This window comes from Psychrobacillus sp. OK028 (genome assembly GCF_900103605.1).
Classification (GTDB): Bacteria; Bacillota; Bacilli; order Bacillales_A; family Planococcaceae; genus Psychrobacillus.
On sequence record NZ_FNHY01000010.1, the window covers coordinates 1 to 115,343 of the forward strand.

Here is a 115,343-nt window from a genome sequence, read left to right on the forward strand (position 1 = left end):
AGGTTGTTACCCATAGAGGATTACTACAAATCTACGAAAAAAACGGAAAAGTTGTATTCATTTCCGAAATTTATATACCCTAATCAATTTGTATGGAGTTGTTATTCAACTAACGGGTGCTTTAGTTAAACAAGTGGCTGCCGTAAGGGTAGCTTTTTCCTATTGAACTAACGAGGCAGTTTAGTTCAATAAGGTGTGATAAAATCTATGTAAATTAGGAGGGGAAAAATGATATCTAAAATGAGTAAAGTTGTTAGTTATTTTATATATAGGATTGGACTTAAACCAAAACAAAATTCGGCGGGGTGGACAACCTTTGCACAATTAAGAATCGTACCCGAATATACAAATATAGATTTAGAGAAAAAACAAGTCACAGGAGTAGTGAAACATAATGGTGAAGAATATTTAACTGTAATTGTGGATGTTCAAAATAATAAAATAAAGACAAAAGGAAGTCTAAGAAGAATTGCGAAATTAACAAAACCTTTTAAAAAAGGTAACTACATTGAAATAATTGAGTCAGAAGCTAAATTTTTAATTGAAAATAGAATAACAAATCCAAAATATTAATACGCTAATCGTTAACTTCTAATTCAACTAACGGGTGCTTTACTTCAAGAAAGGGTAAAGCACTTTTCTTATTAAATTAACGCCGCAGGTTAGTTGAACAGTGTTGTATAATAAATGGATATCTTTAGTTTGAAAATCACATGTTGTTACAGGGAGGATTGTATGTGGAGTTTTAACACTTTTAAAGACAAACGTTACTGGATTCTTTTGATTCCAGCTATAATTACCTTGGTCTTGTTCGCTGTTTTTACCCCTGATTATATTCTTGAAAAAACTTACGTTGTACCATTTTCAATGCTAATATTTATAGTTTTATTCTGGTCGACATACCATCTTTGGAAGTATTTTGGTGATAAAAAGAAGAGGAATAATACGGATGACAGTTGCGATTTGTAAATTGCTTGTTCAAGTAGCGGGTGCTTAGTTAAGCAAGAAGACGTACTTAATGAAGGCTTTGCAATGAGGGAGAGTAAGTTGGTGGATATAAAAAAGAACCACTACTTTAATATTATTATTGGATATATAGGTACTTTATTAATTTTGATTGCAGGTATAAGGCACATTTTAATCACAGATGATGTCATAGGAAATGGACTCATATTCTTTGGACTTATTTTTTTCCAGAATAGTTTATATTATATGGAATCCAAATTTCTTAGTGAAAAAGAAAGACGAATCGTTAATTGGTCATTCTTTAGTTTGATGACAATAATTCTAATAATTGGTTTTACTTTCGTATAAATATCATCTTGAATCATTTTTACTAACGGGTGCTTTACTTCAAATAGGGGTAAAGCCTTTTTCTTATTGAACTAACGCGGCAGTTTAGTTGAAGAAGGATCTGTTCAAGTATAATGAGAAATATTGTTTTAAAGGGGTGAAAAATTATGGACGTGATTGGTTCAATAGATTTAATTATTGATGAATTTAAAGATTTGAAGCCTGTATTACAAGAACATATCGAATTTAATGAAGAGCTATTACCCCATGTATACTTTGGCGAGTGCACTGGAATTTTTATAAATTATATAATTGAGGATAACTCCCAAGTATTGCAAAGGCTCTTTAGAGTATTTGAAATAATGGCAACTCAAGGAAATCATGATGTTGTAAATATCTTGTGAGTAACTATTTTAGAAAGACTTGGTGACGATAGAAAGGTATTGAATACTTCACGAAAATATATGGGCAAAGAAACTAGAAAATTATCGGATGAGACAGAAAAAGGATGGGGTAGATATTACCTACTGGGTGCTTTAGCAAGGATCGCAGTGCTGCATTCAGCAGCTCTATTTGCGTCTTCAACTAAAGGGGCAAGTTTGTTCAATAAGAAGAATTTGGTTATATATTATGTACCGAATCTTTGAGAAAGATAACGTAAGAGAATAGATACCGAGGTGTTATATGGATTTATTGCAAATCTCCAGAAGTCAGTTAATTAGTGAAGTATGCGAAAGTGAAAAAATGCTAAAACGTTTAAATAATGTACCGTTAGATAGTCGTTCATATTTTTCAAGTTCATTATTACCTTATTTGTCAATGATTTGCGATGGTATTGAGAGTCTCTTTCCATATGAAGATACGGTTGCACTTTCTAGTGAATTTGAAGATATAAATGGAATGAGTTTTACTACGCTTATCAAAAAAATAAGAGCTAGTTCAAAATTACTTACTGACAAAAAAAACATACAAACTTCAATCAAGATGTTAGATAGTGAAATGACAAAATTTCATGATGAGTTAATAAAAGATTATAATATGTGGCAATTAGCTTATGTGAAGATATTGGGGCAAGAAGACTTAGGCGTTTTCTATTACAAAAATAAACCTTTTGCTAACAGCAGTCAAATAAACTTATATATTAAACCATTTAATTCAAGTGTAATGGGAGTTGGGGAGGGTTTATACAAATTTGGTTGCCAGTCCGCAAGATACATAAGCAGGTTTTGTTCTGAATTAGCGGATGGCGTACCACAGCTGAAGAAAGAGGCTTATATTACTACTCTAGATTGTAATGATTTCACTCACCGAGATTATGTTTACAGCCAAAAAAAACACAGAAATATTTTTAACAATGCTATCGATAGAGGAGTGGCATTATATTTACTGAATATGCAATGCCAATTAAACTTTGCCCTCATGATCTTAGATTTACTAATAGAGGAACATCCACTGAAATACAGAATTCAATTATTGATTTACTATTACTCCGTCCAAGCAATAGATTTCGCATTTAATTCGGGCTATTTAGCAAAGTTGGAAGAACATCAAGAAACAATTACCACAGTCATACAGACTCATAAAAAAATATTTAAACAAAATACTTTGAGAAACAATCTGTTTCATTATAAGCTCTCGGAGGAAGTTAACCCTTCATTTGGTGAAAGTTATTTCCAGTCTATGGTGGAAACACACACAGCTAAGTCTTTAGAAGATTTGCTAACCACCGTCTATGAGGAAATGGATATCGTTGAAAAATTAATTCAAGAAATTATCTACTAATGTCCGGTTATATCTTCAACTTCTGAAGTAATTCCGGAATAATGCCTCTCTCTTCTTCTTCAACTAACGGGTGCTTTAGCGAACTAATACAACAAGAAAATCAATTAGCTAGTGATCTATATGGCTTTTTGTGAAGGGAGTAAGTAGCTTGAGAAATCGAATATATATATGTTCACTGTTGGTTCTCTTGGTTTTATACTTAGCTTCTTGTCAATCATTAGATGAAAAGCTAACAAAAAAGACGAGAATTCAGGATATTCCTAATTCAGAAGAGAGTCTCACTATTGAATCAAATAAAGAACGGTACAAAGTTCCAGTGAAAAAAGTTGTTCTAGTAATTAATAACGCAACAAACATGGACACCGACTTTAACCAATTTGCTACTATAGAAAAGAAAAAGTCGGGTGACTGGTATCCTGTTCCGATAAAAGCAGGTCAAAGCATAGATGCCGCTGGCAGAGCTCTTAATGCAAATAGAGAAAGTAATGTAACTTTTCCACTTGAACATTTGGATGAAGAGCTAGACCCTGGTCAATATCGAATTGTTGTTGGTTTTTCTCACAAGGAAAGTTCATTCCAGCTTGCTACCCCTTTTGAAGTTGTTGAAAATTAACTTTGATGTACATAAACATTCTGGGCAGTTTTCGACCGTTTTCAATCTTTATCCTTGTTCAACTAACGGGTGCTTTACTTCAAGTAGGGGTAAAGCCTTTTTACTATTGAACTAACGAAGCAGTTTAGTTGAACAAGAGAAATCGAAACTTAAAGGGTTTTCAATCGTAATAATGAATTTAAAAGGCAATTTATTTAAACTGGAACTTTTGTTAATTTATAACGTATTAGAGTAAAACAGTAGGATAATGCCACAAATCCATTAAGGAAAAGAGTAAGTTATTGCGTATTTAATAGGGGAAAAATTACAAAGGGGATAATTTATGAATAAAATAATTCTAATTCTTTTATTATTATTTTTAGTTGCTTGTTCAAACAACGAAGGCGAAACGCTCAATTTTCAAGGTGAAGGAGATAATTGGAAAGTTAAATACGTGGCTGTAAATTCTGATAATAGTCAAAATGCAACATTTACTATTGTTTATATCGGTGAAGAAGAAGCTCCAGAATCATTTGATTATAAGGTTTCGGCTATGCTTTCTGGAAATGAAAGTAGCATGGGTGGAGCTAAACTAAACGAAAAAGGCTTCATTGAAAGAACTCAACTCATAACAGGCTCCAGAGTGCAGAATGATGAAATAATTATAACTGAGTTAAATTGGGATGATAAAACAGAAAAGGTAGAATTAATGCTAAAGTAGGAACTTATAACTAACGGGTGCTTTAGCAGAACAGGATTGTCAGTTGACAGCCTATATTGCTATTCAGCTAAAGCGGCATGTTAGTTTAATAAAAAAATGGAGATTGAGGGTTCAATTTTACAAATATTCAGAAGCAGTTTCTCAATTGAATTGGAAGGTTATTTTGAAGATAAATAACCTGATCCCGAAGTATGTTTACTTATTTCTACGATCCATTCTTTCTATTTTTCTAGTTAATTGATCAATTTGCTTTTGCATATTTTCTAATTTTTTGGATTGGTCGGATTGGCTTTGAGAGTTTTGATTATTTGTTTTTTCTAATTCTTGTAATGTAATCCCAGCAGCGATTGTCTGAAGAGCATCTCCCAATGTAGAAAGTGCCGTTCCAACTAATGTGAGTTTAGCTGCATAAATTTCTGGTGATTCAGAATTATCCTCCATTTGAAAATCATTTTCATTTTTCATTTTTACACACCCTTGATTTTGTTATGTTACCAATTGACTGTTATAAATTTGTAAATAACCTTAATTAAGGTTAATTGACTATTTTTTTAGTTTTTCTATTTCAGAATTTAAATAGTCAAGTTGTTCCTGTACATTTTTATTTTCACTTTGTTCTTGTCGTTCTTCTTCTAATGCTAGAACAGCGGATATAGTGGATATCACACCACCGACTGCAGAGAATAGCTCGCCAAGGACAGCAAGTTCTGCTGCACGAATAGATGAATTGGAATTTTGTTTATTTTTATTGTTACTTTCACTATTGTTCATTTAGAAAGTAGCCTCCAATACGAATAAATAATTACACAATGTCCTTGCTCTTGTAAATTCGTTGAGTAAGATTAGTTACTTGTTCAGTTAGATCGCTGACATGTTGAACCATATTTTTTAGGTCGTCTATTTTAACTTGTTGTTCTTTATGATTTTCTTCTGGTGCAAGTACTATAGAAGTGACTGAGATTGCATCGCCAATTGTAGTTAGTAATGCGTCCATCACAGCACGACGTACCGCATGAATTTCTGTATCGGAATTTTGATTATTTTGATCCACACCTTCACCGTTTGACAATATTGGGTTTCCTCCTAATAAAAATAATTAAATTACTCAATATAATTGTATGTTTTGTAGCAATTTTTATGAAAAAGGTTAAATTGAAAGATATAAAATCCTAATCCTTCTTCAATTAACGGGTGCTTTACTTTAAGAAAGAGTAAAGCCTTTTTTCTTATTGAACTAAAGCAGCAGGTTAGTTTCAGAAGGAAATCAAATATATTTAGCGAATTTAATAATGAAAATCTTGAAAAGAAGAGGAATTTTTTTATGGAATATAGGGATTTAATGAATCAGAAAGGTTACATCTATCTTCACAGCTTAATAGAACCTGAAACCAATTCGTTAAGAATTTTTATTGATAGATGTAAAGTAAGCCAGCAAGGTGAAGATATTGAAATAGGTAAACATATTATAAGAGACATACACCCAATAGAAGTCGATGAAGAATTGCCAATAGTACAGTTAGACATTGATTCATATATATCTTATTCAATTATTAATGAGTCATTTACTGTTTTAGACGACTATGAAATCTTTGAAGGAAATTCATTTCGAATATTTAAGAAATCAAGATATTTAGACTTCATTAACAAAGGTACTATCGTTAACGATGTATTTCCAGAAGAACAACCAGTTCATTACGAGATATCCTGTTTAGACCATATCATTGATGTTATTTCTTTTGATGAACCAATCATTACTGAAATTAAAAGGGAATTGTTCTTCAACTAACGGGTGCTTTACTTCAAGAAGGGGTAAAGCCTTTTTAAAGTGGCAGGTTAGTTCAATAATGATTTTTATATTGCTTGTCTAACGGTAAGCAATATAAAAATTATAACTCTTTGTATTATATAACAATTATAGAATCATAATATCGTGTCCTACCTTATAACAACTCCAATCGATAAACTATATTATTTAAAGGGGTTTATGCTGATGCCGACTTTACCAGAATCAATACAGCCATCAATCGTCTATGTTACATTCGCTTATCAAATTTGTTTCTTCCTATTTGTTTTTTTTAGAATTGTCGTTTTTAATTTCGCACTAAAAAAGATTAAACGCCCACTAAGTATCGTTTACGATATTTCTCTTTTTGTCATCACAACATTTTGGTTACTTTATCTAGATTTACAAGACTTTATTGATTTACAAGGATTTATTAGCGACCCTTATGATTCCCCTATATTCTTAATTGCTGCTTCAGCCTATTTCGTATCAATATTCGATTTTATATACAATTATTTTTCATATAAAAAAATAAAATCGACGAATTTGTAAACTCGTGGATTTTATTATTCTTATCGATTGTAAGGCACTTACCCAATAGCAGTCCACTGACAATCATGTAAATATTTGTACTTAAACTAACGGGTGCTTTACTTCAAGAAGGAGTAAAGCTTTTTTCCTTTTTGAGCTAAAACAGCAGGTTAGCACAAAGAAAGAGAAGCCATACGAAGTGAAACTTCGTATAGTTTTTTTAGACTTTATATTATAATTCTGAAGGTTTCAGTATTGAAAGTTTTATTCTAAAGGTGTAAAATTACACTAAATGATATAAATTGTAACTTTTTAAAAGGTGTGATGATAAATAGACAATAGAGAAAATTTATTGACAAGATAAGATGGCTGAAATTATGGAGACTTCCAAAAAAACACTTGTTCAAATTGAAAAAGGCAGGACTTTATCTGGTTGGACGAATGTAATTGCAGTCTGTGCATTGTTCAGGGATAGGGATTGTGAAATACTAATGTCTTTTTTAGGGGGCGAGCCCTTGGAAATAATCGAAACCATTGCACATAACGGTAACGACCTTAAGATAAATCAATGGGGTGAAGGGTGTGGTGGATAGAAATTGAGACAAAAGGCATTATCGCTTGCAGGAAAGTCTAATTAGCCAATATTATCGGATTCTCAATGGAAAGTATTATCGGTGGTATAGTTCTTTAAAGATGAATGTCAGTTCATTCGTTTAGATGAGCTAGCTCAAAATCTAAATTTTGGACTCGATAAAACTAAAGTTCGAGAATTCAATATTATAAAAGTATTAACAATTAGTTGCTCGTTCAATAACAGATAAATTGAAGTTGCAAACTATGAACTTACTGAGATATCAATAAATAAATTAGGAGGATCAATTTGAAATTATTTTTGAAATTATTTACTACGGCATTCCTATCAGCTCTTTTATTTGGTGTCTGTTTCGGAATATTTATCGTAATTGAAAATTATTATGAAATTAATGCTTTTGATAACTTTGTAGGAGGATTTACTATGGGAAGCCTTTTTAGTTTTCCATTCTATTTCACGGTGGGCATCTTGTTTTCTTATTTGAACATTTGGATTACAAACAAGGTGAGTCCCAAAAAATCATACATCTTTGGTCTATTGATGTACTCATTATTAGGTTTAATAGTAGGAGTTGTTTTATTCCCTCCAGGGATATTTTACATTCGCGACATGCTCTATTTTTTGGGACTAGGTGTACTCGCTACTAATATATTCTATCATGTTTTATGTTTAGTAAATGTATTAGCAAAACGCAAAAATTTTATAAAAAGGTAAAAAATATTTTAATCGCTTTTCTTATGAACTAACCTGCACGCTGGTACAGTAAGCATAACTTCACAAAAATGAATAAATAACAGTGTGATAACATCACAGGTGTTAACTGAGGTTCAATTCCAACATTTGAATGATGTTATGATAAACGTATTTACAATCGTGAAATAGATGTCTGGTTGTAGGAAGAATTATTTTGAATTAACGAATGAACTTTATTATTTGAAGTCGTTTGGCATTTGGAAGAAATATAGTTTTACACTTCCCAGGAAATCGGTTTCAATGAAAGAGTTAAGTTAGCTACTGAAAAGGTAATTTATTAGGAGGTGTGCAAAATAGATAAATTCACGAGATGGTTTATAGCTTCGTTTATATTAGGGATTATAGCGCTAATAGCAGTTTTTTTCGTGGAAGATATTGCTAGAGTAACTGGTGAAATGTATCATAGCGTATTGCTAGTTAGCACTATAACTATATTCATTTTAATTCTATCTTCGTTACTCAGTATTGTTAAAGCTAACTCAAATAGAAACAAAAGAGAAGTGGTGGTCTCCGCACTTTTTGCCATAATTCCTTTATCAGCATTAGTAATAAATGGATTAATTTTTACTGTTTATTTTGTAGGAAAATAAAGTGGCTATTAATGGACCTTCAAATGGAATTGTTCATTTTGTGGAGGCTTGTATTGAACATTAAACTGTGTAAAGATAAATAAAAATGCACTTGCTAAACAATTAGGAGGAATTACATTGCCGATGAATAATATGAATCTGCTTGTGGAAGATCGAGAAGAATTATTAGGAATATTAAAGGACCGTTTTGAGAAAAATATGGAGCGGCATCCTGAAGTCGAATGGGCTAATGTTCAAGCAAAGCTAGAAACGAATAGTGAAAAGCTTTGGTCACTTCATGAGATGGAAAAAACCGAGGGTGAGCCAGATGTGGTCGGATATGATGAGGAGACGGACGAATATATATTCTTTGACTGTTCAGCAGAAAGTCCAAAGGGTCGCAGAAGTGTTTGTTTCGATCAGGAAGCGCTGGAGGCTAGAAAAAAACATAAACCTGAAAATAGTGCTGCTAATATGGCTGCTTCTATGGGTATTGAACTTCTAACGGAAGAACAATATCGTGCGTTACAGAAACTAGGGAAATTTGATATGAAAACGTCGAGCTGGGTGCAAACACCTGACAATATCAGAAAACTTGGCGGTGCTCTTTTTTGTGATAGACGCTATGATACTGTCTTTGTGTATCATAATGGAGCAGATTCCTATTATGCTGCAAGGGGATTCCGGGGCTCTCTAAGGGTTTAGATATTATAGGTAATAAAACTATGTACAACAGTTAAAAGAGGGTATTTATGAAATTCGAAGTTGAAAATACTATGATTGATTTTAATATTCAGTATGGAAATGGGAAGAAGCTGTCTATCCAAATAGATTCGGTGGGTTTCATTACTGTAAAAGCGCCAAAAGACAACAGTAAAGAAATGATTATTAGTGCAATAGAAAGCAATGGCAAATGGATACTAGAAAAACTCGAGGAAATTAGAAAAGCTCGAGAATTACCCCAGGCAAGAGAGTATCATGCTCATGGCAAGTTCTTGTACATGGGAAAAGAAAGGCCTCTTCATGAATTAATAAATTGTAGTGATGTAAATGAAGAGGTACTCAAAAAAAGACTCAAGAAATTTTATATGGCTAGGTGTAAGGAAATTGTAGAGAAACGTATAAAAATTTATCAAAAACAGCTAAAAGTAAAGCCTAAAATCATTGAAATAGTAGAATCTAAAGTCAAGTGGGGGAGTTGTAGTTCGGATAGAAAGATTACGTTTAATTTTCGTCTGGCTATGGCTCCAATAGAAGTAATCGATTATGTGATAATTCATGAATTATGTCATATAACCCATATGAATCATGATCGATCATTTTGGAGACGGGTTGGCAGTGTTATGCCAGATTATAAAGAGAAGGAAGAGTATCTAGCAAGGCACAGTCATTCGATGCTACTTTAAAAGCGGTCACATTTCTAAATGAGTGTGGCTGTTTTTGTGTTAAATCCTGAATTTGATAAAACAGTCTATTATTAACTAAAGATAATATGTTTTATCACTTATTCGATTTTCAACTGTAATACAAATCTAACTAATTATATTCATTGTGCCTTTATCCTCCGTGTACCTTATTTGTTGGCATATTTTAAAGAGAGGGGAAAATTTATATTTATTGTCCTCTTTGATTAATTTATAGGGGGGAGGAATGGACATGCTGTTTTTTGATAATGAAATACAGAAAGTGATTAAAAAAGTGGGACCGTCGGAATGGAATAAAATGCGATTACAAGACCCTCGCATCAATGGACAAATGCTGAAGGATCTGATTGCCAGGAAGACGAGAGCAAATGAAGAAGAGAATCATAGAAATCGCTTATTGAACGGAGATAACTAAGTAGTATAAAAAGACGTTGCTTCACCTGGAAGGGTGTGGCTACGTCTTTCTACTTTATAAATTCCATTTATAGAGGTTTTACCAGAAAACAAAAATTAAGGTATAGGCAAGGAATTAGTAAAGTGGATGTTAAAGGACTTGGGAATATATATATGTTGGATTTCAGAAACTTTTAAATGCAATCTGGAATATTTAAAATAAATATTAGTTAAATTCAATCGATTTTTTAGAAACGAAGAAGGAAAATGGATAGAAACAGCGAATGTAGATAAAGCTAGCAAAGAAAAAGGAGCCGATCAAATGGACACTAATCATTCGACAATTACAGTTGAGGCAAAAGTACAAGCACCAGTTGAAAAAGTATGGGAATATTGGACAGAGCCAGAGCATATAACAAAGTGGAATAATGCCTCTGAGGATTGGCATACTCCACATGCTGAAAATGATCTAAGAGCAGGTGGGAAATTTGTTACGAGAATGGAAGCGAAGGATGGCAGTTTTGGTTTTGACTTTGGAGGGATTTACGATGAAGTGCTTATTCATGAATTCATTTCTTATAAAATGGAGGATGGAAGAAAAGTAGAAATCACTTTTATCCCACAAGACAACGCAACTAAGGTGGTAGAGGTTTTCGATCCTGAAACAACAAATCCAATTGAAATGCAGCAAGAAGGCTGGCAGGCAATTTTAGATAATTTTAAAAAGTACGTGGAGCAGCAATAGTTTTAATAAGGTGCCTCGTTTCTAATACATACAACATTGTATTAGAACGAGGCACCTTTTACGACAGGAGGCGAATGGGCTTGAGATCCCCAGATGAAATGCTGGAGTTAGTTTTGACTTTTGCAAAGAATGACGAAAGAATTCGTGCAGTAGGACTAAATGGTTCGCGGACTAATCCCAATGTACCAAAGGATATATTTCAGGATTTTGATATAGTTTACCTTGTGACTGATATAAAGTCATTTATAGAAGACCGTGAATGGATAGATGTATTCGGGGAACGAATTATTATGCAAACTCCCGAGGATATGTCCATGTTCCCCAAAACTTTAGGTGAGAGATTTTCCTATCTCCTACTGTTTACGGATGGAAATCGACTTGACCTAACACTTATTCCGACAGAGGAAGCAGATAAGTATTGTAAAGAGGATAAGTTAACGATTATTCTTCTGGACAAGGATAACAGGTTACCAGAAGTTGCGCCACCAACCGACCAGGATTATTGGGTACAGCGTCCTACTGCACAATATTTTGCAGATTGCTGCAACGAATTTTGGTGGGTTTCTACATATGTGGCAAAGGGATTATGGAGAATCGAAATTCTTTATGCTCAAGAGTATTTAAATACTATTCTTAGACCTATGCTCATCCAAATGCTTGAATGGAAGGTTGGCATAGAACACGATTATTCCGTTAGTATAGGTAAAAGCGGTAAATACTTGGAGAAATATCTTTCAATAAAAGAATGGCAAGAGCTCCTCTCTACATTTGCCAATGGAAGTTATGAAGATGTTTGGAGCGGGTTATTTTCCATGGTAAATCTATTCCGATCTACAGCTGAATATGTTGCTAATAGATTAGAATTTTACTACCCAAGTACAGAGTATGAAAAAGTTACTACTTATCTAGAGCATATTAAAAACTTACCTCCTACCGCACCGGAAATTTATTAATGTAATCTAAATCTAAAGCAAGAAAGTTCAGCAGTGAATTTTCTTGCTTTTATTTATTATCAAAATGATTTTTGCTCAGTAGTAATATATTCGGGAAAATATACGCATCCTAAATTAATTCCCATACTCATAATTTTCACAATATTTTACATGAAACATCTTGTAATTAATAAAATTTACAAAACCTTTACAAAGGAAGTAGCTAAAATTTACACTAGGCATATATTCTACAATTAGACAAAATTCGTCATCGAAAAATACCTAACAATATTTCTTGGAGGTAAGAAATGATCAGTTTGAAAAAAGTAAAAATTGGATTATTAATGCTGGCTATTTTCACAATACTATCAGCATGTACGAACGACAAAAATGATACACAAGAGACAGCTGGCAATCATGCTACAGTATCTATTTCAGGATCTACATCTGTTGGACCCCTTGCTGAAAAACTAGCAGCAAAATATACAGAAGAAAACAACACAAACATAGAGATAAATCAAATTGGTTCATCCGCAGGAATTACGAACGCAATCAGTGGAGTGTCCGAAATAGGGATGTCCTCGCGAGATTTAAAGGACGAGGAAGTAGCGAGTGGCTTACAGGAAATCGTTATAGCTTATGATGGAATTGTTGTAGTAACTCATCCAAGTAACAAAGTCAAAGATCTTACGATGGAGCAGATTAAACAGATTTTCACTGGAAAAGTGACAAACTGGAAAGAACTTGGCGGAGATGATATGGAAATCGTAGTTGTTTCCCGCGAGGATGGTTCTGGTTCTCGAGATGCTTTCCAAGAAATCGTAGACTATAGTTCCGGCGAGTTAATAAGAAACTCGATTATCGCAAGTGGTAATGGAAATATTAAAACAACCGTCGCGAACAATAAGCATGCTGTTGGTTTTATCTCATTTGAATATATCGATGAATCTATTTCAACAATTGATATTGATGGAGTAGAGGCTACTGCAGAAAATGTTCTACAACAAAAATACAGCCTGTCTAGGCCGTTTTTGTTTGTTCATAAAGAAGGAAAATTAACAGAAGCAGGACAACGTTTTATTGATTTTATATTAAGTGAAGATGGACAGAAAATTGCAGCTGAGGCAGGAGCAATACCAGTAAAATAGATTGATTTTATAAGGAAGACAACAACATAATTTTTGACTTAATTTTGGAGGAATAAGAGTGTCTATCCCAACAACTAACAAGCAAACCGTAGAAATCGGCAAAGCAAACAAAAGGAAATATATGCTAGAGAGAATGTCGCAAAGAGTATTCTTAATCTGTGCACTTCTCTCCGTAATAACTTTATTGTTAATCATTGGATTTGTATTTTATAAAGGAGCTCATCCCTTTGTAGCGGAGGGCTATAGCTTTAAAGATTTTATATTTGGTCAGGATTGGGTACCAAGTGAGGATAAATTCGGCATATTCCCGATGATTGTTGCATCTATTTTCGCAACAATTGGAGCGTTGATCATTGGTGTTCCTATTGGCTTATTTACGGCTATTTTCTTAGCAGAAATTGCTACAAAAAAGGTAGCTAAAATTATTTCACCAGCAATCCAACTGCTAGCGGGAATCCCATCTGTATTATATGGGGTATTTGGACTCGCTATTATTGTACCTTTTTTACAAAACACTTTTGGTTTAGTGAAAGGTCAAAGTTTAATAGCTGTTATTCTTGTGCTAGCGATCATGATGCTACCAACTATTGTAACTGTAGCAGAAACGGCAATTCGTGCTGTCCCACAAACCTATCGTGAAGGTTCATTAGCCCTTGGTGTATCTCAAATAGGAACAATATTTAAAGTTATTGTCCCAGCAGCCAAATCAGGTATTATGACGGCTATCGTATTAGGTTTAGGACGTGCAATTGGAGAAACGATGGCAGTTATCTTAGTAGCTGGTAATAGTTTAATCGTGCCAACGAGCTTAACAGATAGTGTTCGTCCACTAACGACTAATATTGCATTAGAAATGGGTTATGCATTCGGTACCCATCAAGAAATGTTATTTGCAACTGGGATTGTTTTATTCTCATTTATCTTAATACTAAACTTCGTATTAGCGAAAATAAGTGCAAAGGGAGGTAACTAAGATGAGACAATTCAAAGATAACTTTTTCCGTGGGCTTTTATGGTTATCCGCTATCTTATCGGTTGCCGTCCTAGTGATGATTGTTGGATTTATCTTTTATAAAGGGATTGGCTTAATCAGCTTCGATTTCATCTTTGGTGATTATTCACCAGCTGGTGGTGGTGGTATTTGGCCAATGATTATAACAACTATTTACACAGTTCTTATTTCGTTAGTCATTGCAACGCCAATTGGAATTTTAGCAGCGGTTTATTTGCAGGAATACGCTAAACAAGGGCGATTAGTGAGACTAATACGCTTTGCAACAGAAAGTTTAACAGGGATTCCATCCATCATTTATGGATTGTTTGGAGCCGTATTCTTTGTCACAACCTTAAAATTGGGTATGTCGATTTTAGCAGCTTCCTTGACCTTAACGATTATAGTACTACCTGTAATCATTCGTACAACAGAAGAAGCTTTAAAAACAGTGCCACGTTCGTATCGTGAAGGATCCTTAGCCTTAGGGACAACCAAACTACAAACACTATATAAAGTGATATTACCAAGTTCAATGCCGGGGATTTTATCTGGTATTATCCTTTCCGTTGGACGAATCGTTGGAGAATCAGCTGCCATATTCTTAACTGCAGGTACAGTAGCAGCTATGCCTGATAGCATTCTATCTTCAGCTAGAACATTAACTGTTCATGCGTATTTAGTTACACAAGAGTCTGGAGATATTGAACTAGCAGCTGCAGTGGGTATTGTGTTAATCGTAATTATTTTAGCAATCAATCTTTCCGCAACATATATATCGAAAAAATTTAACAAAGCAACCAATAAGTAATAGTATGTTAACGAAACCACAGCAAAAGAACATGATGAGCTAACGACCAAAAAAATCGAGTGGGGAAGGTATTTTAGCATATGGAGCAACGTAAACAAGATACAGCAATTATTAATGTAAGAGATTTGAATTTATTCTATGGGGAAAAACAGGCATTATTCGGAGTCGATCTTGTTATTTCTGAAAAAGAGGTTACTGCTTTAATCGGTCCTTCAGGCTGCGGTAAATCTACTTTTTTACGTACATTAAATCGTATGAATGATTTAATTGACGGTGTGAAAATTACAGGAGATGTCGTTATTGATCATGAGAACATTTACAAATCCAATGATGTGATCAAGCTACGTACAAAAGTAGGAATGGTATTTCAAAAGCCAAATTTATTCCCAATGAGTATTTATGACAATGTTGCCTATGGTCCAAGAATGCAGGGAATAAAAAATAAAAAAGAATTAAATATAATTGTAGAAGAAAGTTTGCGCAGTGCAGCTATTTGGGATGAAGTAAAAGACCGTCTTAAAACATCCGCACTTGGTTTATCAGGCGGACAGCAACAGCGCGTATGTATTGCGCGTGCTATAGCGATGAAACCAGATATTATCTTGATGGACGAGCCTACTTCTGCGTTAGACCCAATTTCTACGTTAAAAATAGAAGAGCTAATCAATAATATGAAGCAAGATTATACGATTGTCATTGTTACTCATAACATGCAACAAGCCGCTCGTATCTCTGATAAAACCGCGTTCTTCTTAAATGGAGAAGTAGTTGAGTATGATGATACAGATAACATTTTCTCTACACCACAGGATCAAAGAACAGAAGATTATGTAACAGGTCGATTCGGTTAAAGTGAAACTTCAATTAGTGGGGATAATCTTCCCATATGGAACTCAGACAAATAAGAGTGGCCAACATCCTGATGGTCCGAACCATTCGAACTTTAATGGCAGTAGATCTCCCACTAGTGGGAGTCTTCGACGTACAGGACGTACTAGTGCCGATGTTGCCACAGGACGTGGCGACTTTAAGCGACTGCCTGTTAATGCGGGATAATAGGAGGATACAAATGAGCATCCGTGTAAACTTTGAAAATAATTTAGACGAACTAAAAAGTAAAATTACTGAAATGGGTGGACTTTCCATCGTTGCTCTTGAAAAATCTTTTAAAGCTTTAAAAACACAAGATGTAGAAATTGCTTTAAAAGTTATTGAGGGTGATACAGCAATCGATAAACTGGAAACAGAGATTAATCAGTTCACCATTTGGATTATGGCAAAAGAAGCACCTGTTTCTAGAGATTTACGGGAGATTATTGGTATACTTAAAATCTCCTCTGAAATCGAGCGAGTGGCGGATTTCGCGGTTAATATTGCAAAAGCAACGATTAAAATCGGAAAACCTAAATCTCTACTGGATATTACGCATCTAGAGCAGATGAAGGATTTATCGATTGAAATGCTCAAAAAAGCGCTGCAATCATTTTTAGAGGAAAAAATTTTACTTGCGAAAGAAGTTGGCGACCTTGAGGATCAAGTCGATCAGCATAGCAGGGAAACATATCAAAAGCTTACTGCATACCTTAGTGAGCATCCAGAAGAAACTAACCAACTCGTGCAATTATTATTTGTCAATCGTTTTCTGGAGAGAACAGCAGACCATATAACAAATATTGCTGAAAGTACTGCATATTTGATAAAGGGTCAAATATATGACTTCAATTCATAATAAATAAAAGATAGTTACTGGAGGGGAAATGTGAAATTTTCTTCTCCAGTTTTTTATTACTAGCTCAAATTATAGAAGAAGTGCTATTCTATTAATAATTATAGGAGGCTTTTAAATGGAGAATAACGATATATTAATCAGATTGAGATATGCCTTAGATATTAAAAATAAGGAAATGGTAGAGATTTTTAAACTTGGTGGCGTGGAAGTGACAAAGGAAGAGGTTCTCAAAATTCTAACGAAATCAAAAGAAGATGATGGCGATGAAGAAGTAGTGGATGATGACACCCATATGAAGTGTAATAATAAAATGCTGGAGTCATTTTTAAATGGTTTCATCACTTATAAAAGAGGAAAACAGGACCCTAAACCAGGACTGCCAGCTAGTCCAGAGCCAACTGAGCAGCAGAAGGACCATGTGAATAATATGCTATTAAAGAAGCTCAAGGTAGCACTACAATTAACAACAGAGGATATGTTAGATATTTTAGATGATGGTGGTATCGCTGTTTCAAAAGGCGAACTTGGTGCTATTTTACGAAAGCCTGGTCATCGTAATTATAAAGAATGCGGAGATAATTTCGCTCGCAAATTCTTAAAAGGTCTAGCGGTTAAATATAGAGGTTAAAGAAAAATGAGTTTGGAGAAAGATCCGAACTCATTTTTTCTTGTTTTTTTAATTTAATTTCAAATCATAAAATGCTCTATTTCTCCCAAAGCTCTACAAGTCGATCTTCAGGATCTTTAATCCAAATAAATTTTCCATATTCACTAACTTCTTTTTCCTTTGCAAGAGGTACACCAATTTTTTCAAGATGCTTAATAGTCTCATTCAGATCATGTACTTGGAAATTTAACATTACTTGCTGTTCTTTTGGAAAATAACTGTCGTCCTCTTTAAAGAAAGAAAAGATAGTCTCATTTCCTAATTGAGGTTTAATCACTGTCCCATTCCAGCTTTCTATTTCTTCAATCATTAAAACTTCACTGTACCATTTTTTTATAACTTCCATATTTTTAGTTCTCCAAAATATTCCTCCAAAACCTTTTATCATTTCACTAACTCCTTTCTGCATATAATTTTTATGCTTGGTCGCTCAGTTTTCTTATTAAATTAACGTCGAAGTGTAGTTGCTTAGCCCCTAATAATAAATTCAACAAGATAGACGTCAATCCCTTTCTGGAACAACACCACCGTTGGTTTATAAAATTAAGTTTAGGTAACAGTTTTTTGAAATTCCACATATCATAAGAAAGTCTGAAGTTAAAAGGAGGATTTTCGTGTATCAAATGAATTATCAACACAATCAAATGTATGACCCACAAGCCTTTCAAAAATCATTACAATTGATGGCAGAAGCTGTACAAGGTGAAAAGGAAGATCAATTATTTTATGATTATTTAATATCAGTAGCCCCTAATAATGAACAAAAAGAAATCATTACATCCATCAGAAATGATGAAATACGACATAATAAATTGTATAAACAAATGTACAAACAATTAACAGGACAGGAAGTAGCTTTAGAAAAAGAAGAAAAATTTGTTCCCCCTGCAACATATCTAGAAGGATTAAAAAAAGCCCTATTTGGCGAATTAAAAGCAATGGAAAAATATCGTGTCATTCGAGCTGGACTGCCAAATCGGTACTATAGAGACATCGTATTCGAAATATTAACAGATGAACTTAAACATGCAACTTTATATAATTTTATGTATACGGAAAATTATGTTGATAAAAAAAGTAGTTTATCTGACAATCAGAACAAAACACCTGATGAATGGATTAACCATACAAGTTACTTGGTAGAAGAAGGATTAGAGGATTTCAAGAGAGGTATTAATACCAAACATATCCTTCAGGAATTTATCTTGATGGGTGTACTTGTGGGAAAAGGATATTCACCTGAATTTGCATATAAGACGGTTGAAGACTGGGAACGAACAGGTCAATCAGTACTTCTTCAACAAAGTAAACAAATGAGGGAATAATGGAGTACTAAAAACTTAAAGCCGACTCCTTAACAAATGGGGTTCGGCTTCAGTTATATACAAGTATAATTTATTGATGTTCAGATATTAGTTGAGTTTTCAATTGATTAATTACTTCTTGTGAAGCAGGAGCTGCAGGTTTGTAATATCCCTTTTGAAGCGCATAGCTATATAAAGTTCTTTGGCGGGATTCATCCTGGTTTCTCAGTTGAATCAAAGTTTGTCTTAGTTCTGAGTTATTAGTTTGGGCGATAATATGTGCATAACCTGTTAGACCTGCATTTAATCCTGCAAGATAATCATTTACCATCTCTTTATCTTGAAACATATAAATCCTCCTAATTTAAATAAGACATTAAATCTTGTTGTGCTTGTTTTGCGGCTTGGGCATCTCTTTCAAAGATTGTCTTCAGTTCAGGGTCTGTACAACTTTGCGCATACGCTTCCAACTTCTTAGCAACTGTTCCATGTCCACCGATTAAACTCCGTAAATGCTCTACTTCTAGTTCAGTTAGATTATGATTCATAGATAATCCTCCTTTCACTTTTAAAATTCCCGACTTCATAAAATATATACTTAATAGGTCCCACTCAAAAATAGCTTGCATATAAGCCTTTTCTTTTAAAAGAGCCAAGTAAAAAAGAGCGAATTCCTATGTAGATGGAGTCCGCTCTTTTTTCTTATAATGATACTGTTTCTAACTGTGAGGATAATACATTTTGTAATGTGTTAAGTTCCTCAGTGGTTAATGGAATCATTGGTAGGCGTACGCCACCTACGGGAATACCTTTTAAATTTAAAGCTGTTTTTACAGGTGTTGGATTTGGTGCAGCAAACAATGCTTTCATAATAGGCAATAGCGTGCGGTGATCATTTGCAGCCTCTTTTACATTACCACTGTTGAACTTTGCAATCATTACTTGCATTTCGTTTCCGATAACATGTGATGCTACGGAAACGACACCAGCTCCTCCAATGGATAGTACTGGAATTGTTAACCCATCGTCGCCACTATAGAGCGAAAAGTCTTCGGGTGTATTGCTGATGATTTCAGCCATTGTATCTAAGTTGCCGCTAGCTTCCTTTATCGATACGATATTAGATATTTGAGACAGTCGGATTACTGTATCAACGGTCATATTGACGGCACTACGACCTGGAATATTGTAAAGCATAATTGGTAAGGATGTAGCTTCTGCAATTGCTTTGAAATGCTGGTACATGCCTTCTTGTGATGGTTTGCTGTAATAAGGGACAACTAGCATAATACCATCCACACCTGCATCAGTTGCACGTTTTGTTAGCTCGAGGGACGCTTTTGTGTTATACGAGCCAGTTCCAGCAATTACAGGAACCCTACCATTCACAACCTCCACAGTAAATTTAAACAGTTGAACTTTTTCTTCCTCCGTTAATGTCGGAGACTCTCCAGTTGTACCAGATACGACTAATCCTTCTGTTCCATTATTGATTAAGTAATTTATTAAATTTCGTGTAGCTGGAAAGTCGATCTCCTCGTTGTGATCAAAAGGAGTAACCATAGCCGTTAATATTTGTCCAAAATTCATAACTTCTCCACATCCTATAATTTATTATTAAAAATTCAGGGAGAAGGGCATTTTTCAGTAGACGCAAAAAAGCAACAACGAGGGCTCGTTGCTGCAATAGAAATAAAGTAATATTTCTGTGCGTAAGATAGCCCTCCATATAGTCTCCTATATGACAATCCAGTGTTTGTTCAACAACAGAACCAGCTTCAAGAAAAATGAGATTCTTTCAACTTCGGCAAATTCCCCTTTCCACAAATGTCACAGGATCTCATTCTCCTCCAAAAGTGTACTGATGGTCTTTGCGCCTCTATCCTTACTTCAAATGTATTTGAAATAAGAGAATATTTAATTACTAAAATAATACATGGTTTTTCCTACTATTGCAACAGATTACATGTAAAATAAATATAAAGCTATTAGAGGTAAGTTCTAATAATAAGTTTCTCACGAAATAACCATACTATACTAGAGGTGAAAAGGATGTATAAATTATTGTCTCATAATGATTTAGATGGAGTCGGATGTGGCATCTTAGCAAAGCTCGCTTTTGGTGAGCAAGTGAAGGTGCGTTATAATTCGATTTCAGCACTTAATCGAGAGATTGAATACTTTTTAGAAAATGAAAACCAGGATACGTTTTTATTCATAACGGATTTAACTCCAAATGAAGAGAATGAAAAAAAACTAGAGGACTTTTACCATGAACAGGGAAAGCTCCAACTAATTGACCATCACAAATCTGCTCTACATTTTAATGATTATGAGTGGGGTTATATTTCAGTAGAAGACTCTGAAGGTAAATTAACTTCCGCTACATCGTTATTATATGAATATCTTGTAAATAAAGAGCTGTTGAAACCTACCACTACGCTATCGGAATTTGTAGAGTTAGTTAGGCAATATGATACATGGGAGTGGGAGAAGAACGGAAACCAACGTGCTCATTCGCTAAACTCGCTTTTCTATTTAATAGCTATAGAAGAATTTGAAGAAAAGATGTTGGAGCGTCTCCGTACTAGCGAGACATTCAATTTTGATGAATTTGAAAAGAAAATATTACTTATGGAAGAAGACAAGATTGACCGCTATATTCGTCGAAAGAAAAAAGAGATTGTCCAGGCAAAAGTAGGAGAACATTTAGCTGGTGTTGTATATGCAGAAACGTATCATTCTGAGCTTGGCAATGAACTAGGTAAAGAGTATCCGCATCTCGACTATATAGCAATCGTAATTATGGGAGGGAAAAGAATCTCTCTTCGTACAATTTATGACCATATCGATGTATCGAAAATTGCTGGACAGTTCGGCGGTGGGGGACATCAAAAAGCATCTGGCTGTAATTTAACAGAGGAAGCCTATAAGTTATTTGTTTTGGACACATTCCACCTATCACCAATTTTAGAAGACGCAAAAAGAAATCAATATAATTTGAAACAATCATCCTTTGGTTCGTTTTATAAAAATAGAAATAATGAAACGTTCATCTTGTATTCTAAAAATGGGGACGATTGGATTCTGGAAAAAGATAAAGTTGCAATCGAACAAACCTTTACTAGCTTTGATGAAGGGGAGCGTTTCTTAAAGCGGAACTACGAGGCTGCTTTAGTTAGAGACGATCTTTTCGTCGATTACTTAATGAGTGAAGTGAAAAAAAGAGAGAACTCCTGATATACTAGTAGCCATTTTAAATTCTTGGTTGATATTAATTACCGAATGGTTCCTTTACTCTCGCTTCGTCATTGCATACTCGCTTTCGGCGTAACTTTACTCGCACTTCATCTCGATTTACTTGCGAAACGGAATATTTCTCCAAATGACACTCCTTCTAATGAAACTGGAAAATTGAATATAAATTGAATGATAAGGTATCATTAAGCCGAGAGACTTATTTAGAAAATAATGAGGCTGAAGAAATGAAGGAGGCAAATCATATGGAAATTGGAATAACAACGTTTGTCGAAACAACTCCGGATGTAAAAACGGGTAAAGTAATTAGCCATGCAGAGCGTATTCGCGAGGTTATAGAAGAGATTGTATTAGCGGACCAGGTAGGCTTGGATGTATTTGGGGTGGGAGAGCATCATCGAAAGGATTATGCTGCATCTGCACCAGCAGTTCTTTTAGCTGCAGCTGCTTCTCGGACGAAGCAAATTAGACTCACAAGCGCCGTTACTGTACTTTCTTCGGATGATCCAGTGCGAGTATTTGAGGAATTTTCTACATTAGATGCTATTTCCAATGGTCGTGCAGAAATAATGTTAGGACGTGGTTCCTTTATCGAATCCTTCCCACTTTTTGGCTATGATTTAAAAGACTACGATGAATTATATGAAGAGAAGCTAGATTTGCTATTGAAAATACGTGAGTCTGAAATGGTTACATGGAGTGGTAAGCATCGTGCTACTATTGATAACCGCGGAGTTTATCCACGTCCGGTACATAACCCGTTACCAGTTTGGATCGCTAGTGGGGGAACTCCGCAATCTGTTGCTCGCGCTGGTTTTTTAGGATTACCACTTGTGTTGGCTATTATTGGTGGAAGTCCACTACAGTTTGAGCCACTCGTGAAGCTTTATAAAAAAGCGGCTACTCAAGCAGGACATGATGTATCGAAGTTAACTGTTGCATCACACTCTCACGGCTTTATTGCAGAAACTACAGACATTGCTGTAGATAAATTTTTCGCACCGACACAGCAAGCGATGAATGTTTTAGGAAGAGAACGTGGTTGGGGTCCGTATACGCGTTCTACATTCGATGCTGCACGTAGCTTAGAAGGCGCTTTATATGTTGGAGATGTAGAAACTGTTGCAGAAAAAATTATATTCCTACGTAAAAACGTTGGCATCACACGCTTCATGCTTCATGTGCCAGTTGGATCCATGCCCCATGAAGATGTGATGAAAGCGATCGAACTGCTAGGTAAAGAAGTAGCACCAATCGTTCGTGCAGAAATAGATAGATGGGAAGCATCGGGTGAAAGTAATTAATTTATTTCGTTTGTAATAAACATATAAGAAGAAATAAGAAGGGAACGGATTTCGTTCTCTTTTTTCATCTTAAGCAATAAAAGAGAAGTGAAGGTGAGTAATGATATGAACGAGAAATTCATCATCCATGCCGATGAATGCTACCAAAAAGCAGAGGAGAAGGCTAATCATTATTTCCAATCACTTTATGCACAAGTTAAGCAAAAAACATATGTGCCAACTTTAACGGAGGATATACACTTATGGAAACATAACCATATCCGTCATTATTCTTTGTTTCCAAAAAGAAAAGAAAAAGCTAATGCTGGTAGTTACCACAATTATATAAAGTGGCTCAATTATACAGGGAAACTAGATAATTATTTGAATCGAAGCATTTCCTATATTTTTATGCGAGATTTAGGTAAAGCATTGAACTCTCCAGACACAGAGAGAAGGATTCGCGATATAGTAAATAGCTTGAAAACAAATCTTTTATCTAATTCTGTGAACCAAAAGAATGATACAGAGATGTTCAGCATGACAGGCTTGTACCGACTTGCTCAGAAGGAGGGGTTAGAGTCAACTTTCATATGGCTGATAAATAAGCTTAAGATTGTCTCCGCAAATATTCCGAAGGAGATGGATGCAGAACATGCCAAGCGAAAGCTTATTAAAATTATTGCAGGCGTAATTATGCAAGAGATTGAAGAAATGACTGATGCAATTTCTCTAGAAGAGCGTCAGAAACGGCTCAAAAAGGCGATTAGACTCGGGTATTCCTATGGATTGACCTATCCTTTTATCGATGATTTACTAGATGCAAAAATTTTATCCGAAAAAGAAGAAAAACAATACGCACAGTTAATACGTACCACCCTTACTACAGGAGTTGTGCCTGCATTAGATGATTGGACAGGAAAAAATTCAGAGCTAATCGGTTATATTCATTCAGAACTTAGAGAAGCCTTTGAATTTATTAAAGCCCATCAACGACCAGAGAAAAGAGAAGGTTTTTTCGAACAATCCTATGTATTTTTTAATTCGCAAGAAATAGATCGTAAAAAAGATTTAGCTAATGAAAACTATACGAATGAAGAGCTTTATATTCCAGTTATTTTAAAATCCGCATCTTCACGATTGATTGTCCGTTCTGTAATTGGAGCTCCAGAGGATGAGGGATTCGACAGCCGAACATTTTTTTATGGCATATACAATCAACTTGCAGATGATTTTGCAGATATGTTTGATGACTTGAAGGATGGTGCAGTAACTCCCTATACATACTACTTGAAGTATCATGATAAACGATCAGATCTTATCAATCCATTTGAATTGTACTGGACGGTAATCTCTAATTTAATTCATCAAGTTTATCATTCCGATAAAATGACACGTGAAGTAATTTTAGACCGGGCTATAAACGGATTAAAACGATATAGGGAGCGAGCGGGTAAGGAGAAGTACAAAGAAGTAATGGAACTTTTTGCTTCAGGAAATTCAAAATTCAACAAACTAATTCAACAAATGGTACGAAAAGCGGATGATGTAGATTTTTTCGACAAGCTACTGCGAGATCATATGATTGCAAGTTTGAAAAATGATAGACAAGGTCAGGAAGATTTTATCGATAAGGCCAAGACAATACGTAGTGAGATTAATAAGATACTGAATATCCCTAAAACGAATGAGATGAACAATTCCATAATAGATGCTGCAAATTACAGTCTTGCAGGAGAAGGAAAGCGATTACGACCGATCGTAACTTGGTTTATGGGAGTAAACGCATATGGCTTAACCCCTTCCACACTTGAGGCCCTTTTAAAATCATTAGAATATATGCATACTGCTTCTCTCATTTTTGATGATCTTCCATCTCAAGACAATGCAAAACTACGCAGAGGTCGTGCAACACTCCATGAGGTTTATAATGTCTCCATTGCAGAGTTAACTGGCCTTTTCCTTACACAGAAGGCTATTTGGGAGCAAACTACTTTGGAGCAGTTCGATTCAAAAAGGGTGCTTAAGCTTATCCAATATTCGGCTCAAGTGACTGCGGATATGTGCAGAGGTCAAGCAATGGATTTAGATTCAAAAGGGCAGCAATTGACTTTAGAACAACTAAATACTATGTCCTTTTACAAAACTGGACTTGGTTTTGAAGCATCTATTTTAATGCCAGCGATTCTCGCAAATACTAGTAAATTAGAAATAGAAGCATTGAAAAAATTTGCCCGCCATGCCGGTATTGCATTTCAGATTAAGGATGACCTTCTAGATGTGGAAGGTGATACAGCCTTACTAGGAAAAACGATTGGTAAGGATATAGAAAATAACAGCTCTACTTTTGTTTCTATTTTAGGGGTGGAGGAAGCTAAAAAAGAAATGTGGGAGAATTACTGTGTTGCGATGGAATCTTTACAGGATGTACCACGGAATATCAATTTCTTGAAACACTTTTTAGATTATATTATCAATCGCGATAAATAAAATGTAATGGAATAGACTACCCCTAAACGTCATGATTGAATGACTTTTAGGAGTAGTCTCTTTTTAAAATTCTGCTGCATTTATGGGTTACGGCCGTATGGAAACCGGAGTTCCTATTGGGATCAAGTTGGATAACTCCTCCACATCTTTATTGTGCATCCTAATACAGCCATGTGATACAGCTTTACCAATGGAGCTAGGATCGTTCGTGCCGTGAATACCGTAATGTTCTTTGGATAGACTCATCCACATTGTGCCGAAAGGTCCACCAGGATCAGGGACTTTATTGATAATGATAAAATCCCCTACTGGCGTATTGAATAATATTCTTCCAATAGCTATTGGGTACTGCTTTTGTAAAAGACCGTTTTTTCGTAATCGTAACCTCCGATTGTTTATGGATATCTCTATTTGATAAGGAAGCGTATTTGGATCTGGAAAGCCTGGGATCACAATGGATTGACCAATAAAAAGTACATGCGGATTTATAGATGGGTTTGCGCTTATGATTTTGGAAAGGGGAGTACGGTAGTCTCTAGCTATTTGACTCAGTGTTTCTCCTTGTTGAACTGTATGAATCAGTGTAAACACCTCCGTTCTAGTACATTATATGCTACTTTTTAAAAATGCTTCATCAGGTAGAATAAGAACATAGTTTCATGAATAGAATCTCTTATAACAGAATTCTAAAGGTGGAATGAGAGATTGAAGATATTATTTATATTTCTATTATTCATAGTCTATTTCGCATTATCACTTTCACTGGAAAGCACCAAAGCAATAGGTCTCTATTTAATCATTTCATTAGTATTATTTTTTTGGGGAGTTTTGGAATGGCAACGTATTATTAATGGAAGAAACTTGGAAAATAGAAGGAGATTAGAGGAACTGCTCGCTGAAATTCCTCATACAGAAAGTCTTAGTTCGGACAATTTGTTAAATGTTATGCTTATAGATGATGTGAATAGTATTTTTTATCTTCTCCAAAGAGATTCCATTGCAGAAGATTTTAATATAGCAGCTATTCCTTTTTCTCAAGTGCTCGAGGTTGCGATTGTGGAAGACGAGCGGGTTCTAAACTTATATCCCAAAGACGGTATATTGGAAAGTACGCTAGAAAATGATGAAGAAATAGAGGATTATGAAGAATCTGATGACGAAGAAGAGGAAGAGGATGAATCTATTGAAGCATTGAGTTTAAAAATAGTAGTAGACGATATAGCTAATCCTATTTTAGAATATCCATTTATACAGAATGAACAGATCCTTTTCCTAGATTCTGAAGAATATTCAGAAGCAATTTCAATTTGTAACGAATGGTATCAAAAAATCTGTATTATTATTAAACGCTATGAGCATTCCAACGTAGCTGTGCGACTTTGGCAATAAGCTTGCATATAAGCACTTACAAATAAAGAGACTGTCCCTAGATAGTTCATTAGGGGCAGTCTCTATAGAGTTTTAGGAGATGGGTAATTTATCAGGATTCATCGTAATATAGAATTCTTCAATTTTGTCATCTTTAATGGAAAAGCTAATGACACTGTGTAGCTTACTATTCATATAATTTAAGATTGCAGGCTGACCATTAACATTTTTAATCTTAAAATAATAATCTGCAGAAGTTTTTTTTGAGATACCGTATAAAAATGCCAATACAGTTGTTGAAGAATAGATGGGTCGTATAGCTGCTCTTACTTTTCCTCCTCCATCTGAGTAGAGAATAACATTTTCGGATAAGAGCTCTAGCAATGTATTCATATGCTGTTGTTCAAAAGCTCGGATAAATTGTTCAACAATAGACTTGTTTGCTGTATAGTTTAGACTTTCAGTTTCTATACCAGCGACTTTTTTCTTTGCTCTGCTGAATATTTTACGACAGTTTTGTTCTTTCTTCTCTAAGAGATTTGCAATTTCCGAATAAGAAAAATTAAAAGCTTCTCTTAATAGTAAAACCGCTCTTTCATCTGGTGCCAAATTTTCCATCATCCTTAAGTAAGCAATACTTAAGCCTTCTTTTTGGAGAACAAGCTCAGATGGATCGAGGTAATGTAATTCCTCAAGCAATAAGGGTTCAGGATTCCATGGCCCCACGTATTCCTCTCGTTTATGTCGAGAAGACCTTAAGCTATCTATACAGCGGTTTGTCATCACCTTACATAGATATGCTTTTACGTTTTCAATTTTGTCTTCTTCAATTTGATAGACTTTTAAAAAAGTTTCTTGCACAATGTCTTCGGTTTCAACTACAGATCCGAGCATACGATAACCTATAGAAAACAATAACGGTTTATACAGTTGGTAATCTTCATTACTAATTTGCACAATATAACCTCTGTTCTTTTTCTATTATCTCTTCGGCAGCTTGCTTTGCACTAATGATAGCTCCTTCAGACAAAATGGAGTGAGGTGATGTCCAGTCCCCTGCTAAATATAATCCTGACATCGCCAATTTAGAACACTGTAACTTATGATCTTCTCCTATTTGAGGTAGGCGCTGGTTTACAGTAATAGTAGGCATGAAACGACTTGAAACTTTGTAGTTTTGCCATCCAGGCTGTATTTTTTCTAAAAATTGTTCAAGCTCGTTTTTAAGTAGCTTTCCATTAATATTATCATCTGGATGAAGGTATTTGAACACGTGTAGCACAACAGTATTTTCGTTCTCGGAAAGGATAGCAGCATTTGAATGGACGGAATAATAAAAGGGTTCCGTTACTTCCATAGCAAATAATCGATTTGGTTTAGGAAGCTGTGTTAGTGCGACGTCTAAAGAGGCTCCCTTTACAGGTATTACTTGCGTAAAAAAATCCAACTGCGCTTGTGTGATGTTGTCACCTAACATTTTCATAAGCTCTCGGGGACCGGTTGTGCTAAGCACATAATTACATGTTAGTTCCTCTTCGGTAGAAAGCGATAGTCTAAAATTCTTTTCTGTCATTTTAAATTCATTCACCCTCACACCAGTTTGTATTTGAACCCCTGAAGTTACGGATTTGTTATGGAGCTGGTCAATAATTGTCTGCCAGCCTTTATCAATATAAAGTACCCCTCCCAGAACCATCTTTAAATGGGCGACAATGACACGGGCGCTTACTTTCTCTGGGGCATGACAGTAGGTTGATAGGCGACCTAGAATAAGGAGTAACTTTTGGACATTTTTTGATTGGGCTATTTCTTGAACCCATTGCTGAAACGTTTGCTCTGAAAGGTTTTCTATTTTCATACTTTTAATTTTCCATAAAATATTCAGCCAATCCATACGCTCTTTCCAGCTAAAAAGGCCAGTTGTAAGTACTCCTAAGGGGGTAAAAGGAGCAGTGTATTCCACCCTATTATCTATTAATAATCCGTTTAGCTTAGGTGACTTACCATGTAATTCTATTCCTAATTCCTGAAGTATAGGTGCTGCATTTCCTTTTGTATAAAAAGCGTGAGGACCAAGATTAAAAAACTGCTGATTAATCTTATCCGTCCTTGCCCTGCCACCAACTTTTTTATCTTTTTCAATGATCAAAATAGACATTCCTGCTTTAGCCAAATAATTAGCTGCAACATAACCCGCCAAACCACCGCCGACTATTACAACATCCCACTTATTATCCATAATGTGAATTCCTCCCTAAGGTCCTTTATAAATCAAGACGGGGGAGAAGAGAAGTTTGTGACATTTTTCATTAAATTTATTTTAGTCATGACAAATGGGAAATAAGAGGGTGACGAGAGTCATTAATTATTCAGAAATAGGCAAACCTGGAACAACACTGCTAGTAGGTAATAATCTCTTTTGCTTGGATTGTTCTTGGAGAATCGTAAGTAATATTTTCTGAATTACACTTGATTCTGGTGTTTCATTCAGATGAAATGCAAGATTGCATTCCTCCATTGGGTCCCTTGTAACATTATATAATTCATACTGATCATCGACTGGAGATTGCTTGGTTGTAGTTATACTAATGGCAACTTCCTTTGTGTCTGAAACTGAAGTGGATTCTTTCCGCTCAGTCACTTCATCATCTACTCCTGGATTACTCCAAAATTGAGTGTTATCAAAATATCGAGTAAGCTTCCAAATTTCCTCCGCTTTTTCGTTCCCAGTAGGCAGCCTCAAAATCACTGTTTCTAAGTGATTTGGCTGAATAACTGATTCATAAGGTTTTCCCGTTACCGAAAACTGGTTCATGCCTTTCGTCACTTCATCATCCGTCATGAAATAAATAGGTTCGTTGGCTCGTGGGAATTTGTTATTGCCTTTCAGCAAGGTGGAGAGATCTCGTCCTACCAATGGATGAACCTCACTGTGACTTTTTTTGAGTTCATTTTGAGCATCGGCTGTATTGATATTGGCTAGAGCTAAAAGAGTAGGAATTATATCTAAATGACTTGTAATCATGTCCGTTTCCATTGCAGTAGAAAACTTTGGGCTATGAATAATTAACGGGACATGCAAGGATTCTTCGTAAGCATTATGCCATTTTTGAAATAACCCACCATGCGCGCCTACAAGGCTTCCATGATCTGCGGTAAAAACGATAATCGTATCCTGATAAAAGATAGATGATTTTAGAGCCTGAAAAACTTTATAAATTTCATCGTCTACTTTCTTCTGAAGCGAATAATAGAGCTGTCGATAAAGGAGAGAATCGAATGTAGGCTGAAGTGCTTGTTGGTAGACATCGCGATAACTGAGTTGGGCGGAAGGTTTAGTGAGTAAGTTTTCATTTGCTGTTGGAGCAGGTGGAACGAAAGGAAGGGTAGGATCAATCTCAAAATTAAACATAGGATTGAAACGAGTAAATAGGCCAAGAAGCGTAATATCATGTGGATTTACAAAAGAGGAAACAATGAGCCATGGCGATTCATCAGCTGATTGTGCCTTTTTTTCAAGCGAATGAATTAAATCCACGACCTCCTTCGCATAAAATTCATCTCTCCCACTTACCCCTACACCTGCAGAAGACCCCGAATTTCGTGGATTAGACCCATGCGGTTCGGGACCAATCCAACCATCGAAACCAAAATTATTCAATCGATTGGCATGTTCGTAAAGTTGCTTTTGCGAATGATTTGGAACACCAGTTTTCGGATGATAGCTTGGAAGAGCATTATGAGTACCAGGTATTAGAATATCCTCATTGGATAGATGCCATTTCCCTTTCCAGTAAGTTTGATATCCGGCTGTGCGAAAGTATTCGCCTAAAGTAGGTACCGTGCTAGGATCTAACCAAAATACATCCGGATCAGATGCGCCTTTGGCAACTCCAGTCGTTTGCGTCACCCCATGAAGTGATGGATACTGACCTGTAAATAGCGTTGCTCTACTCGGTGCACAAGCTGTACTTCCAATATAATGATTTAAAAATGTCATTCCTTTATTTCTTAGCAGCCCTTGTGTTTTTAAACTTTTTATTCGCCACTCTTTTAAAGCATCGGTTTCATAAACAGTTGGAAATCTTTCTTCATCTACAATGATAAATAGAATATTTGGTCTGTCCAATTTTATAACCCCTTCATTTTTATACCTTTATTCATTGTATGAAAAAGTGATAGAGCAAAATGGATATTTAGTCTAAGCTGTCCAAATATAAACCAAAAGAAACAACTCATTATTTATGGAACTCTTATTTGTAATGACCTATAAAGCGTTATCTTTTTGTGGTTTGTTCTTTTTCACATCATTCTATATATAACTTGCGGCAGTAATACTCATTTTCTTCTGGTCCCCTTTCTCTCAAAAAGGGAAAAAACAATTGCAATTGTATCGTTATATCTAACGGTTTTTGTTTTCATTATATATATGTATGAAAAATAATATATCCATTCCTATATGACTTTTGTATAATAGTGAAAAGTCAGAAATTTAAATAGAGGTGTAGACAATTATGATCTTATATGACTCAAGAATTCTATTAGAGGACCGCATCCATAAGGCTTTATATAAATCTATACATATACAAGTAATGTTAGTCATTTCAGCCAAATACGAAAATTACCCGTTTGTGCCGGTGCCGTGTCATGATTAATTTTCCAGATCTATTTAATCAAGTAATCATGGTACTTTTCCTCACTCTAATTTACCAACTTTTTTTTAATGAGAGTGAGTTGCAACGAAGAAAATTGTCTTCCAAGTTGTACATTTTACTACTACTTATGCTTTTCCTAACGTTGACTTTTCCTATCGAAATAAAAGGGGATATTCACTATGATTTTAGACTTATACCTATCATTATTTCTTTTATTTATATAGGAGTGCTGCCAGGTTTGCTTATTTCGGCTGTTTTAGTTTTTTACAGAGTATACCTCGGTGGGGCGGCAATCTATAGTAATTTATTTGATATCATTGTAATTTCACTTATTGCCATACTTTTGGTTTTTCTCACGAAAAGATATAAATTATATACGTTAAGGAGTAAAGCCTTTGTTGTTAGCTTTGTTTTTTGGGTATCATCCATAAATAAAATAGTATATTTGTATATAAACCTACATTTGGAACAATTACCTTTAATGATTTTCTATTTTACAGGTGCTTGGATCAGTTTGTTGTTGGTGGTTTATATAATAGATTATGTGGACCAACATTTACAGATTCAGTTGGAACTCCAGCAGGCTGATAAATTGAATGTAATAAGTCAATTGTCAGCTTCCGTAGCACATGAGATAAGAAACCCTATGACTACTGTCCAAGGATTTTTGCAGTTAATGATTAGTGATCCTCAATTACAACAAAATTATAAGGATTATATCGACATATCACTCAAAGAATTAAACGATGCTCAATCTATCATTAATGATTACTTATCGTTAGCCAAGCCGCATACAGAAGGATTCTCCAACATTAACCTTTCAACTGAAGTAAAGAATGTCGTTAGTCTTATTAATTCATACACGAATATTAAGAATATACGCATTGAATCTTCCATTCAGGATTCGTTATATATGAACGGAAATAAGGTTGAACTAAAACAAATTTTGGTAAACATTATGAAAAATGGAATTGAGGCAATGGAAGAAAACGGACTACTTACTATCCGCTTATATTCGAAGCTTGAAGAAATTTTCATAGAAATAACTGATACAGGAAGTGGGATGACAAAAGAGCAAGTCCAAAAGATGGGTACACCATTTTACTCCACCAAGGAAAAAGGAACTGGGGTTGGATTAACCATATCATATCAGCTAATTCATGCAATGAAAGGAAAAGTGGAAATTGATAGTGAATGTGGGGTAGGAACTAAGTTTACCATTCGGTTCCCTAATAATAGAAGATTATGAACAGCAAACCATCCTATAGTTTGTCCGTTATTATGGTGAATTACATTATAACTGATAATCTTGACTTCGAGATAATAATTCCATACACTTAACTAAACAAAGTATGTTGAGTAGAAAAGGATGATGAAAAATGGAAGAGGTCAAGAAAAAAGTGCCAACGGAAGTAGATGAAAAAGGTAAATTTATTCGTCAAAAAAATCGTTTTGCAACACCTTTTGGAAGTGACCCTGGTGAACTTCCGGTTGAAGCTGGAAAATATCGTTTGCTATGGGCTGCTGTTTGTCCATGGGCACATCGCTCTGTCATTGTGCGAAGTGTGCTTGGGCTAGAGGAAGTTATTAGCTTAGGAACTGCTAGTCCGATGCGTCCAAATATTGATCGAGTAGATTGGGAATTTTCTTTGGATGAAAATGGAGTAGACCCAGTATTAGGTATTAAATATATAAGTGAAGTATATCTTCACGCGGATGCATCATATGAGGGCAGACCAACAGTCCCTGTCATTGTTGATGTGAATGAGAAAAAGGCAGTTAACAATGATTATTTCCGATTAACGAATCATCTAGAAACTGCTTGGAAGCCATTTCATAAAGAAAATGCACCAGATTTATATCCTGAGCATTTACGAGAAGAGATTGATGCTTTAAGTGAAGTTATTTTCCATGAAGTAAATAATGGCGTATACAAATGTGGGTTCGCCCGTTCTCAGGAGGCATACGAAGAGGCGTATGATGTTTTATTTGCACGTTTGGATGAATTAGAAAAACGTCTATCTACACAACGTTTCTTGTTTGGGAACTATATTACTGATTCAGATGTTCGTCTGTACGCAACACTTGTACGCTTCGATGTTGCATACTACGCAGCTTTCAAAACAAATCGCAATCGTATTGTAGATTTTCCTAATTTATGGGGCTACTTACGCGACTTATATCAAACACCTGGCTTCGGTGATACGACAGACTTTAATGCGATTAAAATACACTATCATTTATCAAACCACATTGCGAGTGACGATCAAAAAGGCCCAAATAATATTCTACCAAAAGGTCCAGATACGTCCATCTTCCATTCAAAACATGATCGTGAAGCTTTGAGTGGCAAGAAAGAGAAATTTCTTATTTAAGGGGATGTAAATTTTGATCATACGCGATTCGAGACAAGAAGAATTAGCATTTATACGTGAAATGAGATTACAGGCATACGAGGAGCATGCTCCCAAAATACCGGAGGCACATTGGAATACACTCAAGCAATCCATATTATCGGATGCCGATTCAAAACCTGGTATCGAACGAATGGTAGCAGAAATTGATGGAGAAATTGTCGGAAGTGTTGCCTTGTTTGCTCCAGATAAGCAAGTATATGCCGGCATGTTAGACGAAGAACTGGATTACCCAGAACTGCGTATGCTCGCAATATCCTCAAAAGCAAGAGGAAAAGGTGTAGCTACAGCACTTATCAATGAATGCATAAAGCGCTCGAAAGAAAAAGGGTTCAAAGAGATGGGCCTCCATACTGCTGATTTTATGGAAAATGCCATTAAATTATATACGCATCTCGGTTTTGAACGCCTTCCACAATTTGATTTTGAACCAGCAAATGATGGCATTATCGTAAAAGCATTTCGTATCAAGTTCTAATTAAAAAGTAACCTAGTTTTAAACAGGCTATCCTGTTTTAGAGCTAGGTTATTTTTATGAAGGACTATGTCAAAGTGCAAGGTGATTTTTTTCTGTCTGTTTAACTATGCTTTTCATAACAAAGTTTAAACTAAGTAACTATCTAACTCCTTTTTCTGGAGCAAGTGATGACGAAAATGCATTTCAACCAACTCGTACCATTCCCTTCCATTCAGCCAACCGAACCCACCATGTTCAACTTTATTATTAGGGTTAATATAATCTACTTGCGATTTCCAATGACTCATTCTATGAATTAACTGTTCCATCCTACTAATTAGAAATTCCTTGCTATCCGAATTATTTGGTGGAGAATTCAATTCATCTGGCAATCTTATTTTTATAGGTGGGAAACCTCCGTTTTTATATAATTGCTCTCCGAACTGAGTTTTACCAAAGGGTTTTTCTTCGTTTAATGCAGCACATATTTCCAAATTATCAAGATACTCATGAGCAACAACAATTAAATGATCATACATTTGTCCAATAGACCAAACCCCCTCATCCGAATTATATCTGAGCTGTTCCAATGAATAATTGTAAAGATTGCTTTTGAAGGTAACGAGTAGTTCATTGTCACCCATTTAAATTCCTCCTTTAAAATAAATCTGAAATTTTAGTTTTCTAGTTTAGGAATGATTATAGCAGAGTCTATATTATTATTGCTATTTAAATAGTTCAAACATAAAATGAGGGAAAGGATTGAATATGAGGGAGGACAAAATTATGATAAGTGATTTAGATTTGAAGCACCTACAACATTGTGTTGAATTAGCAAAAACGGCATTGGAGAAAGGCGATGAGCCATTTGGTTCAGTACTTGTCTCATCTAATGGAGAAGTGCTTGCAGAAGATCATAACAGAGTTGCAGGTGGTGACCATACTCAACACCCAGAATTTGCTTTGGCGCGTTGGGCAGCCAATAATATGACACCGGAAGACAGAGGTAAGGCGACAGTATATACCTCTGGTGAACATTGCCCAATGTGCGCTGCTGCCCATGGTTGGGTTGGTTTAGGTAGAATCGTTTATGCCAGTTCGTCTGAACAATTAGGACAATGGTTGAATGAAATGGAGGTTACTCCATCACGCGTACGTAATCTTCCCATTCATGAAGTTATTCGAGATACCACAATCGATGGTCCTGTTCCTGAACTAGCGGAGCAAGTTCGTCAACTTCACCATCAGTTTTACGCAAAGAGACGTTGAAGAGAGATATGCCAGTGAAAACATTTAAGATGGAAGGCCTTTTAAAGTACGTGAGTGGGGAAGATTCTCAAGTTTTGGCACTTTGTATAATCGATATCGACTATTTCAAACGCTATATTGATTTTCATGGACAGCTGGAAGGCAATAGCTGTTTCGAACAAGTGGCCAATTGCTTGGGAACAGCTATGGGTACTCATAAAGGAATTTTAAGTTATTTATCTGGAGATAAATTTATATGCTTTTTAACAGATATTGAGGCAGAGGACTTTGTACAATTTGCTGAGAATTTGAGAGAGTCTGTGGAAAATCAGAATTTAAAGTTTTGTTGGCAGCAGCATTCCTTTCAGGTGACTATAAGTGTGGGTGGCGTTCATGGTCTAGTGAGTCAATTTAAAGATATGGCAGAATTGATTGCATTAGCAGATGAGGAGCTACATCGAGCAATGTCGACTGGCCGTAATAATGTGAAAATTAAATTCAAATGATGAAAGCTACTAGATGAATCAAGTAGCTTTTTTGTCTCTACTTTTGGTAGAGGAAATTCATAAGTCATAGACGAATATTAATAGAATATAGTCAAAGAGGGAGGGAAAATATTGAAATCTGCATTTGAAATGTTTTCGGCGGTACATATAAGTTCAATGATTACTTTATGCTTACTTATCCTTCTGTTATATATCTGTAGAAATAGGTGGCCAATTCAACAAAAGATAGTCCAATCCATGGAACGTTTTTTCGCTCTTACGTTATTCATAATGGACGGGTATTATTATATATGGCTTGTTCAAACAGGAAGGTGGGACTTTGGTGACTCATTGCCACTTGAACTATGTAGCATTAGTTTAATTGCAACGATTATTTTGCTTTGGACTGGCAATAAGAAGTTTTATCCCTTTGTATTTTTTGCTGGTATTGGAGGAGCTGTTCAGGCAGTTGCTACACCGGTTTTGGATATAAACTTTCCTCACTTCAGGTTCTTCCATTTTTTCTTCACACATTTCGGCATCATTTTAACTGCCCTTTATTTCACATGGGTGAAAGGTTATAGACCTACCTTCAAAGGGGTTGTTCAGACGGTGATTACATTAAATGTGTTGTTACCTTTCTTATTCGCTATAAACTTTTTAGTAGAAGGCAATTATATGTTTTTACAGGAAAAGCCTAAAGGTGGAAGCTTGTTGGATTATTTAGGTCCTTATCCATGGTATATTCTGTCCCTAGAGTTTGTTGCGTTCATAGTATTTTGCTGTTTATGGCTTTTATTTAAGACGAAGAAGAATAAGGAGACTACTACATATGACGTTACTTGATCCTACTAAACTCTCAGGTTGGCTATCCCCCCATTCAATCGAATGGTATCATCAGCTTTCTGAGTTACAGCGTATCTATACATATCCTTGGAATAATACACTTAGTAAGCCTAATGGAGAATCTATTTTTGATGAAGAAGTGAGAAAGATGGTTAAAAATAGAAAAGTTTTAGACGTAGGTTGTGGACACGGAGAATTTACATTTCATTGTAGTTCAATTGCAAAAGAGATCATAGGATTCGATGTAACAGAGAATTTTTTAGAAATTGCAAAAGCCCATAAAAAAGCAAATCTCTCATTTGTGGTTGGAAATATTAAGCAAGGATTACCTTTTGAAAAAGGTGAATTCGATAGTGCATATATTCGAAAAGGACCCACCTCTGCTTATTCTTATCTAACAGAAATAGTTCGAAAGGGCGGAACAATTCTTGGCCTTCATCCAGGGGATGAATCTGGGAAGGAACTGCCTCAACTTTTTCCTGATTTGTTTCAGGAATCTTCAGGTACACCAATTTTAGATAAAATAAATGGCCAATTGGGAATAAGTAGTTTCACCTCTACTGAGCTCGAGCATGTGACAAGTACAGAATATCTGCATTCTCCTTTAGATGTATTAAAATTACGCTGCTTTGGTCAAACAGCCCAAGTTTTTGAGCGACTTAAGAAAGAAGATTTAGTGGAAATTACAAGAATATTTGATAAAAATAGAACCGAGCAAGGATTAGCTATAACCTTTTCTCGCTATATTGTTCGTTTAACCAACTAAACGAAAGAAGTGTTTTTTTAATAGTTACTGTTTGAAAATAGTAACTAAGTGCTTTTTGGTTTTGGGTAGACGAGGATAGCGGGCGCATGAATTTGAATCTATGGCGAAGTTATTTGGATCAGTTCTATTTCGTCAATCAGTATATAGTTGGGAATGTATCTTCATGCCCGTATGTTTTACTAAAACACCTGTTGAAGAAGAACGGAAATGTAATCAATATATCGTAAAACTAATTTACTTTAAAATTAATTAGTTCTTCATATTCACCAGTATTAGTCCGCCATTTGATTTCAACAGTAGCGTGGTTTAACGATATAATTGCTTCCTCTTTAGTAGCTGGAGGATTATTTCCTCCACTCGTCCCAAAGGATATTGCAGTTTGTTCTTCTAGAGGTTCAACTTCCCCACCACGTCCTCCTTCGTCAGTAACTACCGAATAAGTGACATATAGGAGTTCCTCATCTCCTGTATATTCAATACCTCCTCTATCGGAGAGATGGTTATCGGTCATTTCGTATATTAGATGTGCATTCCATAAGTTCCCCTCACCAGTGGCTTTTATAGTTTCTTGATTGGAACAAGCTGTAAGTAAAATCATTGTAAATAGTAAAAAAAGTATTTTTCTCAACATAACTCCTCCTCAAATGCGGATTGAATTGTCCCTTTGTAATAACTTTTTCGACAATTGTATAAAAATACCTCTGATTTTTAAAAAACGTTTCTTTCCCAGCTCATTTTTTATGTGCATTTTAAATGATAGGATGAGAACCACACGATTTTACTTTCAAGCTGTCTACTTGTAATTCTTATAAACTGGATTGTACTGTTTTAGTTCTAAATTAGTATTTCTTAATTAACCTCTACTACAATGCTTTCATAAAATTCCCCATCAATATATACAAGGAATTTCCATACTCCTGCTGTTGGAAATTTAATATTAGAAGGCATATTTACGCTATCAGGGCTTACTTCAGCACCTTTATAAAATGTACCTGAATGTAAATCAATAATATCTTCTGTATCTTTTTTAACTGCTTTAACTTCAACAGGTTTATCTAATATGTTTTCTTTTCCAAAATAAAACCAAAATATTTTATGAATTTTTTCTACATCCATTATAATGTCACCTGTAAAACCCAACGTATCTTGTTTACCAACAATAGTATAAGTAGTCTCTTCCCCATCTTTATTAACAATGGAATGTTCGAATGATGGGGATAAATCCCAACGATTATCTGGGAGCTCATAAACTACTTCATTTGTATCAGAAGTACAAGCAATTAAGGCAATTAACATCAATGACAAAGAAAAGAATAAAAATAACTTTTTCATTAAAAAACCCCTTTTCAATATTATCGAATAAACGTAATAACATTACACATTGAATATATTCCTCACCCAACTTAACCCCTAAAGATAATCCAAGGAATAATAATAAGAAATACCAAAAGCCCAATATATGCCCTTCACGTAACTAAATATAATGACGTTATAGTTTACAGAAAGTTCTGACTTTATAGGAATTATTAGTTGAAATCCATTCTGAACTAACATCAATTAGAAAAAATTAGAAGAATCCAAACTTTTGTAATTTGGTAATCGTTTAATATATAACGAAAGGAGTTGTGGTCTTGCTCAATATTAATAACTTAAAAGAACTAATGCTTCAATATACAGAACCATTATTACGCTTGGCTTATTACTACGTGAAGGATCTCCAAGCGGCAGAGGACATTGTCCAAGAAGTATTCATTAAGTTTTATCATAATAAGAATTATTATGAAGACCGTGGAGAGTTAAAAGCTTATTTATCAAAAATGACGGTTAATAAAAGCAAGGATTATTTAAAAAGCTGGACCTATAGAAAAGTACAATTACAGAATAAATTATTTCCACCGACTGGTAAAAGTAATGCAGATGAATTGGTTAGAAAGGACGAACAAGCAATAATTGGTGAAGCAATTCTTGAGTTGCCTTTAAAACATCGAGAAGTTCTTATTTACTTTTATTTTAATGAAATGACTATTGCGGAGGTTGCTCAATTTTTATCTATACCAGAAAGTACAGTAAAAACTCGATTGAGACGAGGTAAAGAACTATTAAGAAATCAACTGAAAGGAATAGAATGGGAGGTACTTACAAATGAATAACTATATTCCTAATCAGGTGAAAGATTTAAGTACTAGTAAACAACGTGTAATGGAAAATGTAGTGGATGAAGTAGAAAATACCTCAAGAAGATCCAAATATAAATGGAGATATTTAGTTATTACTGCAGTTTTAGCAATAACCGCAATGCTATTTGTCTATAACGAAATATTAATAGAAAATGAACAACAGGCTCTAAGCGAAATGCAACTGGATTTTACCAAGCCTACATTATCTGAAGAACAAGGTTTATTATATCTTCATGGTGTAACTTTAGGTGACTCACAATCAAAAGTAATAGAACGATTAGGGGTAAATTATAAAGTAGATGATTATGAGGATGGCAGTGGTGCAGATTTCATATTAGATTATGGAGGTATCGCCAGATTCTATTTTTATCAAGACAAATTAGATTCAATAATATTTATGAAAGTAGATAAAACTTACTTTGACAAATTATTTAATGATTACAACGGGTTTAAATTTCTTACTCCGACGACTGGAGATGACCGTTATTTCTACTCGAAAGAAACTGGTCAGCTATTAAAGGCAACAATCGTTCCTGACGGAAATCTCTACTTATATCTAATGCGTGGTGGAAAGGACCTCTTGGAAAATCCAGACTTTCCTAAAATTGAACAGATTTTAAATTAGTTCTGATCATAAGATCGCAAGCTCATGTTAAGGTAAAACGGATTGAAAGTATTAGGTGTGAAAAGGAGATAGATGCCGATAAACCATTACAGATCGAAGACCTTTCAAAATACTAGAGTGGTGAAGATTCCGAGGTTGTGGCATATTGTATTTTTAAAATTGACTATTTCACTAGAGCGAAATCGTAAGTGATGAAAAACACTGGGGTAAAAGTACCCCAATGTTTTCTGAGAATCGGTTTATGGGCTATCGTAGCAGATTTAAGGGCTATAGAGATATATTAATGGGCTATATCGAAGACTTTATGGGCGATATCGCCATTTATGAATGAAAAACCTCGGTTTATGGGCTATCTATTCAATAGTATGGGCTATCATCTTTTTAGTTGCGAAGCATCGGCATGGAGCAGCATCGGAAAGATCCACCTGACTTAATGATTTCTGAGAAATCGACCTCCAACACTTGATATCCATGCTGGCACAATTGCTCATTAACGCCATGATTAGTTGGTAAACTAAACACCCGGTTTTCACCAATCGACAACACATTTGTACCCATAGAGAACTGCTCACTTTCGCTTACTTCTATTAAATGATACATGCTCGCCAACTGGTCCACGATTTTCCGGTCCAGCGCAGCCGGATAAATAAGTGCGTCTTTTAAGGAAAGGATATTGAATACACAGTCCAAATGTAAATATTTTGGGTCAAAAGGAATTGGGATGATTTCAAAATCTGGTAATTCAGCTTGCAAAGTTCGAACAGCATTCATACATGTTCGATCGCTTATTCCAACAAACACCCGATTGCCATCCACGATTACATCTCCACCTTCAATTGGGTGAGTAGAAAGCTTTTTATAAGAAACATCCTGTTCATTCATCCAATGAGCTAACACTTTTTCTTCGCCTTGACGAATTTGATTTGCCATTTCCGAAATGAATAATTGGTTGCCCAATGTAAAACCAATGTCTCTAGTGAAGACTTGTTCTGGATGATCTTTACTTGGTCGTAATTTTATTACTTCCACACCCGCATTACGTAAAGCATACTCAAATTTCTGATGCTGCAATACGGCAAGAGAACGGTCAATATTATCTTGTATATATTTTTTTTGAACGTCATTGATTACTTCTTTTATTTCCATATATTTTGGCTCGCATAAAATTACTTTTTGAAGTATTCCATATTCACTTTGACAATGTATTTGAGAGTGGTCTTGCATAGTTTTCACCATTAGTCATCCTCCAATTTCTTTATTCATTCCTTCTTATTCCCTAGATTTTTCATTTCATAACCTGTTTATGCAATTTAGTTTAATAGAATCCGTTGTTTCAGGAATTTTACGTTGGGGTAAAGACTAAACATAAGAGACGGGAAAAAAGATAGTGGAGGGGATTGTATGATTACGAAGGACCAGGCGTTATTGACTAAAGAGGATTTTCATACTAGGAAAGACTTACCGAGTTGGCTCTATAAGGAATATGAAACCTTTCATAATACGGTGACGGATAAAACTTTTCCATGTTTTTTCGGAATGAGTGGAGAACTGAAGGGCGAGCTTCGCTATGCTTACATCAATCAATCCGACTGGAGCAATCTACCCGCGGCAGTAGCAGGTTTTCTAGAATTATTTAAATTACCAAGTTATAAGAGACATGGCCTCTTTGTATTTGTAGAGCCTTTTGAAAAGGAAGGTTCTATTGATGATTACCGCAAGCAATTTTGGGAAATCCTTCAATACTTACATGAAGTCGATGAAGTGGAATGGCCAGAAGACAGTCCTCGTGACCCAGACCACTATTTATGGGATTTCCGATTTAATGGAGAGCCTATCTTTGTGTTCGGCAATACTCCGGCATACAAAAAGCGAAAGACACGTCACCTAGGAAATTCAATGGTGCTTGGATTCCAACCTCGCAAAATATTTGAAGGATTAGAGGGAACAGAAAAAGGTGGTATTATGTCACGTGAGAAAGTCCGGAAACGTGTAGAGGCTTGGGATCAGCTGCCAAAGCATCCAGACATCGGTCACTTCGGAGACCCAACGCATAATGAATGGAAGCAGTTCTTTATTGGTGATGATATCGAACCTATTGAAGGAAAATGTCCATTTCACCATAAATCATTGGCATAAATTCAAGAAAATATAATATACAAAATAGAAAAGAAGCACGTGGGAACTGTCCCACGTGCTTTTTTGGTGCGGACATTCAGTGGACTTTGGGCGGAAGGAATGAGTTCACAGGCTTTCGCCAGACCTCGGGCAGACAGGGTGAAGTCTCGGGCGGATAATAAGAAAGAGCGGGCGGTGAGTCGTCCGTTGGGGTTATGGGCTATCGCAGCATACTTAAGGGCTATCCTCTTAGTTTTATGGGCTATATCGGTGGATTTATGGGCGATAAGACGATTTATAGTTGGAAAACAGCAGGTTATGGGCTATATCCACACTTTTATGGGCTATCCCAATTACGGATAGACCCTATCGTGTTCAAAATCACAGACAGAAGTGATTTTGAACACTTCCTAGTAAGCGAAAAGTGGAATCCTAATGGAGTACCAGGGATATTGTTGTTTATGTTGATACTCGGCTATTGCAATAATACCGACGATTGTTAGTATTCCTCCATAAACAGCATAGCTAGGCTGAAATCCAAGAAGGAGGGTTAGGCTAGTTATACCGACAACTGTAATAAGAAGGCGGAAATACCACAATTTTTGATTCCAAATTGGAGTTAAAAATGCAACGGGAACTAATTGATACATAGCTCCCATAGCTACCATTACCGCAAAGCAATAGAAAGTGTGCACCCATCCACAAACTTGGAAGTCGAAATTGACACGATACTAACAAATCATTATTAAATAGCATAACAACTTGATCTAAAACAAATGCTATTAATGCATACAAGATAAACGCTAATGGAAGTTTAATATTTGTATCGGACTTTAAGCTGGAAGGATTCAAGTTACTCACCAGACTTTGTAATTGTAATTTTAAAGCTTCCATCATCGAGAGGTTCTGTATTATGCGTATAGCCAAGCTCATTTAACTCTGCATACAAAAACATAGGTCGTCGGTCGTTTATAATGGCTATTGTCTCACCGGCATTCATGCTTTCCAATTTTGCTAATGTTCGCATCATTGGCTGTGGAGGCTCTAATCCGCGATTATCAAGAATCACTGTTTTCCACTTCTTTCTCTATATAAGTAATCTGCCAATGTTGTTTCTCTACCTTAATAGCTTCGTAATCGAAACCTTTTTTACCTAATACTTTGTGTCAGGGAATTGGATTGAAGGGTGCAAGTAACACGAAAATTTGCCCCTTTTTTAGCTGCTTAACCGCTCCCATGATTTTATCGAAAGGTTCCTTTTTTAGTAATAAATCCTCTCTCACATCTAACTCTATAATCGTTTGCGTATCCATAGTATCCCACCTTTACGTTATTACCTCTATGATAATTATTTTCAATTACATTTGTATTGACGCGCATCACTTTACACAAAATATCTTATAAAGTAAGGAAGCTATAGTACAATGTGATAGAAGTAATAACTAGCCTAATCAATTCTTGAAATTACAAAAGGGGATAATAGCTTGAATGTGAAAAATAGAAATTTACCTTTTATTTGGATGGTTGTCGCTGTCATTGTTATTTATTCTAGTTTGTTGGCAGCCTATTATACGAATCATATAAATGGTTTTGTTTATATAGGAGTAATGTTAGTTGCATTTGCAATAATGTTAATTCCTTTAATTATTTTTCGAAATGATAAGAAAAGGATACGTAGTTTAAGTTGGATTTCCATAATCCTTGGGGTTTTACTATGTTTTGAAGCTCCACTATTATGGTACGAATCAAATACGTACATAGTTAGTCGCCATGCTGAACCGATAGAAGCCTTCGACAATTCAGGAGTCCACTTAATGCTCGTAACTACTTTTGAAATTGGATACCTGGAAGATAAGGAACTTATCATGGAAGGACTACAACAAGATAATCTAGACATTATAGATTTATATAAAGTTACGAATAAAATTCGTTATCAGAGTAAAAACAGTGAGATCCTTCGATGGTTAAAAATTCAAAAAGATGATTTCACTATTATGAAAGATAATGTAACTAGTTATCTCGTAGATGAAACGAATAGTATTGAGGGTGTTCTAAATAGAAATGATATTTCTGGTGATAGTGTGGGACTTGGATTAGCACTGTCAGCTTTGATTGGAGAAGGGACACTAGAAAATAATTTAACTTTTGGTGTGACTGGTGCTTTAAATGCAACAGGTGATGTGAAGGCAATCGGCATGATAAAAGAAAAAGTATTAATAGCAGCGGAACATGAATACCCATATATGATTATTCCTAGTGAGAATGCTAAGGAGGCAAGTGATGTGAAGACAACACACAATCTAACATTAGAAATATTGGATGTTAGTCATATTAATCAAGCTATTAGTCTGATTCAAGAATTAAATGAGGAGCATGCTAAATAACATTCTAAATTATTTATAACAAAAAAGGCATCCAATTAATTTGGTTGCCTTTTTGTCTCTTTAAAACAATTCATCTTTTAATTTGTCCATATTCAAAATAATATTGCCTGCTACGTCGGAGCTTAGTAGTTTGGACTTAATTTTTAGATATAACTATGCATATTTAGATGAGTTGGCTGAAATGGTCGAGAAGCTAAATTGTGTACTATGGAGTGTGTTCTTCCTTGTTCCTACGGGTAGAGGAAAAGAAACAGATATGATTTCACCTGCAGAGCATGAAAAAGTGTTTAGATGGTTATATGATCTTTCCAAACGAGTACCATTTGATATTAAAACAACTGCAGCACAGCATTATCGCCGAGTAGTTATTCAACAAAAACTACGTGAGCAAAAAGGTATGAGCGACAAAGAGCATATCTTTTATGAAGATGCATTGACAATGGGGGATACTGGTAAAATTGATGGATTAGGTCGAGCACCTAAGGGAGTAAACGATGGGAATGGCTTTGTCTTCATTTCGCATACCGGCGATGTTTTCCCAAGCGGTCTCCTTCCGATAAAAGCTGGCAATGTTCGTCAAACACCTTAGCAGAAATTTACCGTGATTCAGAAGTATTCCAAAACCTACGCAGTCCCGATAAATATAAAGGGAAATGCGGAGTGTGCGAGTTTAATAAAGTGTGTGGAGGATCTAGATCGAGAGCATACAATGTTACCGGAGATTATATGGAAAGCGAACCATACTGCGTATATATTCCACAGTCCATGAGAAAGAAAGCTAAACAAACAATTGTATAACTATAAAGCAAGTAATAGAGGACGATGCTATTACTTGTTTTTTATTGGCTGAGAAGTTGTATTATGAAATATTTAGGCTAGGCAAGTTTCCATGTAAACAAGTAGAATAGATGTATTAGTCTGAAAAATACATGGAAAGAGTTAAGAGGGATTCAGTAATGGCAATTGAACTAGTTAGAGAATATTTTAAACAATTAGGATTGGAGAATAAAATACAAGAATATGAGGCGTCGAGTGCCACCGTAGAATTAGCGGCTATAACACTGAATGTCGAACCCGCTAGGATAGCTAAAACACTTTCTTTCAAAGTTGATGAAGGTTGTATACTAATAGTTGCTGCTGGCGATACAAAGATTGATAATGCAAAATTTAAGAGTATATTCAAAGTGAAGGCAAAAATGTTGTCTCCAGACGAAGTATTAGAACAGGTGGGACATGCTGTTGGAGGAGTTTGTCCATTTGGAATTCCAGCACATATCAATGTTTATCTAGACGAGTCGTTAAAACGTTTTGAAACAATTTTTCCGGCATGTGGGAGTAGTAATAGTGCGATTGAACTTACATGCGAAGAACTTTTTTCTGTTGCAAAAGCGGTTGAGTGGGTGGATGTTTGCAAAGGTTGGACGAATTAATATTGCAGAATAGGGGTGTACAAAATGGATATATCTTTTAAAACGACTGAAGGTAGATTTAATTATCGAGTAGCTGGATTGTTGGTTCACGATGAGAAGCTGCTGATCATGCAAGATAAAGGTCAACCATATTATTATGTGCCTGGCGGTCGGATCAGGATGAACGAAAAAAGCGAAGATGCCGTAAAGCGTGAAATAAAAGAAGAGCTGGGAATAGAAGTGAACGTAAACCGGATGCTCTGGGTAAATGAAAACTTTTTTAAAGAGGAAACTTTTCTTGAACAATTTCATGAAGTTTGCTTCTTTTATTTGTTAGAGTTAAAAGATGAGGAAGTCCTTAAAAAAGGCAGTGAATTTGTAGTGGACGAAAATGGAAAAATACATACTTATTATTGGAAATCGTTGGACGAAATTAATAATATAAATCTTTATCCACAGTTTTTGAAGGAGAAAATGTCCGAGCTACCTTTGCATATAAAGCATATTGTAGAGACTTGAAATGCTCAGAGCTTTTCTTGTCTTTTTTCTTCCATCTCTGCTGAAAAATTTAGAAGATCAAGCAACTCGTCGAGTACAATTACTAATACATACATTAGTACTTCTAACATTTCTGGTACCAGATCATTGATTGTGCTTGTAATTGATAAAAAAATCGGAAGTAAATGTTCTGAATTTTGTAACTCTATTAAAGTTAAACCGTATTATTAATACAAGTACTTTTCGTTATGGGGGAATATTATGAGTATTATATTTATGATAATTTTTACAGGTATTGCTGTAACAGTCGTATTTAAAGTTGCACATCTCATATACTTATTGTTCAAGCTGGGCTTCAACTCCGAAGTTATAAAGTTTCTATTCGTCCTTGCAGTCATGGCAGCCTTTGGCACGTTTGTATTAATCGGTTCAGATTTTAGTATAGCTGGTTTTGTTATAGCGTCACTCATTGGTGGTGTGTTGCTACCTTACTTGTTTGAAATCACAAAGATGAAACCAAAATCTCATTACGGGACAGAGAAACCAAAGAGTGTATCAGAAAGCAATTACGCATGGAGCTACTATGGTGGTGGCGATGGGGATTGTGGAAACGTAGGTTATAGCAGTGTTAGTGCAGGTTTTAGCATTGATAGTGGTGGTGATTGTAGTGGAGGCGGGGGAGGTGGCGATTAACCGTAGTACAACAGAAAAAAGAATCCATACGAGTGGTCGTATTTATGGATTCTTTTTTATATTTTATTTGGGTTCAAGGAAAAATGTATAGGACGATTACCTAAATATAAATTAATTATAAACAAATCTGTACTGAATAGGCGGAAAGAAACTACCTATTATTAAACAATAAAAACGCTGAATATACTCAGCGCTTTTATTATGTTTTGATATTAGGCTATATATGTGAAATCAATTAATAAGTAGTTACTTTCGTAAACTTTTGCAAAGTATAAATCCAGCGCTGCCACCAAGTAAAACTATCTTGGAACTCTTCCACTTCTACTGTGTACAAAGCATCTTCATTGTTCCAAAGTCGTTCAAAATAACTCTCCATTTCTGTTACTAACTGGCTATCATTCGGTGCAATCACCTTTAAATTGCTTTCTAGGTTATAATTGTCGAGTGTTCTTTCCGTGTAATTAGCAGAACCATTCGAAATTATCGTATGCTCATCCGATTGAATCCAAATTGCTTTGGTATGATATTGACCGATAACGGTATTGTACCAACGTATGTTTAATTTACCTTTTGTATCCTCAACCATTTCCTGTACTACGGGACGATTTGGGAGACCGGATTTTTCTTGTCCGAAAGAATTTTCGTTTGGATCGAGAATCATATTAACTTCTACACCTCTATTTGCTGCATCTATGAGAGCATTGACGATATCTCGCTTAGATACAAAGAACATACCAAGCCAAATTTTATCTCCTTTTTTTGTTGCTGCTAAGTCTGCGAGGAGCGCATCTAAGATTTTCTTCTCGGTTAAATACTGAACTTGATATTGTCCATCTGATTCTTTCTTATTAACACGAGGTAGCTTTGGCCCCCCCGAAAATAATGATACAGCTTCCTCGGATTCTAAAATATCATTTAATACTGAACCACTTACCTTCAAGGCAATATTGCCATGAAATCCACTAGCATCATGAGGATTAGAGGAAGTCACTATTGCTTCCTTTTCGGTTACTACTGCCTTCCGATGATTTGCTTTGACATTGAGTAATGTCAAATAGGAAGCGACCGTCATTTTAGGAGCCTCACTTGCCATCGCATTTGGAATCCAACCCTTTCCACCAAAGTCAAACCACTGGAAAAAAATACGGTAAATACCCGAGTAGATTGGTGTAGAGTCGCGTAATGAATCTAAATCGGTATAGACAATTTCGACGCCAGCATCTCTCATTTTCTTAAACCATTCATTCTCATATGATCCATATCCTTTATTCAATGGATCGGTGATAAATACAATGGGCATATCGGGGTGGTCTATCTTTTTTTGGGCCAACGTTGTAGACAGAGTATCCGCAATCTTAGGGAAATCTTCTTTTTCATCGTAAAATCCATCAAATAAGAAAAAGTCCACTACAACAAATTCTTCAGCCTCTTCAATCATTTGATAAACTTCTTCAAAGATAAAATTTTCATGCACCATTCCAGTTCCTTCACGATCTTGAGCGAAAGTTAAATCCGTAATCATCTCAACCGAATCTGTTTTATGTATGTCTCCCTTAAAGGAAACGCCTTCGGGTAAAGGCTTGTATGTATGCCACAAAATTACTGCAATATAAATAAGTCCAAATACACCGATAGACCCCATAACGATTCTTTTTCGTTTACTCCATGGCTTACTTTTCTTTCTAGCCATTTTTCTTCCCCCTGCCAATAATGTTTATAGTGCTTTTCCCTTATATTGAACAATACAAACCACATACAGTTAGGGTTATGTTCACATACATTTTAAAAATTGAATTATCTAGTTTTGCATGACCAGTATTATGATTTACGTTAATTTGGGAATTTATGTTTTTTAGGTTGGAAATGAAATATAATTAGAGAACAGAAGAGGAAAGGAATGATGAAATGAAAAGTAAACTGACTCAATTATTAGAGCGCCAAAAGAATGTTCATGTATTATATTCTTATTATGAATTGGAAAATTATTTGGAACAAGTAGTGAGTTTTATTGAAGACGGCATTCAAGCAGGCGAATACACTATTCTTGTTGAAAATGACAGACTATACCTTCTCATTCAAAAAGAATTGAGCAACAGGTTAACGAAAGATCAAATGAAATTTCTTCATTTTGTAAATAGCTTATCATTCTATTATTCAAGTGGTAGTTATCACCCTCCAGCGATAGCTACTTACTTTACTAATATGGTTCAGCCTTATGTAGAAAAAAAGATTACTTTCCGCTCTTGGGCACATGTTGAGTGGAGCTCTATGGAAGAACCACTTCATCTAATAAAAGATTTTGAGAAAATTGTAGATGAAGCGGTTAATCAGATTGAGTTTCCATTGATTTGTGCATACTCAGGAGAGAGGATGCCAGATTACCTCAAAACAATTTTACTAGAAACACATCCCTATGTTTTACTAGAAGATGATTTCATAGCTTCGGAACAGTATCAATCATCTGATGTAGTGAAATAAGGGTGTCCATTTATAAGTAAAGGAAATTGGCTTAATGAAGTAATTACCTGGTGCTTTAGTAAAAAAAGATACTGTTAGTGACGTTAATCACGAACAACATCTAGATTAAATTGGAACAGTAGGGGTAACAACTTGTTCCTGTGTTTTGTTATCTTTAGATGGTGCTCTTTACTTAAATATAACATGAACAAAACGCGAGAAGCCTTGCAGCAGCTACAATTTGAATACCGTACATATCTGCTACAGCACCATTTACCATTGGATTTAAGAATAAACCAATGAACTCACCGGTACTGATAGTTAACCGATAGTATGTCCTGAGTATTGTACTCGGGCAGACTTAACTGGAATACCTTACATCGACATACCCATAACACCTGAACCAGCTGATCAGAGGGATAAAAGCACCAACATTAACAGAATTGTGATTTTCGGAAGACTTCATAGCTAATATAGATTGTGTTTGTGGAATTAGTGAACCTTCTACAATTCCCATTTAATAGGCGGAGCACAAATAACATTGTGAATGTTTGTGCTAAACCATGTAATAAAAAGAACATATCTTATACGAAATTTTAAAAAGAGCCCTTTCCTTTGGGTTCTTTTTTTATGTCGATCATTTAGAAGACACGACTAGGAAACGAATCGGTTTATCTGAGTAGTTATACCAATAATGTGATTTACTCGCATCAAACATAATAGATTGCTGCTCCTGTAATTCCTGTTTTTCCTCGTCCACAACAACTGTCAAAGATCCTTCGAGGACAAATAAAAATTCATGACCACCGTGTGCGAAGGCATTACCTTCGTTTTCACCTGGCTGTAGCGTTACAAGAATAGGTGCGTACGATGCTTCTTTCATCCCACATGATAAATCCTTGTAATAGAATTGCTGTCTAATTTCTTCTAATTCATCTGCCTTCGTGTTTTCAGGGAAAAATACAGTTGGATTCACTTTTAATGCATCTGCAATCTTTTTTAAGGATTCAAGTGTAACGCTCGATTTTCCACGTTCCACCTGAGATAAGAAGCTTATAGAGACATCAGTCTGTTCTGCAAGCTCCTTTAACGTTAGCTTACGTTCCTTTCGTAATTCTTTTAAGATCTTTCCTATTGAATGAGAAGACATATATCATTCTCCTTAACTTTAATGTATATAACCATCATACCTTACTCTTTTAAAATCCTTCCAATTTTTATTTACAAAACAATGTTGACAGAAAATTTGAAACTCTTTAGAATAAAAGACGGGAGAATTAAAGTGTCACTTCAATTTCAAGATAGGGGAGATGTAAGATGGATCAAAAACGTATGAGGAAAGTATGGATTGCTAGTTTAGTAGGAAGCTCGATAGAATGGTTCGATTATTTCCTATATGGTACAGTTGCAGCACTAGTATTTAATCAATTATTTTTTGTAACAGAAGACCCATCAGTAGGATTAATATTGGCGTATGCTTCTTTTGCTTTATCGTTCTTTATCCGTCCATTTGGGGGAATTATCTTCAGTCATGTTGGAGATAGGATTGGTCGTAAAAAAACACTAGTTGTAACTTTAACGCTAATGGGCGTTGCTACATTTGGGATGGGTTTACTCCCAACCTATCAAGCAATCGGTATTTGGGCACCTATTCTATTAATCACTTTACGCTTAGTACAAGGACTAGGTATTGGAGGAGAGTGGGGAGGAGCTTTACTACTGGCAGTTGAGTATGCACCGAAAGAAAAAAGAGGATTATATGGGGCAATACCTCAAATGGGTGTAACAATCGGAATGGTAATGGGAACAGTTGCATTGTCGATTATGACTTTGCTTCCTGAAGGCTCATTTATGACATGGGGCTGGCGCGTGCCATTTATATTAAGTGCTTTACTAGTAATTTTTGGATTGTGGATTCGTAAAGGTATTGATGAAACACCTTCATTTAAGAAAGTGCAAGAGACTGGAGATATTCCTAAATTACCACTAGTAGATACATTAAAGTATCACTGGAGAGAAGTATTAATAGCAATTGGAGCAAAGGTAGTAGAGACCGCACCATTTTATATTTTTGGAACGTTTGTTGTTTCCTACGCAACGACAGAATTAGGTTTTTCTCGTACAACAACGTTAAATACAGTAATGGTAGCAACAATTATTACAACTATCCTGATTCCAATTATGGGAAGCTTATCGGATAGAATTGGACGGAAAAAAGTGTATGTTGCTGGAACAGTGGGGATGCTTTTGTTTGCTTTCCCATACTTCTGGATGCTTCAACAGCAATCGGTCGTTCTACTGGTTGTCGCAACAGTAATTGGGTTAGGAATTATTTGGGCTCCTATTACAGCGGTACTTGGTACTATGTTCTCTGAAATCTTTAATGCAAAGGTTCGCTATACAGGAGTTACACTAGGCTATCAAATTGGAGCAGCTTTAGCGGGAGGTACAGCACCACTAGTTGCTGCAAGCTTAATGTTAAAGTTTAACGGATCTTATGTACCAGTTGCTATTTATATTATGTTCACAGCCATAATTTCTTTAGTAGCTATTTGGGCTGTGAAGGATCGTAGTCAGGAAAATTTAGATGAAGAAAACAAACCATTAGAAATGGCTAAAAAAAAGGTCAAGATTAATAAAGGATTAAGCGAAGTCTAAATAACAAAACTCGTCTTTGTTCAAAAATTAAAGACGAGTTTTTTCATCATTGGAGGAATACATCATGTTAGTAGTGAATGAAAAACAAATTATGCATACATATAAGATAAACGATGCAATACAAGATGTAGAAGAGTTATTAAAAGCGAAGGTAGCAGAGAAAATTGCAAACCCACATCGGACCGTTATCGAATTCCCACAACATGAAGCATCTGCTCTATATATGCCAAGCGCTGATTTAGTAGAGGAAGTTACAGCAGTTAAAGTAGTAACGATCTACCCGAACAATCCTGCTAATGGCAAACCGACGACACAAGGGGTCGTATTATTATCGGATGCACAAAACGGAGAGCATGTGGCAATGTTGAATGCTTCTTATTTAACTCGATTACGTACAGGTGCGTTGAGCGGAATAGCAACTGATTATTTAGCCCGAAAAAATGCAAAGGTACTGACGATTATTGGAACTGGTGCAATGGCGTTCGAACAAGCTTTAGGTGTCCTTGCAGTCCGGGATATAGAGCGCATATTATTGTTTAATCGTAATGCTGAAAAAGCACAGAAATTTGGAGAGAAGCTAGTAGACTTTGGTGTTCAAATTCCATTTGAAGTAGTGGCTGATGTATCGATTGCAGTCCGTCAGGCAGATATCATTTGTTGTGCGACTCGTTCGAACGAGCCCGTATTTAATGGAGAGGATCTTAAGCCTGGTACACACATCAACGGCGTCGGTTCCTATTTACCACATATGCAGGAGATGGACGTGACAACAATCAAACAAGCTTCTAAAATAGTTGTAGATGACTTAGCTGGCGTGAAGGATGAAGCTGGTGAACTGATGCACGCGGAAAAAATTGGCGTGTGGTCATTTGATGAAGTACATGGGGAACTAGGACAGCTAGTTGTGGATCAAGTAAGTGGTCGAGAAAACGAGGATGAAATTACATTGTTTAAATCCGTTGGGGCAGCTTATTTTGATTTGGCAGTAGCTAAAGGAACATACGTAAAAGCGAAAGAACAAAACATTGGTACACATATAGAAGTTTAATAAATAATGTGAGAGAGCCGCTTCCTTGGAGGCGGTTTTTGTATTCAGCTTATCCCTTTAGCGAGTAAACTAACGTTTAGAGCGAGTATATCAAGCAAGACAGCTAGTAAAATAAAAAATTGCGCAAAGTATACAGTTTGGTAGAGCGAGTATCGAAAACAATCAGGTGAAAATTGTGAAAAAATATTTCACAAAATAGAGGAATCATGGCATTATCTTAAACTAATTAGGGTAAACATGAGTGGAAGTAAATATAGTAGAAGAAAGGGGGCCAAGTGAGTTGATTCGTTTCGAAAATATTAGGAAAGTTTTTCCAGATGGAACAGAAGCTCTGCGAGATGTCTCTTTAACGATTCCTAAGGAACAATTAGTGGTCATCATTGGACCTAGCGGATGCGGGAAAACTACTCTTTTAAAAATGATTAATCGATTAGAAATTCCTACGACAGGTGAAGTTTTCGTGGGAGACAAAGCAATTTCCACTATAGATCCTGTAGAGCTCAGAAAAACGATTGGATACGTTATTCAACGAATTGGTTTGTTTCCACATATGACAATAGAAAAAAATGCTGCACTTGTACCGAATTTGAAAGGGTGGACAAAGGATAAGACGACTGCGCGCATTCACGAACTAATGATAATGGTTGGCCTTCAACCCGATCAGTTTCTGCCTAAATATCCACTTGAGCTTAGTGGTGGTCAGCAACAACGAATAGGGGTTGTGCGGGCGCTTGCTGCAAACCCAGATATTATTTTAATGGATGAACCATTTAGTGCTTTAGATCCGATAAGCCGTGAACAATTGCAAGATGAGATAAAGTATTTACAGGAAAAGATTAAGAAAACAATCGTTTTTGTTACGCATGATATTGATGAAGCATTGAAAATTGCCGATATGATTGTCGTCATGAAAGATGGCAGGATTGAGCAAGTTGGAACACCTACTGAGTTGATAGAAAACCCTTTTAATGACTTCGTGAAAAACTTTATTGGTATTGAAAGAATTAATCGGAAAAAGTCTATTGGAAAAAGAGAGTTACAGGACTTTGCTAGCTATTTCGACAGAGAATGGGATTCCCATTATCTTGAGGTAGAGGCCTCTATGTTTGTAGAAGAGGCTATTTCGTTACTGGAAAACGAAAGTACAAAGGGACTACTAGTAAAGCGCAGTAACGAGGTGCTAGGTTTCGTCAACCAATCTATCCTTCTTCGAGCAATGCTAGCTAAGGAAGAGGTGGTATAGTGAGTAGCTTTATGGAGACACTTCAAAGTCGTTCAGATTTAATTCAGGAGGCTTTTATTCAGCATATTTACTTATCTTTTATTGCGTTAGCAATCGGGATTGCAATTGCATTACCTCTAGGGATATTAGTTGCAAGATATCGTAAAGTTGCTGAGCCCGTTATAGGAATCACCGCCATCTTTCAAACTATACCTAGCTTGGCGTTATTTGGATTTCTAGTACCGCTAATTGGAATTGGAACAAAAACTGCTTTAATTGCTTTAATCATATACGCACTTTTACCCATTTTACGTAATACATATACCGGAATTTCAAACATTGATGAATCTATGATTGAGGCTGGAAGAGGGATGGGGATGACTAGAAGTCAGTTGCTTTGGCAAATTGAATTTCCGCTTGCGTTACCATTTATAATGGCGGGAATTCGAACAGCTACTGTTCTGACTGTAGGTATTGCTACACTGGCAACATTTGTAGGAGCAGGTGGGTTAGGAGACGTAATTTACCGTGGATTGCAATCCTATAATAACTCACTCGTTTTAGCAGGTGCTTTACCTGTTGCGTTATTAGCAATTATATTTGATTTTCTATTAAAATGGATTGAAAAAAGAGCTACACCAAAAGGAATGAGAATGAGAGGATGAAGCATATGAAAAAGTTAATGGGAATGGCGGGACTTTCAGCAGTAATGCTTTTAAGTGCCTGCTCGAATTCTGAGGAAACGTTAGTAATTAGTGGAAAACCGTGGACAGAGCAATTTATACTCCCGCAGATTTTAGGACAATACATTGAGGAGAAAACAGATATTGATGTGGAATATAAAGAAGGCCTAGGAGAAGTGGCCATTATGACTCCAGCTCTAGAAAAAGGCGATATTGATCTGTACGTAGAGTATACGGGCACAGGCTTAAAGGATGTGTTGAAAGTTGAATCTGAGGTGGGAGAAAGCTCTGATAGTGTGCTCGGAAAAGTAAGAAAAGGCTATGAGGAGAAGTTTGAGGCTACGTGGTTAAGTCCACTTGGATTTGAAAATACGTACACATTAGCTTATACAAAAGATAATAAGTACAATGCAGAAACTTACTCAGATTTAGTGGAGGCTTCTAAAAAAGGAGGCATGGTATTTGGGGCACCTCACGCTTTTTATGAAAGAAAGGGTGACGGCTTTGACGATTTAATAAATACATATCCATTTGTATTTTCAGAAACGCAAAGTTTAGATCCAAATGTTATGTATGAAGCATTGAAAAATGGAGATGTCGATGTCATACCTGCATTTACGACAGATGGTCGCATTGAACGATTTGATTTGCAAACGACAACGGATGATTTAGGATTTTTTCCAAAATATGATGCCGCTCCAGTAGTTCGGATGGATGCACTTAAAAAGTTTCCTGAGCTAGAAGATACGTTAAATGAATTGGCAGGGAAAATATCAGAAGAAGATATGCTGAAGATGAATGCGAGAGTTGATATCGATGGCGATAAACCGGAGGATGTAGCTCATGACTTTTTAGTAGAGAAAGGTTTAATTGAGAAATAAAAAAACACCCGTTTCTAGAAATCTAGAATCGGGTGAAATTATTTAGATTAACGTTTTGAAGTTTAATCGTTTATTTAAAGCATAAATGATTGGGATTCCGACAGCTAATACACCGAATTCTCCAGCTGCAACTGTTAACCATGTATAGAAGAATGGTAGATCAAATGCAATCATTAACTCTAATGCGATGATACACATTGTAAATGTAAAAAGAAGTGTATTGATAGCCATGCGGGCAATGTCACCTTTTACATACTTAGTTGCCAAAATCGTTAGCGATAATGTAATGATAGAATGCGCTACTCCAAATGTTAGGTCGAAAGCGGCCATTGGAGAGAACATATTTGTGATGAATACTCCTAATACAATTCCAAAAAAGTATTTTTTATTAAATACGATTAAGTGATTAAACATCTCCGCAATTCGAAATTGTACTGCACCAAATGCAAAAGGAGCGACTAGTAGAGATACCGCGACATAAAGAGCGGCAATAACACCGGTTACTGCAATAGTTTTTGTTTTCATTATTCAATTCTCCTTAGTTTTTTTCCGTGGGAGGTTCTCGAACCACGTAAGTTTTCACAAAGAGTTATTTTAGGCGAATTGTTATCAACTGTCAAGGGGACCCGTCTTATATAAGTCCAGTTTTCCTATGGTAGAATGATACAGAGTAACAAAAAGGAAGGTTTTAAATGAGAAAGATAGTAATGCTAGTTTGTATATGTATAGCTGTTTTACTTGGTGGCTGTACTTTAGTTCAACAACCAGATAAAAAAATAGAAACGTCTCAGATACCCGTCGAGTCGGGTAAAGAAATGAATGTCCATTTTATAAATGTAGGGCAAGGAGATTCTATCTTAGTACAATCACCAAGTGGAAGAAATCTACTAGTTGATGGAGGTACGAAAGACGCTGGAAAAGATGTAGTAGCTTATTTAAGAACAAAAGGTATTGAGAAACTCGATTATGTAGTGGCGACTCATCCGGATGCAGACCATATCGGAGGGCTTATCTCTGTATTGAACTCTATATCTATTAAAAACTTTGTAGATTCCGGAAAAGTACATACCTCTCAAACCTATGAGAAAATGCTGCAGCTTATTTTAGACAAAAATATTCCGTTCATTGTACCGAGTATTGGAGATACTATCCCTCTGGATGATGATCTAGATATCACTGTTTTACATGTCGGTGATGAATCTAACGATAATAATGAAGCATCCATCGTATTAAAAATTTCGTACGGAGAGGTTTCTTTTCTATTGATGGGCGATGCAGATATAAACGTGGAAAAGCGCCTACTAAAGGAGGCAAATGTGAAAGCAACCGTTTTAAAAGCAGGGCATCATGGTTCGGATACGAGTAGCTCGGAGGATTTTATTCAGCAAGTAAACCCAAAAATCACCATTTTGAGCTATGGAAAGGATAATTCGTACGGTCATCCACATGCAGAGGTTAAGTCAAGGTTAGAACATATAAGCTCCCAAATGTATGGCACTGCAGAGGTTGGCAACATAGTAGTGTCAACAGATGGAGTAGATTACAACGTTATAACAAGCGGAAGTGTGGAACCAACTGAAATCGCTGATAGTGTTTCAGGAATTTCTATTTCTAGTAAAGATCTTCGAGGCGAGCTAGTCGGAATTACCAACTCTGGTGACACTGCTGTTAGTTTAAAGGATTGGAAGTTAGTTTCCGTAGTTGGCAATCAAACATTCAAATTTCCAAACATTAGCCTGCAGCCTGGTAAGACAATCTATGTATCGAGTGGTCCAGAAGCAAAAGAAGGCTCTGGATATTTAAAATGGACAACAGGGCAAATGTGGAGGAATGATGGGGATGCAGCCACCTTATTGAATAACGAAGGAGAGATTGTGAGTGAATTCGAATAAATACACACTTGACCGATTTGAAGGCGATTTCGCAGTCTTCTTGAAATATCCAAATGAAAAGGAGAGCATCCAAATCCATTGTTCTAAATTAAATGCTCAGCTAAATCAAGGAGATATAGTGAATATTTCATCAAAAGAAGATAAATATGAAATCGAACTTCTCATAGAAGAAACGACTAATCAGAAACAAAGGATTAGCCAATTACTTGAACAACTAAAAAATAGAAAGTGATCAAAATTTTAAATATTTCTGTACTTGTTTTAGAATAAGATATAGCGCAACTTGGAGGTGAGCGGAATGGCAAATAGTAGAATTTTGCTAGACAGTGCAACGACTCATGCAAAGCCGAATGATGAAAAGGCGATACTTTGTATGAGAAGCTATAATTTAATTTATATCGCCATTTCATAATGTTGGCTTTGCACCTTATTTAAAAAGTAAAAATAAGGAGCGAGCGTAAAATGACATATATTAAGGCAACATCCGTTTTACCCGAGGAACTAGTGAAGGAAATTCAAAAGTATATCCAAGGGGAAACAATTTATATCCCAAAACCGGGAAAAACTTATAAACAATGGGGAACGGTTTCAGGTGAAAGAAGACGCATCGACGAGCGAAATAATTCACTAAAGGAAGCCTTTAAAAGTGGGATTTCCATGAGCCAGCTTGCCAAGGAGTATTATTTATCCATCGAAACTGTTAAGAAAATTGTCTATACAAAGTAAAAGTGCTACTGGTAGCTTCCTCATAGGCTACCAGCTTTTTTATATGGTGAAAACAATTCCTAATCATTTTACCCTTTTATTAAGCAATTACTTTTCGATACAATAAGACTAATGAAAATAATTGTGAATGGAGAGATAAATATGAATCCTTTCATTAGAAGTAATCAATATAACTTTATAAAAAAACAGACACAGGTATTGGTAAACGGACATGCGACGGTAAATGATCAGGAGGTATTAAATGCCTTAAGAGCACTTTCATTAGAGAAAGTACTTTGGTTATTTGAAGAAGCTTCAGAAGATCAAAAAAACCTATTGAACCCAATGGTTGATATAAAAGAAAAATTAGAAGCAGAAGATTTTTTAGAAATTCTAAAGCCTTATGTTATCCCCTTTAAGGAAATTAGCGAGGCTGCTATCAAAAAGATCTTTCCAAAGGCGAAGAAACTCAAAATTCCTTCATTAGAAAATATAGACTTTAAGGAAATATCCTATTTAGGCTGGTTAGATAAAGGCTCCAATAAAAAATTTCTGATTATCGAATATAAAAACAAATTAGTAGGAATCTCGGGTGGCTATAAAGACTCGAACAAAAAAGGAATTTGTGCATTATGTAATCGAATTGAAGAAATTGGAATGTTTACTTCGTCGGTTAAGGGTTTGACGCAAGATGCCTTCATTACCCGAGGGAATTATATTTGCCGGGATAGTCAAAAATGTAATGAGAACATCGTATCGTTGGATAAATTAAATAATTTCGTAGAGCTAATTGAAAATAAATAATTACGAGGTATCAATATGGAACAGGAGCTACTAAAAGTATTTGACGAGCAGCATAAGCAAATAGGTGTGGAGACTCGTGAGGAAATTCATAAACTCGGTTTATGGCATGAAACATTTCAATGCTGGTTTATAGGTAAAAATAAGGGGAAAGAATATGTTTATTTGCAATTACGAAGTGATTTGAAAAAGGATTATCCTGGACTATTGGACATTACTGCAGCGGGGCATTTACTGGAGAGTGAAACAGTTATTGATGGGATAAGAGAGGTGAAAGAGGAACTAGGGATTGACGTGCTCTATGAAGAACTATATTCACTTGGAGTTATGAAGTATTCCGTAACGACGGGTGATTTTGTAGATAATGAATTAGCACATGTATTTTTATATGACTGTGCACTGGAATGGGAGCAATTTACGCTACAGGCTGAGGAAGTTTCGGGAATAGTACGAGTCGAGATTTCTCAATTTGTGAGTTTATGGCAAGGTGAATTAGAAGAAATAGAGGTTATCGGTTTCAAGGTAGAGGCAGATGGAACTAGAAGTCCGATTCATCAAAAAGTGGAGAAAGCAAGCTTTGTGCCACATGAACAATCTTACTATGAGGAAATATGCAAAGAACTAATATCCTTTCCATCAAAAAACCAACTTTCTTGTTAAGAAAGTTGGTTATATAATTTAATCTAAGATTTTGATTTTCACACTTTTACGTCCCCATTTATAGGCTTCGCTTTTCGTTGGGAAAAATACATCAATTTTATTTCCTTTAATCGCACTACCAGTATCTCCAGCCACTGCATATCCATAACCTTCGACATAAACTTTCGTGCCAAGTGGAATTACTTTTGGATCTACAGCGATAACTTTCACGCCGGGATTACGTTTGAGATTAATGCCTGTACTAGTGACACCAGAACATCCGTTACAGCTTGCTGTGAATGCACTTGCATTGACTATAATTTCCTTCACTACATTATCTTCAGTCGATCTAGAAGGAGTTTTCTTTTTTGCTGTTGTCGCCTTTGATGATACTTTTAACTTTTGCTTTGGTTTAATGTTATTTGATTTTAAATGATTCCATGATTTTAAAGTTGATACCGACACTTTGTGTATTTTAGCAATTTTATACAAAGTATCTCCTTTTTGAACCGTATAAGTTGAAGATGCGGCTAGGCTTGTGCTTGCCCCGCTAACCAATAGTGCAATTGTAATGATGAGTGTCCCAAGAATTTTTCTCAATTACTCTACCCCTTGCTATTTAGTCTAAGCATATCTTACCAATAGTTTATTACGAGAATATTACGACACCTTACCAATATCGTTACAAAACTTAATAATATTGTCGATGATAATTAACATTAGTAGATTATAGTCTATTAAATTAAATGAAAGTTTATACCATAGATTTGTAAAATATATGATAGATAGCCCATAAACTCCTAAGGATAGCCCACAAAATCGCCAAATTCCGCGATTATTCGAGCGATAGCCCATAAATAACCTATTAAAGCCCATAAACTTCCTACTATAGCCCATAAAATCCTGAAGAAAGCCCATAACACACAACAAAAAGAGCCATTCTAGTGAAAACTAGAATGGCTCTTCCTACGTATTACACTAAAATCTCCCCATCAAACACACTCACTGCTGGACCTGTCATGTAAACACCCTCATCGGTGTACCGAATAATAAGGTCCCCGCCTAATAATTTTACGGTTATATCGGAATCTTTGTCGCAAAGCTTATTTAGAACTGCGGCTACTACTGCAGCACATGCTCCGGTTCCGCAGGCAAGAGTTTCACCACTCCCGCGTTCCCAAACACGCATAGAAATAGTGTCGCGACTTTCTACGGAGATAAATTCTGTATTGACACTCTCTGGGAAAAACGAATGATGCTCAAATTTTGGACCAATAACGGCTAAATCTACTTGCATTGGATCATCTACCAACACTACGCAATGTGGATTGCCCATCGATACAGATGTAATGTGATAAGTTTTGTCTTCCACTTGTAATGGAAATTTTATTAACGGGTTTGTTTCATTAGATTGGACTGGTATTAGGGCTGGCTCTAAAATAGCTTTGCCCATATCTACTTTTGCGGAAGTCATTTTGCCGTTTTCAATAAACAGTTCAATTGTTTTTATACCACTTAGTGTATCGATTGTTAACACTTCTTTTGCAACGATATTATGATCGTAAACGTATTTGGCGACGCAACGAATAGCATTCCCACACATTTTACCTTCGCTACCATCTATATTGAACATTCTCATTTTTGCATCTGCGCTTTCGGAAGGACATATAAGTACAATCCCATCACCGCCAATACCAAAATGTCGGTCAGATATTTGCTTGCTTAACGTACAAGGATCGTCAATAACGTGCTCAAAACAATTAATATAGATATAATCATTTCCACAGCCATGCATTTTCGTAAAAGGTATTTTCATCTTTAGCGTAACTCCTTTTATCGCAAACTTCTTATTTATCCCATTATATCACAGGGTTCAATGAGAAAATAAGTTACGGAGTTTTGCTATTGAACGTGTCTCCACCTTGAATCGTACCGTTTTCATATCCCTTATAAAACCAGCCTTTTCGTTGTTCAGAAGTACCATGCGTAAAACTTTCTGGAACAACATAGCCTCTTGCTTGCTTTTGAAGTGTATCGTCTCCAACAGCACTTGCAGCAGTTAATGCTTCATCCAAATCTCCTTCTTCCAAATAGCCCATTCCTTGCGCATGCTTAGCCCATACTCCAGAGAAATAATCTGCCTGTAGTTCAAAGCGGACTAGGTATTTATTGAATTCTTCCTCACTTAGCTTCTGTCGAAGGGGCATAACTTGCTCAGTTGTCCCCAGTAACGTTTGAACATGGTGACCGACTTCATGTGCAATAACATAAGCCATAGCAAAATCTCCAGGAGCATTGAACTTTGTTTGTAGTTCCTGATAAAAGCTTAAATCGATATATAACTTTTGGTCGCCTGGACAATAGAAAGGGCCAACTGCTGCGCCAGCTGTACCACAAGCAGAATTGACACTATCAGTGTATAAAACTAAAGTTGGCTCGACGTATTCCATTCCGTTATCTTGGAATATTTTAGTCCATACCTTTTCTGTATCGGCTAATACAACGGAAACGAACTCGGATAGCTCTTTTTCTTGTTCTGTTTCTTCGTATGGAACACCATTGGATTGATCTGTTGTTCCGAGATTACCCATTAAATCTTCGGGGTTTCCGCCAAGTAACGTAACAATGATTACAATGATTAGTCCTAAACCACCGCCTACTCCGGCAATGGCCTTTCCGCCACCCATTCCCCTTCGATCTTCCACATTGGAACTGCCTGTTCGACCTCTCCATTTCATCCCTTACACGTCCTTTTCTACATTGAATTGTATGTATATTGTTTATACCCAATAATTTTAAAATTAGACATGCACGAGGTGCGTATTGCTTTATAATGAATAAAAAGGGGGATTTGTCATGCTGAAAAAACCAAAAATGTTAAAGGCCGGAGATAAGGTAGCGACCATTAGTTTGTCATGGGGAGGCGCTGGCGAACCTGATTTACGGTGGAGATATGAGCAAGGTATAGAAAGATTGCGAAATGTTTTTGGACTCGAGGTTATCGCAATGCCAAACAGTTTAAAGGGTGGAAAATATTTATATGAAAACCCTGCAGCTCGAGCAGAAGATTTAATGAATGCATTTAAGGATCCTTCTATTAAAGCAATATTTTCTAATATTGGAGGAAGCGAAAGCATTCGATTATTACCTTATATTGATTTTGATGTGATTTCTGATAATCCCAAAATATTTATCGGTTATTCAGATTCTACTGTAACGCATCTATTCTGTCACAAAGCAGGAGTATCTTCGTTTTACGGCCCAGCTATATTAATGGATTTTGCAGAAAATGTAGAGATGCATGAGTATACGTTAGAGGCGGTGAAAAAAGCTTTATTTACAGGCGATGAAATAGGCGAAGTTAAGCCTGCACCCGAATGGACAAGTGAACGTCTTGAATGGATTGTTGAAAATAAGGATAAAAAACGTAAGATGAATCCAAATAAAGGATATGAACTCTTGCAAGGTTCAGGGGTAGTGCAAGGTAAATTAATCGGAGGCTGTATAGAAGTATTAGAATTTGCAAAAGGTACTTCACTTTGGCCTGCAGAAGAATATTGGAAAGACAGTATTTTATTTTTTGAAACGTCTGAGGAGCTACCTACCCCTGGTCAATTAGAATATTGGCTACGTAATTATGGCACTCAAGGAATTCTTCAGCAGGCGCAAGGAATAATTATTGGTAAGCCTCAAAACGAGAAGTACTATGAGGAATACAAGGAGTCCATTCGTTTAATCATGAAGGAGCTTTCCTTAGAAAACCTACCAATTTTATATAACTTGAACTTTGGACATACAGAGCCTAAATTTGTGTTGCCATATGGGGCAATGGCAGAAATAAACTGTGAAAAAGTATCGTTTTCTATTTTAGAAAGTGGAGTGGAATAATCGATGTCTTCTTATATCGTTATAGGTGGGGGGATCCTAGGGGCTTCGACTGCATACCATCTCGCTAAACGAAATGTGAAAGTTACGCTAATCGATCGTCAGGATAAAGGGCAGGCATCTGCAGCTGCAGCAGGGATAATTTGCCCGTGGATCTCTCAACGAAGAAATAAAAATTGGTACGCATTAGTAAAAAATGGTGCAAGTTATTATAAACAGCTAGTAAAAGAGCTAGAGAATCTAGGAGAAACTTCTACAGGTTATAAACAAGTGGGGGCTATTGCCCTTCAAAATGATCCTAAAAAACTACAGAAAATGCTGGAGCGAGCAATGGAAAAACGATTAGATGCTCCTGAAATAGGTGAACTAAAACTATTATCACCAGTTGAAACGAAAGAGCGCTTTCCGCTAATATCAGAGGACTTCACTTCGTTGTATGTGGAGGGCGCTGCTCGAGTGGATGGTGGGGCAATGCGTGATGCATTAATAAGTGCTGCTAAAAAGCTAGGAACAGAAGTTATTTATGGCAACGCTACATTTTCTAGTGGTGCTTTAAAAGTAGATGGTCAGCTAATGGAAGCAGATGCAATCGTGTTAACAACAGGTGCTTGGGGCAACGAATTACCGCAGGAGCTCGGTATGGACATGAAAGTGAGTTTTCAAAAAGCTCAAATTATGCATTTTCAAATGAATGATTGGGACACAGGAGAATGGCCGGTCGTGTTGCCACCTACAAATCAGTATTTATTAGCGTTTGAGGATGGTAAGGTTGTTGCGGGCTCCACGTACGAGGAAAACACAGGTTTTGATACAGAGGTGACTGAAGCCGGTAAACAGGAGTTACTAAAGAGCGCTGTAAGTATCGCAAGTTCACTAAGTAACGCTTCTATCTCTGAGGTTCGAGTAGGATTTAGACCGTATACGCCAGACTTTCTCCCTGTAATTGAGAAATTACCTGGTTATGATTCCATATACTTCTCTAATGGTTTAGGGGCATCAGGTTTAACAGCAGGACCATTTGTTGGTTCGGAGCTAGCAAGATTAATCTTAGGAGAAGAAACGGTTTTGGATTTAACGAAATATACATCAGTATGAATAGCTTAAAGGGGACGGGAGAATGAATTATTCACAGGTAGAAGAAGTCAACGATATGAGTGTAGTGGAGGCTTTAGAGAAAAATCTAGCTATTATTCGATTTGATTTAGATCGTCGTGTTGCATATGTCAATGAAAACTTTGCAACAGAGATGGGCTATACGGTCAATGAATTAATGGGGAAACAGCATAAAGAATTATGTTTTCCTACGTTAATCAACCATCCCGATTATGAAAAGTTTTGGAAAGATTTAATGGCTGGAAATGGCTTTAGTAATAAAGTGGAACGTAAAAGTAAACAGGGCAAGAGTGTGATGCTAGAAGCAACGTATATGCCGATATTCGGTTCTGTTGGTCAGGTGTTAGGAGTCACTAAAGTTGCAACGAATGTAACAAAACGTCATGAAATTTTGGTGGGTGTGACAGAGGAATTAAAAGAAATGTCTATGGATTTGAGCACCCGTGCAGAGGTTGGTACGAAAAGAAGCGAAGAATTACTTCAGCGAATTGATGAAATTGCCACAGGCTCCAAAGAAAATACAGAAACTTTGCAAAGTCTTCAAGTACAAGCAGATTCAATCCGTGGAATCGTGCAAACTATTCGAGAAATTGCTGCTCAAACAAATTTACTTGCATTAAACGCAGCGATAGAAGCGGCTCGTGCTGGAGAGCATGGACGAGGGTTTAATGTTGTTGCACAGGAAGTACGTAAATTAGCTGGAAGGGTAGAGAACTCAATCGTAGAAGTACGTGAAAACATTGAAGGTATCGCGAAACAAGTTGAAAAAGTAACGAGTAGTAATAGCAGCTCTCAGGCAAGTATCGAAAAAAGTCAGGAAGAAATACGCACAGCTTTAGAGGAATTCAAGGATATCTCCTCTGCAGCGACCAAATTAGAAGGACAAGCTGTTGAATTTGTGAAACTTATTTAAGCAGTAGAAGTTCACAACATGTATATCGTTCCTCCAATCATGCTAAACTAGATGAGGTATAGGAGGTGCAGAAGATGAGTGCATATTTTATAGGATATATTGAAATTGAACGACAAATAGATTTCTATTTTCAAATGAAGCAGGTTGAAAAGCAATTCGAACTCCGATTAACAATGGAAGGAATTATATCTGAGCGGCATTCATTTAAGCTGCAGCATGTATATGATGTTTCACATAAACCTTTCTCGTTTGGAGGAGGCCTATTATATCTTCATACAAACCAAGGCGTTTTTCCTTTTCAAATACAGGAAAATCCATCGAACTTTATACAAGGCTTTAAGTTATTAAAAACTGAACACTCGTGAGCATCTACGTTATGAATTGAATAGCGTAGGTGTTTTTTATAATGAAAAGAAAGTATAATTTGATATCTCATCTGTCTCACTTTTCCCGAAGAGGTCGTCATCTTCCACTTCAATTAATACAGTGAATTGTATTCAACTATAAAATTAAAGATAGTTGCTAATATAAAAAGATTGGCTAAATTTTTACTGATTATCTCAAATTACTTGTATAGCTTTATGAATTATAAATGCAATTAAATGCTAGGGAAAGACCACTTATTTATGGGATATTGTAATCAACTTTCCTTATATCAAGTGGTAATGTTGATTGAAGCGCAGGGCGGTGACTCCTGCCGGAACAGCATGAGCTGAAGACCCTGGACTGAGCGGAGCGAGGGAAGCGGCTGAAGCCATGCCGGCGGAAAGCGTCCGCCCGGAGAGTAAATCAACGGTGCATCTAGTTTTTTTATTCGGTTGTTCTCGAGCGGTTAAGCTCAGCACTTGAGCGTATACCAACTGATCATGAGTTTGTATAAATAGTTGCCAAGGCCGATAGGTTTAAATTACGTTATTTCGACTGAATTTTATGAATCGTAGAACATATTGAAGAGAGATTGTAAATGTTTTGTTGCGTGCTATAATAAACAATATTCAAATAACAACAACTCGTATAATCGCAGGGATATGGCCTGCAAGTTTCTACCAGCTTACCGTAAATAAGCTGACTATGGGTGGCGATGAGATATTTTGGTTATGGCATTTTTGTCATAATCGATTTTATTTCGATTCGACTTTTTTAGCTCGAATGACATTGCTCCACTCCATATATGAGTGGTTGCGATAGCATTCGAGCTTTTTGTTGTCCAAATAAAAACCGGAGAGGAAATAAATAACGTGAAATTACTTAAAGATAAAATTATGCAAGATGGTAAAGTGTTATCGGAAAACGTATTAAAAGTAGATACCTTTTTAAATCATCAAATTGATCCGACATTAATGCAGGCCATTGGCAACGAGTTTGCCGCACGTTATAAAGATGCTGGAATCACTAAAATACTAACAATTGAATCTTCAGGTATTGCACCTTCTATGTTTGCTGGTCTTACATTAGGAGTGCCAGTCGTATTCGCAAGAAAGCGGAAATCTCTTACGCTTTCTGATAATTTGTTTACTTCTAAGGTACACTCTTTTACAAAAGGAGAAACGAATGACATTTCAGTATCAAAGGATTTTATTAACCAAGAAGATACAGTATTGATCATCGATGACTTCTTGGCAAATGGACAAGCAGTTCTAGGTCTATTAGATATTCTGGGTCAAGCTGAAGCGAAGACTGCTGGAGTTGGAATTGTTATTGAAAAAGGCTTCCAACCGGGCGGACAACTTATTCGTGAAAAAGGTATACGTGTGGATTCGCTTGCGAAAATTAAATCATTAGCAAACGGCAAAGTAGAGTTTTTTGAGGAGGAAGTAGTCAGATGAACAGTGCATTAAAAAATACAGCCCTCGGTATTCAACATGTACTAGCAATGTACGCAGGAGCGATACTTGTACCATTAATAGTTGGGGGAGCACTCGGACTTACTTCAGAACAGCTTACGTATTTAGTGGCAATTGATATATTGATGTGTGGTGTAGCTACGATCTTACAGGTCGTGAGCAATCGATTTTTCGGTATCGGACTTCCGGTAGTACTAGGATGTACGTTCACAGCTGTAGGTCCAATGATTGCTATAGGTGGAGAGTATGGAATTACCTCAATCTATGGAGCAATTATTGTTTCTGGTTTAGTTGTAATAATAATAAGTGGATTTTTCGGTAAGCTAGTAAAGTTTTTCCCTCCAGTCGTAACTGGCTCTGTTGTTACAATTATTGGAATTACGTTAATTCCCGTTGCTATCAATAATATGGGAGGCGGACAAGGAGCAGCAGACTTTGGTTCCAAATCAAACATTTTATTAGCCTTTGGTACCCTTTTATTTATTGTGTTATTATATCGTTTTTCTACAGGTTTCATAAAAGCCATTTCTATTTTAATCGGGATTGTTGGAGGAACCATTGTAGCAGCGTTTATGGGGAAGGTTGATTTAACTCCAGTAAGAGAGTCAGACTTTTTCCATATGATTCAGCCTTTTTACTTTGGTACTCCGACCTTTGAAATTTCTCCTATTATTACGATGACTCTAGTAGCTATCGTATCTTTAGTAGAATCAACTGGTGTTTACTTTGCACTTGGAGATATGCTTGGAAAGAAAATTGAAAAAGAAGATTTAACGAAAGGCTACCGAGCAGAAGGTATAGCAGTCTTATTAGGAGGGATTTTCAATTCATTCCCTTATACAACGTTTTCTCAAAACGTAGGCCTTATGCAAATTTCTGGTGTTAAAACGAAAACAGTTATTTACATAACAGGTGCAATGCTGATTGTACTTGGCTTTATACCAAAAATTGCAGCTCTAACAACAATCATTCCTGAATCCGTGTTAGGCGGAGCAATGATTGCTATGTTCGGAATGATAGTAGCGCAGGGGATTAAAATGTTAAGTAAAGTGGTATCGGATTCTGAGGATAATTCGATGATTATTGCGTGTTCAATAGGTATTGGACTTGGTGTAACTGTAGTTCCAGAATTATTTGATGTCCTACCTTCAAGTATGAAAATCTTGACTAGTAACGGGATTGTAGCAGGAAGTATGACTGCAATTATTTTAAATATCATTTTTAACATGATTCCAAGAAAAATAAAATCATAAATTTTTTCAAATAAAATTAAATTTCACATTGAAATAAACCACATAGACTAAGATATAATATGAGAATGTCGACTGCTTTTTCTATTCATTTAGATTAAGAGGAGGCATTTTTTTATATGAATCAGCTGAAAATTTTTTAATATTGCATTGGATTAATGGAAGTTAAACTTCATAACTTTTAAGAGACTACAGGGGAGATTATCTTTCGTAGTTTTTTTATTTCCATGAAAAAAGCCAAAGATTTGTAAGCAGTAAAAAGCTTACATATTTTTGGCTGATTAATATTATACTTGAAAAGGTAATTGCTCAATTGTGTTATCAAGCTCGGCTGAAATTTCTCGCAAGACGTTTTACAATAATGGGGTAGGTTCACCTACACTGTAAAGTTGCAAATAATGCATAGCTCTGGTGCAGGCGGTGTAGAATACTCTGCGAAGGCTCTCATCACCGTATACTTGCTTAGATGCGTCATAAATAATGACAGCGTCAAATTCGATGCCTTTGGACAAATACGCCGGTATGACAACAACTCCTTGTTCATACTCAATCGAGCCATTCTTTACGAGCTTTATATTATCAATGCTGGACAAGGCTTCGTGTGCTCTTTTACTTTCCTCCACTGATTTACATATGATAGCAATACTATTACAACCAAGATTTCGCAAAGCCGTGACTTTGGATTCGATGGAGCGGTGCAGTTCTGTATGATCGAGCAATTGTGTCAATACAGGTTGCTCGCCGTCGCGTTCGAAGGGGATAATCTGTTCTCCGTTAGGTACTAGTCTGCTTGTAAATTCGATAATCGGTTTCGTTGATCTATAGCTTCGTGTCATATTAATGACTTCCGTTTCAAGCTGTCCATATAAGCTCATCAGTGTGTGAAAATCATCCGTCTCACTTGCGTGTGCGAATATTGCCTGATTAAAGTCACCTAGCACGGTCATTCGTGCGGAAGGAAATAGACGCTTTAGAAACTCAAATTGAAACGGTGAATAATCCTGCGCTTCATCAACAAGTATATGCTTAATCGAGCGGTTTGATTGGAAGCCTAGAATTAGCTCTTTCAAAAGTAAGAATGGGGTAGCATCTTCGTAAGATAGTTTACCTTCGTCGAGTATTTGCAACGTCGCTTGACAAATCTCTGCCCACTCTGCGGGTGTTTCGCCTTTTATCCACTGTTTTATCTGAAGCGGATCAACGAAAAGCTGTTTATATATACCCTTCATGTCAATAAATTTAAATGTTCGTACTCGTTTACGTAACGGCTTCAATTTCTGTTGAACAATCAGTTGTGCAAGTGCTTCAGGTTCGATCTCATAGTCGGCAATCGATTCACCTTTAAAGCCGTGCTTTTTAGCTAAGTAGGTATGGACTTTATGGTACTCCTCGTTACTTAGCAACTCGATTTTTTCCTGTACCCACGGATTTGTTGATTCAGCCTTTTGAGCTTCATTTATTTTTTTAATTAGCCAATCCTTTAACTTTTCAAGTCTATTATGAAATCGAAGTGTGGTGTCAGTATTATAAAATCTTGCAGCTATTTGCTCCGCAGTAACAATCGGCTTTCCTCTGAAGTTTATATCCTTAAATAACATTCCAGATAAATGTAAAGACTTTCTATATGATTCAATCGCTTCGAAAAAAAGGAGTGATGCTTTGAATTGAATACTCGCAACCCTTGATCTGTAGGAAGGGGTATTCGCAGCAGTTAAAACATATTCCAATTGGTCGTAGGGATTTTCAACTTGAAACTCTTTACTGAGTCGATTGTCTAAGTATTCCTGAAATGTGACCTGCTGCATATTCTCTTCTCCTAGTTCTGGCAGAACATTGGACACATAACTGTTAAACATCGAATTAGGGGAAAATAGAACAATTTGATCAGCACTTATACTATCTCGATATTTGTAGAGCAAAAAAGCAATCCGCTGCAGGGCGGCCGATGTCTTGCCACTGCCAGCAGCGCCGTGTACAATGAGCAGTCTCCCACGATCATGACGGATGATTCGGTTTTGTTCCTGTTGAATGGTAGCTACTATATTGTGCATATGTTTGTCTGTACCTTTGCCCAGTACCTGTTGTAAAATCTCGTCTCCAATGGTGAGACTTGTATCGAACATGGATTGAAGAACACCGCCACGGATAAGATATTGTCCTTTTTTCGCTAATATGCCTTGGATTTCACCCCCAGGTGTTGCATACTTGGCCGGTCCAGTCTGGTACTCATAGTAGACACTAGAGATAGGCGCCCTCCAATCGTAGATAAGAAACTCTTCGCCGCTTGCATCCGTAAGTGTGGAAATTCCAATATAAATCTTTTCTTCAGTAGATTCTCCTTCTTCAATGAAATCGATTCGACCGAAGTAGGGAACCTCTTGCATACGGCGAAGCTTGGATAATTTATTGGATACATGTCTATTGGTGCTTTGGCTTACTGATAGAGCCTGAGCTTCTTGTCTCAAGCCGATGATGGTCTCAAGATAATCGTCGAAGGTATCAACATTCACCTTGACTTCATCCCAAAAGTGTTTGCGCATATTAACTAATTCGTGCCGACGCCGAGATGTTTCTTCTTCTAATCCGCTTATTCGATCCGTTATTGTCTCTATCACACTGACCACTCGTCTTTGCTCCCGCTGAAATTCTGACTCCACAGCAACCACTCCTTAAATAAATTGGAATTGACATACGAAAAATTATGTTGTATAATTTAAATTAGGGATATTATGAACATCTTTTTAAATTTACGTATATCTATATAAATTTACCACAGGTTCTCATTTTTTTCAATGTATCGGAACATGTTTTTTTTATGCGTATTGAATACATTTACACACACCCGTTAGATAATGGGTGTTTTTTTGTGCACATTTTTACTACGAAATGTTTAATGTGAATGTTGAGATGTTTTTCATATTAAAAGAAATTAAAGGAACAGTTCCGAAATCGATTGTATAATTGAGGCACAAAAGAAGGATGAGGCTCTTTTTACCTTAATCAAAGAACTCGAAAAAAGAGAAGATGTTGAAATGATAGATGGGTCCACCTTTTACTTAATGTAATAGCGTAAGGTATGTTCTGCTAAGAAAAAAGTGTACGGGGCGTGGATCAACCCGAGGAACAACTATAAACGGTTTGGTTCAGTTGTTAAGGAAATATTGGTTAATCACCTCTCTTGTTTTTCTTAGAGCTGATTTTTTAATGGATATAAATTGTTGGGAAGTTCAGTTTGGTAATAAAAGAATAAAAAAGAATGACACCAATGTAGTTTTTTTCATACTATATTCTGAGGTGAGAAAATGCCAAGAGTAAAATATCGAAGTGCGGACGTTGACTTAGTGGCAAGGATGATGAGAGCGGAAGGCGAAGGCGAAGGAAACCAAGGGATGTTATATATTGGCAATGTAATTGTCAATCGAGCTGTAGCAGATTGTTTAGATTTTAAAGATGTAAGAACAATTGAAGATGTCATTTATCAGGTGCAGGGAGGAAATTATTCTTTTGAAGCTGTTCAAAAAGGTAATTTATTTTATTCGCCTGCAAGAGAAAATGAAAGGAAGTTAGCAAGGCGAGTTTTGGAAAATTGGAGAGACCACCCAGCGAAATTTGCGCTTTGGTATTTCAATCCATATGGGCCATGCCCACCAACATGGTACGATCAACCTTTTACTGGTCAATTTAAACTTCATTGTTTTTATGAACCTATTGCTGGAACATGCGAAAGTGTTTATATGGGCTAAGTAATAGCAGCATTTAATATAGAGCTTACTACAAAGTTCGTGTAGTATAGCTCTGTTTTTATTGGAAAGAAATTAGTGTAAAGCTATTGTTAAATATCGTTAATTGTGAGGAAAGTCACTGTGGACTATATGCCTATTTGTTAGCATATACGGTAGTACTTATAATTTTGGAGGTATAAAAATGTTTAGGAAAAAACGTAATTCACCAACCATCTATCTGTTAGAAAATCCAGATGTGAAGTTGGAGGTTCGAGATAAAAAGATTCTCGTTCAGCTGCAGTTAATAAATTTCTCCGAAAAAGATCTTGCTAACCTTAAACAAATGGAGTCATTCATGCTTCCTTATATCCCAGGAGCAGTAAAGAACTTCTACGATTCCCTCATGGCAAATGAAGAATTAGTTGATATTATCAATAAACATAGTTCGCGTAGTCGTTTAGAACAAACATTAATCACGCATACTACGGAATGGTTTGCCGGCTTGTTAAACGATGATTACATAGAAAAACGAAAGAAAATTGCTAAAATGCATGTACATATACAGCTAAAAACAAAATACTATTTAGGTGCATGCTATCAGCTTCAAAACAGTTTAGTCGATAAAATACAAATAGCGCATCTACCCATCGAGACTCAAATCCAATTTGTAACTTCTTTGAGCAAAATCATAAACCTAGAGCAACAAATAGTTGTAGAGGCTTACGATAATTATGCTGAAGAGCAAGCTAAGGAAAAAGAGGATGCTATAAAAGGTACAATTAAAGAAACTCTAGGAAATATCGCTACCAGCTTAGAAGTTCAATCTGCTGAAACAACGACCTCTGTAGAAGAGCTGATTGGAACGACCAAAGATCTGGAAATAGAAGTAGCAAAAGGTATTGAAACCTCTAATAAAACGATTGATATGGCTGAAGCGGGTAAGCATGTTATTCAGACATTAACTGGTCATTCGCAAGAAATATACGACAAATCGAAGTCGATGTCAGGTTTGATCGTAAAATTAAACCAATCGTCTAATGAAATATTGAATGTTGTAAAAATAGTTAAAGATATAGCGATAAAAACAAATTTACTAGCATTAAATTCAGCAATAGAAGCAGCAAGGGCTGGAGAATATGGTAAAGGTTTTGCGGTAGTAGCTGAGGAAGTACGAAAACTTGCGGAACAAACAAAAAATTCGGTAGAACAAATTGACTCACTAGTGGGTGACTCGAATAATGCCCAACAGGAAGTAGTAAAATCTATTGAGGTTGTACAACGCTTAGCGAATATTGGCTTGAAAGAAAGCGACCGTACTGCCTCTACTTTAGAGAGTATTTCTACCATGATTCAAGAGGTAGCTTCCGAATCGGAGATAGTCGGCACCGAAATTAAAGACTTAACAATCGCAGTAGATTCGATAGGTGCAGCATCTGTTCAAATATTAGAGTCTACTAAACTTTTAGATGAGATGATTCAAAAAATCTAGATTTGGGGAGAATCGGTTGAATAAGGTATCAATATCACCTCACAAGCAGCGGTTCATTCATTAGCAAATTATCTATTCCGAAAATCGAAGTAATGTGATAGGATAGTCTAATCTATGAGTTGTGAGGAAAAGATAATGAGAATTAGAGATTGGGATCGTAGTTTGCAGGTCCGTTTGTTTGGAGAATTTTTTAGTAATTTGAGTTTTTGGATGGTATTTCCCTTTTTAGCGATCTATTTTGCTGATGAATTTGGGACGAGCATGGCTGGAATTTTACTGGTAGCATCGCAAGTATTTTCTGTCGGTGCCAATTTAATCGGAGGGTATTGTGCAGATAGATTTGGTCGAAGGGCGATGTTATTTTTCTCTGCAACAGCAGAAGGGTTAGCATTTATTTTATTTGCTTATGCGAATTCGCCCTGGTTAGACTCACCGATGTTAAGCTTTGTAGCCTTTACGATTGCAGGTATGGCTGGATCGTTATATCATCCTGCAAGTCAAGCGATTGTTGCGGATGTTGTACCAGAAAAAGATCGAAGCACCGTATTTTCAGTGTTCTATACTTCCATTAATATTTCGGTAGTTATTGGACCAATAGTTGGTGCAGTATTATTCTTTAATCATCGTTTTGTGCTTTTATTGGTTTCTGGAATTATTTTCTGCTTAGTTGGGTTGGCTATAAGATTTTTAACAGAGGAGACATTACCTATTGATGTACGTGCACAGATGGCAAGTGGCTCGAATAATTGGGTTCAAGTAATCGTCAAACAGGTTAAAGCTTATGGATTGATCGTGAAGGATAAAGTTTTCTTCTTATTTGTTATTGCTGGTATTTTGTTAGCACAAACATATATGCAATTGGATATGCTCATACCAGTTTATATGAAAGACGCTATTGATGAGCAGGTGCTGGGTAATTTGTTTAACAGAGAGTGGACAGTGACTGGTGAAGGCTCGTTCGGTATTTTACTTTCTGAAAATGGATTGTTAGTAGTGTTGTTTACTGTATTTGTCACGAGATGGATGACGAAGTATCCAGAGAAATGGGTTTTCTTTCTTTCCTCGTTCTTATACGCAGTGGCAATGCTAATCTTCCCGATGACAGCGAACTTCTGGGTATTTCTTATTGCAATGGGAGTTTTTACTTTAGGAGAACTAGCAACAGTAGGGCTTCAGGAAAGCTTTGTTTCAAAACTTGCTCCTGAAGATATGAGAGGACAGTATTTTGCGGCGGCAAGTTTGCGCTATACAATTGGTCGTACAATTGCACCTTTAGTATTTCCGCTTGTCACATGGATAGGTTTTACATGGACATTTGTTATACTAGCAGCTTTAGCATTACTGAGCGGATTTATCTATCTGCTGACTTTTAAAGAGTATAATAAACGAAAAAAAGAAATTGCTGTATAAATTGGACAAGGGGCGCTCTCATAATGAGAACACCCCTTGATTTTGTATAGGTATAACATAACTTTTGAATTTTAAATTTCATCCCGAAAAGCTCGGGGAATAATTTCCATGAAAGAGACACTTTCAATGCCGCGGTAAATTGTTCCACTGGTTGCCTTCTAACCTAAGCAACGTAAACCCTACCTTCTTTTACGTCCTTGCGACCCTGTAGCCGCTCCAGTGTGAATAAGTATTATCAAAAACACATATAGCAGAATGCCAATATCTAAAAACTATGTCGTACCAAATGTTAACTAAGCTAGTATCTCATATTAATAAATAAAAGTCAAACATAGTCAATAATAAGACAGAAAAAATGATATACTAGCTTAATCGAATACTAAGCGAAGAGGGTGTAAAATTGGAGCAGTGGGATATCTTCAATGAGTTCAGAGAGTGTACAGGAAAGACGTGGATAAGAGGAGAGAAAATGATAGAAGGGGACTTTCATCAAGTAGTTCATATTTGGATTATGAATAAAAAAGGGGAATTTCTAATTCAGCAGCGTCAACCCTGGAAAGTAGGATGGCCGAATATGTGGGACTGTGCTGCGGCAGGATCTGTGTTACTAGGAGAAACGAGTGAAAGTGGTGCTATTCGAGAAGTAAAAGAAGAATTAGGAATTGAGTTACAAATGGAACATGCAGAGGTGTTATTCACTTTAAAGTTTTCTCGTGGTTTTGATGACCATTGGCTAGTAAAACAAGAAATAGACGTGGAGCAATTAAACTTGCAATACGAAGAAGTAGCAGATGCTAGATGGGCAACAGCAGATGAAATACTGGGGCTTGTAGAAAGTGGGGATTTCATTCCCTATCATATTTTAGTACCCCTTATGGAGATGAGTAAGTCATCCATTTCACTGAAGAAGGCTAGTTTATCTGATGCAGCAGAATTATTTGAGATACAAAAGAAAGTTTTTCAACCTTTATATCAAAAATACCAGGACCATGACACGAGCCCGGTTTTCCAATCGTTTGACAGGTTTACAGAACGCCTACAATCAGGGGACTTCTTTAAAATCTATGAATTAGGGTTGCTTGTAGGAAGTGTTCATGTCTATCCCAAGTCTCCAGGTTTGATGAGATTACATATGATTAATATTCTCGAAGAGTTTCAAGGAAAAGGTATTGCACAAGAAGTGATGACCCGTATAGAAGGGATGTATCCACAGGCGATTAAGTGGGAGCTCGATACAATTAAGCAAGAACAGAGAAATTGCTATTTATATGAGAAAATGGGCTATGAGAAAACAGGGGATGAATGGAAGGTAAATGAGCAGATGACGCTCATTCACTATACGAAAACGAATAATTTAAATCATTTGAAACCAATCTTATAAGTGCGGTAATTAAAAAAGCTGTGACAGAAGTAACCTCAATTCTATATAAATCTCTAAAACAGTATATCTTTGATTATATTGTTTTTAGAAGCCTCATAGAAAGCACCGAAAAATTTACTGTTCGTAAAATTTTTCGGTTCTTTTTGTTTTTGAGGAAAGTTTTGTACCAGCCTCTTGTTATCCTACTGTTACTGAAGAGAAAAATTCATTGTAAAGTGCACGCAGTATTTTGTTTTCATTACTTTCTTGTACTCCAAATGAAAGACTGACCTCTGAAGAACCTTGGTTAATCATTTCAATATTGGCACCGGTATTTGCAATGGCAGATGCAGCACGAGCCGCAAGTCCAGTGCTATTATTCATCCCTTCACCTACAATTACAATCATTGAAAAATGATGACGGAAATGTACATCATCGGCGTTTAATTCATTTAATACACGATCCATAATACGAGCTTCTTTCTCTTGATCTAGTTGATGACTTCGTACAATAACGGAGATATCGTCTAACCCTGAAGGTGTATGTTCATAAGAAATATGCTCTTCCTCTAATATTTGAAGCAGTTTACGACCGAATCCTATTTCTCTGTTCATCAAATACTTACTTACATATAAAATAGAAAATCCGTTATCAGCAGAAATTCCAGTTACAGGACGTTTGTTTGCTTTCCGTTTAGCTACTATTTTCGTGCCTGGTGCGGATGGATTATTTGTATTTTTAATACATACGGGAATCCCGCTTTTATATACAGGCATTAATGCTTCATCGTGAAAAACAGAGAAACCAGCATAGGAAAGTTCACGCATTTCGCGGTATGTTATTTCTTCGATTTCCACAGGATGATTTACTACCTTAGGGTTTGCGCAAAAAACAGAATCGACATCCGTAAAGTTTTCATATAAATCAGCTTGGACCGCAGCTGCTAATATAGAACCAGTAATATCTGATCCCCCACGATCGAATGTGCGAAGAACCCCATTTTGTGTAAAACCAAAAAATCCTGGGAACACAACAATGCCAGGAACATCGTTTAGTGCGTGTAGATTGTCATAAGCCTCTGGCAGGGCTTGTGCTCGTCTAGGAAAATCATTGACAACTAATCCAGCAGACTTGGGATTTACATACTGAGAGGTGAGTCCAATACTTGTGAAATAAGTAGAGATTAGTTTTGCGTTATTATCTTCTCCACTTGCTTTTATATTATCGACAAATAATTCAACTACGCTTTTGTCTTCATTAATACGTATGCGCAGGTCATCCTCTATCACTTCACAAATGGTTTCGTCTAGATCTAGACCTTGTGCAATTTCCTTATAACGATTCACTACCTGGTGGAGTTTTTCTTCCACATCTTCATTATGTATTGCTGCAGCTGCCAATTCAATGAGCAAGTCAGTTACTTTTTTATCCTCATCGAAGCGTTTGCCGGGTGCAGACACAACAACGAATTTGCGAGAGGGATCTGCTTGAATAATTGCAGCGACCTTTTTAATCTGCTCTGCGCTTGCAACAGATGTTCCGCCGAATTTACTTACTTTCATCTTATCAAATCCTTACCTTTTTAATGGGTGTGTATTTATCAGAAAAACAAATGGTTTTATACAGTGTACAAATTATAACGTGTTTGGTCAATAACTTTGTATTTATTTCTTTTAATTTATTCTATATAGCGAACATTTAAATATTATTATTATTTTAAGTTCGTGTTTTACAAATATCAAGAGTATATAGTGATATTGTTACAAATAATATAGTCTAAACACGAATAATAAAAATTATAAATATTTTTTTGAGTTAAAAAACTGCATCAAATCAACGTTTATTTTCAATGATAGCGTTTTCAAGTTTTTTGACTATATTGACAATTAATTTGATGGTGAGTATGATTGGTTTAATTCAATAAAGAGAGAACAATTTTGACGGAGATAGACTTTACTTGTGGAGATCTTAAGAGAGCTGATGGTCGGTGCAAATCAGTGATTTCGTTTGTAGAGTAGCACTCTAGAATTGGTGGACTGAAACAGAGGATTTAGGTTCATCCGTGAATGCGCGTTAAGCATACTAATGGAGAAACTGCGAGAGATTGCAGTAAAATTTGGGTGGTACCGCGTGAGTTAATATAAGCTCTTCGCCCCTTACAGGATTGTAGGGAGGGAAGGGCTTTTTTGTGTTTTTAAAATAAGGAGGAGAAAAATAATATGACATTCAATATTCTAATCAGTGATCCACTAAGTGAAGAAGGTATTTTCCCATTAAGAGAGGCAGAAGGATTTAATATCGTGGTCGATACTACATTAACTCCGGAACAATTAGGTGAAAAAATTGGTGCGTTTGATGCATTATTAGTGCGGAGCCAAACGCAGGTTACAAGAGAAATTATTGAAAAAGGGTCGAATTTAAAAATTATTGGTCGTGCGGGAGTAGGGGTGGATAACATCGATTTAACTGCTGCAACAGAACGCGGGATTATTGTTGTTAATGCACCAGATGGTAATACAAACTCAGCAGCCGAGCATTCTATCGCAATGCTTATGTCACTTGCTCGCAACATCCCACAGGCCTTTCATTCATTGAAAAATAAACAATGGGATCGCAAAACATTTATCGGCGTTGAAGTGAAGAACAAAACGTTAGGTGTCGTTGGTTTCGGAAGAATCGGCCAAGAGGTTGCATTCCGTGCGAAAGGTCAACGTATGAATGTCATCGCATATGATCCTTTTCTAACAGCTGAAAAAGCTGAAAAACTTGGAGTTCAATTTGGGTCAGTAGAAGATGTTATCAAAGCGGCAGATTTTATAACTGTTCATACACCTTTATTGAAAGAAACACGTCATTTAATTAATAAAGAAGCATTTGAAAAAATGAAAGATGGCGTTCAAATTATTAACTGTGCACGTGGTGGAATTATTGATGAGGATGCATTATACGATGCGATCGTGTCAGGTAAGGTTGCAGGAGCAGCATTAGATGTTTTTGAGGAAGAGCCATTTGTGGAGCATAAATTATTAACACTGCCACAGGTTATCGCCACCCCTCATTTAGGTGCAAGTACTGTAGAAGCACAAGAAATTGTGGCAATTGACGTATCTTATGACGTGGTGAGCTTCTTGCAAAATGGCACAGTGAAAAATCCAGTTAATTTATCTTCTGTACCAAAGGATATACTTGCTAAGATTGAACCATTCTTTAATCTAGCTGAGCAATTGGGATCATTCCTAAGCGATCTTGCAGAAGGAGTGCCAGAGGAAGTGAATATTACTTATTCAGGAGAATTAGCGAATTTAGACACTCGTCCACTTTCTCGAAATGCTGTTAAAGGGCTTCTGAAAAGCAAACTAGGTGAATCAGTGAATGATGTAAATGCTAAATTCCATGCAGACCGTTTAGGCATTACTGTAAACGAATTAAAAACCTCAAAATCAAAAGGGTTTACAAGCTTAATTACAATGGAGATAAAAACGGCGGCTGGAGCAAGAAAAGTAGCAGGGACGTTATTAAATGGACTAGGTGGTCGTATCGTACGTGTAGATGACTTCATCGTAGACGTTGTGCCAGCAGGTTACTTATTATTTATCCGACATAAAGACCAACCAGGAGCAATTGGACGTGTAGGAACATTACTTGCTTCGGAAGGTGTCAATATTGCAGCGATGCAAGTTGGTCGTTCGGAAATAGGCGGAGATGCGATTATGATGCTTTCTATTGATAAGCATGTGGAAGAGTCTGGTATTGAACAGCTGAAAGCATTAGAAGACATCTTTGATGCTACACCGATTGATCTTTAGGAGTAATTGAATTAGTGGGGAGGGTGCACTAGTCGGCAAGTGAAGCAGGCGAACGCCCGAGGTAGGGCGTTATGCGCTCAAGCGCGGTTCTATACGCCCGAGCCAAGTGCCCATGCGCCCAGGAAGCAGGCGAACGCCCGAGGTAGATCGTTATGCGCCCGCGCACCAGTTCTATGCGCCCAAGGCAAGTGTCCATACGCCCGAGAACTAGGTGAACTCCGAGGCATTATCTGACCAAAATCAAAAAAAGGTGGATCCGCGACAATAAAATGTCGAGGATCCACCTTTTATTTTATTAATTAAGGAGCGTCAAAAGCTCTCTTAAGTTTTTAATCGTATAAGTAGGTTTTACTTCGTTACTAACAGGTTTATCCTCTCGATTGATCCAAACAGATTGTATACCAACTTTGGAAGAGCCTAAAATATCGGTCATTAGATTATCGCCTACCATCAGTACTTCATCTGCTTTCAATCCAACCAATTCTAGTGCATGTTCAAAAATGGAAGGATCAGGCTTCCCTTTACCGAAAGCTCCAGAGATAAGTATATGGTCGAAGTATGGTCCAATTTCGGGTGTAATTTCCAATTTGATATTCTGCAGGCTTGGTGAACCATTTGTCATTAACAGTAATGTATACTTTTCTTTCAATTGATCTAGCACTTCATAAGTTTCTTCATAAACAAAGGGGCTTTCTTTACGCATTTTTGGAAAATATTCTGCTAGCTCTCTGCCTAATTCTTCATTTTCAATCCCTAGATTTTTTAATCCATTTATCCAGGCTGATTGTTGATACACTGGCACAATAGATTTCATCTTTTGAAAATTAGGAGAAGGGTCGTCAAATGTTCCCCAAAGTCCTTCAAAGGGATTAATGCCGATCATTTGAGTGAATGGTCTTGTTTCGTATGTATCGTACAATGCACTTGCTTCTGCACGTACGGCTTGTTCTAGTTTAAGTGGATCTACATTCACACGTGTCGCAGCATATGCACATGTTTTGTGAAACGCGACAGACACACTTTTATTATCCCACAACAAAGTATCATCTAAATCGAAGAAAATTGCTTTTTTCATTTCTCGAAACCCCCAGCACGTATTTAATTAATACTTTACCGTACTAAAGAGCCTGTGTCACTAGAATGGAATCATTTTTTCTAGAATTCCATCCTCCCGAACAATTACTTCTAAATCTTTGATCGTAATCGGAAAATAAGGAAAACCGTATACATATGGTGTCAATTCATACACTTGAAAATAAACGACAAGTGAGTGGTCAGCGATGTAAAAGTCTTGGTCGCTCCGTATTTGTGTAAAGTTCTCTAATAGAGGCACATCCCACTCCAACATTTTCTTTTCAATCATGTCAGATAGAACTTTTACAAAATTACTAAGCGGCTTAAACAGTTCACTTAGTATATACTGCTTGCCAGTCTTGACATCGAAGGTGAGTGATTTCGAAACGGTAAGACCGTGTGCGCCTCCCGTAAATGAATAGACAATCAAGCTTAAGCTGAGAACTCCACGCTCATTTGTTTTAATCTCATAGTATCCAATCATTTCGACTAAATGTTCATTGTAAAATCCTTGTTCGATCAATAGCTTATTTAGTTCATGAAGAATATCAGCATTTATCTTTTTTTCTAACGCGTGATGAGTTAAGTTAGTTACAAGAGGATAAGTTATATCGATTTTTGGTGAACTTTTCCTGATATATTTCGTTTCTATACGGACAGGCAGATCCATGGCAGACAACCTTTCATAGGTAATACTAAAGAGTATGAGTGGGAGATAGAGCATATGTTTTTAAATAGAGTGAATCTACTAAAAGAACCTCAAATGGATAGTCAATATCCGTTCTCGATTCCAGCTATTAGCAACTTTAAAGAGCTTGAGTTCACCTCGCCCGTCACCTTTTTTGTAGGGGAAAACGGTACTGGTAAATCCACACTATTAGAAGGAATTGCAGAAAAATGCGAGTTTAATACCGCAGGTGGAAGTCGAAATAATTTATACGATGTAGATGCTGCAGAAAGTGCATTAGGGAAGCATCTTAGACTTTCATGGATGCCAAAAGTGACAAAAGGATTCTTTTTACGTTCAGAATCCTTTTATCAGTTTGCCTCCCATATTGACGAATTGGAAAGAGAAAATCCTGGGCGTGGTGTACTAGATGGTTATGGGGGAAAATCTCTTCATGAGCAATCCCATGGAGAGTCTTTTCTGTCATTGTTTTTAAATCGATTTAATGGCAGAGCTATTTATCTTCTAGACGAACCAGAAGCAGCGTTATCACCACAGAGACAATTGGCATTTTTACGGGTGATGCATGATTTAGTCCAAGAACAGAATTGCCAATTTATCATTGCTACGCATTCACCCATTATATTAGGGTATCCAGAAGCGACAATCCTAAGTTTTGATGATGGAGAGATTGAGGAAATCAATTATGAAATGACTGGACATTATCAAATCACAAAATATTTTTTAGATCATCGGGAAAAATTTTTAGAAGAGCTATTTGAGGGTGATTAAATGTATGTAATCATAAATTATTTAGATGACATGATATTTTTTATAGGGATCGCATTTCCATTGATCGTCATTTGGCGACTGTTACGTTGGAAGAAGAGAGGATTTCAGCTAAAAGAGATTTTACATGAGCTTGGAATTTTAGTGTTTTTCTCCGTGCTAGTTGGTTTATTTTCCCAAACAATAATACCTAAAACAGGTGATGTGCCTGCCTATACGACAGGTGTTAATTTGGAGTTATTCCGTGTTGTCGAAGAAACATATAAAGCAATTGTATATCTGGGATTTTGGCAGCCATTTTATATTAATTTCCTTGGTAATATTATTCTTTTCATGCCGATTGGTTTTCTGTTACCGCTTCTTTTTAAAAGGATGGAGTTTTTTATATTTCCTGTAGTTGTGGGTCTGTGTATATCTTTATTTATTGAAATTATGCAGATTCCGCAAAGCAGAAGCAGTGACGTCGATGATTTATGGCTGAATACGCTCGGGGCATGGCTTGGCTATATATGCTATTACTTTGTTCGCAAAGCTTTCCCGTCGTTTACAAATGCCTTCAAAAGAATAAAAAAGCAAGTTTATGAAACATGAAAATGGGTAAATATAGGATGGAGAAAACTTTGCAAGGAGACATGAAATGATGATTATTAAAGAATCACAAACAGAGCAAAAACGTGATGTTATTATCGAAGAGTTTGTTAACAAAGGTGTATTTAAAATTGATGGAAGACAATTATATGAGTTAAATTTTTATGAATTAATGAAGGAATATACAACTGAAGAAGAAAGTAAATAGGTGCCTTATTAAAAGGCACTTATTTTTGTATTGTTTAGAAGGTTATATAATCTTTTGCGTGTTAATAACTTTCTACAAGTGATTTTCTTTCTAGACGCCAGTGCTTGTCGGAGCTGACATAGGCACTCACGATTTTGTACTATAAACCTCTATTATCTATAAATAATAGCCGATATAAAAAATATGGTACACTTGACTTAAATACGGATAAGGTGGAAACAAACTTGACTTTCATAATAAATTTAAACGAAACTTTACAAAAAAAATGGCAGGATGCAAATTTTGCAACTCCAATGCCAATACAAACAAAACTAATTCCACATATGCTGGATGGTGCCGACGTTGTTGCCGAATCTCCAACGGGTACGGGAAAGACACTTGCTTACGTGCTGCCTATTTTGGAGAAGGTTGATCCGACTAAGAAACAAATACAAGCAATGGTTATCATTCCTTCTCAAGAGCTTGGAATGCAAATTGTAGAGGTGTTCCGCGAATGGGTGAAGGATACAAACATTACGGTTGCACAGTTAATCGGTGGGGCAAATATTAACAGACAAATTGATGTGCTTAAAAAAAAGCCGACAATTGTCGTTGGAACTCCAGGTAGATTACAAGAGCTCGTAAAAACAAAAAAACTTAAAATGCATGAGATAAACATCGTTGTTCTAGATGAAGGAGATCAACTTCTAAGTAGAGAACATCGCACAACTGTGAAAAACTTGGTCGATGCAACAGTGGAAAGCCAAATAGTGGTTACATCAGCTACGATTACAGAGGAAATAGAATTAGTTGCGGAGCGGATGATGAAGGATCCTGTTCGAATTCAAGTATCTGCAGAGGATGTTCCTTCCCAAGGTGAAGTTGTACACAGTTTCGTGAAGACAGAGCCCCGTGATAAAACCGAATTGCTACGTAAAATCTCTTATTTAAAAGGAATGCGTGGTCTTGCATTTGTAAATAGTTTAGATCAGCTGCTTATGAAGGATGCAAAGCTTGCATATAGAGATGCACCAATCGTTTCTCTACATTCAGAAATGAAAAAAGATGAACGAAAAAAAGCATTGGATGATTTTAAAAGCGGTAAGGTAAGTTTACTAATCGCAACAGATGTGGCAGCTAGAGGGCTAGACATTACTGGACTTACTCATGTTATCCATGTAGATGTACCGCATTCAATTGAACAGTATTTACATCGCTCTGGGCGTACTGGACGTGCGGGAGCAGATGGTGAGGTAATGACTTTGTTAACTTATTCTGATGAAAAGACGTATAAAAAATGGACAAAAGAGCTTCCTAAAAAGCCAGTTCAAAAAGTATGGTATCGCGGAGAATTAATCGAAGGGTCATCTAAAACTATTAATCAAAAGGGGAAATAATGATGGATTTTCAACAAAAGCTTGAAGAGTATGCAGAATTAGTAGTAAGAGTTGGACTGAACATTCAGCCGAACCAACCTCTTCTTATAAATACAACGACGGACACAATCGAATTTACGCGATTAATAGTGAAGAAGGCTTATGAAACAGGAGCAAAACGAGTAGATGTAAACTATACGGATGAAGTAAACGCACGTGCATTTTATGATTTGGCTCCTGATGAAGCATTCCATGAATTCCCCAAATGGGCTGCTATGCAACGTGATGAGCTTATTGAAAATAACGGTGCACTATTATGGATTGATGCCGATAACCCTGACCTATTAGAGGGGGTTTCGATTGATCGAATTTCAAGCTTTCAGAAAGCAAGTGGCAAAGCATTAGAGAACTATCGCAAAGCAGTGATGAATGATGTGATTACATGGTCAATCGTTGCAATGCCTTCAGAAAAATGGGCAGCCAAAGTATTTCCTGAGCTGAAGCCAGAAGATCAAATGCAGGCACTATGGGATTTGATATTCCAGGTTGTACGTATTGGTGAAGGAACAGCTGTTCAAAAGTGGAAAGAGCACATCGAAAGCTTAGATAGCAGAGCGACATTATTAAATAATAAACGCTTCAAAAAACTGCATTACAAAGCGGAAGGAACAGATATTCAAGTGGAACTTCCGAAAGAACATATTTGGTTGTCAGGAGCGAGCAAAAATGGTCAAAACGTTCCGTTTATAGCAAATATGCCAACAGAGGAAGTTTACACTGCACCACTTAAAACAGGTGTAAATGGTTATGTGAAAAATACAAAGCCATTCGTTTATCAAGGAAATATCATAGATGATTTTACTTTGACCTTTGAAAACGGAAGGATTACTTCTATTAAAGCTTCAACTGGTGAGAAACTATTACAAGAGCTAATCGGAACGGATGAGGGGGCAAAATATTTAGGCGAGATTGCATTAGTGCCACATAAATCGCCTATTTCAGCTTCGAATGTATTATTCTTTAATACGTTATTCGATGAAAATGCCTCGAATCATTTTGCAATTGGAGAAGCTTATCCAACATGCGTGGAAGGTGCACGTGGCTTAACAGATAGTGAATTAGAGAACTTAGGTCTTAACACATCAATCGTACATGAAGATTTCATGATTGGTAGCGGTGATATGGATATTATGGGAGAACTAGTAGATGGGACAATGGAGCCAATATTTACAAAAGGTGCTTGGGCATTTTAAGGGGTGATCAGCTTGAAAAAATGGCTATGTACTTTAATCATGCTAGTTGTTTCGTTTGGGACCATTACAGTAGAAGCTAAAGGATCAGAAATTTATATAGCAATTGGGGATTCCTTGGCAGCTGGTCAAACACCGAATCGGGCGATAGATACTGGTTACAGCGACTTAATAGCGCAGAAGCTAACTAAGTCTGGTCAGCTTTCTTTTTATTCGAAAGCATTAGCCTTTCCTGGATATACAACAGCGGATGTTCTTGCTAGCGTTCAGACCGAGGAAGCGATAAAACTTTTAAAAACTGCTAGTTTAGTCACTATTTCGGCAGGAGCAAATGATTTACTGCAAACGGTTCAAGTGAATGCAACAAGTGGCTCCATTGCTTATCGTCAAATGAATGCTGATTTTGCGTTAAACAACGTTAGAAAAAATATAGAAGAAATTATTAAAGAGATACAGGCAATAGCACCACAAGCGAAAATCTATGTAATGGGTTATTATTTTGCCTATCCTCATGTGAGAGCATCTCAAAAGGAAGGTATTAAAAGAGAGTTAGATCGATTGCATGCTATTTTAAAAGCACAGTCTGAGATAAATGGAGCTGTATATGTATCAGTGGAGGAATCTTTTGGGTTAAATGCAACTACACTGTTACCGAATCCTGCCGATGTTCATCCTACATTGGAAGGCTATCGTGTCATGGCAAATGCATTCTTTTCGCAATATAACAACGGAATATTTGTAACACAAAGTGAGTTGCCAGCACCTAATCCACTTACTTTTGAGCAGATATTAAATGCAAACAAAGAACAACAGAAATCCCCTGTTTCAAGAGTAGAAGGGATGGACAATTTTTGCTCGTTAACTGAATGGAAAGCACTAATATAGCATATACTTTGGGCATTATTAATGTTGAATAACCGATGTTAGATGTTACGAATAAGGTGTTTAATATAAGCACAACAATATAAAGCTGTCCCCCTACTCAGGAGGACAGCTTCTTTAGCGTACGGTTTTTTTAGATTTAATTACTTTGCGTATTATTGGATAAACTATTGGTGCCCATTTTATAGCTGTTTTAACTAAGTTTTTAACTTTCATCCTAATCGCTCCTTGGCTTTCGATATTAATAATTAAATACCCCAAATTACCTGAATATAAACGTTACCGCAATACTTTAATGCCTTGTACAATATTCCAAATCATTACAATTACATACACTAGCATATAAATAGCCATCAGTAGGAGAGGTCCAACCGCTACCCATAACGAAGGCTGATCATTAAACCCTAAAGTAAGAGGAGTAAAACTGGAGAAGACGCTAATGAATAAAAGAACAAGCAAAATGACAGGTATGACATGGGATATAAGAGATTTTTTTGCATGATATTTAACGTCTGAATCCTGCGATATAAAATAAACGATTATGGGCAATAAAAATGGTGCAAACAATACACTGAAATAAGAAAGAGCTGATAAAATTTTAGGGTTGTCCAATCTTTTTTAACTCCTGTTCTGTTTATAGATAACTAAACTATACATTTCATTTTCTACCAAGAGAAACTAAAATATTTTTAAAAGTTTCAGTTGAAGTAATAGACACATACTCTTTTTCGCCATGCCAATCTCCGCCGCTTGGCCCAAATTCAATGGCACCTGCTCCCTTTTCTGCATAAAAGCGAGCATCTGCAGCTCCATGCTGTCCAAATAATACAGCAGGCTTTCCGATAAATTGTGAGGTAACCTCCGCAATACGTACTATATACGGGTTTACCGCTTCAGTTGTAACGGCAGGGGCGGTCGTCTGAATTTTTAGCTCACTTTTCGGAAATTTATTTGCCAACTTTGTGAGATCTTCTATAATACCCAGCATATCCTGTCCAGGCACATAACGAAGATCATAGCTAACTATGCACTCATCAGGCACTACATTATAACGTTCACCTGCTTGTATTTTTGCCAAGTTTAAAGAAGGATAATCATAGAACTCATTGCTTGCAGTTAAAAAAGAAAGAGAACGGAGCTGTTGGTCAAAGAGAATTGCCTGCTCAATCGCATTTATCCCTTCCCATGGACGGCTTCCATGACTTGGTTTTCCTTTCAAGATTACATCAAACTGGATAATTCCTTTTGCCTGTAAGCCAATTTTTAAGTGGGTAGGCTCACCACATATAACAAAGTCGCCAGTGTACCCTTGATCTACTAAAAATTGTGAAGTCTCACCGTCCGTTTCCTCATCCGTAACAATATGTAATTGAATTTTTTTTAGTAGATTTTCAGGTTCCTTAGATAGCTCGTAAAAGGCCTGCATCATCGCAGCGACCCCAGCTTTCATATCAGCTGTTCCTCGACCATATAAAAAATCACCTTCTATAACTGGCTCGAACTGCGCGGGATTCCCTGGAACAATATCTACATGACCATTCCAAATCATGCACTCATCACCAGCTCCTATTTCAGCCACTAGCATCAGTTTTTCCTCATGTTTTAACACAGTGGTGATAATTCCTCTTTCCTGTAACCAATTCTCACAAAATAACAAAGCGTTATTGGCACCTTCGATTGTGTCACTTTTAATTCTTACTAAATCTTTTAATAATGCAATCATGTGAACATCCCCTTGTGAATATAGTATTTTTACAAGTATAACAAAAGAATAATAGAAGGTATAAAAGAAGGTTGCATTAGTCATTTTATTGGGCTACAATGAATTCGAACTTAATAATTCAAACCACAAGGGGCGCCGCTTATGCGGCTGAGATAGTACCCTTCGAACCTGTAAGTTAATACTTGCGTAGGGATGTGGATGGAAACTGACAATCGCGCGATGTCTGGGTCTATCCCGGGGTCGTTTTTTTGTGGTCAAAAAAGGGGATTGTCATGAAAAATCAACGAGTATTAATATTAATGGAAATTGCTATATTTGCAGCGTTAGGATATGTGCTAGATATGATTGGCTTTGGAATGCCGCAAGGTGGATCAGTAACATTTGTTCTTGTACCAGTTATTTTAATGGCTTTTCGTCGTGGTATTGCAGCTGGGATAGCTACTGGATTTTTAATAGGCGTGCTACAAGTGGTAACAGGTCGTTTTTACGCTGCACCATTATCATTTGAAATTGTTATTGCACAGGTAGCAATAGATTATTTTATCGCATTTATGGTTGCAGGATTCGCTGGCATTCTAAGACCAGCATTTATACAAGCTTATGAACAAAAAGACAAAACGAAAATGATTAAAGCTGTAGTCCTTGGTGCACTTATCGCTGCTTTCCTTCGCTACTTAGCCCATGTGGCATCAGGTATACTATTTTTCGGAGAATTTGCTGGTGATAAAAATCCAATCTTGTATTCGTTAGTCTATAATTCTACTTATATGATACCTGTATTTTTGTTAGCCTCTTTTATTTGTTCCGTTTTATTTGTTAAAGCTCCGCGCCTTGCACTGCCGAATTCTCACTAAATATGATATGATTAGAATACATTTAGTGAAGAAGGGATCTTGTTAAGATGATTGTACAAACTGACGAAGAGTTAGTCGCATTAAAAAAAATAGGGCGTATTGTTGCAGAAATTCGTGATGTGATGAGGGCCTCTACTAAACCTGGTATTACAACGAAAGAACTGGACGAAATCGGTGGGAAGCTTTTTAAAGAGCATGGTGCCATTTCAGGTCCAATGGGTGAATATGATTTTCCAGGATATACATGTATTAGTGTAAATGAAGAAGTAGCTCATGGGATGCCAGGCTCTCGTGTTATTAAAGATGGCGATATAGTCAATATAGATGTTTCTGGATCACTTGACGGCTATTTTGCAGATACTGGCATTTCTTTTGTTGTAGGCGAGGGTTATGAAGAGAAAGAAAAGTTATGTGCAGTGGCAGAGAGTGCGTTTAACCGTGCTATGTTGAAGGTTAAAGCCGGCTCTCGATTGAACCAAATTGGAAAAGCAGTAGCTAGAGAAGCTAAGGATAATGGCTTACATGTTATTATGAACCTAACTGGACATGGTATTGGGAAATCTCTACATGAAGCTCCTCAGCATGTTTTGAATTATTATGATGCTTGGGATCCGACCATATTAAAAGAGGGAATGGTTTTAGCAGTCGAACCGTTTATTTCTGAAAAAGCAGATCATATTGTGGAGTCAGGAGATGGCTGGACATTTGTAACTCCAGATAAATCGTTAGTAGCACAAATTGAGCATACAATTGTTGTGACAAAAGGTGCTCCTATTTTATTAACTAAATTAGATTAAAATAAAACGCCTTCGAAATTTTACTTTTTCGAAGGCGTTTTTTTTATAAATAATATACCTACAATCAGCACACAGCTCAAAAATAGAGATGCTGCGGTTAGAAGTAGTTGGTTGAAGTTATGGAGAATTGCTACTCCAATGAAAGTCCAGATAAATACTGCGGACATAAGACGGTCAGAATAATGATAACGAAAATGAAGAGCTATGGCTGTTGCAATAGTTAAGAAAATAACTCCCCAAAGCGATTTTGTCATTCCAAATCCATCAAATTCATAAAACGTTAGGAGATAAGATAGATTTATGAAGAAACTGATAAATATCCAACTTAAAAAGAATGAGATTGGTAAACGATTCTTTCTATTTATATCATCTAAAGAATAGGTTAAATACAAGGTGAACAAACACCCAAGTAAAAGTGTAAGCGTAACAAAAGTATATAAAAAATGCTCATAATGCCAACTATATACACACAAAATATATAAAATAGAGGCTACTCCAAATAATAGAATGCGCTTTGAGGGTATGGGACGGAAGGATTTATAATCCTTCGCCATATTCCAAATCCACCATGCTAATGATGCAAAAATAGCTATCCATATATAAAATACATAATTTGCAGGAGTGAAAAATACGGGAAGTCTTTTGAAAATCTCGCCACTAGTTTGATCATTTATAGGAAGAAAAGTAGATAATAATTTTACGATTACAGTAGAGATGAAAAATACCATTAAGAGGATTATTTTAAACATTCAGCTGCCTCCTTCTAATTAATAAGTATACCTTTGAAATAATGCTACAACCAATTAGATTTTGAATGTTATGTGACGAAAATCGAACAATCTGCAATAGAAAACATGATATACTAGAATTCTAAAACAATTTTCAATATAGGAGGAATATTTAGATGATTGAACAAACTTATCCGGTTGTCTGGGATCTGGATCGCTTTTTTGATGGGGGAAGTAGCTCACCATCCCTAAGAAGCCATTTGGATGAAGTAAAAGGAAAACTGAGCAGCTTTGAAGCTAAACTAAAAAAACTTGAGTCGCCGACATCTATTGCAGACGTCGCTAAAATCGAGCAAACAATTAATGAGCTAAAAGATATAGCTACCAATTTATCAGAAGGAGGAGCAGTAATAGGTTGTTTTTTAGCCCAGGATACAACGGATAAACAGGCAGCGTTATTACAAGGAGAGGTAGGATCGCTATATGCTAAGCTTTCTTCTCAAATGCTAACGATTCAACAAGTGCTAAGCAAAACAGAGGAATCAGTGTGGGTGGAGCTACTGCAAACAGCTGAGCTTTCTCCATTTGCCTTTGTGTTGAATGAATGGAGAGATGAAGCAAAGAGAATGCTTTCTGAAAAAGAGGAAGACATTATTACGACACTTGGAGTAGATGGTTATCATTCCTGGGGACAGCTTTATGATTTATTGGTAGGCGATATTCGCATTAAACTCACAATAGACGGGGAAGAAAAAGAACTGTCGGTTGGTCAAGCAAATAATCTTAGCTCCCATGAGGATGCACTGATTCGTAAAGAGTCATTTGATGCATTAGAAGCTGCTTGGACAGAAAAAGAAGAGTTCTTTGCGAAAACATTGAATCATATAGCAGGCTTCCGTCTTGCAATTTATGAAAAAAGAGGGTGGAATTCCGTTTTAGAGGAGCCTCTACATATTAATCGCATGAAAGAAGAAACACTTCATGCAATGTGGGGGGCGATATCCAAGAATAAGGCTCCCTTCGTCGAATACTTAAATAAAAAATCGGCAATGCTAGGCGAAAAGCAAATGCATTGGTACGACTTAGATGCACCAGTTAGCGCTTCTACTCAGAAAATGGATTATCAGCAAGGTGCCGAGTTTATTTTAAAGCACTTTAAAGAATTCGGTTCAAAATTAGAATCATTTTCAAGAAATGCATTTGAAAAGGGTTGGATTGAAGCAGAAGATCGTCCAAACAAACGTCCAGGAGGCTTTTGTACAGGTATGCCTGTATCACAGGAATCGCGTATTTTTATGACATATAGTGGATCGATGTCGAATGTTTCTACCTTAGCGCATGAATTAGGTCATGCCTTCCATTCATATGCTTTAAGACCGGTACACTGGATGAATCGCCAATATGCAATGGGTGTAGCTGAAACTGCCTCTACATTTGCTGAAATGATTGTAGCAGACGCAGCAGTAAAAGAAGCAAAAACGGCTGACGAAAAAATTGCTTTACTGGAGGACAAAATCCAACGTAGTGTAGCATTTTTCATGAATATCCATGCTCGGTTTTTATTTGAAACTAGATTCTATGAGGAACGTAAAAAAGGAATCGTTTCTGCTACTAGATTAAATGATTTAATGGAAGCAGCTCAACAGGAGGCATATGGAGATGCTTTAGACACGACACACCCACACTTTTGGGCATCGAAACTACATTTCTATATAACAGAAGTTCCATTTTACAACTTCCCATATACATTTGGTTACTTATTCTCTTTAAGCATTTATGCAAAAGCTATAAGCGAAGGTGCTAACTTTGAGGAAAAATATATTGCGCTATTACAAGATACAGCAGTAATGTCAGTAGAAGATTTAGCGATGAAGCATTTAAATGAAGACATTACTCAAGAAGCATTTTGGATAAAAGGAATTGACCTTTGTATTCAGGATGTGAACGAATTTATCCAATTAACTAATGTAAAAGGGTGAAGGTGCTTGATTTATCTAGAAGGGGATACATGCTATATACGAACATTAAATACGAAGGATGCACCAGCCCTAGCTGATCTAACATATCGCAATAAGATGTATTGGTCCGTCTATGAACCGTTACATCGTGATGACTATTATACGACTTCTGTGCAACGTGAGAAGATTCGAGAATCTCTTATGCTATCGAAGGAAAAAAGAGAGTTTAGCTTCGGTATTTTCGAGCATTTCACAGATCGAATGATTGGTAATGTATCGCTATATAGTATCAAAAGAATGCCTTTTTCAAGTGGGCTAATTGGATATTCTATGGATGAATTTTATGTCGGAAAAGGAATTGCTTCCGAAGCAGTGCACCTAGTAAAAATGTTTGGATTTGAGCATGTCCAATTAAATCGTATTGAAGCATATGTATCACCACAAAATAATGGTTCTATCAAAGTGTTAGAAAAAAATGGGTTTATGCAAGAGGGATTATTACGAAAACTGCTCTATATTAATGGGATATGGCAGGATCATTTTATTTATGCAGCTTTAACTGAGGAACAATGAAAGAGTAAGAGTATGCTTGATAAAATAACAACGAGGCTATTCAGTAACAATGAATAGCCTCGTTTTTTTTCTTCCTGTCGATTTCCCGGGAAATAAATTATTTTTTGTCGATATTACCGTCAGTTACTAAATCTAGACGACCAGTTTCTGGATCAATAATTAGTCCATGCACTGGAATATCTGGAAGCATGAGAGGATGATTTCTAATCATATCTACACTATGTAATACACTAGATTCTACGTTTGAAAAACCTTCTAACCATTTTTCTATGTCTACACCTGCATTGCTTAATACATCTAATACGCGAGGGTGTACGCCACGAGAGATCATCTTATCCACAATTTTGTCCGTTTCAATTCCACTCATTCCACAATCATGATGACCAATTACGTATATTTCATCGGCCTGTAGCTCATAAACAGCTACAATCAGACTACGCATAATTCCACCAAATGGATGGTTGATGACTGCTCCGGCACTTTTCACAATTTTAACATCACCATTTTTAAAATTCATGGATTTTGGAAGCATCTCCGTTAAACGTGTATCCATGCATGTTAAGATAACTATACGCTTGTTTGGAAATTTAGTCGTCAAAAATGGTTCATAAAGTTTATTTTCTACAAAGTATTCATTGTATTTTAAAATCTCTTGTAAGCTTGGCATCGTATTCCTCCTTTATGTTCTAATTATATTTTAAAGGAAATGAAAGAGAAATGCTTTATTTAACCCTTGAATCTGTTAAAAAAAGCATTGTCAATTACTTACATATTAAATTTACATTATTTTGCTAGTTTTTGTTTTCGGTCCGATATAAAAAAAGCTTTTCCTGTTCCGATTGCTACCGATTGTAAAGGTTCTGGGGCAATATGAACTGGTACTTCGATGACTGAAGTCAACCACTCAGAAATGTCTTTTAATAACGCTCCGCCACCAGTTAAAATCACTCCATGGTCAACTATATCACCTGCAAGCTCAGGAGGACAGGTTTCCAATGTTGCACGAATAGCTTCTAAAATAGTTTCGAGAGATTCAGTAAGTACACCTTGAATTTGAGTAGAAGATAGATGAATTGTCTTTGGTAATCCAGTCACCACATCTCGTCCAGTTACTTGCATTTGTTCAACTGCATGAGGCACTAAAGCATGTCCTATTGTCATTTTAATAATCTCAGCTGTTGGTTCGCCGATTATGACATTATACTCTTTTCGGACAAAGTGAATAATAGCCTCATCCATGCGATCACCAGCAGCCTTAACGGTATTAGAAGCTACTACTCCACCGAAAGAAATAATCCCCACTTCAGTAGTGCCCCCACCTATATCAACAATCATACTAGCTACGGGCTCGTCAACAGGAAGACCTGCACCGATTGCAGCAGCAACGGGTTCTTCCATTAGCTGAACATCTTTAGCTCCACTATGTCTCACTGCATCCTGAATCGCTCTTCGTTCAACAGACGTTGCACCAGATGGTGTACATACGATGACAGTTGGTTTTCTCAATGAAGTACCGAGTTTTTTTCCTGCTTTTTGCATAATAAGTTTTAATAATTGTGTGGTAATATCAAAATCGGCAATTACTCCATCCTTTAATGGACGTATTACCTCGATAGATGTTGGTGTTTTGCCGATCATTTTTTTAGCTTCTTCTCCAAAAGCTACAATTTCGCGTGTTTTTGTATTTACTGCTACTACTGTAGGCTCATTTATAAGTAATCCCTTGCCTTTTGTATAAACTAATGTATTTGCGGTACCTAAATCTATTCCAATATGTGAGTTTGAAAACATTTGTCTTCCTCCTATTCCAATCGTACTTAGTAATTATAATAGATAAATGGCAGCTTGCCATTTGTAACATAATGGAAATTTACATATGTTTCAACAGAGTTTAGGATATTTGGTATGGATGGAAGGGTGAAAATGAGTGGATAGTAACAGTTTGTCATCTAGATGTAATAGTATTGTAGTAAAATTGAAAAGAAAAAGAGAAGAGATAACATATAAAAAACAACCGTCCAAATGCTCGACGGTTGTTTTGTGAATTATGAAAGAGGTTTTGGATCAACTGTAGTTGAATCTTTTGAATTCATCGCTTTTCCAAAATAGTGTAAAATTGTAAATCCAACGATACCCAATGCACCAGAAAATCCAAGTACTGTAACTGTGAATAAAGCCATTATAAAACACCTCACTAGTCTTGTTTGTATTCATTATAACGCAAATTTGAAATAATAGTAACTAGTAATATATAGAATTTCCGTTAACTATTAAAATGCCCAATTTCCATTACGGAATATTGGCTCTGAAGTTCCGTCTTCTTTAATACCATCGATATTCATTTTATCAGAACCGATCATGAAATCTACATGCGTTATACTTTCGTTTAACCCGTTTTCAGCTAGTTCTTCTCGAGTCATTTTCTTGCCGCCTTCTAAACAAAAAGCATATGCACTACCAATTGCTAAGTGATTAGAAGCATTTTCGTCAAATAATGTGTTGTAAAATAATAGATTCGAGTTAGAAATTGGTGAGTCATGTGGTACAAGTGCTACTTCGCCAAGATAATGAGAGCCTTCGTCCGTTGCAACTAAGTTTTCTAAAACTTCTTGTCCTTGCTCCGCTTCCACTTTAACGATACGTCCATTTTCAAATGTGATTGTGAAGTTATCAATAATATTCCCGCCATAGCTTAAAGGTTTAGTGCTCGCTACATAGCCGTTTACACCAGTTTTTAATGGCACAGAGAATACTTCTTCTGTTGGCATGTTAGCCATGAAAGAAAATCCTTTTTCGTTTGTGCTACCAGCCCCACACCATAAATGTCCTTTTGGTAATTCAATCGTTAAGTCCGTTCCAGGAGCAGTGTAATGAAGCTTATGATAATTTTTTTCGTTCAGATAATCTACCTTTGTGTGTAATAGGTTATCGTGTTCGATCCAAGCTTCTGTTGGATTTGGCACATCAGCACGAACTGCTTGGAAAATTGCCTCCCAAAGTGCTGGCACTTGTTCTTCCTCGGATAATTCAGGGAACACTTTCTTAGCCCAATCTTTAGATGGAGATGCAATTACAGACCAACTAATTTTATCCGATTGAACATACTGGCGATATTTGTTTAAAGCTTGACCGGCAGCTTTTTGGAACGCAGAAATTCTAGTAGGGTCCATTCCTTTTAATAGGTCTGGGCTTTGGCTAACAACGCTTATAAAAGCAGCGCCGCCTTCAGCTAATAACTCTTTTTCCTGAGCCTTCCAGGAAGGGAAAAATTCGAATGAGTCAGCAGGTGCAAGTTCATAGCGTAAGCGCGTGATTTCATCATCTGCAAAATCTACAAATACTTGTTTAGCTCCAGCAAGGTAAGCTTTCTTTGTTATTAAACGAACTAACTCAACGCTATCAATGGAAGCAGCGATAAATAAATTTTGACCAGGTTGAATATTTACTCCTACCTCTACAGCAAGTGCAGCATAGTTTTCTAATTTTGTATGGAATGATGTCATTGGGATACTTCCTTTCTATTATTAGTTCCATATTATCAGTAATGAGCTAGTCTTATCAATATTCAAAGTAGTATAAAAGTTAAATTTTGTTCATAATTCGGATACTTTATTAAATCATTTGGTAGAAATTTATTAAAAAAATCTTATTATAGCCGAAATAAAGTACAGAAATAGAATGTGGGGGAAGTTGAATGGATAAGTCTACAATTTTTGGTTTAATAATAGGTTTTGTATCATTAGTAGTCGGGATGGTGTTAAAGGGTGTTACATTGAGTGCATTATTAAATCCTGCAGCAATCTTAATAATAATTTTCGGTACAATTGCTACAATAGTTATTGGGTTCCCAATGAACGAGTTAAAAAGAGTACCTAAGTTATTTGGGGTTATTTTTAAAGAAGCAAAACTTGTTCCTGACGTGGAAGTTATTAAAATGTTCTCAAGCTTGGCAGATTTAGCAAGAAGAGAAGGATTATTGGCGCTTGAAAGTAGAACAACTGATGTAGAAGACCCTTTTTTAAAAAATGGTCTTACGTTAGCGATTGATGGGCAAAATGCAGACTATATTCGAGATGTATTAACAGAGGAAATTGAGGCATTAGAGGAAAGACATTCTGGTGGTGCTCAAATTTTTACTCAAGCGGGTACATATGCTCCAACACTTGGTGTACTTGGAGCTGTAGTAGGGTTAATAGCTGCCTTAAGTGATATGAATGATATTGATAAACTAGCTCATGCTATTTCTGCAGCCTTTGTAGCTACTCTTTTAGGTATCTTCACTGGGTATGTATTATGGCATCCATTTGCAAATAAATTAAAACGTAAATCTAAGCAAGAAATTAGACAAAAGACAATGATGCTAGAAGGTATACTTTCAGTATTAGAAGGAGATGCTCCACGAGTTATTGAACAAAAACTGGCTTCCTACTTATCTATGTCAGAACGTAAAAAAGTATTAGATGAAAGTGGGGAGGCAGACCTTGGCAAAGAAGCATAAAAAACATAAGCATGAAGAGGAAGTAAGTGAAGCATGGCTACTTCCATATTCCGATGTTTTGACCTTATTGTTAGCATTATTTATAGTATTATTTGCAACGAGTTCCGTAGACCAACAAAAATTGGAAAAAATGTCTCAAGCATTCAACGAAGTCCTTAATGGAGGAACTGGTATTTTTGATCAGCCATCTCCTGTTGAGATGCCAGATGCTCCTAACGATTCAGGTCAGGGCGAAGAGGGGGAGAGCACTGCATATATGGAAGATCAACAAGCGCTTGCAGAAATTCAAGACAGTGTGGACGAATATATAGCAGTAAATGCGCTCGAAAAACAATTCCTAACTAAATTAACAGACGAAGGATTACTAGTAACGATAAGAGACAGTATATTATTCGATACTGGAGAGGCAGAAGTAAAAGGAGAGTATCGTCAAATAGCTGAAGATATCGCCGATTTACTTGTGTTTGATCCTCCAAGAAATGTAGTAATAACTGGTCATACTGATAATATCCCAATCTCTAGTAGTGAGTATTCTTCCAATTGGGAGTTAAGTGTTATGCGTTCAGTGAACTTCCTGAAAATATTAGCAGGAAATAATACGATTGATCCGTTATATTTTAGTGCAAAAGGTTACGGTGAATTTAGACCTGTAGCTTCGAATGATACCCCAGCAGATCGAGCAAAAAACAGACGAGTTGAGGTACTAATTCAACCACTTGTTTTAGAAGATGGTACATTAAACGATCAACCCGAGTAATAATAAAGACTGACAACTAATTCAATGGTTGTCAGTTTTTTATTTGACTTTTTAAAACAAAAGTTTATAATTAAAACAAAAGTTCAAGGTAATGAGGAGGTGTAAGCAAATTGAATGCTAAAGAAACTAGTATATTAAAGTACTTAAGAGAAAATCCATATGCAACTCAAATGGAAATCGCAAATGAACTAAAAATGTCTAGACCAGCCGTTGCTAATATAATTTCCCAATTAATTAAAAGTGGATACATCACTGGAAGGGCATATATTTTACCCGAGAACAAAGAAATCATCTGCATTGGCGGAGCGAATGTGGACAGAAAATATACGTTAAATAATAAGCTCCAAATGGGCACCTCTAATCCTACATCAAGTTTACAAAGTGTAGGCGGTGTAGCAAGGAATATTGCAGAAAACTTAGGTAGATTAGGACATACTGTACGTTTGTTATCTGTTGTTGGAACCGATATGGAATATGAAGCTATTGAAAAGGCGTCGAGTAATTGGATGAATTTATTTTCTATTGAAAAGCTCCCAAACTACACAACAGGAACATATTCAGCCGTGCTAGATTCAAGCGGAGAGATGCTTCTAGCTTTAGCGAATATGGATATCTATGAACAGTTGACTGTAGAATATTTAAAAAAACAAGAATCTCATCTGACGAATGCTCAGTTGATCATTATAGATATGAATTGCTCGAAAGAAGTAATTGAATATATCCGAACTGTTTCGATAGGACATAATATACCAATGGCTTTAATACCTGTGTCTTCTCCAAAAATGGATAGAATGCCTGAATCATTAGAGGGGATTGAATGGTTAATCGCCAATAAAGATGAAGCAGAAACGTATTTAGGTGTGAGTATCAAAGATAAAGAGTCTTGGGAAGAAGCAACAAGGCTATTTGTGCAAAAAGGTATTTCACATGTAGTTATAACCTGGGGTAGTGAGGGCATAATGTATGCAGGCAGTGACATGGGAACGTCCTATTTCCCAGCAATACAAGTAGAAGACGTGATTGATGTAACTGGTGCAGGGGACGCATTTGTTTCCGCTACTTTATATTCTTGGTTGAATGGTGAGGATATTCCAACAACCATACAAACAGGTATGATGAATGCAAGTAAAACTATTCGTTCAAGTGATACTGTACGAACTGAGCTTTCTAAAAATAATTTAACTACCGAGATGGAGGAAAATACAAAATGAAACAATACATCACTTATTCAGAAGAAGTAGCAAAAGGAATGCAAGAAGGGAAGGCCATCGTGGCGTTAGAATCGACGATTATCTCTCATGGTATGCCATACCCACAAAATGTGGAAACAGCTAGAAAAGTAGAACAAATTGTACGTGACAATGGTGCAATACCAGCAACAATTGCTATTATGGATGGGAAGATTAAAATTGGTTTATCCGATGAAGAATTAGAAACTTTGGGAACAAGCAAGGATGCTAGAAAAACATCTAGAAGAGATCTTGCTTATGTTGTATCTTCCAAAGAAATTGGTGCAACTACGGTAGCTACTACGATGATTTGTGCTGAAATGGCAGGCATCAAACTATTTGTTACTGGTGGAATTGGCGGTGTGCACAGAGGCGCAGAAACGACAATGGACATTTCAGCTGATTTAGAAGAACTAGCAAATACAAATGTTGCAGTAGTTTGTGCAGGTGCAAAATCTATCTTAGATATCGGACTTACATTAGAATACTTAGAAACGAAGGGCGTTCCAGTAGTAGGCTATCAAACAGATGCGTTCCCAGCGTTTTATACAACTACAAGTGAATTCAGTGCAAACTTCCGCTTAAACAATGAAAATGAAGTGGCAGAAATGCTAAAAGCTAAATGGGAGCTTGGTTTAAATGGTGGAGCAGTAATTGCAAATCCTATACCTACAGAGCACTCATTGGAGGATTCTTATATTAATAACATTATCCAATCTGCACTGCAGGAAGCTGAACAAAATGGCATTAAAGGAAAAGACGTAACACCATTCTTACTAGGAAAAGTAAAAGAGCTGACAGAAGGTAAATCGTTAGAAGCTAATATCGAACTTGTATATAATAATGCTCGAGTTGGATCTAAAATTGCCGTTGCATTAAATAATCTATAATAGTAAAGGCTATCTATTGTCAGTATGATGACAATAGATAGCCTTTTTTTATATAGAGGTCATTTATAGACTAGTTTTACTTTTCTAAACGGATGTGCGCTGCCGCACGATGTGGCGCTCTTAGCTTTTGTACCACCTGAAACGGAAATCAGTATTATTATCCATTCTTTCAAGTTACATGAACATAATGGACAAGGAACATTTAAGTATTTCATCAAAAAAAGTTGACCATGAAAAGCTCATGGTCAACCTTTATTCATTATTATTTTCTTAAGTTTCCTAGCTCCGATGCAATTGCTTGCATTTCACTTGGACTAAAAGAGTCACGTTTTTTAACCATTTCGTATAAGTAAACAAGATCTTCATATTGAGTTGCATTGAAATCCTCAGATCTCATCGCATCTACATTAACCATACGAAGCTTCTCTTTAATAGTTTCAATCATATACGTTACATTTTCTGCTGAGGGTTGTGATAGATTCATCCGTTGTAACCTGCCTTTCCTACATTAGAATTAATCATTTCACGCTACGCTCATATTGTCAAACACTAAATAGATTTTTCAGCCTCTTTTTCTTCTTTTAACTTCTCTTGAATTTTCTTCGTTTCATAAATAATCACACCAGAAAGTCCGAGAAGACCGATTAAGTTAGGAATAGCCATTAATGCATTCGTAATATCAGAGAAAGTCCAGATTAAATCTAGTGAAATTACAGATCCGATAAATACCATTATTACAAACGCAATACGGTAAACAATTAGAAGGGAAGGATTTTTGAATAAATACTGGAAACATTTCTCCCCATAATAAGCCCAACCGATAATCGTTGAAGAAGCAAAGAATATCAATCCAATTGCTACTACAATTGGTCCAAAGTCACCTAAGAAGTGACCAAATGCACCTGTTGTCAGTTCATTTGCTGCTAAAGTTTTATCTGTATAAATTCCAGACATAACGATTGTAATACCAGTAATCGAACAGATGATAAATGTATCAAAGAATACCTGTGTCATAGAGATAAGTCCTTGGCGACCTGCAAGATCCGTTTTTGCTGCAGCTGCAGCAATAGGAGCAGAACCTAAACCAGCTTCATTGGAGAATACTCCACGAGCAATACCATATCTAATTGCAGCCCCAATTGCACCACCTGCAGCTGCTTCACCTGAAAATGCCATTTTGAAAATCGTAACAAATGCTTCAGGAATAGCTGTAACGTTCATAATCATTACTATTAATCCTGCAGCTACATAGAAGATTGCCATGACAGGCACAAAAACTGCTGTCACCTTACCGATAGATTTAATACCACCTAAAATAACTAATGCAGCAAAAACAGTAAGTACAATCCCTGTTATCCATGTTTCAATCCCGAAAGTTGCATTAACTACCCCAGCAACCGAATTAGACTGTGTTCCGTTACCAATACCGAATGCTGCAATTGCACCGAAAATGGCAAATAATACTGCTAACCATTTTTGTTTTAAACCATGCTCTAAATAGTACATAGGTCCGCCGGCCATTTCACCGTTTGCATCTTTCACACGATACTTGACAGCTAGTACAGCTTCTCCATACTTTGTTGCCATTCCGAAGAATGCAGAAACCCACATCCAAAATACTGCCCCGGGACCTCCCAAAACTACTGCAGTAGCTACACCAACAATGTTACCAGTTCCAACTGTGGCAGCTAATGCTGTCGTCAAAGCCTGGAATTGTGAGATATCTCCTTCCGCAGACTTATCATGATTCTTTGAGAAAACTTGCTTTAACGCAGCAGGTAACAAGCGTAATTGTAAAACTCCTAAACGCACTGTCAAATAAATTCCTGTACCTACTATTAATACTAGAAGTGGGATACCCCATAAAAATGTTGAAACAGAACCTAAAAACTCATTCAATTTTTCCATCGACCATTACCCCCAAGTTTTTTGTCTATTGTCGAATAAGAATCTATCATCCTTTCAAATTATTTTCCTTAAATACAATATTCGTAAAATTCTGAGTGTTAGTCAAGACAAATTTTTTATAACTAAAATATTGTTTGATTCTATTTTAGTGAGGGTATAATTAAAACATCTATATAGTTGAACTTGGAGGTAATTTGGATGAGTGAAAATAAATTTGTAAAAGGTATTATATGTGGTGCAGTGGTTGGTGGAGCGTTAACAATGCTCGATAGAAAGACGAGAGATTCAGTTATGAATAAATCAAGATACATCAGAAATGAAATTCAATATTACAGTAAGAATCGTGAAGAATTAAAAACAAATATCGAGCATCAAATAACAAAATGGAAATCTGTTTATGATCAGTTTTCATCTGATGCCATGTATCTAACTGAAAAAGTGAATGAGGCAAAGGAAATCACACCTCAAGTCAAAACATTATTAACAGATACAAAAGATGCGTTCTCTCAGTCAAAAGAGGAGTACAAATCAATCGTAGTTCCTGAAAAGGAAGAAAAAAGTATTTTTGAACCAAAAAAGTAATCACTGTTCAGAAAGGAGAGGATGGAGTGAAAGAATTCCATGCCATAAAAGATAATAAAAAAACTTCATCCTCAAAAAACAGCTGGTATGAAAAACTAAAATTTCTTAATGTAAGGAAGAAAGAGAAGAAGGAAGAAGACCATGATCTTACTACATGGTCAGGTTACATAAAGCATTTAATACTACATATTCAACAAACGGATATTGCAGGTTTTGCAGCTCAATTAGCCTATTTCTTCCTACTATCGCTTTTTCCATTATTAATCTTCATCATAACTTTGTTGCCGTACTTAAACATAGACGAGGCACAAGTCTTCCGTCTCTTAGAAAATTATGCTCCACTGGAGGTATATATTCTTATTAAAGACACATTATCTGAGGTATTAGTAAATAAGAATGGTGGGTTACTATCCATCGGGATTATTGGTACGATTTGGTCTGCTTCAAATGGGATGAATGCAATTGTAAAGTCGTTAAACCGGTCATACGAGATCGAAGAAACTAGACCATTTTTTATCGTCCGTCTTTTGTCCATCGTGTTTACATTACTAATGATTTTGTTATTTATGGTTGCGTTAGTTTTACCTGTGTTCGGTCAGCAAATTGGAACAATACTATTTTCTTACTTTGGTTTTGAAGAAGGCTTTGTGAAACTTTGGAATAGTTTGAGATGGACGATTAGTCCGTTAATCATGTTTATTGTATTAATCGCCTTATACTGGATTGTACCCAATAAAAAGCTTTTCTTGAGAAGTGTACTCCCAGGAGCTGCTTTTGCAGCATTTGGTTGGATTATCGTATCATTAGGATTCTCCTTCTATGTTAGTAATTTTGCTAACTATTCTTCGACATATGGAAGTATCGGAGGAATTATCGTATTAATGTTATGGTTGTATATTTCCGGTATCATCTTGTTGGTTGGTGGTCAAATAAATGCAGTGATGCAGGAACGTAAAATAGCATTAGAGAAAAAAGAAACAGAAGGACATGCCTAATCGCAGTCCTTCTGTTTCTTTATATATTTCTATTCAGCATTCGCAAGCCATTTAGGATGACTAATATAGTACTACCTTCATGCCCGATTACTCCTAAAGGTAGGTCGACTACTTGAAGGAAATTGGAGACAATTAAAAATGCAATCACCGATATGGAAAATACGATATTCTGTTTAACGATACGACGCATTTTACGCGACATTTTTACTGCATACGCAATTTTCGACAAATCATTTTTCATCAGAACGATATCAGCTGTCTCTAAAGCGACATCTGTTCCTTCTCCCATTGCAAAACCTGTTGTTGCTGTTGCTAGTGCGGGAGCATCATTAATGCCATCACCAACCATTCCAACGAATTGATGTTCTTTTAGTAATTCTTTCATATGCATAACTTTCGTTTCTGGTAAGCACTCCGCAATATATTGATCGATTCCAGCCTCTTTAGCAATAACACTTGCGGTCTTTTCATTGTCACCAGTTAGCATTACTGTTTTAATACCCAACGATTGGAGCTGTTTGATTGCGGCTTTTGCCTCTTCACGGACTGTATCCTTTAATGCAGCGACAGCCGCAATTCCTTTAGCATCCCGCATAAAGATAACTGTTTTTCCTTCTTCGGTAAGGGATGAAGCAATTCCGTTATGGAAGTTAAATGCATCATTTTTATCAACAAAATCTGGTTTTCCTACTAATACTGTTTCTCCATCAATGGCTGCCTGTATTCCAAATCCTGGTTTATCTTCAATATGGATTAGAGGGAGATTTTCTACACCTTCTTTCTTTGCAAAAGCTGTAATTGCCTGTGCAAGAGGGTGATTAGATTGCCCTTCGATAGTAGCGAGTTTCTTTAAAGTTTCTGTTCTATCTAAATCTGATCTAACTAAAAAATCTGTAACGATCGGTTTACCGTTTGTTAATGTTCCTGTTTTGTCTAAAGCGATTGCTTTCATCTCGCTGATGTTTTCTAAATGTACTCCACCTTTAAATAATATGCCAACTTTAGCTCCGTTTGAAATTGCTGCTAAAGTGGCAGGCATAATGGATGCTACAAGAGCACATGGTGATGCCACTACCAACAAAACCATCGCACGATAGAATGTAGTGTTCCAGTCCCAACCAAGTAAAAAGTGAGGAAGGAACAGCATGAATGCTACCGTAATTAATACAATTTTCACATACGTACTTTCAAAGCGTTCAATAAACTGCTGAGCAGGTGACTTTTCGTCCTGAGCTGTTTGAACGAGATTAATAATCTTTTGAAACAGCGAGTCCTTGTTTGCCTTTGTCATTTCCATCGTAATAGCACCGCTCATATTAACGGTTCCTGCAAAGAGTTCATCATTTACCTGCTTCGTTACAGGAATTGACTCACCACTAATAGCAGATTCATCTATTGCAGTCGTGCCATTTATTATTTTGCCGTCCGCTGGAATCCGTTCGCCCGGTTTAACGACTAGCTGATTACCTACAATTAGGATACTCACTGAGACACGCGACGTAGTGCCATCACTGTTCAACCGTAAAGCCTCGTCTGGCTGAAGCTCCATAAGAGCAGAAATTTCCTTTTTACTTTTATTCATCGTGTATGTTTCTAGAGCACCACTGACGGCGAATATAAATATAAGGATTGCACCTTCTGTCCAATAACCGATGATGGAAGAGCCAATTGCAGCTAATATCATCAACAATTCAACATTTAACTCTTTTTCTTTAACCGTTTCTACTAGACCTTCTTTAGCCTTGGCATATCCGCCAATAACAAAAGCTAGTAAATAGAAAATGATAGATGCAGTTTCCATCTGTGCATTGCCTAAAAACCAGGCAATGAGGATTAGGATACCGGAAAAGAGGGCAGCTACTAATTCTCCATTGCTCATTAAGCCTGTAAAAAACGGAGGGGGGGATTTCTTTTCAGTAATCTTTGTCATATAAAAACCTCCTTGAGAATGAATTTCAATATTAATATTCCGAATAAATGAAGAAAATGGACCTCCAATTGGAAATCCATTTTACAATCATTACTACTTTATAATTATTATAATTTAGGGATAATGATAAGTCAACTAATACCATTAATTAAAAACTTTTTCTTTATAAGCAGACAGCTTTTCTAGTGAAGATTTGTCAACGTCTGCATGTAGGCTATTTCCATGAGAATCCATTGTTACAACGGCAGTGAAATTCTCTACACGAAGATGCCACATTGCCTCTGGAATACCAAATTCCATCAAATCCACACCTTCAACGCCTTTAATGCAATCTGCATAATACTGAGCAGCACCGCCGATAGCATTTAAGTAAACACCGCCATGTTCAGAAAGAGCAGCAAGCGTTTTTGGACCCATTCCACCTTTACCGATAACTGCACGGATACCAAATTTTTTCATAATATCCCCTTGGTAAGGCTCTTCGCGTATAGAAGTAGTTGGACCTGCAGCACGTACATGCCAGTTTCCTGCTTCATCTTTTTGCATTACTGGACCACAGTGATAAATAATTTGTCCATTTAAATCAACTGGTGCATCATGGCTCATTAAGTGATGATGTATTGCGTCGCGGCCAGTATACATACGACCTGTGATCGATACGACATCCCCTACTTTTAGATTGCGAATTTGTTCTTCTGTAATAGGAGCTTGTAATTCAACAACTTTTTTGGGAGCTTCATCTGTTGATTGATCCTTAAACTCTATTTTCTCTCCATCTTGGTAATGCCATTCAATAATTTCCCCAGTAGTTGGGTTGATATTGATTGCCATTCGACGGTAAGCCCAACAGTTATAAGCAACAGAAACGTAGAAACTTGCAGGGATGCGGTGCATTACGCCAATTTTACAACCAAGTAAAGTAGCTTCACCACCGAAGCCCATAGTTCCGATACCAAGTGTGTTAGCTTTTTCTACTATATATTGCTCTAATTTTGCTAAATCAGGATTTGGATTTGTATCTTCGACATGACGGAATAATTGTTCTTTTGCTAAATCATAGCCAGAAGAACGGTCGCCACCAATTCCTACTCCGATGAATCCAGCTGAACAGCCTTGTCCCTGTGCTTGATAAACAGAATGTAAAATACATTTACGAATACCATCTAAGTCACGCCCTGCACGACCTAATCCCTCTAATTCGGTTGGAAGGCTATATTGGATATTTTTGTTTTCACAGCCGCCACCTTTTAAAATTAGCTTCATTTCAATATAGTCATTTTCCCATTGCTCAAACTTCACAACAGGAAGTCCATCCCCTAAGTTATCTCCACTGTTCGAGCCTGTTAAAGAGTCGACTGCATTAGGACGAAGCTTTGCATCCTTTGTAGCTGTAGCAATAGCCCGTTTGATGGCAGCTTTAATTTCTAATTGGTTTACGCCAATTGGTGTTTTAATCTTAAACGTTGGTAAACCGGTATCTTGGCAAATTGGAGACACATTATCATCTGCCATTTGAATGTTATTTGTGATTGTATCTAGACTCATCGCAGCACGCGTACCAGCATTTTCTGCCGCTTTTGCTTTTTTGATCGCACGACGAACGTCCTTCGGTAAATTTGTAGAAGTTTCAGTAATCAAATCATAAATACTTTTTTCTAATTGCTCCAATTGCATGATGTAAACGCTCCTTTTATATACGTAGGTAACAAACATTACAAGTATACTATTATATTAGCTTGAAAAAAAGAGTCGCTGAGGGAATAAATACTTAAGATACAGCATAAGCCCTAGAAATTCATTGTTTTCGTAACAAGATAATCGAACGCTCAAGAAGCAGGCGTATCCACTCGAGTGCAAGAGCTATACGCCCGAGCGAGACCCCTATACACCCGAGCCCACAATCCGTCCACAAATAAAAAAAGTTCGGAATGAAATCATTCCGAACTGCTCGATTATTCATTTGTGTTTTTAAATTGCTCCATTTTTAACTCTAGATCATCCATCATTTGAATCAGACGGTCTATATCTTCAAGTTCTGTTGTTTCTGGCTCGATTGTGTCTAAAACTTCTAAAAACATCTGTAGTCGATCTTTCAAATAGGATACTTGTTGTTCTGGATTTGAAATATGTTTACCCACAGAAAAACACCTCACTTATATTTATAGGATAAAACAAATTGTAAAGAAAAGATAGGTCTAAAGAGTTAATTTAATGATTTGTTTATTTACAATCTTTACAATATTCTGTGTATATGATAAAGTATCTTTAATGGTACATAGAAGGGAGGCCGTAGTGAATAGTCGATCATTCTAATATTTAGAAAGAGGGTGTTAAGACATTTCACCGGCAGATAGGCCGAAAATGCAGTTATGAATATACAAAAGAATAGTAATTATGTGTAAAGGCTCAGTCATTATCTTACAGAGATATCGGCTGAGCCTTTTGTTGAGCAAAATAATCTATAAACGAACCAAGTTGTCTGCTAAACTAAAGCTATTAGCTATTTAGTTTAGACAAAATGAGGTATTGTTATGCAAGAATTTACAATGGAAGAAAAAAGACGGTTTAAAATTCTAGTTATTATTGTTTCTATATCAGGATTTTCACAAGGGATGCTACTTCCTTTAATATCAGTTATCTTTGAACAGGATGGGGTTAGTGCAACATTAAATGGATTAAGTGCAACTGGATTATACATAGGTACGTTATTAATATCCCCTTTTATGGAACCACCTTTACGAAAATTTGGATATAAGCCGATTATTATAGTAGGTGGTCTACTTGTAATTGTGTCATTAATGCTATTTCCTTTATGGAAAAGTGTAGCATTTTGGTTTGTTTTGCGCTTGTTGATCGGAATTGGTGATCACGCTCTTCATTTTTCAACTCAGACTTGGATTACTAGTTTTTCTCCACAGCATCGATTGGGTAGAAATATAGCAATTTATGGATTGTCGTTTGGAGTAGGTTTTGCAGTAGGACCATTATTCGTTCAGTTGGTAGAAGTCTTTGAAGGTTTACCGTTCATCATTTCGAGTATTCTTTGTTTATGTGCTTGGGTTCTTGTGTTTTTCATCAAGAATGAAAAGCCAGAAGTTATTAGTGGTCCTGCTTCTTTGGTAGGGACATGGAAACGTTTTGGAGCAGCATTTACTGTTGCTTGGATAGCATTTATTCCACCTTTTAGCTATGGTTTTTTGGAATCCTCACTAAATGCAATATATCCTGTATATGCACTACGCAATGCGCTAGATGTTACTGACCTTTCTTATATACTAGCCGCCTTTTCTATCGGAGGTGTTGCTTCACAGCTTCCTTTAGGGGTATTAAGTGACCGCATTGGCAGACGAAAAGTGCTGATTTTCGCGTTAGCATTAGGTTCTGTGACATTTGGAATCGGCAGCATGTTCGAGACATCTGCAATCATTATCGGCAGTTTGTTTTTTATAGCAGGTACATTTGTAGGTTCTACATTTTCGCTTGGCATATCATATATGACCGATTTAACACCAAAAGAACTACTCCCAACTGGCAATCTACTATGCGGAATTTTCTTTAGTATGGGAAGTTTATCTGGACCATTTTTAGGTGGTCTTTTTATTCAACTATTTGAAGGTCTAAGTTTCTTAATACTTATTTCTCTGTTGTTGGGTTCATTGGCCATAGTTATATTCATCTCCAATCCAGCGAAAAAAAGTCGATTGGTAATGAAATAATAATTCTTCTTAATAAGCTATATAAAAAACACTAAGGCTATTCCTATTCGGATTAACCTTAGTGTTTTTTAGTGAATAATGGAACTTTTCTGTTAATTTAACGTATTACATGGAGAAACATTTTTGAATAAATAGTAAAGGAGGGATTTTAAAAATTACTCTAATCCAGAAGTATCAAAAATTACTCGTTTACATTCTAATCTTAGCTTTTGGAATAGTAACCTATTCCTTAGATTTATATCCAGGAGGGTATCAACTTGATCTTTTTAGTGATGAACAATCCTTCATATTAACGAAGAAGGATATTACACAATCTGAACAGTTTAAAATTGAAAAAACGGATGAAACTACCTTAAAAGTTCTATTGATAGATAATGAAATTAGATTTCTAAAAGGACTCTGGCTGACAGGTATTAGTGTATTCGCCATATGGTTTATTTATCTCTTTAGCCAGCTTGAAAAAAAAGAAAAAAATCCAGCTATTTTAGTATCATCTATTTATTTTGTTATTTTTGTTATGGCTATATATGTATATATCGAGAGATTTAATTTTATGAAGTCAGTAATTGAGGGGGTAATAGCATGAACAAAACTTTTAAATTGGTATTTTTAATAACTACACTTTTAGTGTTAGTTAGCTGTTCCAATGATACGGAAAAGATTAAAAACCCACCTATATCTGTTATTGATAGTCCAGAGGTATATCAATATGGGGAACAAGAATTTAAAATTTATACCTATTATCAACCTTTCCTAGATTTTTTAGAGCAAACAGAAGCTCAACCGGAGAATACAGAAGAAATATATCGGGAAACTGTGCTGAGTTCTTTTAAAGACAATGGTTTTAGTTATAGTGATTTTAATGTGGATATTTTCTATACTCCAAATGATTTAAAAGAACTTAGGAAGACTATCGAAACCCTGATCGATAAGCAAGTTGAACTGAATACTTTTATTAAGGAAGCATTGGCTACATCTGTCGACAAGCTCCCAGGAGGTGATAAAAAGATTCATATAATGCCTGTAACGCCTGAAATATTTCAGTACGGAGAAGATATGGGAAATACTGCAGGATACGCTTGGAATAAAAACTCGGTCGTTCTTTTAGTGGGGCCTTCTTTTCAAAAAGGAGATTTACAATATACAGTTGCTCATGAGTATCACCATGTTGTTAATATGGACATTGCAGGTAGTAGTTGGTATACATTGTTAGAACAAAGTGTACTGGAAGGAAAGGCGGATACTTTCGCAACCATGCTATATCCTAAAGTAAATACACCTTGGACGAAACCTTTTACAGATCAGGAAAATAAAAAAGTAATGGAGATTTTCAGTGCTAATTTAGACTCGACTAACACAGATCTCACGGGAGACTTTCTTAATGGAAACCAGTGGAAGGGGATACCCGTGTGGTCACGGTATAAAATTGGTTTTCAAATTATGGAGGAATTTCGTACAAACAATCCAAATATAACGGTGGAAGAGTGGACAAAAATACCAGCAAAAGAACTTTTGGAGAAAAGTAAAATTTTGATAGCTGAAATAGAATAAAAAAAGTGGACAGACATTGTGTCGGTGTCTGTCCATCATTTACCCTCAAACTTAAGGCTTCAATACAAACTTAATACTTTCCTCTTCATGATCGTGGAAAGTTTTATAAGCATCGCTTGCTTTATCTAAAGGCATACTGTGTGTGATAATTTCTTTTGGGTCGAATTCACCGTTTGTAATTTTATCGAATAATGTAGGCATATAATGAATGACTGGAGCCTGTCCCATTTTTAATGTGACATTTCGTTCGAAAATATTACCTAGTGGGAACATGTTATATAAGGAGCCGTAAACGCCAGTTAATTGAATTGTGCCAAATTTTCTCACTGCGTTTAATCCAATATCAATTGCACTGAGTGTTCCTCCCTGAAGTTTTAGCTTTTGCTCGACTTTTTCGACCATCGACATTTTACCGTCCATTCCAACACAGTCAATGACAACGTCTACTCCACCATTTGTAATCTCTTTAATATGAGATCCCATATCCTCATATTGCTCGAAGTTGTACACTTCTGTGTTGTTCATCTTCACCGAGTGCTTTAAGCGATAATCTAAATGATCGACTGCGATTACTCTTTTCACTCCTTTCATCCACGCAAACTTCTGTACCATCAGACCAATCGGCCCAGCACCTAAAACTGCAACAGTGTCTCCTTCTTTCATGCCTGAGTTTTCAACACTCCAATAGGCAGTAGGAAGAACGTCTGACAGAAATAACAATGACTCGTCCTCAAGCTCACATGATTCTGGTATTAAAAAGGGCATGTAATTTCCATAAGGCACTCGTAAATATTCTGCTTGTCCGCCTGGATAATTACCATAACGTTCTGTAAAACCAAAATAAGCACCAGAGTCTAATGCTGGATTGTCATTTGAATTATCACATTGACTCTCCATCTCATTATTACAATAAAAACATTCGCCACAAGATATATTGAATGGAATAACGACACGATCTCCTTTTTTCACCTTCGTTACAGCTGGTCCAACCTCTTCCACGATACCCATCGGTTCGTGGCCAATAACATAGTCTTTTCTAGTGGGCATAGCACCTCTATAAATATGGAGATCAGACCCACAAATAGCAGTTGTCGTTATTCGCACAATAATATCATCCTGTTTTTCCAATTTTGCATCTGGTACTTCTTTCACCTGAATATCTTTGGCACCTTGATACGTGACTGCTTTCAAAAGATCTCCTCCTCTATTTTATGTTCACTTTATTGATTCCCTTAAGTTTTCCAATTAAACGTAATAGGATGGTTTTAGGTAAAATGTGTTAGCTATGTGCCACCTATAGTAAATTTGCATATAGTAAATTTGCTGTAAAACAAAAAAGCTGTTGGATAGTTAAATATCTATCCGACAGCTTTTTGCTATTTTAACTCCAACAGTGTTACTGCTTCTACATGTGCAGTTTGTGCAAACATATCAACAGGTTGGATGTACTTGATATTGTATATTTCTTTTAGTGCTGCTAAATCTTTTGCGAGTGTGGATGGGTTACATGATGTGTAAACAAAACGTTTTGGCTTAATATCTAATATCGTTTTTAACAACTCATCATCTAATCCAGCACGGGGTGGATCTACTGTTAATACGTCTGGCACAAAACCTTCGCTTCTCCATTTTTGTAACCAATGCTGTGCAGTGCCATGTACATATTGCGTGTTTTTAAAACCATTTCGTTTCGCATTCCTTTTCGCATCCTGAACAGATTCTTGGACGATATCCATACCGCGAACCTCTTTTGCATTTTTTGCAAGCCACAGTCCAATGGTACCAACTCCGCAGTATGCATCTACAATTGTTTCTTCACCAGTTAGAGCAGCTGCTTTTTCAATTTCATTGTACAAATGCACAGTTTGTTCTGGATTCAACTGGAAAAATGCTCGAGCGGATAGATCGAAAGCTAGCTCTCCAAGTTTTTCATGAATTGTTTCTTTGCCGTGTAAGTTAAATGTCGTGTCACCAAATATAAGAGAAGTATCCTCTGCATTGATGTTCTGACTAATGGACACAATATTAGAGTCAATTGCTCGAATCATTTGTACAAGCTCTTCTTTACGTGGCATTTTCTTTTGAGTTGTCACGAGAGTAACTTGAATTTGACCAGTTTTCATGCCCGTAC

122 protein-coding genes, 2 pseudogenes, 4 riboswitches and 1 other annotated feature (1 of these 129 running past the window's edge) are annotated in these 115,343 nt (G+C 36.4%); of the genes and pseudogenes, 83 read left to right on the plus strand and 41 right to left on the minus strand.

Features of this window, described 5'->3' with window-relative positions:
• The first annotated feature begins 228 nt into the window (after positions 1-228).
• From BLR36_RS15755 to BLR36_RS15790, 5 genes are all read left to right on the plus strand, one after another.
• The gene (locus BLR36_RS15755) at positions 229-573 is read left to right on the plus strand and encodes a hypothetical protein (protein ID WP_093062705.1); all 345 of its coding nucleotides are present in this window, start codon (positions 229-231) and stop codon (positions 571-573) included.
• Positions 574-1,460: 887 nt separating this feature from the next.
• Positions 1,461-1,697 (plus strand): DUF7674 family protein, encoded by a 237-nt coding sequence (locus tag BLR36_RS15770; RefSeq protein WP_093062708.1) that lies wholly within the window; start codon positions 1,461-1,463, stop codon positions 1,695-1,697.
• A 280-nt stretch (positions 1,698-1,977) separates the two neighbouring features.
• A complete protein-coding gene (locus BLR36_RS15780) occupies positions 1,978-3,075 on the plus strand; it encodes a hypothetical protein (protein ID WP_093062710.1) in 1,098 nt (365 codons plus the stop codon).
• A 148-nt stretch (positions 3,076-3,223) separates the two neighbouring features.
• Positions 3,224-3,688: an immunoglobulin-like domain-containing protein gene (locus BLR36_RS15785; protein WP_093062711.1), complete on the plus strand. Its 465-nt coding sequence runs from the start codon at positions 3,224-3,226 to the stop codon at positions 3,686-3,688.
• A 322-nt stretch (positions 3,689-4,010) separates the two neighbouring features.
• Positions 4,011-4,388, plus strand: coding sequence for a hypothetical protein (locus BLR36_RS15790; RefSeq protein ID WP_093062712.1), 378 nt, complete (start codon positions 4,011-4,013; stop codon positions 4,386-4,388).
• 195 nt (positions 4,389-4,583) lie between these two features.
• Here BLR36_RS15790 and BLR36_RS15795 read toward each other — a convergent pair whose 3' ends face one another.
• The 3 genes from BLR36_RS15795 to BLR36_RS15805 all read right to left on the minus strand — a co-directional run bounded on the left by BLR36_RS15795 (position 4,584) and on the right by BLR36_RS15805 (position 5,457).
• Positions 4,584-4,853, minus strand: coding sequence for a translation initiation factor 2 (locus tag BLR36_RS15795; RefSeq protein ID WP_254771431.1), 270 nt, complete (start codon positions 4,851-4,853; stop codon positions 4,584-4,586).
• A 78-nt stretch (positions 4,854-4,931) separates the two neighbouring features.
• Positions 4,932-5,159 (minus strand): hypothetical protein, encoded by a 228-nt coding sequence (locus BLR36_RS15800; protein WP_093062713.1) that lies wholly within the window; start codon positions 5,157-5,159, stop codon positions 4,932-4,934.
• A 31-nt stretch (positions 5,160-5,190) separates the two neighbouring features.
• Positions 5,191-5,457 carry a hypothetical protein gene (locus BLR36_RS15805; protein ID WP_093062714.1) on the minus strand — a complete coding sequence of 89 codons (267 nt, stop codon included), beginning with the start codon at positions 5,455-5,457 and terminating at the stop codon, positions 5,191-5,193.
• A gap of 252 nt (positions 5,458-5,709) precedes the next feature.
• Here BLR36_RS15805 and BLR36_RS15810 point away from each other — a divergent pair, with 252 nt between their 5' ends.
• From BLR36_RS15810 to BLR36_RS15885, 16 genes are all read left to right on the plus strand, one after another.
• A complete protein-coding gene (locus BLR36_RS15810) occupies positions 5,710-6,174 on the plus strand; it encodes a hypothetical protein (protein WP_093062715.1) in 465 nt (154 codons plus the stop codon).
• A 204-nt stretch (positions 6,175-6,378) separates the two neighbouring features.
• Entirely contained in the window at positions 6,379-6,723 is a 345-nt protein-coding gene (locus BLR36_RS15815) for a hypothetical protein (protein ID WP_093062716.1), read from the plus strand.
• A gap of 356 nt (positions 6,724-7,079) precedes the next feature.
• Entirely contained in the window at positions 7,080-7,295 is a 216-nt protein-coding gene (locus BLR36_RS19260; RefSeq protein ID WP_371326739.1) for a hypothetical protein, read from the plus strand.
• Between the two features lie 287 nt (positions 7,296-7,582).
• Positions 7,583-8,008 carry a hypothetical protein gene (locus BLR36_RS15825; RefSeq protein WP_093062717.1) on the plus strand — a complete coding sequence of 142 codons (426 nt, stop codon included), beginning with the start codon at positions 7,583-7,585 and terminating at the stop codon, positions 8,006-8,008.
• A 752-nt stretch (positions 8,009-8,760) separates the two neighbouring features.
• The gene (locus BLR36_RS15835) at positions 8,761-9,321 is read left to right on the plus strand and encodes a DUF4256 domain-containing protein (RefSeq protein WP_093062841.1); all 561 of its coding nucleotides are present in this window, start codon (positions 8,761-8,763) and stop codon (positions 9,319-9,321) included.
• A gap of 47 nt (positions 9,322-9,368) precedes the next feature.
• The gene (locus tag BLR36_RS15840) at positions 9,369-10,022 is read left to right on the plus strand and encodes a M48 family metallopeptidase (protein WP_093062719.1); all 654 of its coding nucleotides are present in this window, start codon (positions 9,369-9,371) and stop codon (positions 10,020-10,022) included.
• A 250-nt stretch (positions 10,023-10,272) separates the two neighbouring features.
• Positions 10,273-10,455: a hypothetical protein gene (locus BLR36_RS15845; protein WP_139185108.1), complete on the plus strand. Its 183-nt coding sequence runs from the start codon at positions 10,273-10,275 to the stop codon at positions 10,453-10,455.
• Between the two features lie 300 nt (positions 10,456-10,755).
• Positions 10,756-11,178 carry an SRPBCC family protein gene (locus tag BLR36_RS15850; protein WP_093062721.1) on the plus strand — a complete coding sequence of 141 codons (423 nt, stop codon included), beginning with the start codon at positions 10,756-10,758 and terminating at the stop codon, positions 11,176-11,178.
• An 80-nt stretch (positions 11,179-11,258) separates the two neighbouring features.
• Positions 11,259-12,131, plus strand: a complete 873-nt coding sequence (locus tag BLR36_RS15855) for an aminoglycoside 6-adenylyltransferase (RefSeq protein WP_093062722.1) — start codon at positions 11,259-11,261, stop codon at positions 12,129-12,131.
• 287 nt (positions 12,132-12,418) lie between these two features.
• A complete protein-coding gene (locus BLR36_RS15860; RefSeq protein ID WP_093062723.1) occupies positions 12,419-13,258 on the plus strand; it encodes a phosphate ABC transporter substrate-binding protein in 840 nt (279 codons plus the stop codon).
• Between the two features lie 58 nt (positions 13,259-13,316).
• Entirely contained in the window at positions 13,317-14,231 is a 915-nt protein-coding gene (gene pstC, locus BLR36_RS15865; protein ID WP_254771432.1) for a phosphate ABC transporter permease subunit PstC, read from the plus strand.
• A 1-nt stretch (position 14,232) separates the two neighbouring features.
• Positions 14,233-15,060 (plus strand): phosphate ABC transporter permease PstA, encoded by an 828-nt coding sequence (gene pstA / locus BLR36_RS15870; protein ID WP_093062724.1) that lies wholly within the window; start codon positions 14,233-14,235, stop codon positions 15,058-15,060.
• 80 nt (positions 15,061-15,140) lie between these two features.
• Entirely contained in the window at positions 15,141-15,911 is a 771-nt protein-coding gene (gene pstB, locus BLR36_RS15875; RefSeq protein ID WP_093062725.1) for a phosphate ABC transporter ATP-binding protein PstB, read from the plus strand.
• A 1-nt stretch (position 15,912) separates the two neighbouring features.
• The gene (locus tag BLR36_RS18605; RefSeq protein WP_139185109.1) at positions 15,913-16,116 is read left to right on the plus strand and encodes a hypothetical protein; all 204 of its coding nucleotides are present in this window, start codon (positions 15,913-15,915) and stop codon (positions 16,114-16,116) included.
• Positions 16,117-16,129: 13 nt separating this feature from the next.
• Positions 16,130-16,789 carry a phosphate signaling complex protein PhoU gene (gene phoU, locus BLR36_RS15880; RefSeq protein ID WP_093062726.1) on the plus strand — a complete coding sequence of 220 codons (660 nt, stop codon included), beginning with the start codon at positions 16,130-16,132 and terminating at the stop codon, positions 16,787-16,789.
• 115 nt (positions 16,790-16,904) lie between these two features.
• Complete coding sequence (locus BLR36_RS15885) at positions 16,905-17,417, plus strand: YehS family protein (protein WP_093062727.1); 513 nt, start codon at positions 16,905-16,907, stop codon at positions 17,415-17,417.
• Positions 17,418-17,493: 76 nt separating this feature from the next.
• Here the strand turns inward: BLR36_RS15885 and BLR36_RS15890 are convergent, their stop codons facing one another.
• Positions 17,494-17,844, minus strand: a complete 351-nt coding sequence (locus BLR36_RS15890; RefSeq protein WP_093062728.1) for a VOC family protein — start codon at positions 17,842-17,844, stop codon at positions 17,494-17,496.
• 226 nt (positions 17,845-18,070) lie between these two features.
• Between BLR36_RS15890 and BLR36_RS19085 the strand changes: the two genes are divergently transcribed.
• Positions 18,071-18,781 (plus strand): ferritin-like domain-containing protein, encoded by a 711-nt coding sequence (locus BLR36_RS19085; protein WP_254771433.1) that lies wholly within the window; start codon positions 18,071-18,073, stop codon positions 18,779-18,781.
• Positions 18,782-18,851: 70 nt separating this feature from the next.
• Here the strand turns inward: BLR36_RS19085 and BLR36_RS15900 are convergent, their stop codons facing one another.
• The 3 genes from BLR36_RS15900 to dapA form a co-directional block, all read right to left on the minus strand.
• Positions 18,852-19,109: a spore coat protein gene (locus tag BLR36_RS15900; protein WP_093062729.1), complete on the minus strand. Its 258-nt coding sequence runs from the start codon at positions 19,107-19,109 to the stop codon at positions 18,852-18,854.
• Positions 19,110-19,119: 10 nt separating this feature from the next.
• On the minus strand, positions 19,120-19,308 hold the full coding sequence (locus BLR36_RS15905; RefSeq protein WP_093062844.1) for a hypothetical protein: 189 nt from the start codon (positions 19,306-19,308) through the stop codon (positions 19,120-19,122).
• A gap of 154 nt (positions 19,309-19,462) precedes the next feature.
• Entirely contained in the window at positions 19,463-20,350 is an 888-nt protein-coding gene (gene dapA / locus BLR36_RS15910) for a 4-hydroxy-tetrahydrodipicolinate synthase (protein WP_093062730.1), read from the minus strand.
• 120 nt (positions 20,351-20,470) lie between these two features.
• Positions 20,471-20,650: riboswitch (Lysine riboswitch) on the minus strand.
• A 162-nt stretch (positions 20,651-20,812) separates the two neighbouring features.
• Here dapA and BLR36_RS15915 point away from each other — a divergent pair.
• The 3 genes from BLR36_RS15915 (at position 20,813) to BLR36_RS15925 (ending at position 25,791) form a co-directional block, all read left to right on the plus strand.
• Complete coding sequence (locus BLR36_RS15915; protein WP_093062731.1) at positions 20,813-22,000, plus strand: DHH family phosphoesterase; 1,188 nt, start codon at positions 20,813-20,815, stop codon at positions 21,998-22,000.
• A gap of 263 nt (positions 22,001-22,263) precedes the next feature.
• Positions 22,264-23,322, plus strand: coding sequence for an LLM class flavin-dependent oxidoreductase (locus tag BLR36_RS15920; RefSeq protein WP_093062732.1), 1,059 nt, complete (start codon positions 22,264-22,266; stop codon positions 23,320-23,322).
• 105 nt (positions 23,323-23,427) lie between these two features.
• Positions 23,428-25,791 (plus strand): polyprenyl synthetase family protein, encoded by a 2,364-nt coding sequence (locus tag BLR36_RS15925; protein WP_093062733.1) that lies wholly within the window; start codon positions 23,428-23,430, stop codon positions 25,789-25,791.
• A gap of 87 nt (positions 25,792-25,878) precedes the next feature.
• Here the strand turns inward: BLR36_RS15925 and BLR36_RS15930 are convergent, their stop codons facing one another.
• A complete protein-coding gene (locus BLR36_RS15930; protein WP_093062845.1) occupies positions 25,879-26,373 on the minus strand; it encodes a L,D-transpeptidase family protein in 495 nt (164 codons plus the stop codon).
• Between the two features lie 123 nt (positions 26,374-26,496).
• Between BLR36_RS15930 and BLR36_RS15935 the strand changes: the two genes are divergently transcribed.
• On the plus strand, positions 26,497-27,180 hold the full coding sequence (locus BLR36_RS15935; protein ID WP_093062734.1) for a hypothetical protein: 684 nt from the start codon (positions 26,497-26,499) through the stop codon (positions 27,178-27,180).
• A gap of 72 nt (positions 27,181-27,252) precedes the next feature.
• Here BLR36_RS15935 and BLR36_RS15940 read toward each other — a convergent pair whose 3' ends face one another.
• The 3 genes from BLR36_RS15940 to BLR36_RS15950 form a co-directional block, all read right to left on the minus strand.
• Positions 27,253-28,116, minus strand: a complete 864-nt coding sequence (locus tag BLR36_RS15940) for an RNA polymerase sigma-70 factor (RefSeq protein WP_093062735.1) — start codon at positions 28,114-28,116, stop codon at positions 27,253-27,255.
• Positions 28,106-29,398, minus strand: coding sequence for a phytoene desaturase family protein (locus tag BLR36_RS15945; protein ID WP_093062736.1), 1,293 nt, complete (start codon positions 29,396-29,398; stop codon positions 28,106-28,108). The genes BLR36_RS15940 and BLR36_RS15945 overlap by 11 nt, the downstream gene beginning before the upstream one ends.
• A 126-nt stretch (positions 29,399-29,524) precedes the next feature.
• Complete coding sequence (locus BLR36_RS15950; RefSeq protein ID WP_093062737.1) at positions 29,525-31,288, minus strand: sulfatase-like hydrolase/transferase; 1,764 nt, start codon at positions 31,286-31,288, stop codon at positions 29,525-29,527.
• A gap of 554 nt (positions 31,289-31,842) precedes the next feature.
• Here BLR36_RS15950 and BLR36_RS19265 point away from each other — a divergent pair.
• From BLR36_RS19265 to BLR36_RS15965, 4 genes and pseudogenes are all read left to right on the plus strand, one after another.
• A pseudogene (locus BLR36_RS19265) lies at positions 31,843-32,325 on the plus strand (LytS/YhcK type 5TM receptor domain-containing protein); the annotation flags it as partial.
• 81 nt (positions 32,326-32,406) lie between these two features.
• Entirely contained in the window at positions 32,407-33,063 is a 657-nt protein-coding gene (locus tag BLR36_RS19090) for a sensor histidine kinase (protein ID WP_254771434.1), read from the plus strand.
• A 130-nt stretch (positions 33,064-33,193) separates the two neighbouring features.
• Positions 33,194-34,189: a glutathione S-transferase family protein gene (locus tag BLR36_RS15960; protein WP_093062739.1), complete on the plus strand. Its 996-nt coding sequence runs from the start codon at positions 33,194-33,196 to the stop codon at positions 34,187-34,189.
• A 13-nt stretch (positions 34,190-34,202) separates the two neighbouring features.
• Entirely contained in the window at positions 34,203-34,706 is a 504-nt protein-coding gene (locus tag BLR36_RS15965) for a GNAT family N-acetyltransferase (protein WP_254771435.1), read from the plus strand.
• Positions 34,707-34,831: 125 nt separating this feature from the next.
• Here BLR36_RS15965 and BLR36_RS15970 read toward each other — a convergent pair whose 3' ends face one another.
• Positions 34,832-35,329, minus strand: coding sequence for a DinB family protein (locus BLR36_RS15970; protein ID WP_093062740.1), 498 nt, complete (start codon positions 35,327-35,329; stop codon positions 34,832-34,834).
• A gap of 142 nt (positions 35,330-35,471) precedes the next feature.
• On the opposite strand from BLR36_RS15970, the gene BLR36_RS15975 reads away from it, so the two are divergent.
• The 4 genes from BLR36_RS15975 (at position 35,472) to BLR36_RS15990 (ending at position 38,030) form a co-directional block, all read left to right on the plus strand.
• Complete coding sequence (locus tag BLR36_RS15975) at positions 35,472-35,954, plus strand: nucleoside deaminase (protein ID WP_093062741.1); 483 nt, start codon at positions 35,472-35,474, stop codon at positions 35,952-35,954.
• Between the two features lie 14 nt (positions 35,955-35,968).
• Positions 35,969-36,439, plus strand: a complete 471-nt coding sequence (locus BLR36_RS15980) for a GGDEF domain-containing protein (RefSeq protein WP_175454103.1) — start codon at positions 35,969-35,971, stop codon at positions 36,437-36,439.
• Between the two features lie 111 nt (positions 36,440-36,550).
• Positions 36,551-37,264: a YwaF family protein gene (locus tag BLR36_RS15985; RefSeq protein WP_254771436.1), complete on the plus strand. Its 714-nt coding sequence runs from the start codon at positions 36,551-36,553 to the stop codon at positions 37,262-37,264.
• The gene (locus tag BLR36_RS15990; protein WP_093062743.1) at positions 37,251-38,030 is read left to right on the plus strand and encodes a class I SAM-dependent methyltransferase; all 780 of its coding nucleotides are present in this window, start codon (positions 37,251-37,253) and stop codon (positions 38,028-38,030) included. Before BLR36_RS15985 ends, BLR36_RS15990 begins: the two co-directional genes overlap by 14 nt.
• 229 nt (positions 38,031-38,259) lie before the next feature.
• Here the strand turns inward: BLR36_RS15990 and BLR36_RS15995 are convergent, their stop codons facing one another.
• Together BLR36_RS15995 and BLR36_RS16000 are read right to left on the minus strand one after the other, a co-directional pair.
• The gene (locus BLR36_RS15995; protein ID WP_093062744.1) at positions 38,260-38,658 is read right to left on the minus strand and encodes a membrane lipoprotein lipid attachment site-containing protein; all 399 of its coding nucleotides are present in this window, start codon (positions 38,656-38,658) and stop codon (positions 38,260-38,262) included.
• Positions 38,659-38,879: 221 nt separating this feature from the next.
• Entirely contained in the window at positions 38,880-39,362 is a 483-nt protein-coding gene (locus BLR36_RS16000; protein ID WP_093062745.1) for a hypothetical protein, read from the minus strand.
• A 293-nt stretch (positions 39,363-39,655) separates the two neighbouring features.
• Here BLR36_RS16000 and BLR36_RS16005 point away from each other — a divergent pair, with 293 nt between their 5' ends.
• Together BLR36_RS16005 and BLR36_RS16010 are read left to right on the plus strand one after the other, a co-directional pair.
• Positions 39,656-40,180, plus strand: coding sequence for a sigma-70 family RNA polymerase sigma factor (locus BLR36_RS16005; protein WP_254771437.1), 525 nt, complete (start codon positions 39,656-39,658; stop codon positions 40,178-40,180).
• Positions 40,173-40,832: a hypothetical protein gene (locus tag BLR36_RS16010; protein ID WP_093062746.1), complete on the plus strand. Its 660-nt coding sequence runs from the start codon at positions 40,173-40,175 to the stop codon at positions 40,830-40,832. The genes BLR36_RS16005 and BLR36_RS16010 overlap by 8 nt, the downstream gene beginning before the upstream one ends.
• Positions 40,833-41,213: 381 nt before the next feature.
• Here BLR36_RS16010 and BLR36_RS16015 read toward each other — a convergent pair whose 3' ends face one another.
• Entirely contained in the window at positions 41,214-42,068 is an 855-nt protein-coding gene (locus BLR36_RS16015) for a dimethylarginine dimethylaminohydrolase family protein (protein WP_093062747.1), read from the minus strand.
• Between the two features lie 165 nt (positions 42,069-42,233).
• On the opposite strand from BLR36_RS16015, the gene BLR36_RS16020 reads away from it, so the two are divergent.
• Together BLR36_RS16020 and BLR36_RS18610 are read left to right on the plus strand one after the other, a co-directional pair.
• The gene (locus tag BLR36_RS16020) at positions 42,234-42,968 is read left to right on the plus strand and encodes a YqcI/YcgG family protein (RefSeq protein ID WP_093062748.1); all 735 of its coding nucleotides are present in this window, start codon (positions 42,234-42,236) and stop codon (positions 42,966-42,968) included.
• A 194-nt stretch (positions 42,969-43,162) separates the two neighbouring features.
• Positions 43,163-43,450, plus strand: a complete 288-nt coding sequence (locus BLR36_RS18610) for a hypothetical protein (protein WP_139185111.1) — start codon at positions 43,163-43,165, stop codon at positions 43,448-43,450.
• 350 nt (positions 43,451-43,800) lie between these two features.
• Here the strand turns inward: BLR36_RS18610 and BLR36_RS16035 are convergent, their stop codons facing one another.
• On the minus strand, positions 43,801-44,016 hold the full coding sequence (locus tag BLR36_RS16035; RefSeq protein WP_093062751.1) for a DUF2249 domain-containing protein: 216 nt from the start codon (positions 44,014-44,016) through the stop codon (positions 43,801-43,803).
• A gap of 97 nt (positions 44,017-44,113) precedes the next feature.
• The gene (locus tag BLR36_RS19270; protein WP_371326740.1) at positions 44,114-44,260 is read right to left on the minus strand and encodes a DUF2249 domain-containing protein; all 147 of its coding nucleotides are present in this window, start codon (positions 44,258-44,260) and stop codon (positions 44,114-44,116) included.
• Between the two features lie 177 nt (positions 44,261-44,437).
• On the opposite strand from BLR36_RS19270, the gene BLR36_RS16045 reads away from it, so the two are divergent.
• The 5 genes and pseudogenes from BLR36_RS16045 (at position 44,438) to BLR36_RS16065 (ending at position 47,931) form a co-directional block, all read left to right on the plus strand.
• The gene (locus tag BLR36_RS16045; RefSeq protein ID WP_254771440.1) at positions 44,438-45,331 is read left to right on the plus strand and encodes a S16 family serine protease; all 894 of its coding nucleotides are present in this window, start codon (positions 44,438-44,440) and stop codon (positions 45,329-45,331) included.
• A gap of 136 nt (positions 45,332-45,467) precedes the next feature.
• Positions 45,468-46,129: pseudogene (locus BLR36_RS18615) on the plus strand (radical SAM/SPASM domain-containing protein); the annotation flags it as partial.
• 158 nt (positions 46,130-46,287) lie between these two features.
• On the plus strand, positions 46,288-46,761 hold the full coding sequence (locus BLR36_RS16055) for a YbaK/EbsC family protein (protein ID WP_093062753.1): 474 nt from the start codon (positions 46,288-46,290) through the stop codon (positions 46,759-46,761).
• Between the two features lie 24 nt (positions 46,762-46,785).
• A complete protein-coding gene (locus BLR36_RS16060; protein ID WP_093062754.1) occupies positions 46,786-47,259 on the plus strand; it encodes an NUDIX hydrolase in 474 nt (157 codons plus the stop codon).
• Positions 47,260-47,499: 240 nt separating this feature from the next.
• Complete coding sequence (locus tag BLR36_RS16065) at positions 47,500-47,931, plus strand: hypothetical protein (protein WP_093062755.1); 432 nt, start codon at positions 47,500-47,502, stop codon at positions 47,929-47,931.
• A gap of 235 nt (positions 47,932-48,166) precedes the next feature.
• Here BLR36_RS16065 and BLR36_RS16070 read toward each other — a convergent pair whose 3' ends face one another.
• Positions 48,167-49,621, minus strand: a complete 1,455-nt coding sequence (locus BLR36_RS16070; RefSeq protein WP_093062756.1) for a phospholipase D family protein — start codon at positions 49,619-49,621, stop codon at positions 48,167-48,169.
• Between the two features lie 215 nt (positions 49,622-49,836).
• Between BLR36_RS16070 and BLR36_RS16075 the strand changes: the two genes are divergently transcribed.
• Positions 49,837-50,409, plus strand: coding sequence for an MEDS domain-containing protein (locus tag BLR36_RS16075; protein WP_093062757.1), 573 nt, complete (start codon positions 49,837-49,839; stop codon positions 50,407-50,409).
• A 616-nt stretch (positions 50,410-51,025) separates the two neighbouring features.
• Here BLR36_RS16075 and BLR36_RS16080 read toward each other — a convergent pair.
• Complete coding sequence (locus BLR36_RS16080) at positions 51,026-51,538, minus strand: helix-turn-helix domain-containing protein (protein ID WP_093062758.1); 513 nt, start codon at positions 51,536-51,538, stop codon at positions 51,026-51,028.
• A gap of 167 nt (positions 51,539-51,705) precedes the next feature.
• Here BLR36_RS16080 and BLR36_RS16085 point away from each other — a divergent pair, with 167 nt between their 5' ends.
• From BLR36_RS16085 to BLR36_RS16105, 5 genes are all read left to right on the plus strand, one after another.
• Positions 51,706-53,046 carry an MFS transporter gene (locus BLR36_RS16085; RefSeq protein ID WP_093062759.1) on the plus strand — a complete coding sequence of 447 codons (1,341 nt, stop codon included), beginning with the start codon at positions 51,706-51,708 and terminating at the stop codon, positions 53,044-53,046.
• Between the two features lie 64 nt (positions 53,047-53,110).
• Complete coding sequence (locus BLR36_RS16090) at positions 53,111-54,094, plus strand: ornithine cyclodeaminase family protein (protein ID WP_093062760.1); 984 nt, start codon at positions 53,111-53,113, stop codon at positions 54,092-54,094.
• A 280-nt stretch (positions 54,095-54,374) separates the two neighbouring features.
• Positions 54,375-55,337, plus strand: coding sequence for an ABC transporter ATP-binding protein (locus tag BLR36_RS16095; protein ID WP_093062761.1), 963 nt, complete (start codon positions 54,375-54,377; stop codon positions 55,335-55,337).
• Between the two features lie 11 nt (positions 55,338-55,348).
• Positions 55,349-55,981 carry an ABC transporter permease gene (locus tag BLR36_RS16100; protein ID WP_093062849.1) on the plus strand — a complete coding sequence of 211 codons (633 nt, stop codon included), beginning with the start codon at positions 55,349-55,351 and terminating at the stop codon, positions 55,979-55,981.
• A gap of 5 nt (positions 55,982-55,986) precedes the next feature.
• On the plus strand, positions 55,987-56,880 hold the full coding sequence (locus BLR36_RS16105) for a glycine betaine ABC transporter substrate-binding protein (RefSeq protein ID WP_371326741.1): 894 nt from the start codon (positions 55,987-55,989) through the stop codon (positions 56,878-56,880).
• Between the two features lie 42 nt (positions 56,881-56,922).
• On the opposite strand, the gene BLR36_RS16110 is transcribed toward BLR36_RS16105, so the two are convergent.
• Positions 56,923-57,405: a QueT transporter family protein gene (locus BLR36_RS16110; protein ID WP_093062763.1), complete on the minus strand. Its 483-nt coding sequence runs from the start codon at positions 57,403-57,405 to the stop codon at positions 56,923-56,925.
• Between the two features lie 7 nt (positions 57,406-57,412).
• Positions 57,413-57,457, minus strand: a riboswitch (PreQ1 riboswitch).
• 115 nt (positions 57,458-57,572) lie between these two features.
• Between BLR36_RS16110 and BLR36_RS16115 the strand changes: the two genes are divergently transcribed.
• The 5 genes from BLR36_RS16115 to BLR36_RS16135 all read left to right on the plus strand — a co-directional run bounded on the left by BLR36_RS16115 (position 57,573) and on the right by BLR36_RS16135 (position 60,938).
• Positions 57,573-58,772 (plus strand): MBL fold metallo-hydrolase, encoded by a 1,200-nt coding sequence (locus BLR36_RS16115; protein ID WP_093062764.1) that lies wholly within the window; start codon positions 57,573-57,575, stop codon positions 58,770-58,772.
• Positions 58,759-59,004, plus strand: a complete 246-nt coding sequence (locus BLR36_RS16120) for a DUF3006 domain-containing protein (RefSeq protein ID WP_093062765.1) — start codon at positions 58,759-58,761, stop codon at positions 59,002-59,004. Before BLR36_RS16115 ends, BLR36_RS16120 begins: the two co-directional genes overlap by 14 nt.
• A gap of 230 nt (positions 59,005-59,234) precedes the next feature.
• Positions 59,235-59,498 carry a CD3324 family protein gene (locus tag BLR36_RS16125; protein ID WP_093062766.1) on the plus strand — a complete coding sequence of 88 codons (264 nt, stop codon included), beginning with the start codon at positions 59,235-59,237 and terminating at the stop codon, positions 59,496-59,498.
• A gap of 141 nt (positions 59,499-59,639) precedes the next feature.
• The gene (locus tag BLR36_RS16130) at positions 59,640-60,281 is read left to right on the plus strand and encodes a FusB/FusC family EF-G-binding protein (protein ID WP_093062767.1); all 642 of its coding nucleotides are present in this window, start codon (positions 59,640-59,642) and stop codon (positions 60,279-60,281) included.
• A gap of 15 nt (positions 60,282-60,296) precedes the next feature.
• Complete coding sequence (locus BLR36_RS16135) at positions 60,297-60,938, plus strand: NUDIX hydrolase (protein WP_093062768.1); 642 nt, start codon at positions 60,297-60,299, stop codon at positions 60,936-60,938.
• Positions 60,939-60,956: 18 nt separating this feature from the next.
• On the opposite strand, the gene BLR36_RS16140 is transcribed toward BLR36_RS16135, so the two are convergent.
• From BLR36_RS16140 to BLR36_RS16150, 3 genes are all read right to left on the minus strand, one after another.
• Complete coding sequence (locus BLR36_RS16140) at positions 60,957-61,517, minus strand: 3D domain-containing protein (protein WP_093062769.1); 561 nt, start codon at positions 61,515-61,517, stop codon at positions 60,957-60,959.
• Positions 61,518-61,890: 373 nt separating this feature from the next.
• A complete protein-coding gene (gene dapF / locus BLR36_RS16145; protein ID WP_139185112.1) occupies positions 61,891-62,733 on the minus strand; it encodes a diaminopimelate epimerase in 843 nt (280 codons plus the stop codon).
• Between the two features lie 73 nt (positions 62,734-62,806).
• Positions 62,807-63,655, minus strand: a complete 849-nt coding sequence (locus tag BLR36_RS16150; RefSeq protein WP_093062770.1) for a KPN_02809 family neutral zinc metallopeptidase — start codon at positions 63,653-63,655, stop codon at positions 62,807-62,809.
• Positions 63,656-63,773: 118 nt separating this feature from the next.
• On the opposite strand from BLR36_RS16150, the gene BLR36_RS16155 reads away from it, so the two are divergent.
• The 6 genes from BLR36_RS16155 (at position 63,774) to BLR36_RS16180 (ending at position 69,925) form a co-directional block, all read left to right on the plus strand.
• Positions 63,774-64,805 carry a S66 family peptidase gene (locus BLR36_RS16155; RefSeq protein WP_093062771.1) on the plus strand — a complete coding sequence of 344 codons (1,032 nt, stop codon included), beginning with the start codon at positions 63,774-63,776 and terminating at the stop codon, positions 64,803-64,805.
• A 3-nt stretch (positions 64,806-64,808) separates the two neighbouring features.
• The gene (locus BLR36_RS16160; protein WP_093062772.1) at positions 64,809-65,897 is read left to right on the plus strand and encodes an NAD(P)/FAD-dependent oxidoreductase; all 1,089 of its coding nucleotides are present in this window, start codon (positions 64,809-64,811) and stop codon (positions 65,895-65,897) included.
• A gap of 22 nt (positions 65,898-65,919) precedes the next feature.
• A complete protein-coding gene (locus BLR36_RS19175) occupies positions 65,920-66,828 on the plus strand; it encodes a methyl-accepting chemotaxis protein (protein WP_093062773.1) in 909 nt (302 codons plus the stop codon).
• 74 nt (positions 66,829-66,902) lie between these two features.
• Positions 66,903-67,193, plus strand: a complete 291-nt coding sequence (locus tag BLR36_RS16170; RefSeq protein WP_093062774.1) for a hypothetical protein — start codon at positions 66,903-66,905, stop codon at positions 67,191-67,193.
• Between the two features lie 625 nt (positions 67,194-67,818).
• Positions 67,819-67,920: riboswitch (purine riboswitch) on the plus strand.
• Positions 67,921-68,066: 146 nt separating this feature from the next.
• Positions 68,067-68,654, plus strand: coding sequence for a xanthine phosphoribosyltransferase (locus tag BLR36_RS16175; protein ID WP_093062775.1), 588 nt, complete (start codon positions 68,067-68,069; stop codon positions 68,652-68,654).
• The gene (locus BLR36_RS16180) at positions 68,651-69,925 is read left to right on the plus strand and encodes a nucleobase:cation symporter-2 family protein (protein WP_093062776.1); all 1,275 of its coding nucleotides are present in this window, start codon (positions 68,651-68,653) and stop codon (positions 69,923-69,925) included. The genes BLR36_RS16175 and BLR36_RS16180 overlap by 4 nt, the downstream gene beginning before the upstream one ends.
• A 350-nt stretch (positions 69,926-70,275) precedes the next feature.
• Here BLR36_RS16180 and helD read toward each other — a convergent pair whose 3' ends face one another.
• Positions 70,276-72,579 carry an RNA polymerase recycling motor HelD gene (gene helD, locus BLR36_RS16185; protein WP_093062777.1) on the minus strand — a complete coding sequence of 768 codons (2,304 nt, stop codon included), beginning with the start codon at positions 72,577-72,579 and terminating at the stop codon, positions 70,276-70,278.
• 645 nt (positions 72,580-73,224) lie between these two features.
• Between helD and BLR36_RS16190 the strand changes: the two genes are divergently transcribed.
• From BLR36_RS16190 to BLR36_RS19105, 4 genes are all read left to right on the plus strand, one after another.
• Positions 73,225-73,665: a cell wall hydrolase gene (locus tag BLR36_RS16190; protein ID WP_093062778.1), complete on the plus strand. Its 441-nt coding sequence runs from the start codon at positions 73,225-73,227 to the stop codon at positions 73,663-73,665.
• A 181-nt stretch (positions 73,666-73,846) separates the two neighbouring features.
• The gene (locus BLR36_RS16195; protein WP_093062779.1) at positions 73,847-75,133 is read left to right on the plus strand and encodes a globin-coupled sensor protein; all 1,287 of its coding nucleotides are present in this window, start codon (positions 73,847-73,849) and stop codon (positions 75,131-75,133) included.
• A gap of 135 nt (positions 75,134-75,268) precedes the next feature.
• Positions 75,269-76,543 carry an MDR family MFS transporter gene (locus BLR36_RS16200; protein ID WP_093062780.1) on the plus strand — a complete coding sequence of 425 codons (1,275 nt, stop codon included), beginning with the start codon at positions 75,269-75,271 and terminating at the stop codon, positions 76,541-76,543.
• A 469-nt stretch (positions 76,544-77,012) separates the two neighbouring features.
• Positions 77,013-77,924: a bifunctional NUDIX hydrolase family protein/GNAT family N-acetyltransferase gene (locus tag BLR36_RS19105; RefSeq protein WP_254771438.1), complete on the plus strand. Its 912-nt coding sequence runs from the start codon at positions 77,013-77,015 to the stop codon at positions 77,922-77,924.
• Positions 77,925-78,101: 177 nt separating this feature from the next.
• Here the strand turns inward: BLR36_RS19105 and BLR36_RS16210 are convergent, their stop codons facing one another.
• Positions 78,102-79,466, minus strand: coding sequence for an aspartate kinase (locus BLR36_RS16210; RefSeq protein ID WP_093062782.1), 1,365 nt, complete (start codon positions 79,464-79,466; stop codon positions 78,102-78,104).
• A gap of 366 nt (positions 79,467-79,832) precedes the next feature.
• Positions 79,833-80,064 (plus strand) — a binding site (T-box leader).
• Between the two features lie 59 nt (positions 80,065-80,123).
• Here BLR36_RS16210 and serA point away from each other — a divergent pair.
• Entirely contained in the window at positions 80,124-81,710 is a 1,587-nt protein-coding gene (gene serA / locus BLR36_RS16215; protein ID WP_093062783.1) for a phosphoglycerate dehydrogenase, read from the plus strand.
• Positions 81,711-82,005: 295 nt separating this feature from the next.
• Here serA and BLR36_RS16220 read toward each other — a convergent pair whose 3' ends face one another.
• Both BLR36_RS16220 and BLR36_RS16225 read right to left on the minus strand, forming a co-directional pair.
• The gene (locus tag BLR36_RS16220; RefSeq protein WP_093062784.1) at positions 82,006-82,785 is read right to left on the minus strand and encodes an HAD family hydrolase; all 780 of its coding nucleotides are present in this window, start codon (positions 82,783-82,785) and stop codon (positions 82,006-82,008) included.
• A gap of 60 nt (positions 82,786-82,845) precedes the next feature.
• Positions 82,846-83,454 (minus strand): DUF3298 and DUF4163 domain-containing protein, encoded by a 609-nt coding sequence (locus tag BLR36_RS16225; protein WP_093062785.1) that lies wholly within the window; start codon positions 83,452-83,454, stop codon positions 82,846-82,848.
• Positions 83,455-83,508: 54 nt separating this feature from the next.
• Here BLR36_RS16225 and BLR36_RS16230 point away from each other — a divergent pair, with 54 nt between their 5' ends.
• From BLR36_RS16230 to BLR36_RS16255, 6 genes are all read left to right on the plus strand, one after another.
• Positions 83,509-84,243, plus strand: a complete 735-nt coding sequence (locus BLR36_RS16230) for an AAA family ATPase (RefSeq protein WP_093062786.1) — start codon at positions 83,509-83,511, stop codon at positions 84,241-84,243.
• The gene (locus BLR36_RS16235) at positions 84,244-84,831 is read left to right on the plus strand and encodes a VanZ family protein (RefSeq protein ID WP_093062787.1); all 588 of its coding nucleotides are present in this window, start codon (positions 84,244-84,246) and stop codon (positions 84,829-84,831) included.
• Between the two features lie 46 nt (positions 84,832-84,877).
• On the plus strand, positions 84,878-85,036 hold the full coding sequence (locus BLR36_RS16240; protein WP_093062788.1) for a Fur-regulated basic protein FbpA: 159 nt from the start codon (positions 84,878-84,880) through the stop codon (positions 85,034-85,036).
• 224 nt (positions 85,037-85,260) lie between these two features.
• Complete coding sequence (locus BLR36_RS16245; protein ID WP_093062789.1) at positions 85,261-86,412, plus strand: DEAD/DEAH box helicase; 1,152 nt, start codon at positions 85,261-85,263, stop codon at positions 86,410-86,412.
• A gap of 2 nt (positions 86,413-86,414) precedes the next feature.
• Positions 86,415-87,644, plus strand: coding sequence for an aminopeptidase (locus BLR36_RS16250; protein WP_093062790.1), 1,230 nt, complete (start codon positions 86,415-86,417; stop codon positions 87,642-87,644).
• Positions 87,645-87,647: 3 nt separating this feature from the next.
• Positions 87,648-88,526, plus strand: a complete 879-nt coding sequence (locus BLR36_RS16255) for an SGNH/GDSL hydrolase family protein (protein WP_371326742.1) — start codon at positions 87,648-87,650, stop codon at positions 88,524-88,526.
• 276 nt (positions 88,527-88,802) lie between these two features.
• Here BLR36_RS16255 and BLR36_RS16260 read toward each other — a convergent pair whose 3' ends face one another.
• Both BLR36_RS16260 and BLR36_RS16265 read right to left on the minus strand, forming a co-directional pair.
• On the minus strand, positions 88,803-89,135 hold the full coding sequence (locus BLR36_RS16260; protein ID WP_093062792.1) for a magnetosome magnetite crystal formation protein family: 333 nt from the start codon (positions 89,133-89,135) through the stop codon (positions 88,803-88,805).
• Between the two features lie 46 nt (positions 89,136-89,181).
• Complete coding sequence (locus BLR36_RS16265; protein ID WP_093062793.1) at positions 89,182-90,246, minus strand: M20 family metallopeptidase; 1,065 nt, start codon at positions 90,244-90,246, stop codon at positions 89,182-89,184.
• Between the two features lie 118 nt (positions 90,247-90,364).
• A riboswitch (TPP riboswitch) is annotated at positions 90,365-90,456 on the plus strand.
• A gap of 62 nt (positions 90,457-90,518) precedes the next feature.
• Here BLR36_RS16265 and thiT point away from each other — a divergent pair.
• A complete protein-coding gene (thiT, locus tag BLR36_RS16270) occupies positions 90,519-91,100 on the plus strand; it encodes an energy-coupled thiamine transporter ThiT (RefSeq protein ID WP_093062794.1) in 582 nt (193 codons plus the stop codon).
• Between the two features lie 47 nt (positions 91,101-91,147).
• Entirely contained in the window at positions 91,148-91,897 is a 750-nt protein-coding gene (gene map, locus BLR36_RS16275; protein ID WP_093062795.1) for a type I methionyl aminopeptidase, read from the plus strand.
• 20 nt (positions 91,898-91,917) lie between these two features.
• Here map and BLR36_RS16280 read toward each other — a convergent pair whose 3' ends face one another.
• Positions 91,918-92,646 (minus strand): hypothetical protein, encoded by a 729-nt coding sequence (locus tag BLR36_RS16280; protein ID WP_093062796.1) that lies wholly within the window; start codon positions 92,644-92,646, stop codon positions 91,918-91,920.
• Between the two features lie 155 nt (positions 92,647-92,801).
• Between BLR36_RS16280 and BLR36_RS16285 the strand changes: the two genes are divergently transcribed.
• A complete protein-coding gene (locus BLR36_RS16285; RefSeq protein ID WP_093062797.1) occupies positions 92,802-94,604 on the plus strand; it encodes a M3 family oligoendopeptidase in 1,803 nt (600 codons plus the stop codon).
• A gap of 6 nt (positions 94,605-94,610) precedes the next feature.
• Positions 94,611-95,156 (plus strand): GNAT family N-acetyltransferase, encoded by a 546-nt coding sequence (locus tag BLR36_RS16290; RefSeq protein WP_093062798.1) that lies wholly within the window; start codon positions 94,611-94,613, stop codon positions 95,154-95,156.
• Between the two features lie 97 nt (positions 95,157-95,253).
• On the opposite strand, the gene BLR36_RS16295 is transcribed toward BLR36_RS16290, so the two are convergent.
• The 4 genes from BLR36_RS16295 to BLR36_RS16305 all read right to left on the minus strand — a co-directional run bounded on the left by BLR36_RS16295 (position 95,254) and on the right by BLR36_RS16305 (position 98,659).
• Positions 95,254-95,823 (minus strand): beta-class carbonic anhydrase, encoded by a 570-nt coding sequence (locus BLR36_RS16295; RefSeq protein ID WP_093062799.1) that lies wholly within the window; start codon positions 95,821-95,823, stop codon positions 95,254-95,256.
• 116 nt (positions 95,824-95,939) lie between these two features.
• The gene (gene mreBH / locus BLR36_RS16300) at positions 95,940-96,947 is read right to left on the minus strand and encodes a rod-share determining protein MreBH (RefSeq protein ID WP_093062800.1); all 1,008 of its coding nucleotides are present in this window, start codon (positions 96,945-96,947) and stop codon (positions 95,940-95,942) included.
• A gap of 254 nt (positions 96,948-97,201) precedes the next feature.
• A complete protein-coding gene (locus BLR36_RS19160) occupies positions 97,202-97,336 on the minus strand; it encodes a hypothetical protein (protein ID WP_256371040.1) in 135 nt (44 codons plus the stop codon).
• 90 nt (positions 97,337-97,426) lie between these two features.
• Positions 97,427-98,659, minus strand: a complete 1,233-nt coding sequence (locus BLR36_RS16305; protein WP_093062801.1) for an aminopeptidase — start codon at positions 98,657-98,659, stop codon at positions 97,427-97,429.
• Between the two features lie 191 nt (positions 98,660-98,850).
• On the opposite strand from BLR36_RS16305, the gene motA reads away from it, so the two are divergent.
• From motA to BLR36_RS16325, 4 genes are all read left to right on the plus strand, one after another.
• Entirely contained in the window at positions 98,851-99,654 is an 804-nt protein-coding gene (gene motA, locus BLR36_RS16310) for a flagellar motor stator protein MotA (protein ID WP_093062802.1), read from the plus strand.
• On the plus strand, positions 99,638-100,411 hold the full coding sequence (gene motB, locus BLR36_RS16315; RefSeq protein WP_093062803.1) for a flagellar motor protein MotB: 774 nt from the start codon (positions 99,638-99,640) through the stop codon (positions 100,409-100,411). Before motA ends, motB begins: the two co-directional genes overlap by 17 nt.
• Positions 100,412-100,521: 110 nt before the next feature.
• The gene (locus BLR36_RS16320; protein WP_093062804.1) at positions 100,522-101,622 is read left to right on the plus strand and encodes a carbohydrate kinase; all 1,101 of its coding nucleotides are present in this window, start codon (positions 100,522-100,524) and stop codon (positions 101,620-101,622) included.
• Entirely contained in the window at positions 101,619-102,530 is a 912-nt protein-coding gene (locus BLR36_RS16325) for a pseudouridine-5'-phosphate glycosidase (RefSeq protein WP_093062805.1), read from the plus strand. Before BLR36_RS16320 ends, BLR36_RS16325 begins: the two co-directional genes overlap by 4 nt.
• 262 nt (positions 102,531-102,792) lie before the next feature.
• On the opposite strand, the gene BLR36_RS16330 is transcribed toward BLR36_RS16325, so the two are convergent.
• Positions 102,793-103,014 carry a DUF1128 domain-containing protein gene (locus tag BLR36_RS16330; RefSeq protein WP_093062806.1) on the minus strand — a complete coding sequence of 74 codons (222 nt, stop codon included), beginning with the start codon at positions 103,012-103,014 and terminating at the stop codon, positions 102,793-102,795.
• Positions 103,015-103,079: 65 nt separating this feature from the next.
• The gene (locus BLR36_RS16335) at positions 103,080-104,438 is read right to left on the minus strand and encodes an alanine/glycine:cation symporter family protein (RefSeq protein WP_093062807.1); all 1,359 of its coding nucleotides are present in this window, start codon (positions 104,436-104,438) and stop codon (positions 103,080-103,082) included.
• Positions 104,439-104,636: 198 nt separating this feature from the next.
• On the opposite strand from BLR36_RS16335, the gene BLR36_RS16340 reads away from it, so the two are divergent.
• Complete coding sequence (locus BLR36_RS16340; protein WP_093062808.1) at positions 104,637-105,020, plus strand: hypothetical protein; 384 nt, start codon at positions 104,637-104,639, stop codon at positions 105,018-105,020.
• Between the two features lie 26 nt (positions 105,021-105,046).
• Complete coding sequence (locus tag BLR36_RS16345; RefSeq protein ID WP_093062809.1) at positions 105,047-106,015, plus strand: YihY/virulence factor BrkB family protein; 969 nt, start codon at positions 105,047-105,049, stop codon at positions 106,013-106,015.
• Positions 106,016-106,034: 19 nt separating this feature from the next.
• On the opposite strand, the gene BLR36_RS16350 is transcribed toward BLR36_RS16345, so the two are convergent.
• The 3 genes from BLR36_RS16350 to BLR36_RS16360 all read right to left on the minus strand — a co-directional run bounded on the left by BLR36_RS16350 (position 106,035) and on the right by BLR36_RS16360 (position 110,083).
• A complete protein-coding gene (locus BLR36_RS16350; RefSeq protein WP_093062810.1) occupies positions 106,035-107,945 on the minus strand; it encodes a heavy metal translocating P-type ATPase in 1,911 nt (636 codons plus the stop codon).
• 144 nt (positions 107,946-108,089) lie between these two features.
• Positions 108,090-109,619 (minus strand): fumarate hydratase, encoded by a 1,530-nt coding sequence (locus BLR36_RS16355; RefSeq protein WP_093062811.1) that lies wholly within the window; start codon positions 109,617-109,619, stop codon positions 108,090-108,092.
• A 278-nt stretch (positions 109,620-109,897) separates the two neighbouring features.
• Entirely contained in the window at positions 109,898-110,083 is a 186-nt protein-coding gene (locus BLR36_RS16360) for an SE1561 family protein (protein WP_093062812.1), read from the minus strand.
• A 393-nt stretch (positions 110,084-110,476) separates the two neighbouring features.
• Here BLR36_RS16360 and BLR36_RS16365 point away from each other — a divergent pair, with 393 nt between their 5' ends.
• Positions 110,477-111,661, plus strand: a complete 1,185-nt coding sequence (locus BLR36_RS16365) for an MFS transporter (protein WP_093062813.1) — start codon at positions 110,477-110,479, stop codon at positions 111,659-111,661.
• A gap of 582 nt (positions 111,662-112,243) precedes the next feature.
• Positions 112,244-113,212, plus strand: a complete 969-nt coding sequence (locus BLR36_RS16375) for a DUF2268 domain-containing putative Zn-dependent protease (protein WP_093062815.1) — start codon at positions 112,244-112,246, stop codon at positions 113,210-113,212.
• Between the two features lie 51 nt (positions 113,213-113,263).
• On the opposite strand, the gene BLR36_RS16380 is transcribed toward BLR36_RS16375, so the two are convergent.
• Both BLR36_RS16380 and rlmD read right to left on the minus strand, forming a co-directional pair.
• Positions 113,264-114,403 (minus strand): zinc-dependent alcohol dehydrogenase, encoded by a 1,140-nt coding sequence (locus BLR36_RS16380; protein WP_093062816.1) that lies wholly within the window; start codon positions 114,401-114,403, stop codon positions 113,264-113,266.
• 185 nt (positions 114,404-114,588) lie between these two features.
• A protein-coding gene (rlmD, locus tag BLR36_RS16385; protein ID WP_093062817.1) for a 23S rRNA (uracil(1939)-C(5))-methyltransferase RlmD crosses the window boundary here: on the minus strand, positions 114,589-115,343 show its 3' portion. Its footprint extends 619 nt past the window's final position; 755 of the gene's 1,374 nt are visible here — the last part of the coding sequence; the start codon falls outside the window, past its right edge; it ends in the stop codon at positions 114,589-114,591.

Excerpts from the sequence above, each read along its gene's own strand:
- BLR36_RS15810 (WP_093062715.1), top strand. The coding sequence starts at position 5,710 with ATGGAATATAGGGATTTAATGAATCAGAAAGGTTACATCTATCTTCAC.
- BLR36_RS15970 (WP_093062740.1), bottom strand. The coding sequence starts at position 35,329 with ATGGGTGACAATGAACTACTCGTTACCTTCAAAAGCAATCTTTACAAT.
- BLR36_RS15800 (WP_093062713.1), bottom strand. The coding sequence starts at position 5,159 with ATGAACAATAGTGAAAGTAACAATAAAAATAAACAAAATTCCAATTCA.
- pstA (WP_093062724.1), top strand. The coding sequence starts at position 14,233 with ATGAGACAATTCAAAGATAACTTTTTCCGTGGGCTTTTATGGTTATCC.
- BLR36_RS15850 (WP_093062721.1), top strand. The coding sequence starts at position 10,756 with ATGGACACTAATCATTCGACAATTACAGTTGAGGCAAAAGTACAAGCA.
- BLR36_RS15860 (WP_093062723.1), top strand. The coding sequence starts at position 12,419 with ATGATCAGTTTGAAAAAAGTAAAAATTGGATTATTAATGCTGGCTATT.
- BLR36_RS19260 (WP_371326739.1), top strand. The coding sequence starts at position 7,080 with ATGGAGACTTCCAAAAAAACACTTGTTCAAATTGAAAAAGGCAGGACT.
- BLR36_RS15960 (WP_093062739.1), top strand. The coding sequence starts at position 33,194 with ATGGAAGAGGTCAAGAAAAAAGTGCCAACGGAAGTAGATGAAAAAGGT.
- BLR36_RS15845 (WP_139185108.1), top strand. The coding sequence starts at position 10,273 with ATGCTGTTTTTTGATAATGAAATACAGAAAGTGATTAAAAAAGTGGGA.
- BLR36_RS16010 (WP_093062746.1), top strand. The coding sequence starts at position 40,173 with ATGAATAACTATATTCCTAATCAGGTGAAAGATTTAAGTACTAGTAAA.
- BLR36_RS15815 (WP_093062716.1), top strand. The coding sequence starts at position 6,379 with ATGCCGACTTTACCAGAATCAATACAGCCATCAATCGTCTATGTTACA.
- BLR36_RS16020 (WP_093062748.1), top strand. The coding sequence starts at position 42,234 with ATGATTACGAAGGACCAGGCGTTATTGACTAAAGAGGATTTTCATACT.
- BLR36_RS15790 (WP_093062712.1), top strand. The coding sequence starts at position 4,011 with ATGAATAAAATAATTCTAATTCTTTTATTATTATTTTTAGTTGCTTGT.
- BLR36_RS19105 (WP_254771438.1), top strand. The coding sequence starts at position 77,013 with ATGATAGAAGGGGACTTTCATCAAGTAGTTCATATTTGGATTATGAAT.
- BLR36_RS15780 (WP_093062710.1), top strand. The coding sequence starts at position 1,978 with ATGGATTTATTGCAAATCTCCAGAAGTCAGTTAATTAGTGAAGTATGC.
- BLR36_RS16330 (WP_093062806.1), bottom strand. The coding sequence starts at position 103,014 with ATGAATCTATCACAACCCTCAGCAGAAAATGTAACGTATATGATTGAA.
- BLR36_RS16350 (WP_093062810.1), bottom strand. The coding sequence starts at position 107,945 with ATGACAAAGATTACTGAAAAGAAATCCCCCCCTCCGTTTTTTACAGGC.
- BLR36_RS16170 (WP_093062774.1), top strand. The coding sequence starts at position 66,903 with ATGAGTGCATATTTTATAGGATATATTGAAATTGAACGACAAATAGAT.
- BLR36_RS16115 (WP_093062764.1), top strand. The coding sequence starts at position 57,573 with ATGAGAAAGATAGTAATGCTAGTTTGTATATGTATAGCTGTTTTACTT.
- BLR36_RS16375 (WP_093062815.1), top strand. The coding sequence starts at position 112,244 with ATGAACAAAACTTTTAAATTGGTATTTTTAATAACTACACTTTTAGTG.
- BLR36_RS15835 (WP_093062841.1), top strand. The coding sequence starts at position 8,761 with ATGAATAATATGAATCTGCTTGTGGAAGATCGAGAAGAATTATTAGGA.
- BLR36_RS15905 (WP_093062844.1), bottom strand. The coding sequence starts at position 19,308 with ATGAATCATAATCTAACTGAACTAGAAGTAGAGCATTTACGGAGTTTA.
- BLR36_RS15945 (WP_093062736.1), bottom strand. The coding sequence starts at position 29,398 with ATGGATAATAAGTGGGATGTTGTAATAGTCGGCGGTGGTTTGGCGGGT.
- BLR36_RS16090 (WP_093062760.1), top strand. The coding sequence starts at position 53,111 with ATGTTAGTAGTGAATGAAAAACAAATTATGCATACATATAAGATAAAC.
- BLR36_RS16060 (WP_093062754.1), top strand. The coding sequence starts at position 46,786 with ATGGATATATCTTTTAAAACGACTGAAGGTAGATTTAATTATCGAGTA.
- BLR36_RS19175 (WP_093062773.1), top strand. The coding sequence starts at position 65,920 with ATGAATTATTCACAGGTAGAAGAAGTCAACGATATGAGTGTAGTGGAG.
- dapF (WP_139185112.1), bottom strand. The coding sequence starts at position 62,733 with ATGAAAATACCTTTTACGAAAATGCATGGCTGTGGAAATGATTATATC.
- phoU (WP_093062726.1), top strand. The coding sequence starts at position 16,130 with ATGAGCATCCGTGTAAACTTTGAAAATAATTTAGACGAACTAAAAAGT.
- pstB (WP_093062725.1), top strand. The coding sequence starts at position 15,141 with ATGGAGCAACGTAAACAAGATACAGCAATTATTAATGTAAGAGATTTG.
- BLR36_RS15920 (WP_093062732.1), top strand. The coding sequence starts at position 22,264 with ATGGAAATTGGAATAACAACGTTTGTCGAAACAACTCCGGATGTAAAA.
- BLR36_RS16285 (WP_093062797.1), top strand. The coding sequence starts at position 92,802 with ATGATTGAACAAACTTATCCGGTTGTCTGGGATCTGGATCGCTTTTTT.
- BLR36_RS16105 (WP_371326741.1), top strand. The coding sequence starts at position 55,987 with ATGAAAAAGTTAATGGGAATGGCGGGACTTTCAGCAGTAATGCTTTTA.
- BLR36_RS16160 (WP_093062772.1), top strand. The coding sequence starts at position 64,809 with ATGTCTTCTTATATCGTTATAGGTGGGGGGATCCTAGGGGCTTCGACT.
- BLR36_RS19270 (WP_371326740.1), bottom strand. The coding sequence starts at position 44,260 with ATGGATACGCAAACGATTATAGAGTTAGATGTGAGAGAGGATTTATTA.
- BLR36_RS15990 (WP_093062743.1), top strand. The coding sequence starts at position 37,251 with ATGACGTTACTTGATCCTACTAAACTCTCAGGTTGGCTATCCCCCCAT.
- BLR36_RS16125 (WP_093062766.1), top strand. The coding sequence starts at position 59,235 with ATGACATATATTAAGGCAACATCCGTTTTACCCGAGGAACTAGTGAAG.
- BLR36_RS16250 (WP_093062790.1), top strand. The coding sequence starts at position 86,415 with ATGGATTTTCAACAAAAGCTTGAAGAGTATGCAGAATTAGTAGTAAGA.
- BLR36_RS16075 (WP_093062757.1), top strand. The coding sequence starts at position 49,837 with ATGAAAAGTAAACTGACTCAATTATTAGAGCGCCAAAAGAATGTTCAT.
- thiT (WP_093062794.1), top strand. The coding sequence starts at position 90,519 with ATGAAAAATCAACGAGTATTAATATTAATGGAAATTGCTATATTTGCA.
- BLR36_RS15795 (WP_254771431.1), bottom strand. The coding sequence starts at position 4,853 with ATGAAAAATGAAAATGATTTTCAAATGGAGGATAATTCTGAATCACCA.
- motA (WP_093062802.1), top strand. The coding sequence starts at position 98,851 with ATGGATAAGTCTACAATTTTTGGTTTAATAATAGGTTTTGTATCATTA.
- BLR36_RS15925 (WP_093062733.1), top strand. The coding sequence starts at position 23,428 with ATGAACGAGAAATTCATCATCCATGCCGATGAATGCTACCAAAAAGCA.
- dapA (WP_093062730.1), bottom strand. The coding sequence starts at position 20,350 with ATGAATTTTGGACAAATATTAACGGCTATGGTTACTCCTTTTGATCAC.
- BLR36_RS16080 (WP_093062758.1), bottom strand. The coding sequence starts at position 51,538 with ATGTCTTCTCATTCAATAGGAAAGATCTTAAAAGAATTACGAAAGGAA.
- BLR36_RS16225 (WP_093062785.1), bottom strand. The coding sequence starts at position 83,454 with ATGGATCTGCCTGTCCGTATAGAAACGAAATATATCAGGAAAAGTTCA.
- BLR36_RS15900 (WP_093062729.1), bottom strand. The coding sequence starts at position 19,109 with ATGTTTCAAGATAAAGAGATGGTAAATGATTATCTTGCAGGATTAAAT.
- BLR36_RS18610 (WP_139185111.1), top strand. The coding sequence starts at position 43,163 with ATGGGCTATCGCAGCATACTTAAGGGCTATCCTCTTAGTTTTATGGGC.
- BLR36_RS15890 (WP_093062728.1), bottom strand. The coding sequence starts at position 17,844 with ATGATAAAAGGTTTTGGAGGAATATTTTGGAGAACTAAAAATATGGAA.
- BLR36_RS15840 (WP_093062719.1), top strand. The coding sequence starts at position 9,369 with ATGAAATTCGAAGTTGAAAATACTATGATTGATTTTAATATTCAGTAT.
- BLR36_RS16230 (WP_093062786.1), top strand. The coding sequence starts at position 83,509 with ATGTTTTTAAATAGAGTGAATCTACTAAAAGAACCTCAAATGGATAGT.
- BLR36_RS16085 (WP_093062759.1), top strand. The coding sequence starts at position 51,706 with ATGGATCAAAAACGTATGAGGAAAGTATGGATTGCTAGTTTAGTAGGA.
- BLR36_RS16340 (WP_093062808.1), top strand. The coding sequence starts at position 104,637 with ATGAGTGAAAATAAATTTGTAAAAGGTATTATATGTGGTGCAGTGGTT.
- BLR36_RS15885 (WP_093062727.1), top strand. The coding sequence starts at position 16,905 with ATGGAGAATAACGATATATTAATCAGATTGAGATATGCCTTAGATATT.
- BLR36_RS16220 (WP_093062784.1), bottom strand. The coding sequence starts at position 82,785 with ATGAAAAAAGCAATTTTCTTCGATTTAGATGATACTTTGTTGTGGGAT.
- BLR36_RS16305 (WP_093062801.1), bottom strand. The coding sequence starts at position 98,659 with ATGACATCATTCCATACAAAATTAGAAAACTATGCTGCACTTGCTGTA.
- BLR36_RS16210 (WP_093062782.1), bottom strand. The coding sequence starts at position 79,466 with ATGAAAGTAAGTAAATTCGGCGGAACATCTGTTGCAAGCGCAGAGCAG.
- BLR36_RS16065 (WP_093062755.1), top strand. The coding sequence starts at position 47,500 with ATGAGTATTATATTTATGATAATTTTTACAGGTATTGCTGTAACAGTC.
- BLR36_RS15770 (WP_093062708.1), top strand. The coding sequence starts at position 1,461 with ATGGACGTGATTGGTTCAATAGATTTAATTATTGATGAATTTAAAGAT.
- BLR36_RS16150 (WP_093062770.1), bottom strand. The coding sequence starts at position 63,655 with ATGAAATGGAGAGGTCGAACAGGCAGTTCCAATGTGGAAGATCGAAGG.
- BLR36_RS16280 (WP_093062796.1), bottom strand. The coding sequence starts at position 92,646 with ATGTTTAAAATAATCCTCTTAATGGTATTTTTCATCTCTACTGTAATC.
- map (WP_093062795.1), top strand. The coding sequence starts at position 91,148 with ATGATTGTACAAACTGACGAAGAGTTAGTCGCATTAAAAAAAATAGGG.
- BLR36_RS16180 (WP_093062776.1), top strand. The coding sequence starts at position 68,651 with ATGAACAGTGCATTAAAAAATACAGCCCTCGGTATTCAACATGTACTA.
- BLR36_RS19160 (WP_256371040.1), bottom strand. The coding sequence starts at position 97,336 with ATGGCTTTATTCACAGTTACAGTACTTGGATTTTCTGGTGCATTGGGT.
- BLR36_RS16000 (WP_093062745.1), bottom strand. The coding sequence starts at position 39,362 with ATGAAAAAGTTATTTTTATTCTTTTCTTTGTCATTGATGTTAATTGCC.
- BLR36_RS16100 (WP_093062849.1), top strand. The coding sequence starts at position 55,349 with ATGGAGACACTTCAAAGTCGTTCAGATTTAATTCAGGAGGCTTTTATT.
- BLR36_RS16200 (WP_093062780.1), top strand. The coding sequence starts at position 75,269 with ATGAGAATTAGAGATTGGGATCGTAGTTTGCAGGTCCGTTTGTTTGGA.
- BLR36_RS16265 (WP_093062793.1), bottom strand. The coding sequence starts at position 90,246 with ATGATTGCATTATTAAAAGATTTAGTAAGAATTAAAAGTGACACAATC.
- BLR36_RS16235 (WP_093062787.1), top strand. The coding sequence starts at position 84,244 with ATGTATGTAATCATAAATTATTTAGATGACATGATATTTTTTATAGGG.
- BLR36_RS16325 (WP_093062805.1), top strand. The coding sequence starts at position 101,619 with ATGAAACAATACATCACTTATTCAGAAGAAGTAGCAAAAGGAATGCAA.
- BLR36_RS16155 (WP_093062771.1), top strand. The coding sequence starts at position 63,774 with ATGCTGAAAAAACCAAAAATGTTAAAGGCCGGAGATAAGGTAGCGACC.
- BLR36_RS16355 (WP_093062811.1), bottom strand. The coding sequence starts at position 109,619 with ATGCAATTGGAGCAATTAGAAAAAAGTATTTATGATTTGATTACTGAA.
- BLR36_RS15975 (WP_093062741.1), top strand. The coding sequence starts at position 35,472 with ATGATAAGTGATTTAGATTTGAAGCACCTACAACATTGTGTTGAATTA.
- BLR36_RS16190 (WP_093062778.1), top strand. The coding sequence starts at position 73,225 with ATGCCAAGAGTAAAATATCGAAGTGCGGACGTTGACTTAGTGGCAAGG.
- BLR36_RS16130 (WP_093062767.1), top strand. The coding sequence starts at position 59,640 with ATGAATCCTTTCATTAGAAGTAATCAATATAACTTTATAAAAAAACAG.
- BLR36_RS16240 (WP_093062788.1), top strand. The coding sequence starts at position 84,878 with ATGATGATTATTAAAGAATCACAAACAGAGCAAAAACGTGATGTTATT.
- BLR36_RS16365 (WP_093062813.1), top strand. The coding sequence starts at position 110,477 with ATGCAAGAATTTACAATGGAAGAAAAAAGACGGTTTAAAATTCTAGTT.
- BLR36_RS16015 (WP_093062747.1), bottom strand. The coding sequence starts at position 42,068 with ATGGTGAAAACTATGCAAGACCACTCTCAAATACATTGTCAAAGTGAA.
- BLR36_RS16135 (WP_093062768.1), top strand. The coding sequence starts at position 60,297 with ATGGAACAGGAGCTACTAAAAGTATTTGACGAGCAGCATAAGCAAATA.
- serA (WP_093062783.1), top strand. The coding sequence starts at position 80,124 with ATGACATTCAATATTCTAATCAGTGATCCACTAAGTGAAGAAGGTATT.
- BLR36_RS15755 (WP_093062705.1), top strand. The coding sequence starts at position 229 with ATGATATCTAAAATGAGTAAAGTTGTTAGTTATTTTATATATAGGATT.
- mreBH (WP_093062800.1), bottom strand. The coding sequence starts at position 96,947 with ATGTTTTCAAACTCACATATTGGAATAGATTTAGGTACCGCAAATACA.
- BLR36_RS16295 (WP_093062799.1), bottom strand. The coding sequence starts at position 95,823 with ATGCCAAGCTTACAAGAGATTTTAAAATACAATGAATACTTTGTAGAA.
- BLR36_RS16070 (WP_093062756.1), bottom strand. The coding sequence starts at position 49,621 with ATGGCTAGAAAGAAAAGTAAGCCATGGAGTAAACGAAAAAGAATCGTT.
- BLR36_RS16110 (WP_093062763.1), bottom strand. The coding sequence starts at position 57,405 with ATGAAAACAAAAACTATTGCAGTAACCGGTGTTATTGCCGCTCTTTAT.
- BLR36_RS16195 (WP_093062779.1), top strand. The coding sequence starts at position 73,847 with ATGTTTAGGAAAAAACGTAATTCACCAACCATCTATCTGTTAGAAAAT.
- BLR36_RS16335 (WP_093062807.1), bottom strand. The coding sequence starts at position 104,438 with ATGGAAAAATTGAATGAGTTTTTAGGTTCTGTTTCAACATTTTTATGG.
- BLR36_RS15915 (WP_093062731.1), top strand. The coding sequence starts at position 20,813 with ATGTATAAATTATTGTCTCATAATGATTTAGATGGAGTCGGATGTGGC.
- BLR36_RS16055 (WP_093062753.1), top strand. The coding sequence starts at position 46,288 with ATGGCAATTGAACTAGTTAGAGAATATTTTAAACAATTAGGATTGGAG.